General features: G+C 71.1%; 102 protein-coding genes and 3 tRNA genes (1 of these 105 only partly in view). 50 read left to right on the forward strand and 55 right to left on the reverse strand.

The window, feature by feature from the left end; genetic code table 11:
* Window positions 1-364 precede the first annotated feature (364 nt).
* Window positions 365-700, reverse strand: coding sequence for a 30S ribosomal protein S21 (rpsU, locus tag BM314_RS21310; RefSeq protein WP_012322424.1), 336 nt, complete (start codon window positions 698-700; stop codon window positions 365-367).
* Window positions 701-922: 222 nt separating this feature from the next.
* Between rpsU and BM314_RS21315 the strand changes: the two genes are divergently transcribed.
* Entirely contained in the window at window positions 923-1,969 is a 1,047-nt protein-coding gene (locus tag BM314_RS21315; protein WP_091980080.1) for a threonine aldolase family protein, read from the forward strand.
* Between the two features lie 259 nt (window positions 1,970-2,228).
* On the opposite strand, the gene BM314_RS21320 is transcribed toward BM314_RS21315, so the two are convergent.
* Both BM314_RS21320 and BM314_RS21325 read right to left on the reverse strand, forming a co-directional pair.
* Window positions 2,229-3,416 carry a DUF1501 domain-containing protein gene (locus tag BM314_RS21320; RefSeq protein WP_091980082.1) on the reverse strand — a complete coding sequence of 396 codons (1,188 nt, stop codon included), beginning with the start codon at window positions 3,414-3,416 and terminating at the stop codon, window positions 2,229-2,231.
* Window positions 3,413-4,942 (reverse strand): DUF1800 domain-containing protein, encoded by a 1,530-nt coding sequence (locus BM314_RS21325; RefSeq protein WP_091980084.1) that lies wholly within the window; start codon window positions 4,940-4,942, stop codon window positions 3,413-3,415. Before BM314_RS21325 ends, BM314_RS21320 begins: the two co-directional genes overlap by 4 nt.
* A 185-nt stretch (window positions 4,943-5,127) precedes the next feature.
* Here BM314_RS21325 and BM314_RS21330 point away from each other — a divergent pair, with 185 nt between their 5' ends.
* On the forward strand, window positions 5,128-6,741 hold the full coding sequence (locus tag BM314_RS21330; RefSeq protein ID WP_091980086.1) for a peptide chain release factor 3: 1,614 nt from the start codon (window positions 5,128-5,130) through the stop codon (window positions 6,739-6,741).
* Window positions 6,742-6,792: 51 nt separating this feature from the next.
* On the opposite strand, the gene BM314_RS21335 is transcribed toward BM314_RS21330, so the two are convergent.
* Window positions 6,793-7,251 (reverse strand): response regulator, encoded by a 459-nt coding sequence (locus BM314_RS21335; RefSeq protein WP_020092936.1) that lies wholly within the window; start codon window positions 7,249-7,251, stop codon window positions 6,793-6,795.
* Between the two features lie 7 nt (window positions 7,252-7,258).
* Window positions 7,259-7,726, reverse strand: a complete 468-nt coding sequence (locus BM314_RS21340; protein ID WP_020092935.1) for a BLUF domain-containing protein — start codon at window positions 7,724-7,726, stop codon at window positions 7,259-7,261.
* Between the two features lie 310 nt (window positions 7,727-8,036).
* Here BM314_RS21340 and BM314_RS21345 point away from each other — a divergent pair, with 310 nt between their 5' ends.
* The 5 genes from BM314_RS21345 to BM314_RS21365 all read left to right on the forward strand — a co-directional run bounded on the left by BM314_RS21345 (window position 8,037) and on the right by BM314_RS21365 (window position 13,695).
* Window positions 8,037-9,422, forward strand: a complete 1,386-nt coding sequence (locus BM314_RS21345; protein ID WP_020092934.1) for a flagellar hook protein FlgE — start codon at window positions 8,037-8,039, stop codon at window positions 9,420-9,422.
* 34 nt (window positions 9,423-9,456) lie between these two features.
* On the forward strand, window positions 9,457-11,340 hold the full coding sequence (gene flgK / locus BM314_RS21350) for a flagellar hook-associated protein FlgK (protein WP_091980088.1): 1,884 nt from the start codon (window positions 9,457-9,459) through the stop codon (window positions 11,338-11,340).
* Window positions 11,341-11,342: 2 nt separating this feature from the next.
* Window positions 11,343-12,950 carry a flagellin gene (locus BM314_RS21355; RefSeq protein ID WP_091980090.1) on the forward strand — a complete coding sequence of 536 codons (1,608 nt, stop codon included), beginning with the start codon at window positions 11,343-11,345 and terminating at the stop codon, window positions 12,948-12,950.
* A 147-nt stretch (window positions 12,951-13,097) separates the two neighbouring features.
* Window positions 13,098-13,358, forward strand: coding sequence for a hypothetical protein (locus BM314_RS21360; protein ID WP_056531919.1), 261 nt, complete (start codon window positions 13,098-13,100; stop codon window positions 13,356-13,358).
* A 1-nt stretch (window position 13,359) separates the two neighbouring features.
* On the forward strand, window positions 13,360-13,695 hold the full coding sequence (locus tag BM314_RS21365; RefSeq protein ID WP_020092930.1) for a porin family protein: 336 nt from the start codon (window positions 13,360-13,362) through the stop codon (window positions 13,693-13,695).
* Here BM314_RS21365 and BM314_RS21370 read toward each other — a convergent pair.
* The 3 genes from BM314_RS21370 to BM314_RS21380 are packed head-to-tail and all read right to left on the reverse strand — an operon-like array spanning window position 13,692 to window position 15,673.
* The gene (locus BM314_RS21370; protein ID WP_020092929.1) at window positions 13,692-14,165 is read right to left on the reverse strand and encodes a hypothetical protein; all 474 of its coding nucleotides are present in this window, start codon (window positions 14,163-14,165) and stop codon (window positions 13,692-13,694) included. The genes BM314_RS21365 and BM314_RS21370 overlap by 4 nt on opposite strands.
* Window positions 14,152-14,511, reverse strand: coding sequence for a rod-binding protein (locus BM314_RS21375; RefSeq protein ID WP_020092928.1), 360 nt, complete (start codon window positions 14,509-14,511; stop codon window positions 14,152-14,154). Before BM314_RS21375 ends, BM314_RS21370 begins: the two co-directional genes overlap by 14 nt.
* Before the next feature lie 25 nt (window positions 14,512-14,536).
* Window positions 14,537-15,673 carry a flagellar basal body P-ring protein FlgI gene (locus BM314_RS21380; RefSeq protein ID WP_042672916.1) on the reverse strand — a complete coding sequence of 379 codons (1,137 nt, stop codon included), beginning with the start codon at window positions 15,671-15,673 and terminating at the stop codon, window positions 14,537-14,539.
* 240 nt (window positions 15,674-15,913) lie between these two features.
* Between BM314_RS21380 and BM314_RS21385 the strand changes: the two genes are divergently transcribed.
* A complete protein-coding gene (locus BM314_RS21385; protein ID WP_020092926.1) occupies window positions 15,914-16,342 on the forward strand; it encodes a flagellar assembly protein FliX in 429 nt (142 codons plus the stop codon).
* 75 nt (window positions 16,343-16,417) lie between these two features.
* Here the strand turns inward: BM314_RS21385 and BM314_RS21390 are convergent, their stop codons facing one another.
* Window positions 16,418-17,914 carry a helicase HerA domain-containing protein gene (locus BM314_RS21390; protein WP_091925170.1) on the reverse strand — a complete coding sequence of 499 codons (1,497 nt, stop codon included), beginning with the start codon at window positions 17,912-17,914 and terminating at the stop codon, window positions 16,418-16,420.
* Between the two features lie 244 nt (window positions 17,915-18,158).
* On the opposite strand from BM314_RS21390, the gene BM314_RS21395 reads away from it, so the two are divergent.
* The 4 genes from BM314_RS21395 (at window position 18,159) to dksA (ending at window position 22,519) form a co-directional block, all read left to right on the forward strand.
* The gene (locus BM314_RS21395; RefSeq protein WP_091980092.1) at window positions 18,159-19,406 is read left to right on the forward strand and encodes an Hsp70 family protein; all 1,248 of its coding nucleotides are present in this window, start codon (window positions 18,159-18,161) and stop codon (window positions 19,404-19,406) included.
* A gap of 127 nt (window positions 19,407-19,533) precedes the next feature.
* Window positions 19,534-20,907 carry an MBOAT family O-acyltransferase gene (locus tag BM314_RS21400; RefSeq protein ID WP_091980094.1) on the forward strand — a complete coding sequence of 458 codons (1,374 nt, stop codon included), beginning with the start codon at window positions 19,534-19,536 and terminating at the stop codon, window positions 20,905-20,907.
* 2 nt (window positions 20,908-20,909) lie between these two features.
* Window positions 20,910-21,917, forward strand: a complete 1,008-nt coding sequence (locus tag BM314_RS21405) for a hypothetical protein (protein ID WP_091980096.1) — start codon at window positions 20,910-20,912, stop codon at window positions 21,915-21,917.
* A gap of 182 nt (window positions 21,918-22,099) precedes the next feature.
* Complete coding sequence (dksA, locus tag BM314_RS21410) at window positions 22,100-22,519, forward strand: RNA polymerase-binding protein DksA (protein WP_012322444.1); 420 nt, start codon at window positions 22,100-22,102, stop codon at window positions 22,517-22,519.
* Between the two features lie 47 nt (window positions 22,520-22,566).
* Here dksA and BM314_RS21415 read toward each other — a convergent pair whose 3' ends face one another.
* From BM314_RS21415 to BM314_RS21425, 3 genes are read right to left on the reverse strand one after another with little or no spacing between them, the layout of a single operon-like run.
* Window positions 22,567-24,291, reverse strand: a complete 1,725-nt coding sequence (locus BM314_RS21415) for a pilus assembly protein TadG-related protein (protein ID WP_091925159.1) — start codon at window positions 24,289-24,291, stop codon at window positions 22,567-22,569.
* Entirely contained in the window at window positions 24,269-24,928 is a 660-nt protein-coding gene (locus BM314_RS21420) for a TadE/TadG family type IV pilus assembly protein (protein WP_091980097.1), read from the reverse strand. Before BM314_RS21420 ends, BM314_RS21415 begins: the two co-directional genes overlap by 23 nt.
* On the reverse strand, window positions 24,907-25,518 hold the full coding sequence (locus BM314_RS21425) for a TadE/TadG family type IV pilus assembly protein (RefSeq protein ID WP_244539995.1): 612 nt from the start codon (window positions 25,516-25,518) through the stop codon (window positions 24,907-24,909). Before BM314_RS21425 ends, BM314_RS21420 begins: the two co-directional genes overlap by 22 nt.
* Before the next feature lie 237 nt (window positions 25,519-25,755).
* Between BM314_RS21425 and BM314_RS21430 the strand changes: the two genes are divergently transcribed.
* Entirely contained in the window at window positions 25,756-26,166 is a 411-nt protein-coding gene (locus BM314_RS21430; RefSeq protein ID WP_020092918.1) for a hypothetical protein, read from the forward strand.
* Complete coding sequence (locus BM314_RS21435; protein ID WP_091925146.1) at window positions 26,163-26,633, forward strand: hypothetical protein; 471 nt, start codon at window positions 26,163-26,165, stop codon at window positions 26,631-26,633. Before BM314_RS21430 ends, BM314_RS21435 begins: the two co-directional genes overlap by 4 nt.
* 12 nt (window positions 26,634-26,645) lie before the next feature.
* Here BM314_RS21435 and BM314_RS21440 read toward each other — a convergent pair whose 3' ends face one another.
* Window positions 26,646-27,923 (reverse strand): NAD(P)/FAD-dependent oxidoreductase, encoded by a 1,278-nt coding sequence (locus tag BM314_RS21440; protein ID WP_091925142.1) that lies wholly within the window; start codon window positions 27,921-27,923, stop codon window positions 26,646-26,648.
* A gap of 147 nt (window positions 27,924-28,070) precedes the next feature.
* Between BM314_RS21440 and BM314_RS21445 the strand changes: the two genes are divergently transcribed.
* Window positions 28,071-29,411 (forward strand): glutamate--tRNA ligase, encoded by a 1,341-nt coding sequence (locus BM314_RS21445; RefSeq protein WP_091980099.1) that lies wholly within the window; start codon window positions 28,071-28,073, stop codon window positions 29,409-29,411.
* A 4-nt stretch (window positions 29,412-29,415) separates the two neighbouring features.
* On the opposite strand, the gene BM314_RS21450 is transcribed toward BM314_RS21445, so the two are convergent.
* The 4 genes from BM314_RS21450 to BM314_RS21465 form a co-directional block, all read right to left on the reverse strand.
* The gene (locus tag BM314_RS21450; protein ID WP_091980101.1) at window positions 29,416-30,192 is read right to left on the reverse strand and encodes a class I SAM-dependent methyltransferase; all 777 of its coding nucleotides are present in this window, start codon (window positions 30,190-30,192) and stop codon (window positions 29,416-29,418) included.
* Between the two features lie 16 nt (window positions 30,193-30,208).
* Window positions 30,209-31,417 (reverse strand): MFS transporter, encoded by a 1,209-nt coding sequence (locus BM314_RS21455; RefSeq protein WP_091925134.1) that lies wholly within the window; start codon window positions 31,415-31,417, stop codon window positions 30,209-30,211.
* 91 nt (window positions 31,418-31,508) lie between these two features.
* Window positions 31,509-33,656, reverse strand: coding sequence for an OmpA family protein (locus tag BM314_RS21460; protein ID WP_091980103.1), 2,148 nt, complete (start codon window positions 33,654-33,656; stop codon window positions 31,509-31,511).
* A gap of 79 nt (window positions 33,657-33,735) precedes the next feature.
* Window positions 33,736-34,812 carry a DUF2865 domain-containing protein gene (locus BM314_RS21465; protein WP_091980105.1) on the reverse strand — a complete coding sequence of 359 codons (1,077 nt, stop codon included), beginning with the start codon at window positions 34,810-34,812 and terminating at the stop codon, window positions 33,736-33,738.
* Window positions 34,813-34,972: 160 nt separating this feature from the next.
* On the opposite strand from BM314_RS21465, the gene BM314_RS21470 reads away from it, so the two are divergent.
* Window positions 34,973-35,485, forward strand: coding sequence for a CreA family protein (locus BM314_RS21470; RefSeq protein ID WP_020092910.1), 513 nt, complete (start codon window positions 34,973-34,975; stop codon window positions 35,483-35,485).
* 62 nt (window positions 35,486-35,547) lie between these two features.
* Here BM314_RS21470 and BM314_RS21475 read toward each other — a convergent pair whose 3' ends face one another.
* Window positions 35,548-35,895, reverse strand: a complete 348-nt coding sequence (locus BM314_RS21475) for a hypothetical protein (protein WP_042672904.1) — start codon at window positions 35,893-35,895, stop codon at window positions 35,548-35,550.
* 310 nt (window positions 35,896-36,205) lie between these two features.
* On the opposite strand from BM314_RS21475, the gene cysS reads away from it, so the two are divergent.
* The gene (cysS, locus tag BM314_RS21480; protein ID WP_091980163.1) at window positions 36,206-37,603 is read left to right on the forward strand and encodes a cysteine--tRNA ligase; all 1,398 of its coding nucleotides are present in this window, start codon (window positions 36,206-36,208) and stop codon (window positions 37,601-37,603) included.
* A gap of 119 nt (window positions 37,604-37,722) precedes the next feature.
* Window positions 37,723-38,514 (forward strand): trypsin-like serine protease, encoded by a 792-nt coding sequence (locus BM314_RS21485; protein WP_244539996.1) that lies wholly within the window; start codon window positions 37,723-37,725, stop codon window positions 38,512-38,514.
* An 82-nt stretch (window positions 38,515-38,596) separates the two neighbouring features.
* On the opposite strand, the gene BM314_RS21490 is transcribed toward BM314_RS21485, so the two are convergent.
* A complete protein-coding gene (locus tag BM314_RS21490) occupies window positions 38,597-39,298 on the reverse strand; it encodes a response regulator transcription factor CtrA (protein ID WP_010683835.1) in 702 nt (233 codons plus the stop codon).
* A gap of 419 nt (window positions 39,299-39,717) precedes the next feature.
* On the opposite strand from BM314_RS21490, the gene fliI reads away from it, so the two are divergent.
* The 3 genes from fliI to BM314_RS21505 all read left to right on the forward strand — a co-directional run bounded on the left by fliI (window position 39,718) and on the right by BM314_RS21505 (window position 42,838).
* Complete coding sequence (fliI, locus tag BM314_RS21495) at window positions 39,718-41,070, forward strand: flagellar protein export ATPase FliI (protein WP_020092905.1); 1,353 nt, start codon at window positions 39,718-39,720, stop codon at window positions 41,068-41,070.
* A 149-nt stretch (window positions 41,071-41,219) separates the two neighbouring features.
* Entirely contained in the window at window positions 41,220-41,627 is a 408-nt protein-coding gene (fliJ, locus tag BM314_RS21500) for a flagellar export protein FliJ (RefSeq protein WP_012322462.1), read from the forward strand.
* 143 nt (window positions 41,628-41,770) lie between these two features.
* The gene (locus BM314_RS21505; RefSeq protein WP_020092903.1) at window positions 41,771-42,838 is read left to right on the forward strand and encodes a lysylphosphatidylglycerol synthase domain-containing protein; all 1,068 of its coding nucleotides are present in this window, start codon (window positions 41,771-41,773) and stop codon (window positions 42,836-42,838) included.
* 187 nt (window positions 42,839-43,025) lie between these two features.
* On the opposite strand, the gene flhA is transcribed toward BM314_RS21505, so the two are convergent.
* The gene (gene flhA, locus BM314_RS21510; protein ID WP_091682035.1) at window positions 43,026-45,173 is read right to left on the reverse strand and encodes a flagellar biosynthesis protein FlhA; all 2,148 of its coding nucleotides are present in this window, start codon (window positions 45,171-45,173) and stop codon (window positions 43,026-43,028) included.
* Window positions 45,174-45,410: 237 nt separating this feature from the next.
* On the opposite strand from flhA, the gene BM314_RS21515 reads away from it, so the two are divergent.
* Window positions 45,411-46,007 (forward strand): hypothetical protein, encoded by a 597-nt coding sequence (locus BM314_RS21515; RefSeq protein ID WP_020092901.1) that lies wholly within the window; start codon window positions 45,411-45,413, stop codon window positions 46,005-46,007.
* A 40-nt stretch (window positions 46,008-46,047) separates the two neighbouring features.
* Here BM314_RS21515 and BM314_RS21520 read toward each other — a convergent pair whose 3' ends face one another.
* Together BM314_RS21520 and BM314_RS21525 are read right to left on the reverse strand one after the other, a co-directional pair.
* On the reverse strand, window positions 46,048-47,289 hold the full coding sequence (locus BM314_RS21520; RefSeq protein ID WP_042675235.1) for a KpsE/RkpR family capsule polysaccharide export protein: 1,242 nt from the start codon (window positions 47,287-47,289) through the stop codon (window positions 46,048-46,050).
* 140 nt (window positions 47,290-47,429) lie between these two features.
* Complete coding sequence (locus BM314_RS21525) at window positions 47,430-48,083, reverse strand: ABC transporter ATP-binding protein (protein WP_012322467.1); 654 nt, start codon at window positions 48,081-48,083, stop codon at window positions 47,430-47,432.
* Window positions 48,084-48,478: 395 nt separating this feature from the next.
* Here BM314_RS21525 and BM314_RS21530 point away from each other — a divergent pair, with 395 nt between their 5' ends.
* The 3 genes from BM314_RS21530 (at window position 48,479) to BM314_RS21540 (ending at window position 51,521) form a co-directional block, all read left to right on the forward strand.
* Entirely contained in the window at window positions 48,479-48,952 is a 474-nt protein-coding gene (locus BM314_RS21530) for a PAS domain-containing protein (RefSeq protein WP_244534811.1), read from the forward strand.
* A gap of 55 nt (window positions 48,953-49,007) precedes the next feature.
* Entirely contained in the window at window positions 49,008-50,258 is a 1,251-nt protein-coding gene (frc, locus tag BM314_RS21535; protein WP_020092898.1) for a formyl-CoA transferase, read from the forward strand.
* Window positions 50,259-50,342: 84 nt separating this feature from the next.
* The gene (locus BM314_RS21540) at window positions 50,343-51,521 is read left to right on the forward strand and encodes an HPP family protein (RefSeq protein ID WP_091980107.1); all 1,179 of its coding nucleotides are present in this window, start codon (window positions 50,343-50,345) and stop codon (window positions 51,519-51,521) included.
* Between the two features lie 3 nt (window positions 51,522-51,524).
* Here BM314_RS21540 and BM314_RS21545 read toward each other — a convergent pair whose 3' ends face one another.
* From BM314_RS21545 to BM314_RS21575, 7 genes are all read right to left on the reverse strand, one after another.
* Window positions 51,525-52,220, reverse strand: coding sequence for an alpha/beta hydrolase (locus BM314_RS21545; protein WP_091682032.1), 696 nt, complete (start codon window positions 52,218-52,220; stop codon window positions 51,525-51,527).
* Between the two features lie 280 nt (window positions 52,221-52,500).
* Entirely contained in the window at window positions 52,501-54,246 is a 1,746-nt protein-coding gene (gene oxc, locus BM314_RS21550; protein WP_091980109.1) for an oxalyl-CoA decarboxylase, read from the reverse strand.
* A gap of 144 nt (window positions 54,247-54,390) precedes the next feature.
* The gene (gene oxlT, locus BM314_RS21555; protein WP_056531965.1) at window positions 54,391-55,677 is read right to left on the reverse strand and encodes an oxalate/formate MFS antiporter; all 1,287 of its coding nucleotides are present in this window, start codon (window positions 55,675-55,677) and stop codon (window positions 54,391-54,393) included.
* Window positions 55,678-55,811: 134 nt separating this feature from the next.
* A complete protein-coding gene (locus tag BM314_RS21560) occupies window positions 55,812-57,617 on the reverse strand; it encodes a DEAD/DEAH box helicase family protein (RefSeq protein ID WP_091980112.1) in 1,806 nt (601 codons plus the stop codon).
* Window positions 57,618-57,791: 174 nt separating this feature from the next.
* Entirely contained in the window at window positions 57,792-58,880 is a 1,089-nt protein-coding gene (locus BM314_RS21565) for a branched-chain amino acid aminotransferase (RefSeq protein ID WP_020092892.1), read from the reverse strand.
* A gap of 103 nt (window positions 58,881-58,983) precedes the next feature.
* Window positions 58,984-60,744, reverse strand: a complete 1,761-nt coding sequence (locus BM314_RS21570) for an ABC transporter ATP-binding protein (RefSeq protein ID WP_091980114.1) — start codon at window positions 60,742-60,744, stop codon at window positions 58,984-58,986.
* Window positions 60,745-60,836: 92 nt separating this feature from the next.
* Window positions 60,837-61,382 carry a Spy/CpxP family protein refolding chaperone gene (locus BM314_RS21575; protein ID WP_091682022.1) on the reverse strand — a complete coding sequence of 182 codons (546 nt, stop codon included), beginning with the start codon at window positions 61,380-61,382 and terminating at the stop codon, window positions 60,837-60,839.
* Window positions 61,383-61,537: 155 nt separating this feature from the next.
* Between BM314_RS21575 and BM314_RS21580 the strand changes: the two genes are divergently transcribed.
* The 4 genes from BM314_RS21580 (at window position 61,538) to BM314_RS21595 (ending at window position 66,724) form a co-directional block, all read left to right on the forward strand.
* Window positions 61,538-62,482: a metal ABC transporter solute-binding protein, Zn/Mn family gene (locus BM314_RS21580; RefSeq protein WP_091980116.1), complete on the forward strand. Its 945-nt coding sequence runs from the start codon at window positions 61,538-61,540 to the stop codon at window positions 62,480-62,482.
* Window positions 62,483-62,655: 173 nt separating this feature from the next.
* Window positions 62,656-64,404, forward strand: a complete 1,749-nt coding sequence (locus tag BM314_RS21585) for a heparinase II/III family protein (protein WP_091925096.1) — start codon at window positions 62,656-62,658, stop codon at window positions 64,402-64,404.
* A gap of 84 nt (window positions 64,405-64,488) precedes the next feature.
* Window positions 64,489-66,087, forward strand: coding sequence for a bifunctional phosphoribosylaminoimidazolecarboxamide formyltransferase/IMP cyclohydrolase (gene purH, locus BM314_RS21590; RefSeq protein WP_091980118.1), 1,599 nt, complete (start codon window positions 64,489-64,491; stop codon window positions 66,085-66,087).
* 397 nt (window positions 66,088-66,484) lie between these two features.
* On the forward strand, window positions 66,485-66,724 hold the full coding sequence (locus tag BM314_RS21595; protein ID WP_091980120.1) for a hypothetical protein: 240 nt from the start codon (window positions 66,485-66,487) through the stop codon (window positions 66,722-66,724).
* A gap of 600 nt (window positions 66,725-67,324) precedes the next feature.
* Here the strand turns inward: BM314_RS21595 and BM314_RS21600 are convergent.
* The 5 genes from BM314_RS21600 to BM314_RS21620 form a co-directional block, all read right to left on the reverse strand.
* Complete coding sequence (locus tag BM314_RS21600; RefSeq protein ID WP_020092885.1) at window positions 67,325-68,959, reverse strand: MFS transporter; 1,635 nt, start codon at window positions 68,957-68,959, stop codon at window positions 67,325-67,327.
* A gap of 294 nt (window positions 68,960-69,253) precedes the next feature.
* Window positions 69,254-70,936 carry a cation acetate symporter gene (locus tag BM314_RS21605; protein WP_091980122.1) on the reverse strand — a complete coding sequence of 561 codons (1,683 nt, stop codon included), beginning with the start codon at window positions 70,934-70,936 and terminating at the stop codon, window positions 69,254-69,256.
* On the reverse strand, window positions 70,933-71,304 hold the full coding sequence (locus BM314_RS21610; protein WP_091980124.1) for a DUF485 domain-containing protein: 372 nt from the start codon (window positions 71,302-71,304) through the stop codon (window positions 70,933-70,935). The genes BM314_RS21605 and BM314_RS21610 overlap by 4 nt, the downstream gene beginning before the upstream one ends.
* 135 nt (window positions 71,305-71,439) lie before the next feature.
* Complete coding sequence (gene acs / locus BM314_RS21615) at window positions 71,440-73,386, reverse strand: acetate--CoA ligase (RefSeq protein WP_020092882.1); 1,947 nt, start codon at window positions 73,384-73,386, stop codon at window positions 71,440-71,442.
* A gap of 266 nt (window positions 73,387-73,652) precedes the next feature.
* Complete coding sequence (locus tag BM314_RS21620) at window positions 73,653-76,235, reverse strand: sensor histidine kinase (protein WP_244539997.1); 2,583 nt, start codon at window positions 76,233-76,235, stop codon at window positions 73,653-73,655.
* Between the two features lie 258 nt (window positions 76,236-76,493).
* On the opposite strand from BM314_RS21620, the gene BM314_RS21625 reads away from it, so the two are divergent.
* Together BM314_RS21625 and BM314_RS21630 are read left to right on the forward strand one after the other, a co-directional pair.
* The gene (locus BM314_RS21625; RefSeq protein ID WP_012322487.1) at window positions 76,494-76,982 is read left to right on the forward strand and encodes a phasin; all 489 of its coding nucleotides are present in this window, start codon (window positions 76,494-76,496) and stop codon (window positions 76,980-76,982) included.
* A gap of 129 nt (window positions 76,983-77,111) precedes the next feature.
* Complete coding sequence (locus tag BM314_RS21630) at window positions 77,112-77,447, forward strand: hypothetical protein (protein ID WP_020092880.1); 336 nt, start codon at window positions 77,112-77,114, stop codon at window positions 77,445-77,447.
* A gap of 113 nt (window positions 77,448-77,560) precedes the next feature.
* On the opposite strand, the gene BM314_RS21635 is transcribed toward BM314_RS21630, so the two are convergent.
* From BM314_RS21635 to BM314_RS21655, 5 genes are all read right to left on the reverse strand, one after another.
* The gene (locus BM314_RS21635) at window positions 77,561-78,208 is read right to left on the reverse strand and encodes a L,D-transpeptidase (RefSeq protein ID WP_020092879.1); all 648 of its coding nucleotides are present in this window, start codon (window positions 78,206-78,208) and stop codon (window positions 77,561-77,563) included.
* Between the two features lie 147 nt (window positions 78,209-78,355).
* On the reverse strand, window positions 78,356-79,174 hold the full coding sequence (locus tag BM314_RS21640) for a transglutaminase domain-containing protein (protein WP_091980127.1): 819 nt from the start codon (window positions 79,172-79,174) through the stop codon (window positions 78,356-78,358).
* A 75-nt stretch (window positions 79,175-79,249) separates the two neighbouring features.
* On the reverse strand, window positions 79,250-80,179 hold the full coding sequence (locus BM314_RS21645; RefSeq protein ID WP_091980129.1) for a transglutaminase family protein: 930 nt from the start codon (window positions 80,177-80,179) through the stop codon (window positions 79,250-79,252).
* Between the two features lie 72 nt (window positions 80,180-80,251).
* Window positions 80,252-80,848, reverse strand: a complete 597-nt coding sequence (locus BM314_RS21650; protein ID WP_082558049.1) for a NepR family anti-sigma factor — start codon at window positions 80,846-80,848, stop codon at window positions 80,252-80,254.
* Window positions 80,849-80,968: 120 nt separating this feature from the next.
* Window positions 80,969-82,135: a transglycosylase SLT domain-containing protein gene (locus BM314_RS21655; protein ID WP_056531990.1), complete on the reverse strand. Its 1,167-nt coding sequence runs from the start codon at window positions 82,133-82,135 to the stop codon at window positions 80,969-80,971.
* A 229-nt stretch (window positions 82,136-82,364) separates the two neighbouring features.
* On the opposite strand from BM314_RS21655, the gene alaS reads away from it, so the two are divergent.
* The gene (gene alaS / locus BM314_RS21660) at window positions 82,365-85,043 is read left to right on the forward strand and encodes an alanine--tRNA ligase (protein WP_091980131.1); all 2,679 of its coding nucleotides are present in this window, start codon (window positions 82,365-82,367) and stop codon (window positions 85,041-85,043) included.
* Between the two features lie 169 nt (window positions 85,044-85,212).
* On the opposite strand, the gene BM314_RS21665 is transcribed toward alaS, so the two are convergent.
* From BM314_RS21665 to mdeB, 6 genes are all read right to left on the reverse strand, one after another.
* Window positions 85,213-85,482, reverse strand: coding sequence for a hypothetical protein (locus BM314_RS21665; protein ID WP_012322495.1), 270 nt, complete (start codon window positions 85,480-85,482; stop codon window positions 85,213-85,215).
* Window positions 85,483-85,586: 104 nt separating this feature from the next.
* Entirely contained in the window at window positions 85,587-85,997 is a 411-nt protein-coding gene (locus BM314_RS21670) for a DUF2147 domain-containing protein (RefSeq protein WP_020092873.1), read from the reverse strand.
* A 34-nt stretch (window positions 85,998-86,031) separates the two neighbouring features.
* On the reverse strand, window positions 86,032-86,640 hold the full coding sequence (locus BM314_RS21675) for a hypothetical protein (RefSeq protein ID WP_091980169.1): 609 nt from the start codon (window positions 86,638-86,640) through the stop codon (window positions 86,032-86,034).
* Between the two features lie 319 nt (window positions 86,641-86,959).
* Window positions 86,960-88,693 (reverse strand): dihydrolipoyl dehydrogenase, encoded by a 1,734-nt coding sequence (lpdA, locus tag BM314_RS21680; protein WP_091980171.1) that lies wholly within the window; start codon window positions 88,691-88,693, stop codon window positions 86,960-86,962.
* 8 nt (window positions 88,694-88,701) lie between these two features.
* Window positions 88,702-90,078, reverse strand: coding sequence for a 2-oxo acid dehydrogenase subunit E2 (locus BM314_RS21685; protein WP_091980173.1), 1,377 nt, complete (start codon window positions 90,076-90,078; stop codon window positions 88,702-88,704).
* Between the two features lie 76 nt (window positions 90,079-90,154).
* Complete coding sequence (mdeB, locus tag BM314_RS21690; protein WP_091980175.1) at window positions 90,155-92,839, reverse strand: alpha-ketoglutarate dehydrogenase; 2,685 nt, start codon at window positions 92,837-92,839, stop codon at window positions 90,155-90,157.
* A 180-nt stretch (window positions 92,840-93,019) separates the two neighbouring features.
* On the opposite strand from mdeB, the gene BM314_RS21695 reads away from it, so the two are divergent.
* Window positions 93,020-93,508, forward strand: coding sequence for an Lrp/AsnC family transcriptional regulator (locus tag BM314_RS21695; RefSeq protein WP_020092868.1), 489 nt, complete (start codon window positions 93,020-93,022; stop codon window positions 93,506-93,508).
* 236 nt (window positions 93,509-93,744) lie between these two features.
* Here the strand turns inward: BM314_RS21695 and BM314_RS21700 are convergent.
* The 3 genes from BM314_RS21700 to BM314_RS21710 form a co-directional block, all read right to left on the reverse strand.
* Window positions 93,745-93,820, reverse strand: a tRNA-Ala gene (locus BM314_RS21700).
* A 55-nt stretch (window positions 93,821-93,875) separates the two neighbouring features.
* Window positions 93,876-93,951 (reverse strand) — tRNA-Ala (locus BM314_RS21705).
* A 153-nt stretch (window positions 93,952-94,104) separates the two neighbouring features.
* Entirely contained in the window at window positions 94,105-94,491 is a 387-nt protein-coding gene (locus BM314_RS21710) for a TIGR02300 family protein (protein WP_026604880.1), read from the reverse strand.
* 267 nt (window positions 94,492-94,758) lie between these two features.
* On the opposite strand from BM314_RS21710, the gene aroA reads away from it, so the two are divergent.
* The 4 genes from aroA to BM314_RS21730 all read left to right on the forward strand — a co-directional run bounded on the left by aroA (window position 94,759) and on the right by BM314_RS21730 (window position 97,324).
* Window positions 94,759-96,108: a 3-phosphoshikimate 1-carboxyvinyltransferase gene (gene aroA, locus BM314_RS21715; protein ID WP_091980132.1), complete on the forward strand. Its 1,350-nt coding sequence runs from the start codon at window positions 94,759-94,761 to the stop codon at window positions 96,106-96,108.
* A gap of 5 nt (window positions 96,109-96,113) precedes the next feature.
* Window positions 96,114-96,752, forward strand: coding sequence for a (d)CMP kinase (gene cmk / locus BM314_RS21720; protein ID WP_091980177.1), 639 nt, complete (start codon window positions 96,114-96,116; stop codon window positions 96,750-96,752).
* 92 nt (window positions 96,753-96,844) lie between these two features.
* Window positions 96,845-96,920: transfer RNA gene (locus BM314_RS21725), tRNA-Lys, on the forward strand.
* 116 nt (window positions 96,921-97,036) lie between these two features.
* Window positions 97,037-97,324 (forward strand): hypothetical protein, encoded by a 288-nt coding sequence (locus tag BM314_RS21730; protein WP_012322505.1) that lies wholly within the window; start codon window positions 97,037-97,039, stop codon window positions 97,322-97,324.
* 73 nt (window positions 97,325-97,397) lie between these two features.
* Here BM314_RS21730 and BM314_RS21735 read toward each other — a convergent pair whose 3' ends face one another.
* Window positions 97,398-98,336 carry an alginate O-acetyltransferase AlgX-related protein gene (locus tag BM314_RS21735; RefSeq protein WP_244539998.1) on the reverse strand — a complete coding sequence of 313 codons (939 nt, stop codon included), beginning with the start codon at window positions 98,334-98,336 and terminating at the stop codon, window positions 97,398-97,400.
* A 263-nt stretch (window positions 98,337-98,599) separates the two neighbouring features.
* On the opposite strand from BM314_RS21735, the gene BM314_RS21740 reads away from it, so the two are divergent.
* Window positions 98,600-98,779, forward strand: a complete 180-nt coding sequence (locus BM314_RS21740; RefSeq protein ID WP_091980137.1) for a hypothetical protein — start codon at window positions 98,600-98,602, stop codon at window positions 98,777-98,779.
* Window positions 98,780-98,797: 18 nt separating this feature from the next.
* On the opposite strand, the gene BM314_RS21745 is transcribed toward BM314_RS21740, so the two are convergent.
* Entirely contained in the window at window positions 98,798-99,088 is a 291-nt protein-coding gene (locus tag BM314_RS21745; protein WP_020092862.1) for a PilZ domain-containing protein, read from the reverse strand.
* A gap of 407 nt (window positions 99,089-99,495) precedes the next feature.
* Here BM314_RS21745 and BM314_RS21750 point away from each other — a divergent pair, with 407 nt between their 5' ends.
* Window positions 99,496-100,539: a hypothetical protein gene (locus BM314_RS21750; protein WP_091925052.1), complete on the forward strand. Its 1,044-nt coding sequence runs from the start codon at window positions 99,496-99,498 to the stop codon at window positions 100,537-100,539.
* Window positions 100,540-100,555: 16 nt separating this feature from the next.
* Here BM314_RS21750 and BM314_RS21755 read toward each other — a convergent pair whose 3' ends face one another.
* Window positions 100,556-100,897, reverse strand: coding sequence for a hypothetical protein (locus BM314_RS21755; RefSeq protein ID WP_020092859.1), 342 nt, complete (start codon window positions 100,895-100,897; stop codon window positions 100,556-100,558).
* An 82-nt stretch (window positions 100,898-100,979) separates the two neighbouring features.
* On the reverse strand, window positions 100,980-101,843 hold the full coding sequence (locus tag BM314_RS21760) for a formyltransferase family protein (protein ID WP_091681999.1): 864 nt from the start codon (window positions 101,841-101,843) through the stop codon (window positions 100,980-100,982).
* A gap of 200 nt (window positions 101,844-102,043) precedes the next feature.
* Here BM314_RS21760 and BM314_RS21765 point away from each other — a divergent pair, with 200 nt between their 5' ends.
* Entirely contained in the window at window positions 102,044-103,642 is a 1,599-nt protein-coding gene (locus tag BM314_RS21765; protein WP_091980139.1) for a cryptochrome/photolyase family protein, read from the forward strand.
* Here the strand turns inward: BM314_RS21765 and bcsS are convergent.
* Complete coding sequence (bcsS, locus tag BM314_RS21770; protein WP_091980141.1) at window positions 103,609-104,334, reverse strand: cellulose biosynthesis protein BcsS; 726 nt, start codon at window positions 104,332-104,334, stop codon at window positions 103,609-103,611. The genes BM314_RS21765 and bcsS overlap by 34 nt on opposite strands.
* 293 nt (window positions 104,335-104,627) lie before the next feature.
* Here bcsS and BM314_RS21775 point away from each other — a divergent pair, with 293 nt between their 5' ends.
* Entirely contained in the window at window positions 104,628-105,230 is a 603-nt protein-coding gene (locus tag BM314_RS21775; protein WP_267965786.1) for an exopolysaccharide biosynthesis protein, read from the forward strand.
* 9 nt (window positions 105,231-105,239) lie between these two features.
* Here the strand turns inward: BM314_RS21775 and BM314_RS21780 are convergent, their stop codons facing one another.
* Complete coding sequence (locus BM314_RS21780) at window positions 105,240-105,752, reverse strand: transcriptional regulator LdtR (RefSeq protein WP_056527383.1); 513 nt, start codon at window positions 105,750-105,752, stop codon at window positions 105,240-105,242.
* A gap of 160 nt (window positions 105,753-105,912) precedes the next feature.
* Window positions 105,913-106,323 (reverse strand): DUF6163 family protein, encoded by a 411-nt coding sequence (locus tag BM314_RS31380; RefSeq protein ID WP_042672025.1) that lies wholly within the window; start codon window positions 106,321-106,323, stop codon window positions 105,913-105,915.
* Window positions 106,324-106,582: 259 nt separating this feature from the next.
* Here BM314_RS31380 and hemB point away from each other — a divergent pair, with 259 nt between their 5' ends.
* From hemB to BM314_RS21830, 9 genes are all read left to right on the forward strand, one after another.
* Window positions 106,583-107,641 carry a porphobilinogen synthase gene (gene hemB / locus BM314_RS21790; RefSeq protein ID WP_026604877.1) on the forward strand — a complete coding sequence of 353 codons (1,059 nt, stop codon included), beginning with the start codon at window positions 106,583-106,585 and terminating at the stop codon, window positions 107,639-107,641.
* Entirely contained in the window at window positions 107,638-108,006 is a 369-nt protein-coding gene (locus BM314_RS21795; RefSeq protein ID WP_091980143.1) for a hypothetical protein, read from the forward strand. Before hemB ends, BM314_RS21795 begins: the two co-directional genes overlap by 4 nt.
* Before the next feature lie 98 nt (window positions 108,007-108,104).
* On the forward strand, window positions 108,105-108,593 hold the full coding sequence (locus BM314_RS21800; RefSeq protein WP_042672022.1) for an RDD family protein: 489 nt from the start codon (window positions 108,105-108,107) through the stop codon (window positions 108,591-108,593).
* A 124-nt stretch (window positions 108,594-108,717) separates the two neighbouring features.
* Window positions 108,718-109,464, forward strand: coding sequence for an arginyltransferase (locus tag BM314_RS21805; protein WP_091925038.1), 747 nt, complete (start codon window positions 108,718-108,720; stop codon window positions 109,462-109,464).
* A 119-nt stretch (window positions 109,465-109,583) separates the two neighbouring features.
* Window positions 109,584-110,891, forward strand: coding sequence for an adenylosuccinate lyase (gene purB / locus BM314_RS21810; protein WP_026604876.1), 1,308 nt, complete (start codon window positions 109,584-109,586; stop codon window positions 110,889-110,891).
* Between the two features lie 79 nt (window positions 110,892-110,970).
* Window positions 110,971-111,828, forward strand: a complete 858-nt coding sequence (locus tag BM314_RS21815; RefSeq protein WP_091980145.1) for a D-amino-acid transaminase — start codon at window positions 110,971-110,973, stop codon at window positions 111,826-111,828.
* A gap of 112 nt (window positions 111,829-111,940) precedes the next feature.
* The gene (locus BM314_RS21820; RefSeq protein ID WP_091681985.1) at window positions 111,941-112,237 is read left to right on the forward strand and encodes a hypothetical protein; all 297 of its coding nucleotides are present in this window, start codon (window positions 111,941-111,943) and stop codon (window positions 112,235-112,237) included.
* Between the two features lie 157 nt (window positions 112,238-112,394).
* Window positions 112,395-113,687: an adenylosuccinate synthase gene (locus BM314_RS21825; RefSeq protein WP_091980147.1), complete on the forward strand. Its 1,293-nt coding sequence runs from the start codon at window positions 112,395-112,397 to the stop codon at window positions 113,685-113,687.
* Window positions 113,688-113,967: 280 nt separating this feature from the next.
* Window positions 113,968-114,024: the start of a histidine kinase gene (locus BM314_RS21830; protein WP_091980149.1), read on the forward strand. Its footprint extends 1,458 nt past the window's final position; only the first 57 of its 1,515 coding nucleotides appear in the window; the start codon lies at window positions 113,968-113,970; its stop codon lies beyond the right edge, outside the window.

Consider the following 114,024-nt stretch of genomic DNA (forward strand, 5'->3'; position numbering starts at 1 on the left):
GAGCTGGCGGCCTGAGCTGGCGGCCTGAGCTGGCGGCCTGAGCTGGCGGCCTGAGCTGGCGGCCTGAGCTGGCGGCCTGAGCTGGCGGCCTGAGCGCCCGGCGCTCAAAGCTCTTCACGTCGTCGCGAGCGCAGAGCCCCGGCTCGGCGCTACAGGCGCGACCTTCCCCCTCTCCCGACGGATCTCGGGCCTGCCCGAGATCCGTCCCGAGAAGCCCGACTCGGGGCAAGCTCGACTCGGGTGGAGAGGGGACCCGCGCCACGTGCGGCTCGCGTGCCCGGGCGCCTTCATCCGGACGCGACGCAAAGAAAAAGCCCGGCCTGCGCGCGCAGGCCGGGCTATCTCATGACTGACGTGGTGTCGCTCAGGCGGCGGGAGCCGGGCTGACCGGGGTCTGGCCGGCGGCGTTGCCGCCCTGGCCCTGCGCGGCGGACGGCGACGGGAAGCCGGGACGACGGCCGCCGGCGGGGAAGCGGGGCTTCGGCTTCGGCGCGGCGATCAGGCCCTCGCGGATCGCGGTCTTGCGGGCCTGCTTGCGGGCGCGGCGGACGGCCTCGGCCTTCTCGCGAGCCTTGCGCACGGACGGCTTCTCATAAGCCTTGCGCTGCTTCATCTCGCGGAAGATGCCCTCGCGCTGCATCTTCTTCTTGAGGACGCGGAGCGCTTGATCGACGTTGTTGTCGCGAACGAGTACCTGCAACGGACTTGATCCTCTGGACCTGAAGTTCTGGGTTCACGCGGCCCGCCGCCGATCTGGAAACCGGCAACGTCCCTCGCCCGGTTTGAACCCGGGAGGGACGGGAACGTCGGTTTCCGAATCGGCGTGGAGCTCACGCCTTGACGGGGCTATTACACCAAGCGCGCACCAGTTCCAACCTGTCCGCGCGATCCATCCGCGCCTGCGCCGTGCTAGGTTGCGCGGATGAGACACGACGACTCGCAGCAATTCGCCAGCGACAACTATTCCGGCATCTGCCCGGAGGCCTGGGCTGCGATGGAGGCGGCCAATCGCGGCCACGCCCCGGCCTACGGCGAGGACGCCTGGACCGCCCGGGCGGCCGACGCCTTCCGGAACCTGTTCGAGACCCCGTGCGAGGTGTTCTTCGCCTTCAACGGCACGGCCGCCAACGCGCTGGCGCTGGCCGCGCTGTGCCAGTCCTACCACAGCGTGATCTGCGCCGACTCGGCCCATGTCGAGACCGACGAGTGCGGCGCGCCGGAATTCTTCTCGAACGGCTCGAAGCTGCTGACCGTCCGGACCGAAGGGGGCAAGCTCACGCCGGAGGCGATCCGCGGGCTGGCGCAGAACCGCAGCGACATCCACTTCCCGCGGCCGCGCGTGGTGACGATCACGCAGCCCACCGAGACCGGTCAGGTCTACAGCCTCGCCGAGTTGCGGGCCCTGTCGGCGACCTGCCGCGAGCTGGGCCTCGCCCTGCACATGGACGGGTCGCGCTTCGCCAACGCCTGCGCGAGCCTCGGGTGCAGCCCCGCCGACATGACGTGGCGCTCGGGCATCGACGTCCTGTGCTTCGGCGGCACCAAGAACGGCATGCATGCCGGCGAGGCGGTGGTGTTCTTCGACGCCACGCTCGCGGAGGATTTCGGCTACCGCTGCAAGCAGGCCGGCCAGCTCGCCTCGAAGATGCGCTTCCTCGCGGCCCCCTGGGTCGGCATGCTGGAGAGCGGCGCGTGGCTGCGGAACGCGGCCCACGGCAACGCCTGCGCCCGCCGCTTCGCCGAGGCGGTCGGCGGGCTGCCGGGGGTGCGAGCGCTGTTTCCCGTCGAGGCGAACGCGGTCTTCTTGACGATGCCGGCGGCCACGATGGAGGGCCTGCGCGCCCGGGGCTGGCGGTTCTACACTTTCATCGGCGGCGGGGCGCGCTTCATGTTCGCCTGGGATGCCCGGACGGAGCGGGTCGACGAGCTGGTCGGCGACCTGCGCGCCCTGGCGGCCGCCGCGGCCTGAGCGCGCGGACAGAGGGGCGCGGAGCCAACCCGTTGAAGGTGTTTCGCGCGCTGATGTCGAGATCCGCTGAGGAGCATCGATACGTCGGCACGACATGCGCTTGGTCGTCCCTGCGAGCGCAGCGAAGCAATCCAGTGTCGCGCGACGCCTGCCGAACTCGTGCGGCCCTGGGTCGCTTCGCTGCGCTCGCGATGACGGAGGGGCTGAGAGCCCGGGCTCGCGAGTGCTGGGACGGCGCGACGCTGCGACGGCTCGCTCCCTACAGCAGCGCGAGATCCGCCGGGTCCGCGCTGGGGAAGATCCGCCGCAGGCTCGCCTGGTCGAGCCCGTAGAGCCGCCGGAACAGGCCGCCCAGCAGGCCGCGATAGTCGGTGAGCACCGGATAGTCCCGGTTCTGGAACAGGTGCGCCTCGTCGGCCCGCACCTGCGGTCCCGCGATCCGGCCGCCCCGGACGCCGCCGCCGAGGATCCAGTAGACGCTGCCGTGGCCGTGATCGGTGCCGCGGCTCCCGTTCTCCCGGAAGGTGCGTCCGAACTCCGACAGCACCACCACCACCGTGTCGGACCAGCCCGGCCCGATCTCCTCGACGAAGCCCGAGAGTCCGCGCCCCAGCTCGCCGAGTCGGTCGGCGAGGTAGCCGGTGCCCGCGCCCTGGTTCACGTGCGTGTCCCAGCCGCCGACATCGACGAAGCCGAGGTTGAAGTTCTCGCGCATCAGGCGGCCGATGCGCCGGGCCGACAGCTCGAAGCCCTTGGGCGAGACCGCCCCGCGGTCGGCCTGCCCGGCATGATCGGAGATCGTGTGGTAGACCGCGTCGCGCACCCGGAACCCCTCGGTCACGGCGGCGGCCAGCTTGGTGTCGCTGTACATCGCCGCGATGAGGCGGGCCTGCCGGTCGTCGATGCCGGGCTTGCCGACCCCGTTGATGGCGATGTTGGGCACCGTCTCGCCGCCCCGGAAGATGAGCGGCATCTGGTCGGTGAAGGCGATCGGCCGGACCCGGGTCAGCTCCGCGGCGAGCCGGGCCATGAAGCCGGAATTGTAGTCGCGGGCCGCGCCGACCGTCTGGCCCATCTCGATCGTGTCCTGGGTCTCGAAATGGCTCCGGGTCAGGTCGTCGGTGCCGGCGAACGGCACGAAGGCGGCCTGACCCTTGGCGTAGAGCGGCAGGAGCGTGTCGCGCAGAGCCGGGTGCAGGCTCCAGTCGGCGTCGAGCGCCAGCGCCGCCTTCGGGTCCGACGCGTCGGGCTTCGGGATCGCGAGGTTCGGCCGCGACCGGTAATAGAAATCGCTGCCGGTCGGGATCACCACGTTGGCGGCGTCGTAGGCGCCGCGCAGGAACACCACGAGGAGGCGCGCGTCGGCCTTCGCGGCGGCCCAGACGCGGCCGGCCACCGTGGACAGGCCGAGCGCCGCCGAGGCGCGGATCAGGTCGCGACGGTTCATCGCATGAACTCCGGCGAGGCGAGGTAGAGGGTGTTCCAGTCCTGCGGCGAGACCGCCTGGGCGAGGGCCGCGCGCGTCGCCGTCGACAGGGTGCCGGACAGCGCCGAGAAATAGAGCCCGTTGGCGAGCACCGGGAAGGCCGGCTCCTCGGCCTGATCGGGCAGCGCCGGCTTGAACAGGCCGGCCGAGCCGGACCCGATCTGCCGGGCGATCTCGAACCGCGTCGCGAGCTGCCCGGGCCCATTCCAGGCGGCCGCGTCGAGGGGGTAGCCGTCCGGCGTCGAGCGGTTGAACAGGCCCTCGCCGAGGCGGTTTAGCCAGCCGAGCACCGGGCCGGCGTTGCGGATCACGCGCCCGTCGTAGGCCATGCGCAGGGCCGAGAAGACATAGCGTACCGGGTCCTTGAAGGCGCCGCCGCGCTCGGCCGTAAAGGCCGGCTCGCGCACCAGCGCCTCCATCACCGCGGCGATGTCGCCGTCGGTCCGCGTGAAGACGGCGGCGAGTCGGGCGATGAGGGCGTCGTCGGGTGCCTGCCCGAGGAAATAGGTCGCCAGCGCCCGGGAGACGTTGGTCGCGGTGGCGGGGTTGCGGGCGATCAGGTCGACCGCCTCCTCGACCTCGGGCCAGCCGCGGCCCCGGATGCGCGTGCCGAGGAAGACCTTGTCGCCGTAATCGTGCCGGTTCGGGTTGAACTCGAACAGGCCGTCCCGGCGGAAGTCGGCGGCGCGCTCGGGGCGGAGCTTCGGGTTCTCGGGCTTCAGGTCGATGCCGACCCCGCTCAGGATCCGGGCCAGCGCCTCGACGTCGCCCTGCGTGTAGCCGGAGCCGACACCCATCGTGTGCAGCTCCATGATCTCCCGGGCGTAGTTCTCGTTCGGGCGGCCGGCGGCGTTGGCGTCGTTGTCGAGGTAGCGCAGCATCGCCGGGTGGCGCAGGCTCGCCATCAGCAGGTCGCGGAAGCGCCCGAGCACGTGCGGGCGGATCGCCGTCTCGACGTAGTCGCCCACGGCGGCGCGCAGCGTCGACTTTCCCTGGTGGACGTTGAGCCGGTTGAACCAGAACCACGTCAGGCGCTCGCGCAGCTGGTCGGGGCTGTAGAGCGCCCGCAGTACCCAGACGGAGGCGGCGTTCCGCGCGGCCGTGTTGAGCGTCGCCTGGAAAGCCTGCTGCGCAACCTTCCTGGCCTCGGGATCGGCGATGTCCTTCGCCGCCTTGGCCTGCGCGTCCAGGGCCTGGGCCCGCTCGAACAGGCTGCCCGGCGGGGTCAGCGCGTCGACCTGCGCCTGGGCGTCGGGGGGCAGGCGCATTTCGGCGGGCGGGTGAAGCTGATCGTGTAGCCAGCGCGTCCGCCCCTCCGCGGTGAGCTGCGCGAAGGCCGAGGGCGTGGCGCCCCAGGTCAGGGCATCGAGGAAGGCGGCGTCGGCCGCTGCGGCGCGCTGCGGCGGCTCGGCCGCGCGGGGGCCGGGGCTCGCGGCGGCGAGCAACAGGGCGGTGACCAGACAACAGCAAGCTGCGGCGCGCGCCATCGGGGCCTCGCGAAGCGTGGATCGACCGGGGAAGCGTGGTGTCGCGCCCCTGTACGGTGCCTGAAAGGCGGCCCCATTCTGCCGCCGTCTTTGCCAATATCGGGGCTTGCCGCTACACGATCCCGAGACCGCGCGAGTGCCGCGCCGCGCACCACCACGTTCCGCCGACCCAGAGCGTTCGCTCCATGCTGATGCAGACCAAGACCGAGGCGAGGCCGGCCGATCCGGTGTCGCGGCGGCGCACCTTCGCGATCATCTCCCACCCCGACGCGGGCAAGACCACGCTCACCGAGAAGCTTCTGCTGTTCGGAGGCGCGATCCAGCTCGCCGGCGAGGTGAAGGCCAAGCGCAACCGGGTCTCGACCCGCTCCGACTGGATGGGCATCGAGAAGGAGCGCGGCATCTCGGTGGTCACCTCGGTGATGACCTTCGAGTACGGCGACTGCGTCTTCAACCTCCTCGACACGCCCGGCCACGAGGACTTCTCCGAGGACACCTACCGGACGCTGACGGCGGTCGATTCGGCCGTCATGGTGATCGACGCCGCGAAGGGCATCGAGGCGCGCACGCGCAAGCTGTTCGAGGTCTGCCGCCTGCGCGACATCCCGATCGTCACGTTCGTCAACAAGCTCGACCGCGAGGCGCGAGACCCGTTCGAGCTGCTCGACGAGATCGAGAAGACGCTGGCCCTCGACGTCGCCCCGGTCACGTGGCCGATCGGCACCGGCCGCAACTTCTCCGGAACTTACGAGCTCGGCGGCAACCGCGTGCGCCGGCTCGACGCCGCGGAGGATGCCGGGATGGTCGCGGTGTCCGGCCCCGACGATCCGCTGTTCGACGAGCTGCTCACCGAGGACGGCGCCGCCGACGCGTGGCGCGAGGAGGTCGAGCTCGCCGAGGGCGGGCTGAAGCCGTTCGACCTCGACGCGTTCCGCGAGGGCCACTTGACGCCGGTCTTCTTCGGCTCGGCGCTGCGCAATTTCGGCGTGCGCGACCTGATCGACGGTCTCGCCAAGGTGGCGCCGCCACCCCGCGGCCAGGACGCCGACAAGCGCCTCGTCGAGCCGACCGAGCCGCGCATGACCGGCTTCGTGTTTAAGATCCAGGCGAACATGGACCCGAATCACCGGGACCGGATCGCGTTCATGCGGGTCTGCTCGGGCAAGCTCAACCGGGGCATGAAGGCCCGGCTGGTGCGCACCGGCAAGCCGATCTCGCTCTCGGCGCCGCAATTCTTCTTCGCCCAGGACCGTGCCATCGCCGACGAGGCCTATGCCGGCGACGTGGTCGGCATCCCAAACCACGGTACGCTGCGGATCGGCGACACGCTCACCGAGGGCGAGGACATCGTGTTCCGCGGGGTGCCCAGCTTCGCGCCGGAGATCCTGCGCCGGATCAAGCTGACCGACGCCATGAAGGCCAAGAAGCTGCGCGAGGCGCTCCAGCAGATGGGCGAGGAGGGTGTCGTCCAGGTCTTCGTGCCTCAGGACGGCAGCCAGGCGATCGTCGGCGTGGTCGGCGCGCTGCAGCTCGACGTGCTGAAGGAGCGGCTCCAGGCCGAGTACGGCCTGCCGGTGGATTACGAGACCTCGCGATTCTCGGTCTGCCGCTGGGTGTCGTCCGATTCGGAGGCCGAGCTCGACAAGTTCATCGACTCGCACGGCTCGGCCATGGCCAAGGACCTCGACGGCGCCCCGGTCTTCATGGCGACCACGGCCTTCTCGCTCCGCTACGAGGAGGAGCGCTACCCGGCCGTACGCTTCACCGACGTGAAGGATTACCAGAAGCGGGCGGCGTGACGCGCTTCGGCGGCGCCTCCGCGTCGCCGGGCCCGCGAGGGGGGCGCGGCGTCAGAACTTGCCGAGCATCGGGAATTCGACGCTCAGGGTCGATTCGGACGCGATCGGCGCCTCACGCTTGCGCGGCTTGCGGTTGAGGACCTGCTTCAGCTTGGTCTTCAGCACCGCCATGTCGAACGGCTTGAGGATGAAGGCGTCCGCGCCCGCCTGGTGGGCGAGGTTGATGTCCTCGAAGTCGAAGGACGACTCGGTGAGCATGAAGGGCGTGTTCATCAGCGCGTCGTCGGCGCGGATCTCGCGCAGCAGGGTGAGCCCGTCCATGGGCTCCATGTCGAGATCGGAGATCACCAGGGCGTAGCGGCGCTGCCGCATCCGCTCCAGCGCCTCGGGCGCGTTGGTGACGCCCTCGACGTCCGGGAAGCCGATGCGGGTCATCAGCATCACGATCAGCCGCAGAAGCTTCTCCTGATCGTCGACGATGAGAATCGGGGGCGTATCGCTCTCGGACATCGGCGGCTCAGATGAAGAGGTGGTCGATGCCCTGACGGGACATCGCGTCGGACTGCAGCGACAGGCATAGCCCGTGTATCGCGGACGCCTTCGGCGTTCCGCGCTGGAGCATCGGGAGCAGGTTGGCCTTGGCGAACAGCGTGTCGTTCCCGGCCGTGCGCTGCGCGCTCTTGAACGAGTGGACGAACTCGCGCTTGGTGATCTCCCGCCACTCGCTGATCTGGACCTCGCGGTGCCGGCTGTCGGCACTCACCCGGTCGAAGGTCTCGTGCACGGATGTGCGCTCGCCCTCGATGACCTGGCAGGCGAAGTTCCCCTCGATGACCAGAAAGCTCGTGATCACCGCGAACTCGTTCTTCTTCTGAGCGATGCGACCGATATCGCTGATCTGCTCGGACCTCTTCGCCGCGTCCGACGACAGGTTGAGACGCGAGAAGTAGATGATGTGGACGAGGCTTGTCCGTTTCGCCCGCATGATCCCGAGATCCGCAATCCGTACCCGTTCAGCGCTTCCAGACAGGACGCACCGCGCGTGGCCCCGGCCCGGCGGCATCTTCGCGCGTGTCGAATAACACCGCGTAAACGCGGCGGACGGGACTTCCGGTCCGGATCTCCACGCCCGCGGGACCGACCCGGCAGGATCTGCCGGGCGCGCGGCCATGACCGGTCAACACTGCCGGGTCGTCGACAATCCGGTCCAGGATTCTCAAGGACTTAGCCATGGCACGCCGGTTGCGGCCGGACCGGCCTGCGGGCCAGTGCGGCGCGCATCGGGATCGTTCGCCATGGATCTTTTCACCGCCCTGCAGACCTCGGTCTCCGGACTCCAGGCGCAGTCCTACGCCATCAGCAACATCTCCGGGAACATCGCGAACTCGCAGACGACTGGCTACAAGCGCATCGACACCAGCTTCGTCGACCTGATGTCCGAGAAGACGCCGGGCCGCGAGGTCGCGGGTTCGGTGCTGCCCCAATCGCAGCTCACCAACACCCTGGCCGGCAACGTGGTCTCGTCGAGCGTGCCCACCAACATGGCCATCAACGGCCAGGGCTTCTTCACCGTCGTGCAGAAGACCGGAGACGCGAACGGCGCCACATCGTTCGGCGGCACGAGCCTGTACACGCGCCGGGGCGATTTCGCCCAGGACAAGGACGGCTATCTGGTCAACGGCGCCGGCGGATACCTGACCGGATCCAACCTCGATCCGATCACCGGTCAGACGACCAGCATCGGTCCGATCAAGATCGGCAACTCGGCGCTGCCGGCGCAGGCCACCACGACGATCACCTACGCCGCCAACCTGCCCTCGACGCCGAGCACGTCGGCCTCGGCGACGTCGGGATCCGATCTCTACAATCAGAATACCGCGGCCGTCGTGACCTCCGGATCGGGGCAGACCGGCGTCAAGGTCGATTCGACCCAGACCGGTGCCGTCTCGACCTTCATGAGCAACAGCATCGCCGGCCCGTCGCTGCCGGTCTACACGTCGACCGGCGCGCCGCTCACGCTGACGACCCGCTGGGCCAAGGTCCAGGACGCGACGACCACGCCGGCTCAGCCGGCCGTGTGGAACCTGTACTACTCCACCAACCCGAGCGCGCTCACGACGTCCGACTGGAACAACGTGGGCACGGCCTTCACCTTCGATTCCACCGGGAAGCTCACCTCGCCCTCGACGAACCCGATCCCGCTGGGGCCGATCACCATGGGTGACTACACGTTCCCCAGCCTCAACATGAATCTCAGCGCCTCAGGCCTGACGCAGTATGCCGACACGACCGGTGCGGCGACGACCAACGCGCTGACGCAGAACGGCAACAGCTCCGGGACGCTCACGAGCGTGGCCGTCGGTCCGGACGGCAAGGTGAACGGCACCTTCTCCAACGGTTCGGTCGTGGCTCTCGCCTCGGTCGGCGTCGTCCAGTTCGCCAATGCCGACGGCCTGAAGGCCGATACGAACGGGAACTATCTCCAGACGGTCGATTCGGGGCCTCCGCTCGCGGGCCTCAACGGCAGCACGATCTCGGGCGCGAGCAACGAGCAATCGAACACCGACATTGCGACCGAATTCTCTAAGATGATCGTAACCCAGCAGGCTTACTCTGCGAACACGCGCGTCATGTCGACGGCCCAGACGATGATGTCTGATCTGCTCAACGTGATCCGCTGAGTGAGGGTGCGATTCGAGCCGCGGAGGCCGTGACATGTCGCTGAATGCGATCTCCACCTCGAGCGCAGGCCTCGCCGCCACCCAGGCGGCGATCAACATCGTCTCGCAGAACGTCGCCAATGCCGGGACGGCGGGCTACGTCAAGCGCACGCTCTCGACGGTCGCCACCGGGACGAACAATTCCGGCGTGGCCGCCGGCACGATCACCCGCAGCTTCGATGCCGCGGCGCTGAACCAGCTCCGGCTGGAGACCTCGGGGGCCGCCTACACGGGCACCAAGTCCGGCATCGCCGCCCAGCTCGACGCCCTCTACGGCGTGCCCGGCAGCTCCACCTCCCTCGACGGGACGCTGAACACCTTCACCCAATCGCTCCAGGAGCTCGCCGCCAACCCGACCTCGGCGGCCGCCCGTACGACCGTGCTGGGCAACGCCGCGGCCGTCGCGAGCCTCATCAACAGTGCCGCCGGCACGGTGCAGAACCTTCGCACCGGTCTCGAGTCGCAGCTCGGAACCGACACGAGCGCGGCGAGCACGATCCTGTCCAACATCGCGACGCTCAACGGCAAGATCCAGAACACCACGGACAGCACCTCGCTGACCGATCTTCAGGACCAGCGCGACCAGGCGATCAACAGCCTGTCGAGCTACATGGACGTGCAGACGGTCCAGCAGCGCGACGGCACGGTCTCCGTCATGACCCAGTCGGGGGTGACGCTGGTCGACCGCGGGAACGCCGCGACCCTGACCTTCGACGGACGCGGCGTGCTCAGCCCCACCGCGAGCTACGCGTCCGACCCCGCCCAGCGGACGGTCGGAACCATCACGGCGACGCTGCCGGGCGGCGGCAAGATCGACCTCGGCGCCCCCGGCGTGCTGCGGTCCGGCAGCCTGGCCGCCGAGATCGAGATGCGCGACCAGACCCTGCCGCAGGCGCAGCGGCAGCTCGACGATCTCGCGGCCGGCCTCTCGAAGGCGCTCACGAATACCGCGACCACCGGGACGTACAGCGGGACCGACACGCAGATCAGCGTCTCGACGATGCAGCCCGGGAACACGATCACCTTCCCGGTCACCGACAACACCGGGGCCGTGCGCAACGTGACGCTGGTGGCGTCCGCGACCTCCAGCGGCGCGGTCGTGCCCGCCGCGCAGACCACGGATGCCAGCGGCCTCACGCTGACCTTCAATGCCAGCGGCGGGCCCGGCACCTACGCGGCGGCGATCCAGTCCGCCTTCGCCACGTTCAACGCCTCCGGCAGCACCTACAAGCTGCCGACACTGTCGGCGAGTCCGGTCTCCTCGACCGCCACCAGCGCAACGCTGACGCTGGGGGCGGCCGGCAAGGTCGCCGGCGCGGCGAGCGCCAGCGTCACGGCCGTCTCGGCGTCGGACCTGAACACCGGCAACCCGTCGATCGCGATGTTCGTCGACGGTACGGGCAACAAGCTCTACACCGGCACGTTCGACGGCGGCTCGCAGCTCACCGGTTTCGCCCAGCGCATCACGGTCAACGGCGCGCTGGCGGGCAACACCGCCGCGCTGACGGCGACGAGCGCCACGGACACGAGCACGTCGGGCGCCCGCGCCCAGAAGCTGTTCACGGCGCTCACCGCGAACCAGCAGACCTTCTCGTCGTCGAGCGGTATCGGCGGCGTCTCGGCCCCCTACAGCGCCACCGTGATCGGTTTCGCGCAGGACATCGTGTCCACGCAGGGGGCCAACGCGTCGAACGCCGCGGCCCTCGACGCCACCCAGCAGACGGCGCTCTCCACCGCGCAGAGCCGGTTCTCCGCCGGGGCGGGCGTCAACATCGACCAGGAGATGTCGAACCTGATCGCCCTGCAGACCGCGTACGGCGCCAACGCCCGGGTGCTCACCGCGGCCCGCGACATGCTCAACCAGCTGCTGCAGATCTGATCATGACGACGATCACGCCCTTCGCGGCCGGCTCCTACATCACCAACCGCAACGCCTCGCAGCTCCAGGCGCTGAAGAGCCAGCTCAACGACCTGACCAACCAGCTCTCGAGCGGTCAGGTCTCGCAGACCTATGGCGGCCTCGGCTCCGGGCGGTCGACGGCTCTGTCCGCGCAGGCCACCCTGAGCGCGCTCTCCGGCTACGCCGCCGGAATCACCGCCGCGCAGACCCGGACCGACCTCGCGGTCACGAGCCTGACGCAGGTTGCGACCCTCGGCACCTCCACCGGGACGATGCTCCAGAACGGCCTGCAGAGCGTGGCGGCGAACTCGGTCTCCGGCCGGTCGACGGCGCTGGCCAACCTGCAGACGGCGCTCGACACGCTCAACGAATCGGCGGCGGGCAACTACCTGTTCGGCGGCACCGACACCACGACCCAGCCGGTGGTCGATTCGAGCAAGATCCTCAACGGCACGACCGACGCGAGCGGCAACACGCTCGACGGCCTCTCGACCCTGATCTCGCAGCGGGTCACCGCCGAGCTCGGCGCGGGGGGCAACGGCCGCCTGACGCAGACTCTGGCCAGCTCGGCCACGAGCGTGCAGGTCACCGAAGAGTCGAACAACCTGACCCGAGGGCAATTCGGCTTCACCCTGGCGGGCGCGCCGACCACGACCGGCTCGGCGATCGGCGCGACCTATACGGCGGGCACGGCTACGAGCCCGGGCAGCTTCAGCCTCAGCATGACGACGCAGCCGAGCGCCGGCGATACCGTGTCGTTCGCGCTGAAGATGGCCGACGGCACCTCCACGACGATCACGCTCACGGCCGCGACGAGCGCGGACCCGAAATCGATCACCAACTTCGCCATCGGCTCGACGCCCGCCCAGACGATGGCCAACCTGTCGGCGACACTGAGCAACGCGCTGACCGGTGCGGCCAACAGCACGCTGGCGGTGAACGCCACCGCGGCGACCGCGTCGAACTTCTTCTCGGGCGCGGCGGAAGGCGGCCCGTCGGGGTCCGGCGTGATGCCGCAGCGCATCCTGTACGACGGCACCACCCCGGTCGGCTACAGGGCGGCCACGCCCCAGGACACGGTGCTGTGGTACCAGGGCGAGAACACCTACACGCAGCCCGCGCCGCCGGCAGTGCCACAGCCGACCTCGGCGATCGACACGCAGTCGGTCCAGGTGAGCGCGACCGGGAGCGTCGGGACGGGCGCCCGCGCCAACGATCCCGCGGTCCAGAACGTGCTCGCCGGCCTGGCGACCATGGCCTTCGGCCTGCCCACCACGAACGACGCCAACACCTACAACACCTACCAGACGGTGGCGACGAAGGCCGGCAGCCTGCTCTCGTCCGCCAACCAGACCCCCAGCGTCCAGGACACGGTCACGCAGCTCACCGTCGCGTCGACGCGGCTCTCGAATGCCGGCACGACCAACAAGGCGCTCCAGAACACCGTCCAGAACACCCTGGACGGGATCGAGCAGATCTCCCCCGAGGAGGTCATCACCAAGCTGCTCGACGTGCAGAACCGGCTTCAGGCCAGCTATCAGGTGACCGCGACGCTCTCGAAGCTCTCCCTCGTGAACTACATCAGCTGAGCTGATCGCCGAGACCGGTCAACGCGCGCCTGACGCTCGAAAAATCTCGCGACGTGTCGGGTTCACCATAGTCTTGCCGCTTTCCGGGAATGAAGCGCAGCGTGCGGTCGCGCCCACGCGCCGTCATTCGATTGAGGAGAGGTCGGCATGGCGCTGTCCGGACCCATCGAACTCGTCCTCCGCCTGGGAGCCGTCCCGCGTAGCGGCGCGATCGTCCTGGTCGAGCAGGCCGTCGACACCTACCTCGCGGGCTACGCGCATCCCGAAGAGCGCGCCATCGCCCTCGACATCCTGCTGCGGGACCTCGCCCGCCTGCGCATCCACGAGCCCGACCTCGACGGGTTCGTCGGCGAGGTCGAGCACTACATCGACCTGCTCCACCGAGATCTCGCCCGCCAGGCCGCCTGAGATGCGCGGCCGGATCCCGGTCTGCGCTGCCCTCGCGGCGATCGTGGCCGGCGCTGGCCCGGCCGAGGCCCTCGACCTGCGGGATCTGCCCGTGATCCCGGGGCCGGTGCCGTGCCCGTCCAAGGGCCAGGGCTTCGTGCGGCTGCCGGGGAGCGGCAGCTGCCTCCGCGTCTCGGGCCGCGTCGTCGCGGGGGCGGATCTGGCCGCGGGGAGCGGCGTCGCGGCAGCGCCAGTTGTCGCCGGCCGCATCGCGGTCGACAACCGCGTCGACACCGATCTCGGCGAGGTGCGGACCTACGTCCGGATCGGCGCCGGCCGCCGTCCGGGCGGGCCCTAGAGGTTGCGCGAGAGGACCAGCGGCCCGCTGCGCACGCCGCGGCCGTACGGGGACGGCGCTGGCGTCTGCCGCCCGTAGCCGGAGGGGAGCTGTGCCCGGCCGATCTCCTCCGCCAGGGTCTTGATCAGCCCTTCCGAGACGGTCTTGGCGCTGGCGAGCACCGTCTGGTTCGCCTCCACGGCCGCGGTGAACCGCCGGTGGGCGGTGCGCAGGGCCTCGACCCCGTCGGGATGGAAGCGCTTCAGTGCGACGGCGTTCGCCTTCGCGACCTCGAGACCCTGCATGTAGGCGGCGGCCAGCGCGGCCTTCGGCTCGGCCGCGGCGACGCCCTCCTGCAGTCGCCCTTCCCGGACGTAGGCCGCCTCTTCGGCGAGCACGGCTTCCAGCGCGGCCATGTTGCCGAGCACGCCCGCCACCAGGGCCTCGGCGGTGATCCGGTCCCCGACGCGCAGCGGTTCAGCCCTTTGCATGGATCGCTCCCTCGCTCGCCGCGCCCTGCATCTTCATGATCTCACGGAAAACCGAATCGGCGATGCCGACTCCGCCGCTCTTCACGATCTGCTTCGCGTATTCCTTGGTCAGCATCGAGCGGTAGACACCGCCGCCGGTCCCGTTCTCGCCGAGCGGCCCGTCGGTGCCCTCCGACTGGGTCAGCCGGTCGAGGCTGTTCTCCAGGAACATCGATTCGAACTCGGTCGCCGTCTTCAAGGCCTTGGCCTTGTTGGCGGTCTTGATGATCCCGTCGACGGCGCTCCCGGCCACCGAGGTTCCGACGCTGGCGGCGGCGCTGGCCGCGAGACTGGCGAGTTGCAGCATGGATCGTCCCTTCGCGTCCGTTCGGTCACATCAGCTCGATATCGGCCTGGAGCGCGCCCGCGGCCTTGATCGCCTGGAGGATCGAGATGAGATCCCGCGGGCCGACGCCCAGGGCGTTGAGACCGTCGACCAACTCGCGCAGGCTGACACCCTCCTTCACCAGGGCGAGCTTGTTTCCGTCCCCGGTATCGACCTTCACCCCCGTGCGCGGCACCACGACGGTGCGTCCGTCGGAGAACGGCGCCGGCTGGCTGACCTGCGGCTGCTCGGTGATGGTGACGGTGAGGTTGCCCTGGGCGATGGCCACCGTCGACACGCGCACGTCCCGGCCCATGACGATGATGCCGGAGCGCTCGTCGACCACGACCCGGGCGGTCTGGTCAGGCTCCACCTTCAGCTGCTCCACCTCGGTGATGAGGCGGATCATGTTGCCGTTGTAGCGGGACGGGATCTGGATCGTGACGGTGGCCGGGTCGGTGGGCTCGGCGGTGTCGGCGCCCATGAAGTCGTTGATCGCCGCGGCGATCCGCTTCGAGGTGGTGAAATCCGGGTTGCGCAGCGACAGACGCAGCGAGCGGGCGTCGTTCAGCTTGAAGGCGATCTCGCGCTCGATATTGGCGCCGTTGGAAATCCGGCCGTTGGTCGGCACGCCCCGGGTGATCTTCGCGGCATCGCCCTCGGCGGCGAAGCCGGCGATCGCCACCGAGCCCTGCGCCAGGGCGTAGACCTCGCCGTCGGCGCCGAGCAGCGGCGTCACCAGCAGGGTGCCGCCCTGGAGGGACTTGGCGTCGCCCAGCGACGAGACCGTCACGTCGATCCGGGTGCCCTGCGCGGCGAAGGGCGGCAGGCTCGCGGTCACCATCACGGCGGCGAGGTTCTGCGTGCGCATCGTGGCGCCGCGGGTGTTGACGCCGAGGCGCTCCAGCATGGCCTGGAGCGACTGCTTGGTGAACGGGATGTTGTTCAGCGTGTCGCCGGTTCCGTTGAGGCCGACCACGATGCCGTAGCCGACGAGCTGGTTCTGGCGAACGCCCTCGATGGAGGCGAGATCCTTGACGCGCGACAGGGCGAGCGCCGGCACGGACAGCGCGGCGAGAAGCAGGGCGCCCGCGAGGGCGACCGAGAGAGACCGGAGAGGACTGAACGCGTGACGCGGGCGCATGCCGTGTTTCGACCGTGACGGACCTGCCCCCATCCTGCCAGGGTCGTGCCAGCCGCCCGATCTGTGCAAGCCATTGAAGAAAACAAAGTTTTTCCGGGCCAGGTCTGGCCCCGCGCCTCGCGGTGCCGGCACCGAACCTGCCGACCCGGCAGCTTCTGCCGGCTTGTTTACCCGCGCTTAACCCTGGCGGCCGAATTTCCGGTTCTGCGCGGGGGCGCTTGGAGCAACGCGAACCGGATCATGCGTGTCGAGACTCGCCAGCCGATCCAGAGCGCCGGCGGTGTCGCGTCCGCCCGGAAGCCCGAGGGCGGCGCAGCCTTCAGCCTCGGCGCGGCCCCGTCGTCGACGACGTCTGCCGGCGCGCCGGCCGCCGCCGCGACGCTCGCCGGGCTCGACGCGGTCCTGCTTCTCCAGGCCGAGGCCGACACGCCCCAGGAGCGGCGCCGGCGCTCCGCCCAGCGCGGCCAGGACCTCCTCGACGGCCTCGACCGGCTGAAGGCGGCACTGCTCGGCGGCCGCGTCGCGCCGCAGGATCTGCGCGCCATCGCCGGCCGCCTGAACGAGCGTGCCGGCCTCTCGGGGGATCCCCGGCTCGACGGCCTGATGGCCGAGATCGAACTGCGCGCCGCGGTGGAACTCGCCAAGCTGGAGATGGCCCGGCGCGTCTGACCGGGCTTCCGCACCTCACCCTGGGCGCATCCCGGTACTGCGCCCGGCGAGCGCCCGATCCCGCTACCCCGCCCGCTACACCGCCCGCCGCTTCGGACCCGTCGGCAACATCTGCGGCTCGCCCGGTCCGGTCTCGACGCCGAGATCCGGCACCGCGATGATCGGTGCGCCGCGCAGGTCCTTGCGGGTGACGATGGCGCCGCGCTCCTCGAGATAGGCCAGCATCCGCCGCGCCCGGCCGCCCGAGCTGGTGCCGTAGGCCTCGGCCAGCACGGTGTCGGTGGGGCAGGGGGCGCCCTCGATGGCAGCCCGCGCGACCACGAGGAACAGGCCAGCGAGGTCGTCCGGCAGGCCGGCCGCGATCGCCTGGGCCTGCTCCCAGCCGGAATTGTCCGCGACCGCGCCGCCGGCCTCGGCACGCGCGACCGCGAGGCGTCGCTTGAACTCGGGCAGACCCATCGTGTCGCCGCGCAGGCGCCGGATCCGGCAGCGGACCGTGAAGTCCTGGTAGAGCGTGGCGGGAGTGCAGGCGGCGGCGTCGGCATCCGCCAGCACGGAGGCCAGCACCTCGGCGAGCGCCGCCTCGCGGGCCTCCGGGTCCATGGGTTCCTCCTCCGGCTCCTCCGCCGGAGCCGGCGGACGGTAATTGGCGAGCTGGACGAGCACGTCTGGCGCCGGCGCGGGGCGCGGCTTCGGCCGCGGCGCCAGCGGCGCGACGGTCTCGGCGGGGCTCGCTGTGAGGATCAGCGCGCGGGCATCCTCCAGGGCGTCGGGCAGGGGCACGAGGACCGGCGAGGAACTCCGGCTCACGGTCTGGGTCGGCCCGACCGCGATGGTGAGCGGGCGTCGGGACAGGGCCGGTCCCAGGGCCACGAAATGCCCGCGCGGCAGGTCGCGGAACGTCTCGGCCTGCCGGCGCTCCAGCCCGAGGAGGTCGGCGGCGCGTGCCATGTCGATGTCGAGGAAGGTCCGGCCCATCAGGAAGTTCGAGGCCTCGGCCGCGACGTTCTTGGCGAGCTTGGCGAGGCGCTGCGTGGCGATGATGCCGGCGAGCCCGCGCTTGCGGCCGCGGCACATGAGGTTGGTCATCGCTCCGAGCGACAGGCGCCTGGCCTCGTCCGAGACCTCGCCGGCGGCCGCGGGCGCGAAGAGCTGCGCCTCGTCCACGGCCACCAGCATCGGGTACCAATGGTCGCGGTCGGCGTCGAACAGGCCGCCCAGGAAGGCGGCGGCGGCCCGCATCTGGCCGTCGGCGTCGAGATTCTCCAGCGACAGCACCACCGAGACCCGGTGAGTCCGCACCCGGGCGGCGATCCGCTGCAGGGCGACGTCGTCGCCGTCGGCCTCCACCACGACGTGGCCGTAGCGGTCGGCGAGGCTGGCGAAGTCGCCCTCCGGATCGATGATCGCTTGCTGCACGAGGCCGGCGCTCTGCTCGAGCAGCCGCCGCAGCAGGTGCGATTTGCCGGACCCGGAATTGCCCTGAACCAGGAGCCGCGTGGCGAGCAGTTCGGTGAGGTCGAGGAGCGCGGGGCGCTCGCCGGTCAGGCCGAGATCGATGTCGGAACGCATGGGGCCTCATAGCACGGCCCGGCGGGTCCGGGTGTGCCGCCGCGGCACTGTCCACGCTTCCCGCATATGGGCCGCGTGTGGGCCGCATGCGGGCGTCGATCCGAGGCGTGGCTCCACCGCCGGTGCGCGATCGGGCCGTCAACCCCCGTCCGGGAGCCCCGGGCCCCGCTCTTCCGCCCTGGACCCCGGCATGGCGGCCCTGTAGGCCCACGGCCCTTCTCTCCACTCCCGGATCCACGACACGATGGCGGCCTGCGGCCTCGATTTCGGCACGTCGAACACCACGCTCGGGCATATCGGCCCGGACGGCCCGACGCTGCTGCCCCTGGAGGGCGCGCACCGGACGATCCCGAGCGCGATCTTCTTCGAACTCGGCCGGGAGCCGATCATCGGCCGGGCCGCCACGGCGGCCTATGTCGAGGGCCGGTCCGGCCGGCTGATGCGCGGGCTGAAATCCGTGCTCGGCACGCCGCTCATGGAGGAGGCGACCCCGGTCGGCCGCCAGCGGCTGCGCCTGCGCGACGTCATCGCCCGCTACCTCACCGCCGTGAAGGCGCGGGCGGAGGCCGCCAGCGGCCAGAGCCTCGACACGGTGGTCCACGGCCGCCCGGTCCACTTCGTCGACGGCGACCCGGAGGCGGATCGCCGCGCGGAGGACACGCTGCGCGACATCGCCCGCGACGTCGGCTTCAGGGAGGTCTCGTTCCAGTACGAGCCGATCGCCGCGGCGCTCGACTACGAGCGCCAGGTCCGCGCGGAGGAGATCGCCCTCGTCGCCGACATCGGCGGCGGCACCTCGGACTTCTCCATCGTGCGCCTCGCGCCGGAGCGGCGGGGGCGGCCGGACCGGGCCGGCGACATCCTGGCCAACGACGGGGTGCGGATCGGCGGCACCGATTTCGACCGACAGCTCAGCCTCGGAACGGTGATGCCGCTCCTGGGCCTCGGGAGCCCGATGCGCCGCGGCGACCTCGCGGTGCCGAACGCCTACTACCACGACCTCGCCACGTGGTCGGCGATCAACCGCCTCTACAATCAGAAGACCCTGCGCGAGATCGACGAGGTCATCCGCGACGGCGCCCGGCCCGACCTGCTCGCGCGGCTGCGCGAGGCGGTGGAGGGCGAGCGCGGTCACGCCCTGGCCGGGGCGGTGGAGAGCGCCAAGATCGCGGCGTCCGAACAGGACGCGACCCTGCTCGACCTCGGCCTCCTGGAGCCCGGGCTCGCGGTCCCGGTGGATCGCGCGACCCTGTCCGCCCAGACGGGGGACCTCGCCCGCGCCGTCGCGGCCCGGATCGCGCGCTGCCTCGCGCAGGCGGAGCTGACAGCCGACCGGGTCGACGCCCTGTTCCTCACCGGCGGCTCCACCGGCCTGCCGCACCTGCGCGCCGCGCTGACGGCCGCGCTGCCGGCCGCCCGGGTGGTGGAAGGCGATACGTTCGGCTCGGTGGGGCTGGGCCTGACCATCGAGGCGGCCAGCCGCGGAGCGTGAGGCCGCGCCCGGCCGGGCGCGCAGCCTCTGCGACGATTGACGGGCCGGCCTTGATCCTCGACAAGGCGGTCCCTCCCGCTCGGAGACAACGGCGGCCCATCCGGGCTCCTCCGCGCCGCCTCGCCCGATGCTGTTCAACTCCTTCGTCTTCCTCCTCGCCTTCCTGCCGGCCGCGCTGATCCTGCACGGGCTGGTGGCGCGCGCCGCGCCCGCGTGGCGGCTGCCGCTCCTCGTCGCCCTGTCCTTCGTGTTCTATGGCTGGTGGGACGTCCGGTTCGTGCCGCTTTTGGCCGGCTCGATCCTGGCGAACTGGTGCGTGGCGCGCGCCTATCGCCGGTGGACCGGCCGCTGGCTGATCCCGGCGGCGATCGCCGCCAACCTCGCGCTGCTCGGCGTGTTCAAGTACCTCGACTTCGCGGCCGACCTCGCCAACCTGATCCCCGGCCTGGAGGCGCAGCGGCTCGGCCTCGCCCTGCCGCTCGGCATCTCCTTCTTCACCTTCCACCACATCATGTATCTCGCCGACCTGCGGGCCGGCCGGGCGCCGGGCTTCGGGCTCGTGAAATACGCCCTCTACATCGCGTTCTTCCCGCAGGTTCTCGCCGGCCCGCTCGTGCGCTGGAGCGAGATCATGCACCAGTTCGACGAGGCGCCCTACGCGCGGCCCGACGCCGCCGAGCGCTTCGCCCGCGGGCTGATGCTGCTGACCGTCGGCCTCGCCAAGAAGGTGTTCCTCGGCGACCCGCTCGCGGAGTATGTCAACCCGGTGTTCCAGGCCGCCGCTGCCGGCAAGGCCGTCACGGTGGTCGAGGCGTGGCAGGCGACGCTCGGCTTCACCTTCCAGATCTACTTCGACTTCTCCGGCTACACCGACATGGCGCTGGGCATCGCGCTGCTGTTCGGCCTCGTCCTGCCGCAGAACTTCGACGCGCCCTACCGCGCCACGTCGCTCCGCGACTTCTGGCGGCGCTGGCACATGACCCTGTCGCGCTTCCTGCGCGACTACCTCTACATCCCGATGGGCGGGAACCGCCGCGGGCTGCCGCGGCAGGTCGGGGCGCTCGTCGCCACGATGACGCTCGGCGGCTTCTGGCACGGGGCCGGCCTGACCTTCCTCGCCTGGGGGGCGCTGCACGGGATCGGCCTCGGGGCCGGTGTCCTGGCGCGCCGGGCCCGGATCGCGATCCCCGCGCCGCTGGGCTGGGTGCTCACCAGCCTGTTCGTCGTGCTGACCTGGGTTCTGTTCCGCGCGACGAGCTTCGAAGCGGCCCTCGCGATCTTCAAAGGACTCTTCGGGCTCGCGCCGAAGGGCTCCGGCTTAAAGTGGCGTACCATCGCCATCGCCGCCCTGGTCGCGACGGTCGGGCCCACCGCCTGGAACGCGGTGCACCGGCTGCCGCCGCGCCGGCTCCTCGCCTTCGGCTTCGCGCTGCTGTTCGTGCTCGTCCTGCTCAAGATCGGCGACGATGCGAACTACGAGTTCATCTACTTCCAGTTCTGAGGATGGCGCCCGCACCCCCCACGACCGACAGGGACTGGCGCGGCTTCGCCCGCACCCTGGCCTTGTCGATGGTCGGCCTCTTCGCGGGCTACCTGGCCCTCGCGGTGCTGGTCGACCCCTACGATACCGGCCGCTCGACGCTGCTGTCCCGGGGGGCCGTGCGGCCGCAGGGGCCCCGCACGGCCTCGGCCGTCCGCGGCCGCGACCCGGCCTATGCGGGCGTGGTGATCGGCAACTCGCACATCCAACTCATCGAGCCGGCGGCACTGACCCGGCTCACCGGCACCCCGTTCCTCCAGCTCTCGGTGCCGGCCACCGGCCCGTCCGAGCAGTTCGCCTTGCTGGGATGGTACCTGCATCACCACATCCGCCCCGCCGCGATCGTGCTCTCGGCTGACGCGTTCTGGTGCGCGGACGACCCGTCCTTCCCGAGCGAGCACGGCTTTCCCTACTGGCTCGTGGGCGACTGGCCCGCCTACCTGCGCGGGCTGATCCGCTTCTCGGCCGCGCAGGAGACGGTCAACCGCATCGGCTGGCTCCTGAACCCGCGCCGCAAGACCGCCGCGGCCGACGGCTGGTGGGATTACGAGCGCAACTACCTGAGCCAGGGCTTCGGCGTCGATCCCGCCAAGAAGGCGTCGCTGGAGAAGCCGGTCGGGCCCGAGCCGGAGCCGCGGCACGGCGGGCCGTTCCCGATCGCGGCGCGCCTGCGCGCCGAGCTGACCCGGATCCCGGCGGAGACGCCGGTCGTGGTGGTGTTCCCGCCGGTCTACGCCCGCGGCGAGCCGCCGCCCGGCAGCCCTCGGGCGCGGGCCGAGGCGGCCTGCCGGGCCGAGGTGCGCACGGTGCTGGCGACCCACGCGCTCAGCACGGTGGTCGACTGGCGCGACGGCCGTCCCGCGGCGGCCGATCCCGACCAGTTCTTCGACCAGACCCATTACAGGCTGCCGATCGCTTGGAGCCTGACCACGGAGATCGCAGAAGCGATCGTACGGTTGCGGACCAGATGACAGCGTAAAACATCTGTACCGTGGCCTGTTTGCCGCACGCGGCGATGCAGTGACAGCCAGTTACAGCCCCTGCATCCGTGTGCGTTGTGGCGATGAGGCACCTCGACTATACGGCACCTCACGTTATCGCCGCACACCGGCCATCCCCTGGTGGGCGGTTTACCATCCAGCGAGGGTGACGCATGGCGAAGGTGCAGCTGGAGGACGGCTACGTCCCGTCCGACGACGAGCCCTTCATGAACGACCGGCAGCGCGAATATTTTCGGCGCAAGCTGCTGAGCTGGAAGAACGACATCCTGCGCGAGGCGCAGGATACGCTGGTGGCTCTGCAGAGCGAGAACGAGAACCACCCCGACCTCGCCGACCGCGCGTCCTCCGAGACGGACCGGGCGATCGAGCTGCGGGCCCGGGACCGCCAGCGCAAGCTCACCGGCAAGATCGACGCGGCGCTGGCCCGAATCGAGGACGGATCCTACGGGTTCTGCGAGGAGACCGGCGAGCCGATCTCCCTGCGCCGGCTCGACGCGCGCCCGATCGCCACCCTGTCCCTCGAGGCGCAGGAACGGCACGAGCGCCGCGAGCGCGTCTACCGCGACGACTGACTGGGTCCGGGCCGCGCGCCAAATCCCGCGCAGCGCCGGCGCGGCGCCTACTGCGTCAGCCGCAGCGCGCCGATGCTGGCCTGGATCGACTTGAAGGCCTTGATCAGGTCGTCGGACGAGTTGGCGAGGTAGAACTGGTCGGGTGACGAGGCGCAGTTCCGCAGCAGCGTCTGGCCGGCCGAGTCGATCGGATCCGCCGGGACGCTGAAGCCGATCGTGTAGATCGATATATTATTTGTCTTCGCGTTGCTGCACGCGAGGGCTGTCAGTTTGTCGAGCGCATCACGCGCTGTGCGGGTGTTCGAAATATTTTGATTGCTGGGCGGAAGCCGCGAATTCGGGTTCGATCCATCGGCGTTCGTAAAGTAGCCGAAGGGAAAGTACATGGATTTATTGTAGGACGGGTTCGAATTTACGGGCCAGGTATTTTCCCCGTCTGTCATGAGGATCATGATCTTGTTGATCGTGCTGAGGTCGGAATTGGCGCTGTTCGAGGAGTAGCGCGCGCCGTCTGCGAACACGCTGTTCGGGGAAAGCGTGCGCCATCCCCACATGAAACCTTCATGAATATTGGTCGAGCCTGAGGCTACCATCAGGTTGATCAGGTTCTTGAGCGTCGTGGTATCACTGGTCAGTCGCTGAAGCGGCTGGGTCGTGCAGCCGAAATTCGGCCCGTTGGGAATACCCGTGTAGCGGTTTCGCGAGGTGGGCGACGGATCGCGGGGGCTGAGATACTTGCATGCACGCGCCTCGGCCGTCGAGAATGACGTGTCCCGGGTCGGCTTGGGGCAATCGGGGCTGTTTGTATAATCGTCGATATAGCTGTTAAAGCTGATACTCGATGAGTTTTTGGTCGAGTATTCGCTATATTCCGACGAGCCGTCACCCGGCTCGTCGGGGGCGAAGAGCGGGAGATAATAAGAATCCTTGTTGCTCGCGGTCGGTGCGCCGTCTTGAACATTCAGGGGATAGGGCAGTGTTTCGAGGCATCCCGCCCAGGCCCAGCCGGAGTTGGCCGCCTGCAACTTCGAGAAGATGTCGAAGCGATTGGTGATGCCCGTGCCCTGAAGGCCGTTGACGTTGAGCCAGTGATAGCTGGATTGCGCAGCTTGATCGATCCAGGTCGCGTAACGATAGGTGGCTGGATTGACAGCCACAGACGCGGCGAACGGCACGATGGAGATCTTGCTCGCGCTGGAGAAGGCCGGGCTGGTGTAGACGTAGTTGACGAAGTCGGTCGCGGCCGTCTGGACGGCCTGGAGCTTCGACTGTCCCCCGCTCGAGGCGGCCATCGAGCCCGTGTTGTCGAGCACGAGCGCGATCTCGAAAGTCTTCGGCAGCGGCGTGGCGCATTGCGAGACGGCGCCCGGGTTGATGCGCTGGGTGCCGGTCAGCCCGCCGAAGAAGGTCGTCGACTGCTTGTGAGCGGTCAGCGTGATCTTGCGCGGGCTGCTGGTGATGGCCAGCCGGTCGACCACGAGGCTCGCGGCCCCCATGGCACCGGTCATCGTCGTCTGCGCCAGGGCGTTGAGTTCGGTCTCGGACGTCGTCAGCGGCGTCTGGCAGAGCAGCAGCGCCGTGGCGTCGGCCGCGGCCTGGAGCTTCGTCTCCAGCCGCGTGGCGAAGCCGTAATCGATCGCCGCGCCGCCGACCATCACCATCGGCACGCTCAGGAACGCGAACAGCAGGGCGACGTTGCCGCCGCGGTCGCGCAGGACATCGCGGCGCCGCTCGGGGCTGCCGTCAGGACTAGCGGACGATCTTCGTGCCATCGCAGTTCGATTGTTTGTCGTCCGGCAGGACGACTTCCGTGTAGGTGCTGGTGCCGTAGGCCTGGCCGCCGCGGGTCGGCCACGGCGCGCTGCTGGTGAACGTGATCGTGTTGCTCACGCCCTTGGCGAGCTTGACCAGCGCGCTCCCGATCATCGGCGTGTAGCTGATGCTGACCTCAGCCAGCACGTAGCGCATGCCCGGCATCCGGTAGCCGTCCGGCACGGTCAGGCTGGACGCGGGGCCCGGGCTCCGCGCGGTCCCGTTGGTGTTGGCGACGCTGGAGCAGACCACCGGGGGACCGCTCGGGTTCTTCGCGTCGGTGCCCATCGCGCTGACCACGATCTTGACCTTCGACGTGTCGAACGGGCGCATCACCGCCGTGGCGGAGGCGAGGATGTCGTTCATCACGGTGGTGCTGATCGGGTTCTGTGTGTCGCCCTGCGCCGTCAGGTCCGCCACCGTGCGGCCGAGCTGCGTCAGCTTGCGCCACTCGTCGATGGCGTGCGTCACCTCGGTCATGCCCGCCCAGATCGCGAGCAGGATCGGCAGGATGACGGCGAACTCGACGGCCGCGCCGCCGCGCCTGTCGTGCCGGAGCCGCGCCGCCCGCCGGGTCAGGACGGTGAGGACGGGCACGGGCTCGCTCCGACGATCTGGTAGGGCTCGGTGCGGAACACCGCCGTGGAGGTCAGCAGGCTCGATCCCTCCGCGGATCCGCTGGTGAACTGCTTCGTGTTGAGGCCCATCAGGTTGAAGAAGGTCGGGAACGGCACCGCCGCGGTGACGATCACGATCGTCCCGGGCGAAGCGCATTTGTAGTTGGAGCCGAAACCCGTGCTCCACGTGCCCGTGGCGGTGTCGATCGGCTTGTTCGCGGTCGCGCTCGCGAAGCTGCTCGAGGTCGCGACGTCGATCTTGACGTTCTGGCAGTTGAACACGGTGGGCACGGGGCTGACGGGCGATCCGCACATCCGCGCCTTCAGGGTCGCGAGCACGGTCGCCGGATTGGTCTGGCCCGCGGTGTCGAGCTGGAACTGGCCGGTGAAGATCGTCCGGACCGCGTTCTGGAGCGCGCGATCGAAATTCTGCGTCGCCCACATCTGGAACACGATCTGGATGATCGCGCCGCACAGCGCCAGGAAGGGCAGGGCCACCAGGGCGAACTCCACCGCGGCCGCGCCCCCGGTGTCGCGCCCGAGGCGCGCGAGGAGGCAACCTGGCGTCACTCTGACCTGCGTTCCTACAAGTCCTCGGCTGTTCATATGCGAGCAGATCAGTCGGAAGTAGCCATCTCATCCGATGTGACGCCAAGCTTTTGCGAAACTCTTAATCCGATCGACTAGACCAGGGTTATCAAACGGCCGCTACTTTTGGTTGTAATAGCGCCGGCGTGTCGCCGACGCGCTGTTGACGCAACGCCTGCGCGCGCCAGTTCCCCGCGCGCAGGCCTGCCGGAGAACCCCATGAGATCCCCCCTGATCGCGCTCGTGGTCGGCGCGGTGGCGCTCGCGCTCGCCGCCTGCGATGCCCCGAAGCCCGGACCGGCCGGACCTCCAGGGGCGAAGGGTGATCGGGGACCGGCGGGGCCGGCCGGGCCGGCGGGGGTGAACGGCGCCACCGGCGCCCGCGGCCCCGCGGGCGACCCGGGACCGGCCGGACCGGCCGGTCCGCCGGGACCGTCCCTGAACAGCCAGGTGCGCCTCGACGTGGCGTGCCGCCGTGACGAGGAATTGATTGGCGCTTACTGCCGAGGCATGGCGGTTGTGCCGTCGGTGACCGTCACGGACGGCGTGTCCACGGTCGGCTGCCTCGACATGACCGCCAAGGCCGCCAAGGATGCCCAGCCCGTCGCGGTCTGCATGAAGAAGCCATGAGACTCGCCGTCCCAGCTCTCCTGGTCGCGCTGGTGTCCGGCCCGGCCTGCGCACAATCCTTCGTGCCCACGGAACGGGCGGCGATCGACCTCGTGCGCGACCGGCGCACCGCCGGCTTCACCACGGTGGCGCGGACGCTGGCCTATGCCGAGCGCGCGACCGGCGGCGCCTTCCGTCTCGGCGGCTACCGGGTCGATTACCGCCCGGACGTCCCCTTCGCCCGGGTGCGGATCTGCTATCGCCTGGGGATCGACCCGCCGACCTGCGGCCTCGCTTACCGCGTCGCGGTCAATCCCGCCCATGTCGAGCCGGCCGACCGCTACAGCGGCCTGACGCGCGACCTGGAGCACGGCCCGCAGGCCTTCCTCCGGGCACTCGCCCGGGAGGCCGACCTCCAGCGCCAGCCGGACGTCCTGCGGAAGGTCGAGGCCGCGCTCGAGCCCTACAACCCCTACGACTGGCGCTGAGGGAGGCGGCTCTCAGAGCAGCCGCGGCCAGCGCAGGAGCCGCTCCGGCGCGAAGGCCGCGACCGGCACGGCCGGTTCCTGGCCGGTGGCGAGGTCGGCGACGATCTCGCCGGTGATCGGGCCGGTGGACAGGCCGATATGGCCGTGGCCGAAGGCGAAGAGCAGGCCGTCGTGCCGGGGGGCGCGGCCGATCACCGGCATCCCGTCGGGGGTCGACGGCCGGGAGCCGAGCCACGGCGCGTTGTCCAGCGGGCCGCCGAGCCGAAGGGTGGAGGCCGCCTCCCGGGACGCCGCATCGATCTGGGTGTGGTCGGGCGCGGCGGCGCGCGCGTTGAGCTCGACACCGGACAGGACCCGGACCCGGTGCTCGCCCATCGGCGACAGGATCGAGCCCGCGCCCGTGTCGAGGATCGGCCGGGTCAGCGGCGCGCTGTCCGGATGCAGGGCGTAGTGGCGGTGGTAGCCGCGTTCGGCCGCAACGGCGAAACGGTAGCCCAGGGTCCGGGCGATCGCTCCGGACGCGGCGCCGGCCGCGAGGACAACCTGTCGGCCCCGCACCGCGCCGCCGTCGTGATCGACGCGCCAGCCGTCCGCCTGGGGCTCCAGCCGGGCGACGCTGCCCCGCAGGCGGCGGCCGCCGAGACCGGTGAACAGGGCCTCGCACGCCTCGATGAGCCGGCCGGGCTCGCGGACCGACCCCGTCTCGGTGAGCAGCATGGCCCGCGCGTAGGGCCGCACCAGCGCCGGCTCGAGCACGCGCAGCGCCGCGGTGTCGAGGATGTCGAAGGCGACCCCGTGCCCGGCCAGGATCTCGCGCTCGAGGGCGGCGGACGCGAAGGCCGCTTCGGTGCGGTAGGCCTTGATCCAACCCGTCCGCTGCAGCCGGTCGCCGGTCCCGGCCCGGGCCGCCAGCCGCTCGTGGGCCGGATAGGCGGCGCTGGTCAGGGGCAGCAGCGCCTCCGCGGCGCGGCGCCAGCGCGAGGCGCGCGCGGCGGCGAGGAAGTGCGCCGTGTAGGGCACGATCCGCGGGAGATGCCCGTAGTGCAGCCGCAGGCCGCGATCGGCGTTGCGCAGGTAGGCCGGGAGCTTGCCCCACAGGGCCGGGCTCGACATCGGCAGGATCGAGCCGCGGCTGACCACACCGGCATTGCCGTAGGAGGTCCGGGCCCGCGCCTCGCCGGGATCCAGCAGCACCACGTCGAGCCCGCGGTCCCTCAGCGCGATGGCGCTGGCGAGGCCGACCATCCCGCCGCCGACCACCACGATGTCGGCCGTCTCGTCCGTCGCCATGCCGCTCACATCCTGCACCGCACCACGCGCGCCCTTCTGCCGGGTTTCCCGCGTCCTGGGTAGCGGGCGCCGCGGGGCGGCGCATCCGGCCGGTGTGATCGCGAAGTCCCGCGCACATTCCCGCGCAGATCGGCTAGAGAGCGGGCCATGACTCTCGTCCGCTTCGCACCCTCGCCGACCGGGTATCTCCATATCGGCAACGCCCGGCCGGCCCTGCTCAACGCCCTGTTCGCCCGCCGGACCGGCGGCCGCTTCCTGCTGCGCCTCGACGATACCGACGCGGAGCGCTCCACGGAGGCCTTCGCCCAGGCGATCGGCGAGGATCTCGCGTGGCTCGGCGTCGTGCCCGACCTGTTCGCGCGGCAGAGCGACCGCACGGCGCAGCACGCCGCCGCCGCCGACCGCCTGCGCGCAGCGGGAAGGCTCTACCCCTGCTACGAGACGCCGGAGGAGCTGGAGCGCCGCCGCAGGCGTCAGCTCGGCCGCGGCCAGCCGCCGATCTACGACCGGGCGGCGCTGCGGCTGACCGCCGAGGAGCGGGCGGCGCTGGAGGCGGAGGGCCGCCGGCCGCACTGGCGGTTCCTGCTCGAGGCGCGGACCGTCGGCTGGGACGACCTCGTCCGCGGGCCGGCCCATGTCGACTGCGCGTCCCTGTCGGACCCGGTGCTGATCCGCGCCGACGGCAGCTACCTCTACACGCTGCCGTCGGTGGTGGACGACGCCGATCTCGGGATCACCCACGTCATCCGCGGCGAGGACCACGTCACCAACACCGGCGTGCAGGTGCAGATCTTCGAGGCCCTGGGCGCGCCCGTCCCGGTCTTCGGCCACCACAACCTCCTGACGACGGCCGACGGGGAGGGGCTGTCGAAGCGCCTCGGCCACCTGTCGCTGCGCGGCCTGCGCGAGGCCGGCTACGAGCCCGCGGCGGTGCGCTCGCTGGCGGTGCTCACCGGCTCGGCCGAATCGGTGCGGGCGGTGCCCGACCTCGACACCCTCGCGGGCCTTGTCGATCTCGGCGAGATCTCGCGGGCGCCGGCCCGGTTCGACCCGGCGGAGCTCGACGGCCTCAACGCCCGCCTGGTCCACGCCATGCCGTACCCGGAGGCGGCCGCGCGCCTCGCGGCTCTGGGGATCCCGGAGGACCGGGCAGAGGCGTTCTGGGTCGCGGTGCGGGCCAATCTCGGGCGCGTCGCGGAGGCGGCCGACTGGTGGCGGGTCGTGGCCGGTCCCGTCGAGCCGGTGCTCACCGAGCTCGCCGTGATCGCGGCCGCCCGCGAGACCCTGCCGCCCGAGCCGTTCGACCCGGAGACCTGGAAGGCGTGGACGACCGAGATCCGGACCCGCACCGGGGCCAAGGGCCGCGGCCTGTTCATGCCGCTCCGACTCGCCCTCACCGGTCTGGAGCACGGGCCGGACCTCGCCGGCCTGCTGCCGCTGATCGGGCGGGAGCGGGCGGCGCGCCGGCTCTCCGGCGCCGCCGCCTGAGCGATCAGCGGCCGGGCTTCGGGCGCGCCTCGATCAGCGCGGCGTCGAGCAGGAAGCTGCCGTCGGCCTCGATGGCGAAATGCGCCGCGACCTCCGCGGGCGCGGTGACCTGCAGCGCCCGGATCGCCGCGACGTGGGTCTCCGGCGTCCGCATCCGGGCGATCCAGCTCGCGAACTCCATGCGCGGCCGGCCCGGCGTCGCGTCGCCGGGCGCGAATCCGGCCGCCTCCAGCAGGGCCCGCCATTCCGAGACCCGGTAGTCGCGCACGTGCGAGGGGTCGCGCAGCAGCTCCAGCGCCTGCAGGTGCGTGTCGAGCAGCGGATCCTCGGGCGCGACGATGTCGCTGACGATGAGGAACCCGTCCGCCCGCAGCACTCGTCGCGCCTCCGCCAGGGCCGCCGGCACGTCGCGCCAGTGGTGGGCGCTGTAGCGGGTCAGGACGGCGTCGAAGCTCGCGTCGGGGAAGGGCAGGGCCTCGGCGCCGCCCTGCCGCGTCTCGATCCGGTCGAGCCCCCGCCGGGCCGCCTCGGCTGATACGGCCGCCAGCATGTCTGCCGACAGGTCGTAGGCCGTGACGGCGGCGCCAGCGGCGGCCGCCGCGAAGGCGACGTGGCCGCCGCCGCAGCCGAGGTCGAGCACCCGCAGGCCCGGTCGCGCGCGGACCCGCTCGCCGATCCGGTCGAGATCGGCGCCGGCGGCATGCACGGCGCTGGTCACGTAGGCGGAGGCCTGCGCGCCGAACTGGTCGACGACGTGTCGGGCGTGGCTGCGGGCGTTCATCGGCGGATCTCCCGGATCAGGTCGCGAGCGGCTTCAGGCGGGACAGCCGCAGGGCGATCATCAGCGCCAGACCGTACAGCCCGCCCACGAACAGCACCACGCCGTTCCACCCGGAATGGGCGAAGAACCAGCCGCCCGCGGTCCCGAGGACCGACGAGCCCAGATAGTAGAGGCCGAGATAGATCGCCGAGGCCTGGGCCCTGTCGCGCAGCGCCCGCCGCCCGACCCAGCTGCTCGCGACCGCGTGGGCGCCGAAGAAGCCTACCGTCGTCACTACGATGCCGGCCAGGATCAGCAGCAGGCGGTCCGAGAGCGTCATCACGATGCCGGCCAGGCCGACGGCGGTGGCGACCCAGAGGACACGGCGGCGGCCGAAGCGGCTCGCCAGCTCGCCGGTGACAGGGCTGCTGACCATACCGGCGAGGTAGACCGAGAAGATCATCCCGATTACCGCCTGGCTCAGCGCGTAGGGCGGGTCCAACAGGCGGAAGCCGATGTAATTGTAGATGCAGACGAAGCCGCCCATCAGCAGGAACGCCTCGGCGAAGAGCCAGGGCAGGCCGGCGTCGCGGAAATGGTGGGCGAAGCTGCCCGGGACTTCCGCCCAGGCCAGCCGGCGCGGCACGAAGCGGCGCGAGGGCGGCAGCCAGCGCCAGAACGCCAGCGCGGCGGCGAGCGCGAGGCCGCCGATCACCGCGAGCCCGGCGCGCCAGCTGACGAAGTCCGCCATCACGCCGCTGATCAGGCGGCCCGACATGCCGCCCAGCGCGTTGCCGCCGACGAGCAGGCCCATCGACAGGCCGATGGCCTTGGCGTCCATCTCCTCGGCGAGATAGGCCATGGCGACGGCCGGGAGTCCGCTGGCCGTCAGCCCGGTGAGCGCGCGCAGCGCCAGGAAGCCGTACCAGCCGGGGACCAGGGCGGCCACGACCGTGAGCACCGCCGAAGCGACCAGCGAGGCCAGCATCACCGGCTTGCGCCCCCAGATCTCCGAGAGCGGGCTGACGACGAGCAGTGCCACCGCCAGCAGCCCGCAGGGCAGCGACAGGGCGAGGCTGCTCGCGGCCGGCGAGACGCCGAAATCCTCCGCGTAGATCGGCAGGAGCGGCTGGACCGCGTAGAGCACCGCGAAGGTCGAGAAGCCGGCCGCTGCCAGGGCCAGAGCCGTGCGGCGGAAGACCGGTGTGCCCGACCGGATGAGCCCGTCCTCCGCCTCGCTGTTCATGACCGTCCCGCGCCGCTGTCCTCAACCGGTGGTGAGGCGCGGTGGCCGCACGGTCAACTGCCGCGCAGGACAGGCCCGCGCGGCAGCCGCCCTAGCGCGGCGGCGGAGGCGGCGGAGGCGCTGCCTGGCCCTGCCCCCGACCTTGCCCCTGCTGCAGCAGCGGCGTGATCCGCTGGACGACGACGCGGCGGTTCTCCCGCGACGGACCCTGCGTGTTCACTTTCAGGTACTGCTCGCCGTAGCCCTGGGTAGTCAGGTTCTCCGGCGGCACGCGGAACTGCTCGGTCAGCACGGTCGCCACCGACTGGGCGCGCCGGTCGGACAGCGACAGGTTGTCGAGCGCGGAGCCGACGGCGTCCGTGAAGCCCTCGATCAGGAACACCTCCCGGGGGTTGGCCTGGATGGCGCGGTTCATTGCGGCGGCGATCACCGACAGCTTGGCCGCCTGATCGGGCGTAACGGTGAACGAGCCGGTGTCGAAGGTGATCGTGTTGATGTCGACCGAGCGCAGGCGGGCGCGGAGGTCCGGGCTGTAGCGGATCTGGTCCAGCGTGTACCGGCGGTCGACCTGCACCACGGGCGGCGCCGTCAGCGCCTCGTAGACCTCCGCCTCGTCGGCCTGGGCGTAATCCACGATGTAGCGGTCCCGCGGGATGCGGATCTCCGGCGGCGGCAGCACCACCACGTCCTCGTAGATCGGGCGGAGCGGGCCGGCGTAGCTGTTGTCGATCAGGACGAGCTCGCGACCGTCGCGGTAGCGGAGGTAGCGGCGCAGCATCCGACCGTCGTCGTTCGTGACGGTGACGATCTGCTCGCCGCCGGGCCGGTCGACGTAGCTGTAGAAGTCCGCGCCCTGCCGCTCGAACCGGTAGCCGCGCGGGTCGAGGGTGCGGAAGCGCTCGTTCTCGTCGTGGCGGATCAGGTAGCCGTCGCGGTCCTGCACGATGATGCGGCCCGGCTCCCGGTAATAGGTCCGACCATCCTCCCGGAACTCGCGCCGGTCTGTGCGGACCTGATCGAAGTCGCGCACGCCGTCGTTCTGGCGGAAGCCGCCGGGGACGTAGCCGGGCTGTCCCGGCCGGTTGAAGGCGTTCGGGTCGGCCGGACGGCCCGGGCCGCCCGCGGGCGGCTGTCCCGGCTGTGCCGGCGCCGTCCCGGGCTGCGGGCCGCCGGGCGGCGGGGCCTGTCCGGGGGCGGGAGCCTGGCCCGGCGGCACGAACGGCCGTCCCGGAATCCCGGGGGCCATGTTGGGCGGCACCGGCCGTCCGGGCTCGGCGCCGGGAGCACCGTTGGGCTGGGCCGGCGCCCGTCCCTCGGGCTGGGCTCCCTGCGGCTGGAACGGCCGTCCCGGAACGCCCGGAGCGGCGTTGGGCGCCTGCGGCCGGCCGGGCTCGGCGCCGGGACCGCCATTCGGCTGGGCGCGGTTCTCGGGTTGGCGGTTGTCGGGCTGGCGATTGTCGGGCTGCGCGTCTGGGCGCTGGGCCGGTCGACCGGGTGCGCCGGGAGGCGCGTTCGGGGGCTGACGCCGGTCGCCGGGCGTACCCGGACCGCCCGGACGCTGACCCGGCGGTCCGCGATCCGGCGCGGACCGGTCGGGGGCCGCGTCGCGCTGCGCGGGACGGTTCGGCTGGTCGTCGGGACCGGGGCGATCCCGGTCGGGCGCCTGGCGCTGCTGCGGCGGGGCCGGCGGACGCTCCGGCGCGGGCCGCCCCTGGGGCGGCGGAGCCTGATCACGATCCGGCGCCTGCTGACGCTCGGGCCGCGCCGGGGCTGGCCGCTCCTGCGGCCCGCGATCCGGACGGTCCGGCTGCTGATCCCGCCGGTCCTGCTGCCGGTCCTGCTGCCGCTCCGGTTGGCGGTCTTGCCGGTCCGGCGCCGGGGAACGGGCCGCCGGCGGCTCCGGCCGGCGCTCGGGCGCGCGCTCCCGCGGAGGCGGTTCAGCCTGCGGCTGGCGCTGGGCGGGCGGTTCGGGCCGCTCGCGCGGGGGCGGCGGCGCCCGCTCCGGCCGGGGTTCGGGCCGCTCGCGCGCGGCCGGTGGGCCCGGCGGCGGGCCGGGACGCTCCTGCGGCGGCCGCTCGGGGCGCGGGCCACCGTGCGGGGGCTCGCCGCCGCGGGGGCCGCGCTCCTCCGGTCCGCCCTGCGCCACCTGGATCTGGCCCGGCGCGGCGTCGGCGAGCTGCACGAGCGTCAGGCCCGGCAGCACCGTGCCGGTGAGGAGGATCAGGCGGAGCAGGCGCATCGCGGTCTCGTGTCGGTTCAGGCCGAGCCGAACACCGGACGTCGCGTATGGTTCCGCACCCGTCGGCGCGAAACCGGTCTCAGGGGGTGAGGCGCTGGGGCACCGCGATGACGTCGGGCGCGATGATGCGCACGGCAACGTGATCCGGCTTGGCCTCCGCGGCCTTCGTGCCGTCGGCCGGTTGGACCTTCGCCGCATCGTCGCGGCCGGACCCCGCGCCACCCTTCGTGTCGACGCCCGCGCGGCCGGCGGCGTCGGCGGCGAGCTCCGCCGCGGTCCGGTCGGCCCGGCCGACGAGGGTCAGGCGCACCTTCGGCCGGGACAGGGCCTCGGCCTGCATCGGCGTGACGAAGATGTCGCCCTTGTGCCGGACGAGCATGCTCTCGGCCTTCACCAGAGACTGCGCCCAGGACTTGCCCTCCGGCTTGCAGGAGCAGTTCGGCACGAATTCCTTGCGGAATTTGAAGGCGTTGGCGAGGTTCGTGTAGGCGCGGCTGCCCTTTACCGTGGCGGCGTGCTTCAGGGCGTCGTCGCCGTACGGCATGGAATAGGCCTGCGCCTCGGTCCCCGGGCAGAGCGCCTGACACATCTCGTCGGCGCCACCGCGGCCCTCTGGTAGGTTCTTCATCGGGAAGTAGCCGCCGTCGCAGGTCCGCACGCAGACCATCTGCGGGCCGCCCCGGCCGTAGGCCTCACCGGAGCCGGCATAGGCCTCGCGCGGCGGGCAGGTGGAGGCGACCAGCCCCTGAAGCTCCCGCTTCCGGGCGCCGCTGTCGTCGATCACGGCGCCGCCGTAGGTGGCCTTGAGCGCGCGGATGCGCTGCTCCACCGCGCCGCACTGGGGCGGCCGGGTGTCGAAGAACAGGAACTTGCCGCCCTCGCAGTTCAGGCCGCGGAAATAGGCTTCGAGCCGACCGATCTCGTCGTTGAGCGCGCGCGTCGTGCTGGCGCCGCTCTGGAGCGAGGCCAGCTCAGCCCGGTAGCGCCGGCACTGCGGCGACGGCAGCTGCGGCGCCGGCCGCGCCTCGGCGGGCGCCGGGGCGGGCGCGGCCTCCTGCGCGCTGGCGGAGGTCGCGAGCGGAGAGGACAGTCCGAGGGCTATGGCCGCGCTCAGGATGAGGCGGCCGAGCGTACGGACGATCGGGCGGTGAGGCATAGGCTGCATCGCGTTGATCGGGTGCGCGGCGATCCGGAGTATCCGGAGCCCGCGCGCATCCGCGCTTCGGGACGGAAGCGGGGCCATTCTACGCCCCCTCGCAAGACCGCGACACCCCTCCTACATCCGGCCCGCAAGCGTGAGGGGGAATTGACCGGCGATGTTGTTTCGGAGTCTCACCTATGTTGGGCTTCTCGCACTGGGCCTGGCAGCGGCCGGTCCGGCCGCTGCGCAGGAGCCGGACCGGATCTTCGACAAGTCGACGGTCTGGCGCCCGCTGACGCCCAACGACAAGCTCGTGGTCTACGGCGTCGACGATCCGGCGGTCTCGGGCGTGTCGTGCTGGTACACCCAGCCCGAGAAGGGCGGGATCAAGGGCACGCTGGGCCTGGCCGAGGATGTCTCGGACATCTCGCTGGCCTGCCGGCAGACCGGGCCGATCGCCTTCAAGGGCAAGCTCAGCCAGGGCGAGGTGGTGTTCAGCGAGCGCCGGTCGCTGATCTTCAAGTCGATGCAGATCGTCCGCGGCTGCGACGCGAAGCGCAACACGCTGATCTATATGGTCTACTCGGACAAGGTCATTCAGGGCTCGCCGAAGAACTCGACCTCGGCGGTGCCGCTGGCGCCCTGGGGCACCGAACCGGCGCAGAAATGCGCCGACTTCATGAAGTGAGCGGCACCCGGTGACGCGAGCCATCCGCGCGGCGGCCCGGCGACGGGCCGTCCGCGGTCGGCTCAGTCCTGGCAGGTGATCCGGATCGGGCGCTCGGACGGCGCCGGGACCGGCTGGCTGATCGCGCCGGTATACTCGTCGGCGGCGGCGACGCCGTAGGAGTTCGCCGCGGCGTAGCCCTGGGCCTCGCACCACGCGTTGGCGACCACCTGGCCGCAGGCGCTGCCCGGCGTCGTCAGGCACTCGCCGACGCCGTAGCCGTCGCTCGACGGGATCAGGAAGGTCTTCTCGACACGGGCCGGCGCCTTCGCGGGCGTCTCGCCGTCGGTGCCGGCCAGCGCGGCGTGGGTCAGGCCCGCGCAGGCGAGAACGGTGGCGAGAGCGAGGGAACCAACGGCCGAGCGTCGCATGGATTGTCCTTGGGCACAGGATCTGTGGCGTGAGGATCGTGGCCCGGACGGTCCGACGGCGCGGTTAAGGAAGCCTTACCCGCATGGCGCGCAGGCCATCTCGAATTCCTCACGCTTTTGGGTTAGCCCCATCGCGCGGGCCGCGCCGTCGCCGCGATGCAACAGGGTGCCGTGCCGGGGCTGGCCGATCCGCCACGTTTCGGCCGCTCTTCGCCGCGCGGGGCTTTCAGGTCGTTGAAGGCAGGGCCGGATTTCCGGCCACGGCTCCGGGCCGGACGTCATCCCCGGCGCCGGAGAAGGGATGGGTTTCATGGCGCCGATGTTGCGGCTCTACAACACGCTCACCGGCGCCAAGGAGGCGTTCGCGCCGATCGACCCGCAGCATGTCCGCGTCTACGCCTGCGGCCCGACGGTCTACGACGCCGCCCATATCGGCAACGCCCGGCCGATCATCGTCTTCGACCTGCTGTTCCGCCTGCTGCGCCACCTCTACGGGCCGGAGCACGTCACCTACGCGCGCAACGTCACGGACGTGGACGACAAGATCAACGCCCGGGCGGCAGAGCGCGGCATCACCATCCGCGAACTCACCGACGGGACGCTGGCGCAGTTCCACCGCGACGTGCGTGACCTCGGCGTGCTCATGCCGGAAGACGTGAACGTGCCGGGCGCGCGAGCCCGCTTCGTCGAGCCCCGCGCCACCGACCACATCGCCGAGATGGTGACGATGATCGAGGCGCTGGTCCGGGCCGGCCACGCCTATGTGGCGGAGGGCCACGTGCTGTTCGACGTCCCCTCGATGCCGGATTACGGCGGCCTGTCGAAGCGGCCCCTCGACGAGATGGAGGCGGGGGCCCGGGTCGAGGTCGCCCCCTACAAGCGCTCGCCCCTCGACTTCGTCCTGTGGAAGCCGGCGAAGCCCGGCGAGCCGTCCTGGCCGTCGCCGGCCGGCATCGCCGCCGCCGGCCGCCCGGGCTGGCACATCGAATGCTCGGCCATGTCGGCCAAGCATCTCGGCCGGACCTTCGACATCCACGCGGGCGGCATCGACCTGATCTTCCCGCACCACGAGAACGAGGTGGCGCAGTCCCGCTGCTGCTTCGGCACGCCGGTGATGGCCAACGTCTGGCTGCACAACGGCTTCCTCCAGGTGGAGGGGGAGAAGATGTCGAAGTCGCTCGGCAACTTCATCACCATCCGCGACGTGCTGAAGGACTGGCCGGGCGAGGTCGTGCGCCTCACCATGCTCAAGACCCAGTACCGGCAGCCGATCGACTGGACCCTGCGCGGCCTGGAGGAATCGGCCCGCGTGCTCGACCGCTGGTACAACGCCGCCGGGGACGCGCCCGCCGCGCCCGACATCCCCGCCGGGGTCGTCGAGGCGCTCTGCGACGACCTCAACACGCCGGCCGCGATCAACGAGCTGCACCGGCTCGGGAGCGGTGCGGAGGCGCAGCCCGGGGCGCTCCGCGCCGGCGCGAACCTGCTGGGCTTCCTCGCGCGCACCCGCAGCGACCGCGAGCAGGATCAGGTCGCGGCGTCCGGGGTCGACGTCGCGGCGGTCGAGGCGCTGATCGCCGAGCGCCGGGCGGCGCGGGCCGCCAAGGACTGGCCCGCCTCGGACCGGGCGCGCGACGCCCTCGCGGCGATGGGCGTCGCCGTGAAGGACAACAAGGACGGCACCACGACCTGGACGGTGGCGCGCTGATCGCCGAGCCGGCCGCCGATGACACGGACGTGACGGCGGCCGCGTCCTCGCGCCGGCTTGCGCGGCGCCGCGCGTGCGGCATCTGTGGTCCGGGGGCTCGCGGCGGAGATGAGCAGCACGTGATCAGCTTCGGGACCAGCTTCGGGACGATCTTCCGGACCATCGGGGCGCGACGCGGCGCCGCCGCGACGGCGCTCACCCTCGGTCTGGGCCTGTCGGGCCCGGCCGCCGCGATCGACGGCGGCTCGGCCGCTGGCCGGGATGCCCTGGCGCAGGCCACCGTGGCGATCGGCACGATCACCCAGCCCGAGGAGGCGCTGAAGCTGACCCGCTGCACCGGCGTGCTCATCGCGCCGGATCTCGTGCTCACCGCGGCCCATTGCGTGAACGGTGATCCGCTCGGCGCGCTGGTCGTGTTCTTCCGGGGCAGCGAGCCGGCGCGGCCGGTCTACGGGGCGCGTGTCGCCGCCCGCTACAGTCCCGATCCGGGGGAGATGCTGCCGAACGAGGCGTCGGGCGTCAGCCTCTCCGACCTCTCCCTCGACCTCGCGGTCCTGCGCCTGACCGAGCCGGTGCGCGACCGGCGGCCGGTGCCGCTGGCGGCGGATCCCGGCCGCGTCCCCAAGAGCCTGCGCATCGCCGGCGCCGGCCTCTCCGGTCGGACCGTCGGGCGCCTGCGCACGGCCACGCTGACGCCGGTGGCGGCGAGCAGCACCGGGCTGACCATCGCGCGGGCCAACGGTGCCCGGGTCTGCTTCGGCGATTCCGGCGGCCCGGTCGTCGCGCAGGATCGCCGCGGCACCTACATCTGGGGCGTGGCCAGCGCGGTGATCAGCCGGGCCGCGCCCTGCGGCGGCTACGTGGTGATCGCGCCCGCCGCGCAGGTCTTCTCGGCCACCGGGACGCGGTGAGGGCTGCGGATATCGCCGGAACGCGAAAACCCCGCGCGGCCGGACCGCGCGGGGTTTTTCAGGAGACGGTGTGACCGGCGGATCAGACCGCCATGCGCTCCTCGCCGTCCATCGGCTCACGCAGCACGTAGCCGCGGCCCCAGACGGTCTCGATGTAGTTCTTGCCCTGGCTGGCGTTGGCGAGCTTCTTGCGCAGCTTGCAGATGAAGACGTCGATGATCTTCAGCTCCGGCTCGTCCATGCCGCCGTAGAGATGGTTCAGGAACATCTCCTTGGTGAGCGTCGTGCCCTTCCGGAGCGAGAGGAGTTCCAGCATCTGGTACTCCTTGCCGGTGAGGTGCACCCGGGCGCCGCCGACCTCGACGGTCTTCTGATCGAGGTTCACGATCAGGTCGCCGGTGGTGATGACCGACTGGGCGTGGCCCTTCGAGCGGCGCACGATGGCGTGGATGCGCGCCACCAGCTCGTCCTTGTGGAACGGCTTGGTGAGGTAGTCGTCGGCGCCGAAGCCGAGGCCCTTCACCTTGTCCTCGATGCCGGCCATGCCGGAGAGGATCAGGATCGGGGTCTTCACCTTCGCCACGCGCAGCGAGCGGAGCACCTCGTAGCCCGACATGTCGGGCAGGTTCAGATCGAGGAGGATGATGTCGTAATCGTACAGCTTACCGAGATCGACACCCTCTTCCCCGAGGTCGGTGGTGTAGGTGTTGAAGTTCTCGGACTTGAGCATCAGCTCGATGCTCTGCGCGGTCGCGCTGTCGTCCTCGATCAAAAGTACCCGCATCGTCGGTCCCCAGCCCCGCCGGCCGCATCAGCGCGCAGACACGTCCCAGCCTTCGCCCGCCACCGGCCTGTGGACGGGCGCTCCGTCGCTCTTGACGTGGAACGCTATGGATTAATCGTTAACAAAACCTGATTCCTGCCCGCAAGCGTCTCGTTCGAAGTTCCGCGAGCTTGACAGGAGAAACACCGTTCCTCCGGCCTCGCCCTCGGCCCCGATTCCGATCCGCCCCCGTCCAGGCCGCTCGCCCCCTTCGGCGTAAGTACTTCCTGCGCAACGGTTCGATCCCCGGTGTTGTCCGTCGGACACACCGGTACGACTTCGTCGGGCGCGATTGTGGTCGCGACCCGGATCGAGCCGCTACGAGCCCGTGACCCGCAGTGTTAAGGAGGCCGGTAAACGAAGCGTTGAGAGCCAGGCCGATGACACAGGATCCGGCAAGATCCGTTGCTTCGCTCGCGTCGGCGCAGGCCGCCCTCGAGCGGATCGAGGTGCTGGAGACGTTCGGGCGGGTCGTGGCGATCCGCGGCCTGCTGGTGGAGGTCGCCGGACCTGTGGCCGCGATGCGACTCGGTGGCCGGGTCGACGTCGAGGGTGCCAACGGCCACGGGCTGGTGCCCTGCGAGGTCATCGGGTTCCAGGGCGATCGGGCGCTCGCGATGCCGTTCGGCTCGCTCGAGGGGGTGCGGCGCGGATGCCCCGCCTATGTCCGCGACGAATCGGCCGGCGCGATCCGGCCCTCCGGCGCTTGGCTCGGCCGGGTGATCGACGCCCTCGGGCGGCCGGTCGACGGGCTGGGCCCCCTTGTGCAGGGGCCAGACGTCTACCCCCTGCGCGCGGACCCGCCCCCCGCCCATGCCCGCACACGCGTCGGTGGACCGCTCGATCTGGGCGTCCGGTGCATCAACACCTTCCTGACCATGTGCGCGGGCCAGCGGATGGGCATCTTCGCCGGGTCCGGCGTCGGCAAGTCCGTGCTGCTGTCGATGCTGGCCCGCTACACGGCCGCCGATGTGGCGGTGATCGGCCTCGTGGGCGAGCGCGGCCGCGAGGTGCAGGAATTCCTCCAAGACGATCTGGGCGCCGCGGGGCTCGCGCGCTCGGTGGTCGTGGTGGCGACCTCCGACGAGCCGGCCCTGATGCGCCGGAACGCGGCCTACGTGACCCTGTCGGTCGCCGAGCACTTCCGCGATCAGGGCGCCAAGGTCCTGTGCATGATCGACTCGATCACGCGCTTCGCCATGGCCCAGCGCGATATCGGCCTCGCCGCCGGCGAGCCGCCCACCGCCAAGGGCTACACGCCGACCGTCTTCTCGGAGCTGCCGCGCCTGCTCGAGCGCGCCGGTCCCGGGGTGGGGCAGGGCACGATCTCGGCCCTGTTCACCGTCCTGGTCGAGGGCGACGACCACAACGAGCCCGTGGCCGACGCGGTGCGGGGCATCCTCGACGGTCACATCGTCATGGAGCGCGCCATCGCGGAGCGCGGGCGCTACCCGGCGATCAACGTTCTGCGCTCGGTCTCGCGCACCATGCCGCGCTCCTGCGACCCGGCCTACCTCCCGGTCGTACGGCGGGCGCGGCGGCTGCTGTCGACCTACGCCGACATGGAGGAGCTGATCCGGCTCGGCGCCTACCGGGCGGGCTCCTCCCAGGAGGTCGACGAGGCGGTCGCGCTCATGCCCGATCTTGAGGCTTTTCTGGGGCAGGGTAAGGAAGAAGCAACGTCCATCGGCGATGGTTACGCACGGCTCACCGAGATCGTCGGCAGGGCCTAGGCACCATGGGCCGGGGCGTTAACGCTTCGGCGCGATCATGGTGCACGTGGGGGATCCGGGCGGGTCTGCCGTGGGCAGGCTCGCACACAGGCTCGGTCCGGGCACGATCCCGGGTGCGGCCTCAAGCGTTGCGTGGAGTGAGCGTCCTGATGAAATCGCGTGACACGCTGATCCGCCTGCGCCGCTTCCAGGTCGACGAGAAGCGCCGGCGCGTGACCCAGATCGAGATGATGATGGCCGACTTCCAGCGCATGGCGGTGGAGCTCGATCGCGAGGTCGCCGTCGAGGAGGCCCGGGCCGGAATCACGGACGTCGGTCACTTCGCCTACCCGACCTACGCCCGGGCCGCGGCGACGCGCCGGGACAACATGATCCAGTCCGCCCAGGCGCTCGAGGGTCAGCTCGCCGAGGCGAAGGCCGAGCTGGGCGAGGCGTTCGAGGAGCTCAAGAAGGTCGAGATCCTGAACGACCGCGAGCGGACCGCCGAGCGCGCTGCCGAATCGGCCCGCGATCAGGCCGCCATGGACGGGATCGGCCTCAACCGCGCCCGGGGCTGACGCGGCCCGTCGGACCGCTCGGCCGGCTTCCGCGGCACGAAACCGTCACGATCACCTGACAAGGGGGATCGCGGCGGCGCCATGCCGCTTGCAGCGCGTCGCGTGCCGGCGCATCAGGGGCTCTCCCCAGGGCGTCGGTGTTCATGAAGAAGATCAGCGAGTTCATCTGGCCCTTGATCGGCCTCGCGGCCGTCGTGATATCGGGCTACTTCCTCTACCAGGAATTGAAGACGACCTCGCTCGCGGCGATCTGGGCCGCGATCCTCGCGATCCCGCCCCACCGGATCCTGCTGGCGGCCCTGTCGACCCTGGTCGCCTACGCGGCGCTCGCCTGGTACGACCGGATCGCCCTGCTGCATCTGGGCGTGCGCCACATCTCGTGGCTCTTCGTCTCGCTCTGCTCGTTCACGACCTACGCGCTCTCGCACAATATCGGCGCCTCGGTCTTCTCGGGCGCCCTGGTCCGCTACCGGGCCTACACGGCCAAGGGCCTGACGGCGGCGCAGGTCGCCGTGCTGGTGGCGCTCTGCTCGTTCACGTTCTTCCTCGGGACCGTCCTCCTCGGCGGCTTCACGCTGGTGGTCGATCCGAACCTGCTGACGCGCCTCGAGGGCAAGCTCCCGGGCTTCCTCACCGATTCCAAGACCGCGCTGATCGTCGGCATCGGCATGCTGGGCTTCGTCGGCCTGTACGTGATCGGCTCGATCCTGCACCTGCGGCCGCTGCACATCCGGTCGTTCAAGCTCGAATATCCCCGGCCCGGCATCATGGGGCGCCAGCTGCTCGCGGCGCCGCTGGAGCTCCTGGGCGCGGCGGGCATCATCTACTTCGCCCTGCCGGAGGCGATGAACCCGGGCTTCATCCCGGTCCTGGCGATCTTCCTGGCCTCCTTCTCGGTGGCGCTGGCTTCGCACGCGCCGGGCGGCCTCGGCGTGTTCGAGATCGTGTTCATCACCGCGATGCACATCACCGACGAGGCGCAGAAGGACGCGATCATCGCGGCGGTGATCATCTTCCGGATCTTCTACTTCTGGCTCCCGGCCCTGGTCTCGGTGATCGTGGTGATCGCCTTCGAGCGCTCGCGGCTGGCCGCGGCGATCGGCTCGGCCGCGCACGGGCCCAAGGCGGCCGCCGTGCCGGAGCCGCCCGTCGTCGTTCCCGGTCTCGACGCGCACGAGTTGGAGCGGGAGCTCAAGCAGAAAGCGATCTGAGGGCCTGACCGCCGTCTCGACGCGGGGGTGACGCCGCCGCCTCAGCCCCCGCGCGCCACACCGCGAAACCCGGGATCGCTTCGCCGCGCGCTTCGTCTGCGCGCGGCGCGCGCCGATCCCGTGATTTCTCCCTCGGCCCGTGCGCCGGCACGAGTCTGCCCACGCCGGTGTCGCGGCCCCTGGGTCCTCAGATCGAGTTCACCGTCCGCAGCCGCGCCCGCGGGTGGATCTCCGCCTGACTCATCACCGGCGTCTCGCGGCGGAAGCGCTCAATGATCGAGCGCACGAAGGGCCGCGTCTGGGCGGAGGTGACGAGCACCGGCATCTCGCCCTGGCGCGCCGCCGTCTCGAAGCGGTCGCGCACGGTGTTGACGAACTCGCTGAGCTTCGAGGGCTGCATCGCGAGGTAGCGCTCCTCGCGCTCGCCGACGATCGACTCCATGAACGCCTGCTCCCAGGCCGGCGACAGGGTGATGATCGGCAGCATGCCGTTCGGGTCCTGGTACTGCGCGCAGATCTGCCGGCCGAGGCGCGCCCGGACGTGCTCGACCACGTCGCGGGGGTTCTTCACCGCGCCCGCCACCTCGGCGATCGCCTCCACGATCGCCCCGAGATCGCGGATCGAGACCCGCTCGGCGAGCAGGAACTGCAGCACGCGCTGGATGCCGGTGGTGGAGATCTGCGACGGCACGATCTCCTTGAGCAGCTCGGCGTGCTCCTTGGGCAGCTCGCGCAGCAGCTTCGAGACCTCGACGTGGTTGAGTAGCTCGGAGACGTGGGCCTTGATGATCTCGGTCAGGTGCGTCGACACGACGGTGGCGGCATCGACCACGGTGTATCCCTTGAGCTGCGCTTGGTCGCGCAGGGCCGCGTCGATCCAGGTTGCCGGCAGGCCGAAGGTCGGCTCCAGCATGTGCTGTCCGGGCAGCTGGACCTGACCGCCCATCGGATCCATCGCCATGAACTGGCCCGGGAAGATCCGGCCGGTGCCCGCCTCGATCTCCTTGACCCGCACCACGTAGGCGTTGGCGTCGAGCTGGACGTTGTCGAGGATGCGCACCGACGGCATCACGAAGCCGAGTTCCGCGGCGAGCTGGCGGCGCAGGGCCTTGATCTGGTCGGTGAGCCGGTCCTGGCCCTCGCCGTTGACCAGGGCGAGGAGCGCGTAGCCCATCTCGAGCTTGAGGTCGTCGAGCTTCAGCAGGTCGGTGACCGTCTCCTCCTTGGCGGCGCTGGCCGCAGCGACCGCGGCCGCATCCATCGGGGCGCCCAGGGCGTCGAGCGGCGGCGCGAGCTTGGCGGTCTTGTTGATGCGCCACGCCGCGTAGCCGGCGCCGCCGCCCAGCAGGACGAAGGGCAGCATCGGCATGCCGGGCAGGAGGGCGATCAGCAGCATCACCGCGGCCGACATGCCCAGCGCCTTGGGATAGTGCGCGAGCTGCTTGCCGAGCGCCTTGTCGGCGGCGCCGCGCACGCCGGCCTTCGAGACCAGCAGGCCCGCCGCCGTCGACACGATCAGCGCCGGGACCTGGCTCGCGAGGCCGTCGCCGATGGTCAGCAGGGTGTAGCTCTTGGCGGCCTCGCCGAAGCTCAGGCCCTGCTGCGCCACCCCGATGATGATGCCGCCGACCACGTTGATGAAGGTGATCAGCAGGGCCGCCACCGCGTCGCCGCGCACGAACTTCGAGGCACCGTCCATGGCGCCGAAGAAGGAGGATTCTTCCTCGAGCGCCGCGCGCCGCGCCTTCGCGGTCTTCTCGTCGATCAGGCCGGCCGACAGGTCGGCGTCGATGGCCATCTGCTTGCCGGGCATCGCGTCGAGGGTGAAGCGGGCCGCGACCTCGGCGATGCGGCCCGAGCCCTTCGTGATCACCACGAAGTTCACGATGATCAGGATCGCGAACACGATGATCCCGATGACGAAGTTGCCGCCCATCACGAAGTGGCCGAAGGCCTCGATGACGTGCCCGGCCGCCGCCGTGCCCTCGTGCCCGTGCCCGAGGATCAGGCGCGTCGAGGCGAGGTTGAGGGCGAGCCGCAACATCGTGGCGATGAGCAGCAGCGTCGGGAAGACGGTGAATTCCAGCGGGTTGTCGATCGACAGGCCGGTCATCATGATCAGGACCGACAGGATGATCGACACTGCCAGCAGCAGGTCGAGCAGGATCGCCGGCAACGGGAAGATGAGGACCGCCAGGATCCCCAGCACGCCGGTCGCGAACAGCAGGTCCGACCGCTTCGACAGCGCCTGGAGATCGCCGCGCGTCGGCAGCGCGAGCTGGCCGAGGACGGCCGCCGCTCCTGTCTGTGCCGGCGCGCTCGCCGTCTCTGCCATCGATGCCATCCGCTGCCGTTCGCCCGGGACAGGCCCGGGACGTACCCGGCAAGATCTGCCGAGCGGATGGTTAGCGCGGCGTTAAGATGGGGGCGGCGCTCGCGGGAACCCGGGCCGCCGCGATCGCTTGATCGGTCGGCGAGAGCGTCGATCCGGCATCCGACCGCGCCCGCGTCCGGGCCGCCCGCGCCGCCGCCACGTCTCCGGGCCCAGGCCCGGACATACCGGGAGAGCTCGATGGCCCTGCGCGCCCTGACCGCCCTGTTCGACGATTACGACGCCGCCGCGGGGGCGGTGGACCGGCTGGAGGCCGCCGGCATCCCCCACGCGGACATCAGCATCATCGCGAATCGCAACGAGCCCGCGGTCCCGCCGCGGGCGCCCGGGACCGCCGTTCCCCGACCGGTGGACGCGGCGGATTCCGCCGGTACCGGGGCCACGGTCGGCACGGTCCTGGGCGGCGGCGCCGGCCTGCTCGCTGGGCTGGGCCTCCTGGCGATCCCGGGGCTCGGGCCGGTGGCGGCGGCGGGCTGGCTCGTCGCCACCGTGACGGGCGCCGGCGTGGGCGCCGCGGCCGGCGGCCTGATCGGCGGCCTGACCGCGGCGGGCCTCAGCGCCGACGAGGCCGAGACCTACGCCGAGGGCGTGCGTCGCGGCGGTACCCTGGTGACGGTGCGCGCCGACGAGTCCCGGGCCGAGCGCGTCCTGTCCATTCTCGACCAAGCGGGGTCGATCGATCTCGACCAGCGCGCCGAGGGCTGGCGCGCCCAGGGCTGGACCGGCGGCACCATCGGCCCGGCGGCGGACGACCGGGGCACCGGGGCCGGCCGCTGAAGATACCGGACCGTCCCGGGCGAACCCGGCGGGACGCGCGTCAGGTCATCATCTTCCGGGCGAACATCGCGGCGCCGAACAGGACGCCGGCGCCCGCGGTGATCAACGCGATCATCAGGAGCCGCCGCGGTTCGGTGGAGGATTCGGCCTTCACCGGCTCGACGATCGGGCTGAAGAACTCGATCTGCCGGGCCGCGATGATGCGCGCGCGCTCGTGGGCGGTCAGCACCTGCTGATAGTACTTCTCGGCGTTCTTGCGGTCGTTCTCCAGGACCTCGAACTTGGTCAACGCGTCGGAGAGCAGGCGCTTCTGCTCCGGATCCTGGCTGGCGGATTGCCGCTCGATCCGGGCGATGTTGTCGTCGAGGTCCTTCATCTGCTGCTTGATGTCGATGATCCGGCGCGCGTCGGGACCGAGGTCCCGCTGCCCGATCGCGAGCTGGAGCGCGAGGTTGATCCGCGAGGCCCGCATCTCGGCGATCATCTTGACGTTGATGTCGTTCGTCTTCTGCGCGTCGAGCACGCCCTCGCGGTTGCGCAGGTCGCGCGTCGCGAGGCGGATCTTGGTCATGCGCTCCTCGGCGAGCCGCAGCTCCCGCGTGCTCTCGGCGACGGCATCCTCGCGCGACTTGACGCTGAGGTCGTTCACCTTGCGCTCGGCCTCCTTCATGATGGCCTTGGCGATGGCGAGGGATTCCTGGGGATCGAAGGCCTCGACCTCCACCGACAAGATGCCGGATCCGGCCTCGACCTCGACGCCGACGCGCCGCTTCCAGTAGCGGACGAACTTCTCGATCGGCTTCTCCGGATCGAACCGCGAGAAGTAATCGATGGACTCGTTGCTGAACCACTGGCGCAGCGGGAGCTGCGCCTCGAGGAGCTCCAGCATCGGACGGCTGAGGATGAACTCGCGCGTGATCAGCGTGTCCTGCGCCACCATCTGGTTCGCCATGCCGGAATTCGTCCCGCCGGTCTCCGAGGACGTCTTCTCGGCGGAGCCGATGGCCGGCCGGATCGCGAATCGCGCCTCGCTGACGTAGCGGTCCGAGGCGATCAGGCCGTAATAGGCCGCCCCGGCGAGCGTCGGCAGCAGGAAGCAGACGACGAACAGGATCGGGATCCAGGGATCGTTCTTGGCGTCGGCCTGAAAGGACCGGATGCCCTTCTTGCGGTCGGCGAAGCGCGACATGCGCGCGATCTGCCGCAGCGACTCGCTCACCGCCTGCTGGCGGTCCGCGGGCGTGACCGGCTGCCCCTCGGCCTTCCGGATCTCCATGTTCATGGTCTGATTCCCGGCCTCCCCGGCCTCGAAGGTCGACCCGTTACCGGGATCCCGCGCGCGCCGCACCCGGCGCCGCGACCGTCTCTCGCACGGCGAGGCGGCAAAAGCATGTCGTCGCGGTCCGGCCGCCGCCGGCGCGGTCAGGCGTTAAGGCGCCGGTACACCTCGATGGCGTCGTTCACGTCCTCGTAGATGATCGCGCGACCGTTCAGCAGGACCAACCCCTGCGTGCACCACTGCCGGATGGTCTCCATGGAGTGCGAGACCATGATGATGTCGGCGTTCTTCCGGCGCTGCGAGAAGACCTCGTCGCAGCGCTTCGAGAACCGCGCGTCGCCGACCGAAGTGATCTCGTCGATCAGGTAGCAGTCGAACGGGATCGCCATGCTCATGCCGAAGGCGAGCCGCGCGCCCATGCCCGACGAATACGTGTAGATCGGCACGTCGAGGTAGCTTCCGAGTTCCGAGAAGTCCTCGACGAAATCGAGCACTTTGCGCGGGTCCTCGCCGTAGATGCGCGCCACGAAGGTGACGTTGTCGCGCCCGGTCATCTTGGGATGGAAGCCGCCGGCGAAGCCGAGGGGCCACGAGACCCTGAGGCCGCGGTGGATCCGGCCGCGCGTCGCGTCCTCGGTGCCGGCGATCAGCCGCATCGTAGTGGATTTTCCGGCGCCGTTGATGCCGAGGATGCCGTAGGACACGCCCGGCTTCAGGGTGAACGACACCTGTTCCAGGATGGTCCGCCGGTGGCCTTCCGTCCGGTAGACCTTGCTGACTTTCTCGAAACGGATCACCGAAATGGTCTCCCGGGCGGTGTGCCGAACCGCCGGTCCGAGCTGCCTGACGGGCGGAGTCCTGCTCGCCGAAAGCGGCAAATCTGAGAAGGACATGAGCGCCTTGCCGCGTCGCGCGGCGGCGATCGAACGGCGCGCGTCTGCAGACGGCTTCGCTCGGAAAGCTCCACCGGTCGCTTGAAGAAAAGTGCCACCTGTCACCCCGTCGGTTGACGCCATTCTCCATTTGGCATACCAAATACCAACCGAAGAGGGCGGGTGACAGCCCTTCAAGGATGCGGGACCGGAATTTTACCGCCGTTTCCGCGCGTGACGTTCAGGAAGGGCCGCCCCATGACAAGGCGCCGGACTGCCGCGATCCACCTCTCATCCGCGCCGCCGACCGGGTGGCGCCCATGACGGCGACCGGGCCGACCCTGGCCGCGCCCGGTTCACACGAAATCCATGGTCTGGCCGAGGCGATCGGCGACGCGGTGGTGGTGTCCGATCCGGACGGCGCCATCACGGTCTGGAACCCAGCCGCGGAGCGCATCTTCGGCTTCACCGCCGCCGAGGCCCTGGGCCAGACCCTCGATCTGATTACACCCGAGCGGCACCGACGCCGCCACTGGGACGGCTACGCCAAGACCATGCGCACCGGCGTCACCCGCTACGGGGCAGAGACCCTGAGGGTGCCGGCGCTCCACAAGGACGGCCGCCAGCTATCCATCGCCTTCACGGTGGGGATGGTGCGGGACGCCTCCGACCGGGTGACCGGGATCGTCGCCGTGATCCGCGACGAGACCGAGCGCTGGGCCGAGGAGAAGCGCCTGCGCCAGCGCGTCGCCGAACTCGAAGCTTCCTCGGATCCGGCCCGTCGGGCGCCTTGAGCCCGCCGGACCATCCGAAGGACCCGATCACTGAACCGCACAGGGAGAACGCCCAATGAGCAAGCCGCTGGAAGGCATCAAGATCATCGACTTCACCCACGTCCAGGCCGGCCCGGCCTGCACGCAGCTCCTCGCCTGGTTCGGCGCCGACGTGATCAAGGTCGAGCGCCCCGGCGCCGGCGACGTGACCCGCACGCAGCTGCGCCACGTCGAGGACGCGGACGCGCTCTACTTCACGATGCTGAACTCCAACAAGCGCTCGCTCACCCTCGACACCAAGACCCAGGCCGGCAAGGAAGTCCTCGAGAAGCTCATCCAGGACTCCGACGTCATGGTCGAGAATTTCGGTCCCGGCGCCCTCGACCGGATGGGCTTCTCCTGGGCCCGCATCCAGGAGCTGAACCCGGGCATGATCCTCGCCTCGGTGAAGGGCTTCTCGGACGGCCACCACTACGAGGACCTGAAGGTCTACGAGAACGTCGCCCAGTGCGCGGGCGGTGCCGCCTCGACCACGGGCTTCTGGGACGGGCCGCCCACCGTCAGCGCCGCCGCGCTCGGTGACTCCAACACCGGCATGCACCTCGCCATCGGCATCCTCACGGCGCTCCACCAGAAGAACAAGACCGGCAAGGGCCAGAAGGTCGCCGTGTCGATGCAGGACTCGGTGATCAACCTCTGCCGCGTGAAGCTGCGCGACCAGCAGCGCCTCGACGCGCTCGGCTACCTCGAGGAGTACCCGCAGTACCCCCACGGCGAGTTCTCCGACGTGGTGCCGCGCGGCGGCAACGCGGGCGGCGGCGGCCAGCCGGGCTGGGTGCTGAAGTGCAAGGGCTGGGAGACCGACCCGAACGCCTACATCTACTTCACGATCCAGGGCCACGCCTGGGCGCCGATCTGCAAGGCGCTCGGCAAGGAGGAGTGGATCACCGACCCGGGCTACAACACGCCGCGGGCCCGCCAGGACAAGATCTTCGACATCTTCAAGACGATCGAGGAGTGGCTCGCCGACAAGACCAAGTTCGAGGCGGTCGACATCCTGCGCACCTACGACATCCCCTGCGCGCCGGTGCTGTCGATGAAGGAGATCGCCGAGGACAAGTCCCTGCGCGAGAGCGGCACCGTCGTCGAGGTGGCGCACCCGAAGCTCGGCAAGTACCTGACCGTCGGAAGCCCGATCAAGTTCTCCGATATGCAGGTCGAGGTGAAGGCGTCGCCGCTGCTCGGCGAGCACACCGATGAGGTGCTCGCAGACCTGGGTTACACCCAGGAGCAGATCCGGGCGATGCACGAGGCCCGCGCGGTCTGATAAGGACCGCCCGACTTCAGCGACCCTGAGACAGGACGGCGCTCCCCGGGGCGCCGTCCTTTTCACGTGCGAGCCCCGGATCCGATGCGCGCATTCCTCAGCCGTTTCCTGCCGGAGCTGACCCCGGTCAGCAAGCGCGAGCGCCTGCGCTCGGCGGCCGGTGCCCTCGTGGGCATCCTGGCGACCGGCTTCGTCTGCCGGGTCTCCGTCCCGGCCGAGGCCCTGCCGGTGCTGATCGCCCCGATGGGCGCCTCGGCGGTGCTGCTCTTCGCGGTGCCGGCGAGCCCTCTGGCGCAGCCCTGGTCGATCCTCGGCGGCAACATCGTGGCGGCGCTCGTCGGCGTCACGGCGGCGGCCTGGATCGGCGACCCGTTCGTGGCGGCGTCCTGCGCCATCGGGGTGGCGATCGCGCTGATGATGGCCCTGCGCTGCCTGCACCCGCCGAGCGGGGCCGTGGCGCTGACGGCGGTGCTCGGCGGCCCGGCGATCCGGGAGCTGGGCTACGGCTTCGTGCTGTGGCCGGTGGCGGTCAACTCGCTGCTGCTGCTGACCACCGCCCTGCTGTTCAACAACCTCACCGGGCGCGCCTACCCGCACCTGCGCCCGGCCGGGCCCCGGACGGCGGATCCGCCCTCGGACGCCCGGGTCGGCTTCCGGGCCTCGGACCTCGACGCCGCGCTGGAGGATTTCGACCAGCTCCTGGACGTCGATCGGGGCGACCTAGAGCAGATCCTGCGGCGCGTGCAGATGCGGGTCTACGGCCGCCGCTCGGGCCCGATCACCTGCGCGGCGATCATGTCGCGCGACGTGATCGCGGTGGCGCCGGACGCGCCGCTCTCCGAGGCCATGCGGCTGCTGCGCCGTCACCGCATCAAGGCGCTTCCGGTCACCGACGAGGGCGCGCGCGTCCTCGGCATCGTCACGCAGACCGACCTGCTCGACAAGGCCGCCTGGGACCGGAGCGGGCCGCGCCTCGGTCTCGGCCGCCGCCTGCGCCTCACCGCCGAGCGCGGCCGCGCCCCCCACGGCTGCGCGGCCGACATCATGAGCGCGGTCGAGCCGGTCGGTCCCGACACGCCCGTGGCCGCCCTGGTGCCGCGGATGTCGGAGGCGGGGCTTCACCACCTGCCGGTGGTCGACGACGACGGCCGCCTGGTCGGAATCGTCTCGCAGACCGACCTGATCCCGGCGCTCCTGTCCGAGGCCGACGCGCCCGAGGCGCCGATCCGCGCCCGCGCGCCGGTCCGGGCCGCGCTGGCCTGACCCTCAGCGCCCGGCGGGCGGATCCGCCAGGAAGAACCTGACCGCCTGCGCCACCACGGCCGGCTGGTGGGCGTGCGGTCCGTCATACTCGACGTAGGTCACGGGATAGCCGGCCTCGCGCAGGGCCGGCACGTGGACCCGGGCGCTCCGGTCGATCGGGATCTGCTCGTCCTGGGTCCCGTGCGACAGGAAGATGCGCGGCGCGCCGACCTGCAGGTGCACCGACAGGAATCCCGCCGACGAGACGATCAGGTGGCTCGCCACGTCGCCGTTCGCGAGCCCCGACGAGAGCGTGTAGCTGCCGCCGTCGGAATGGCCGGCGAAGCAGAGCCGCTGCGGATCGAGCAGGAACCGGTCGGCGACGTGACCCAGCGCCGCCGCGACGCGCTCCCGGTCGGGCCCGTGGCCGGCGATGACGATGTCCCAGGTCGGGAACAGGGATTGCGGCGCGAGGAGCAGGAAGCGCTCGGTCCGGGCGTGCGCCTCCAGCATCGGCAGGATGCGCTCGGCGCTGCCGCCGCCGCCGTGGAACAGCACCACGAGCGGGCAGGGCCGGCGCGGATCGAGGCCCTCGGGGACCACCAGCACCGCGTCGCGCTCGGCGAAGAGGCCGAGGTCGTGCCGGCCCGGGGGGAGGGGCTCCTCGGTCGGGAGCCGGTGGCGGAAGTGCAGGCGGCCGGCGAGGTCGGGGTCGATCATGGATGCACCGTCACCGAACGGATGACGGATCCGGCGCCGTCACTGCCGGCGCGGCGAAGCCATCCCCGCGCTCCGCGCGGAACTGGACCGCGCCGCCCCGGGCCGCTTCGCTTCGCTCGCGATGACGGTGCGGGGAAGGTCTCCCGGAGGCCGGGAGCTTCAGCGGAACACCGTCCCGCGCGGATCCGCGACGCCGTTCTCGTCAAGGCAAAGAGCCGGGCTCGACACGCGAGCCCGGCTTCGATGGTGTGGGATCAGAGATCTCGCGAGGGTCTCGCCCTCACTTCTTCTTCTTGATCCCGCTCTGCGGGTTGAGGCTGCCGATGTTGCCGCTCTCGCTGCCGGCCGCCGGGTCGATGACGGCGTTGACGAGGGCCGGGCGGCCCGAGTTCATCGCCTCGTTGACCGCGCGGGTCAGCTCGTCCGGCGTGGTGACGTGGTAGCCGACGCCGCCGAAGGCCTCCATCATCTTGTCGTAGCGGGAATCCGGCACGAACACGGTGGTGGCCGGGTCGCGGCCGGTCGGATCCGTGTCGGTACCGCGGTAGATGCCGTTGTTGTTGAACACCACGATGCAGACCGGCAGGCCGTACCGGCAGATCGTCTCGACCTCCATGCCGGAGAAGCCGAAGGCGCTGTCGCCCTCGACGCAGAGGACCGGCTTGCCGGTCTCGACCGCGGCCGCGACGGCGAAGCCCATGCCGATGCCCATGATGCCCCAGGTGCCGACGTCCAGGCGCTTGCGCGGCTGGTACATGTCGATGATGCCGCGGGCGAGATCGAGGGTGTTGGCGCCCTCGTTGACGAGGATCGCGTCCGGCCGCTCCTTGACGATGGTGCGCAGCGCGCCGAGCGCGGCGTGGAAGTTCATGGGCGAGGCGTTGCTCATGAGCTTCGGCGCCATCTTGGCGACGTTCGCCTCGCGCTTGGTCTTGAGCGTCTCGATCCAGTCGGACGGGGGCTGCTGCCAGCCCTGGCCCATGCCGTCGAGCAGCGCCTGCACGCAGGAGGCGATGTCGCCGACGACGGGCGCCACGATCTCGACGTTCGAGTCCATCTCGCGGGGCTCGATGTCGATCTGGATGAACTTGGTCGAGCCCGGCTCGCCCCAGCTCTTGCCCTTGCCGTGCGACAGCAGCCAGTTCAGCCGGGCGCCGACCAGCAGCACCACGTCCGAGTCCTTCAGCGCCGTCGAGCGCGCCGCGCCGGCCGAGAGCGGGTGGGTGTCGGGCAGGAGGCCCTTGGCCATGCTCATCGGCACGTAGGGGATGCCGCTGGTCTCCACGAGGGCGCGGATGGCGTCATCGGCCTGGGCGTAGGCGGCGCCCTTGCCGAGCACGATCAGCGGCCGCTTGGCGGATTTCAGGACCTCGAGCGCCCGGGCGATCGCCTCGGGGGCGGGGTGCTGGGCAGGCGCCGGATCGATCACCTTGACCAGAGACTTCTGGCCAGCCTCGGCGTCCATCACCTGGGAGAAGAGCTTGGCGGGCAGGTCGAGGTAGACGCCGCCCGGCCGGCCCGAGCAGGCCGCGCGGATGGCGCGGGCGACGCCGATGCCGATATCGGCGGCGTGCAGCACCCGGAAGGCCGCCTTGCACAGGGGCTTGGCGATGGCGAGCTGGTCCATCTCCTCGTAGTCGCCCTGCTGCAGGTCGACGATCTCGCGCTCGGAGGAGCCCGAGATCAGGATCATCGGGAAGCAGTTGGTGGTGGCGTTGGCGAGGGCGGTCAGGCCGTTGAGGAAGCCCGGCGCCGAGACGGTGAGGCAGATGCCCGGCTTCTGGGTGAGGAAGCCCGCGATCGCCGCGGCGTTGCCGGCGTGCTGCTCGTGGCGGAACGAGATCACCCGCATCCCCTCGGCCTGGGCCATGCGCCCGAGATCGGTGATCGGGATGCCCGGGACACCGTAGATGGTGTCGATGCCGTTGAGCTTGAGCGCGTCGATGACGAGGTGGAAGCCGTCGGTCAGATCGGGCTCGGCCTCGACCTCGGGGGTGCTGTGGACGATCTTGGCGACTGCGGTCATCACGGTTTCTCCCGGAAGATCGGTTTGGACGGGCGGCGCTCGGCGCCGGCTGGCTGGAGGATCCCCCGCACTCCCGAGGAGGGGAGGGTGGGAGATCCGCGAAGGTCGGGCGTCGCTTGCGCGACGTCGTGGGGCGGGGGCCTATCAGGCCGCCCGGATCGGCTGGGCGCTGAGCGCCGCGGGCTGGTCCTCCGAGGCGAGGTAGCGGGCCCGCATCGGGCGCAGGACGAACATCGCCAGCGCCGCCGCCGTCACGTTGAGGACGATGATCAGCGTGAACACCGCCGACCAGCCGTAGGCCGCCGACAGGATGCTGGCGAAGGGGACGAGGAAGGCCGCGGTGCCCTTGGCGGTGTAGAGCAGACCGGCGTTGCTGGCGGCGTACTTGGAGCCGAACGTGTCGCCGCAGGTCGCCGGGAACAGCGAGTAGATCTCGCCGAACACCCCGAAATACACCGCGGTGGCCAGGACGAAGACCATCGGGACGTGACCGTAGGTCAGCAGCACGATCACCGCCAGCGCCGCCGTCGAGAAGGCGATGAACATCGTGTTCTCGCGGCCGATGTTGTCGGAGACGTAGCCGAAGAACGGCCGGCCGAACCCGTCGAAGACCCGGTCGAGCGAGATCGCCAGCGTGAGCGCCGCCATCTGGAGGCCGAACAGGCTCACCGGCACGCCGGCCACCTGGAAGTCGTGGGCGATCGGGGCGATCTGCGCCGCCGCCATCAGGCCGCCGGAAGCGACCATCACGAACATCACGTACATTACCCAGAAGACCGGGGTGCGCACCGCCTCGCGGGGGCTGCGGTCGACCTTGGTCTGCGGCAGGCGGGTCTTCTTGCGCTGGACCGGCGTGTTGGTCGACGGCTTGCGCAGCAGGAAGGCGAGGGCCAGCACCACGGCGCCCTGGCCGATGCCGAAGTACAGGAACGCGTCCTGGTAGCCGCTCGACGCGATCATGCGGGCGATCGGCACCACCGTGATGGCGGCACCCGCGCCGAAGCCGGCCGCGGTGGCGCCGGCGGCGAGGCCGCGGCGATCCGGGAACCACTTGAGCGCGTTGCCCACGCAGGTGCCGTAGACCGAGCCCGCACCGATGCCGGCGACGACGGCGCCGAGATAGAGCATCGCCAGGCTGTCGGCGTAGGCGTTGATGGTCCAGGCGAGGGCGATCATCACGCCGCCGAAGGCGACGACGATCTTAGGACCGTAGCGGTCGACGAACCACGCCTCGACCGGCACCAGCCAGGTCTCCGTGGCGACGAACAGCGTGAACGCGAGCTGGATCGCCGCGCGACCCCAATGGTAGCGCTGGTCGATCGGGTCCACGAACAAGGTCCAACCGTATTGAAGGTTGGCGATCATGGCCATGCAGATCACGCCGAAGGCGAGCTGCCACCATTTCGCCGAAGGCGAATCCTGGCGTTCCATCCCTGAGCCTCTCTCTTGGGCGGCGCGGCCTTGCTCTGGCGGCGTCTATCGTGCCCCGACGATCATGCACATCCGTTCTAGGTATGCAATATACCAGGGTGAGACGGACCGGGTGAAGTGTCAGGACGGCGATATTATTCCGTTTGCCCGGCCGGAGGAATCGGTCCCCAGGCACCGAGCGTCGGTGCCTCCGCGGGGCTCAGAACGTCGTCGAGGGCGGGGATCGAGGCCGGGTCGGCCGGGAAGCCGATGAGGGCGCAGGCGGCCTCCCAATCGGGCCCCGACTTCACCGCCGCCAGGGTTCCCGGATCCAGCGCCGTGATCCGACCCCGGTCGAGACGCATGAAGGCCCGGCCGGTCTCGGCCTGAACGAAGCGGACGACCGCCATCCGGCGCAGGCATTCGCGCAGGAAGCTGGTGTTGGCGGAGGCCGAGAGGTCGGCGCCGTCGAACACCGCGTCGGGCCCGTGGGCGAAGATGTCGACCTTGCGGAAGCGGTCGATGTCGATCAGCCCCTTCACGTCGAGGATGTTGAGAGTTCCGTCCGCCCAGAACGCGATGGTGCGCGGGCGCTCGCCCAGCGGCACGCTGTTGTCGAGGAACTCGCAGACCACCTGCTTGTCCCGTGAGAGCGCCCAGTTGAAGAACAGGCGCGGCATGCCGGTATAGGCCTCGACGTTGTGGGCCAGGAGGTCCTCGACGGCCTTGTAGCGGCCGAACAGCTCGCCGCGCTTCCAGGCGCGCTCCACGGTGTCGGCCGGAGGCGTGACCATGAACTGCATGTAGACGCGGTCGCCGAACCGGGTGAGCAACTGGCCGCCGCCGTCCGAGCCCGCATCGGCCTGGAAGCTGTCGAACCGGAACCGGTCGATCAGCAGGTTCGAGATCCGCCGCTCCGCCGCCTTGCGGGTGACGTAGCGGTCGAGCTTCATGTCGATGATCTCGACCTCGTAGCCGGTCAGCGTCCCGGCGTACCGCGAAGCTTCGCCCAGGCTGTCGTAGTCGAGGAGGTACTTGCGCCAGACGTCGGGGGTGATCACCGCGAAGTCCGACCACGCCATGCCCAGCCGCCTGGCGAGGCCGAGCTGGTAGGGGCGGATCGTGCTCTTTCCGGACGCCGAGGCGCCCTTCACGTTCATCACCACCGGATGATCCTGCGGCGCCAGCCGCCGGTAGCGCTGCGCCTCGACGACGGCGTCGATCCAGGGCTCGATCTGCTCGCCGACGCGCCGGCTGCCGTAGCCGTTCGAGACCAGCGTCCCCGCGATGGTCCGCAGCAGCGCGGCGTCGCGGATGACCGCATTCTGCCGCGCGATGAGGCCCGACACCACGGCGCGCAGAGCCTCGCAGGCGGCCGTCTCCAGGGCGTCGCCGGCTTCGGCGGCGCGCCGCTGCCAGCTCTCGAGATGGCGCAGGGCCCGGGTCGCGAGATCCTCGCGCGGCGCCTGGACCGTCGGCGGGCGGCGCCCGAGCAGGCGGTCGAGCCAGCGCGGCTCTGGCGGCGGCGGGGGAGGTCTCTCCTCCAGGATGGCGGCGATCTCGCGGGCGAGCACCGCGTCGGCCTCGGCGCGGATCCGGTCAAGGGCGGACTCGACCTCGGCGAGGCGCGGCTCGATGCCCTCGCGCAGGATGGTCGCGACGATGGCGCGGAAGTTCACGCCGAGATCGGCGTAGACTTCGCCCACCGGCACGGAGAGATCCGACATCACCCGGATCAGGACCTCGTGGACGACGAGGCGCCCGGCCCGGAACCGGGTGACCTGGCGGGCGGGCAGCCCGCAGAGATCGCTCAGGTCCAGGGCATCGCGGAGCGGCGTCTCGACGTGCTCCGGCCGGTAGACGGTCACGAGGGGCAGGAAGGCGGACGGCAGATCGGACCGGACGCCCGGGTTCCAGGGGCCGATTGGCGGCTCGGGAGAGTGGACCGACGCGTCCGTCACGCGGGCGGCAGCCGTATCCGTCACCGCGCGCTCCGCCGAAGACCGCCCGAGAAGTCCGCAACGCGCGCCGCGACCTCGGGACGAGGGCTTGGATCGGGCAGACGCCTGCCCGGTCCTCGCGGCGAACCCGGCAGTCCCGACCCCGACCACACGGCCGCGGGCGGACGCCGGTTCTTAGAAGATCTTCTGGAACCAGCCGTGGGCGTCATTGGAATTGCCCCGCTGGATGTCCACCAGCAGGCTCCGCAGCCGCTGGGCCACGGGGCCGGCCTTGCCGTTCCCGATGGTGAAGCTCTCCTCCCGGCCCTTCACGGTGCCGATCGGTGTGATCACCGCGGCGGTACCGCAGGCGAAGGCCTCGGTCAGGCGGCCCTCCCGCACGTCGGCGCGCCACGCGTCGATCGTGTAGGGCTCCTCCTTCACGGTCAGGCCCGCCTCCCGCGCCAGCGTGATCACCGAGTCGCGGGTGATGCCGGGCAAGATGCTGTCCGAGAGCGGCGGTGTCACCAGCGTGCCGTCCTCGAAGACGAAGAAGACGTTCATGCCGCCGAGCTCCTCGACGTAGCGGCGCTCGGCCGCGTCGAGGAACACCACCTGCTCGCAGCCCTGGGACGCCGCCTCCGACTGCGCCGCGAGGCTCGCCGCGTAGTTGCCGCCGCACTTGGCCGCGCCCGTGCCGCCCGGGGCCGCGCGGGTGAAGTGCTCCGAGACCCACACCGTCACGGTGCCGGTCGGATCCTTGAAGTAGGAGCCGACGGCCGAGGCGATCGTCACGAACAGGTATTCCGAGGCCGGCTTGACCCCGAGGAAGGCCTCGCTGGCGATCATGAACGGGCGCAGGTAGAGGCTGCCGTCCGGCGTGTCGGGGATCCAGGCGCGGTCGATCTCGACGAGCCTGCGCATCGCCTCGACGAAGGCGTCCTCCGGGAAGGGCGCCATCGCCATCCGCTCGGCGGAGCGGCGGAAGCGCAGGGCGTTGGCCTCCGGCCGGAACAGAGCCGCGCCGCCGTCCGCGGTGCGGTAGGCCTTCAGGCCCTCGAAGATCTCCTGCGCGTAGTGCAGCACCGCGGCGGCGGGATCGAGGGGGATGGCCTCGCGCGCCTGGATCCGCGCGTCGTGCCAGCCGCGGCCGGCGGTGTAGCGCGCCACCACCATGTGGTCTGTGAACACCTTGCCGAAGCCAGGATTCGCCATCAGCGCGGCCCGCTCCTCGGCGGTCCGCGGGGCCGGATGACTTTGGATCTCGAACGTCAGGTCGCTCACGGTGTGGTCCTCATCGACTGAGGCCCTTATGGCGCGCTCCGGCGCGCGAATCTACGGAGCCGGCGCATGACGGCGTCGCCGCACATGCGAGTCGCTCGGCGCGTCACTCGGCGGTCGCGGGCTCCGACAGCTGCAGACGGTGCAGGCGCGCGTAGGCGCCGCCGGCGGCGAGCAGGTCGTCGTGGCGCCCGGTCTCGATCACCCGGCCCGCCTCCATCACGGCGATCTGATTGGCGTCGCGCACGGTCGAGAGCCGGTGGGCAATCACCAGGGTGGTGCGGCCGCGCATCAGCCGGGTCAGCGCCTCCTGGACGAGCCGCTCCGATTCGGAATCGAGGGCCGAGGTCGCCTCGTCGAGGAGCAGGATCGGCGCGTCCTTGAGGAAGGCGCGGGCCAGCGCCACCCGCTGCCGCTCGCCGCCCGAAAGCCGGCCGCCGCCCGGGCCGACCCGGAACTCGTAGCCTTCCGGAAGGGCCGAGACGAAGGTGTGGGCCGCGGCGGCCTCGGCCGCCGCCTCGATCTCCGCGGGCGTCGCCCCGGGCCGGCCGAAGCCGATATTGGCGGCGATCGTGTCGTCGAACAGCACGACCTCCTGCGAGACGACCGCCACCGCGGCGCGCAGGGAGGCCAGCGTCACCCCCCGGACGTCCTGGCCGTCGATGGTCACGGCGCCGCCGGTGACGTCGTAGAGGCGCGGAACGAGGTTGAGCAGCGAGGACTTGCCCGAGCCCGAGCGCCCGACGAGCGCCGTCACCGATCCGGCCGGGACCGCGAGGTCGATGCCCTCCAGCGCCGGCGCGTCCGGCCGGTAGCGGAACCGGACGTCGGCGAAGCGGATCGCGCCGCCGGTCACCGCCAGCGGCCGGGCCTCCGGCGCCTCGCGGATCGTGGCACTCTCGTCCATGACGTCGAAGTAGCGCCGCAGCGCGGCCGCCGCCTCCTGCAGGATGGCGTTGAGGTTGCCCAGCGCCCGGGCCGGCTGAGCGGCGAGGAGCAGGGCCGCCACGTAGCCGGTGAAGTCGCCGACGGTCTTCTCGCCGGCCAGGACCCGCTGGCCGACCAGCACCAGGACGCCCGCCACCGCGATGCCGCCGCCGATCTCCAGCAGCGGGTCGAGGCGGCCGCGGGCATTGGCGGCCTTCATCTTGAGGCGCCGCACCTCGTCGAGGGCCTCCGCGGCGCGACCCTTGAGGTAGGCCTCCATCGCGTAGGCCTTGGCGACCCGGGCCCCCTGCAGGCTCTCGGAGATCAGGCTGGCGGTGGCGCCCATCTGCTCCTGGGTCGAGGTCGAGACCCGCCGGAGCTTCCGGCCGATCCGCCCGATCGGTCCCGCCACGAACGGGACCGTGACGCCGGCCACGAGGGTCAGCACCGGATCCATCCAGATCAGCGCCGCCACGAGCCCGATCAGCATCGCGATGTCGCGGAGCAGGACCGTCGAGATGCGGGTCAGCGCCTCCTTGATGAAGGCGAAGTCGGTGGTGAAGCGCTGGGTGAGCGCCGCCGGGCTCTCGCGGCCGAGCTGGGCGAGATCCGAATCGATGAGATGCCCGTAGAGCGCCGCCTGCATGTCGGCCTCGACCCGGGTCACCACCCGGTTGGTCAGCACCGTCTGGCCGTAGAGGGCGAAGCCGCGCGTGGCCGTGACGACGATCACCACCAGCGGTCCGTACGCGATGGCGGCAGCGTCCTTGCGGTCGAAGGCGTCGAAGGCGGCCTTGATCAGCGCCGGGTAGAGCCCGGTCGAGGCGCCGACCAGGGCGATCAGCACCAGCACCACCGCCAAGGTGGCCCGGTGCGGGTACAGCCACGTGCGCCAGAGCCGGGCGAGGAGGGGAGCCGTGTCGCCGGAAAGGCGCGCCATGAGACCTACCGGGTCGGATCAGTGCCGCCCCGGGGCAGGATGCGCGGCGGCTGCGGTTTGCCGCCGCCGCCGCCGCGGATCAAGGCTTTTGCTCAGCGGCCGTCGCCGCGCGGCCCGTGATCGTCGCCGCGATCGTCACCGCGGTCCCGGTGCCAGCCGCCCCGCATGCCGTGGCCGCCCATCGGGCCCATCGGCCGGGCGAGGATCATGGCGCGCCGCTTCTGGTCCTGGTCAAGGCTGGCGTAGAGCGGCTGGGACGCGTCGGCGAGCTTGCGCAGGGCGTCGCCCCGCGCGCTCGCCGCGTCCGCCATCGCCCGCAGCGCCGCCGGGGCGTCGTCGCTGAACTTCGGCCGGTCGCGCATCGCCTCGCGGCGCTGCTGGCGCAGCTTGGCCATGTCGCGGATCGCCGTCTCCACCGGCGGCCACAGCTTCTCCTGGTCGGCGTTGAGCTTCAAGCCGGCATGCAGGGCGGCGATGCGGGCATCCGTGAAGGCCGCGCGGTCCTCGGGGGTCAGCGCGCTCCAGCGGCCGTGCCCGCGGAAGCCCTCGGGTCCGTGATCGCGCGCGACCGCCGCGCCGGCGAGCCCGAGGCCGAGCGCCCCGGTCACCAGGATGGCCGCCGTCAAAGGTCGGGACATGGAAATCTCCGTCTCACGCTCGGGACGTCGCCGCGGCCCGCGGCGGCGCCCAACGCCGCGCATAGGGCACCTGCCGTGTATCCCGCTTGTGTATGTAACAATGTTACATTAGTGGCAGGCGCGACGGGGTTGCGGCAGGTGGAGCGGTGCGGCGCGTGGCGAGAACATTCCGAATCGCGGCGCTCGCGATCCTGACTCTGTGGTTCGGATCGGCGGGGCCGGTCTCGGCCGCACCGCAGGACCGGCCGGTGCGGGCGGTGGCGACCTTCTCGATCCTGGGCGACCTCGTCCGGCAGGTCGGCGGATCGCACGTGACGGTGGCGACGCTGGTCGGTCCGGACTCCGACGCGCACGGCCTGAGCCCGTCCCCGGCCGACGCGCGCAAGCTCGCCGAAGCCGACATCGTGTTCGTCAACGGCCTCGGGCTGGAGGGCTGGTTCGACCGGCTGATCCGGGCCTCCGGCACGCGCGCCCCCGTGGTGGTGGCCTCCGCGGGCGTGAAGCCGATCCCCGCGCAGGACGAGCACGCCCACGAGGACGGCGATCACGGACACGGACACGGCGACCACGCCGTGGACCCGCATGCCTGGCAGGACGTCGCCAACGTGCGGACCTACGTGGCGAACATCCGGGACGGCCTCGCCAAGGTCGATCCGGCCCATGCCGACGCCTACCGGGCGGCGGCGGCCGCCTACCTCGCCGAGCTCGACGCGCTGGAGCGGGACGTCCGGGCGGCGATCGCCCGCATCCCCCCGGAGCGGCGGCGGATCATCACGACCCACGACGCCTTCGGCTACTTCGCGGCGGCCTACGGCCTGCGCTTCATCGCGCCGCAGGGCGTGTCGACGGACAGCGAGGCGAGCCCGCGGGACGTGGCCGCGATCATCCGCCAGATCCGGAAGGAGCGCGTGCCGGCGGTGTTCCTCGAGAACATCAGCGACCCGCGCCAGATGCAGCAGATCGCCCGCGAGAGCGGCGCCCGCGTCGGCGGCAAGGTCTATTCCGACGCGCTCTCGGCGCCAGGCGGCCCGGCCGCGACGTATCTCGACCTGATGCGGTCGAACCTGAAGGCGTTCGACGCCGCGCTGATGCCGGGCTAGCCCGCCGTCAGGGCGCGTCGCCGCGATCCTTCGCCTTCACGGCGTCGGACATGACATAGCGTAAACCGCCGGTTAAGAGGCCCCCACTAGCCTTACGAAACGGGTGCCAGCCGATCCTCGTGCGCGAGGGCTCAAGGCCTTGGGGCCTTCAGAACGCGTAGCTCGGAGATCGCGTGGCTTGGGGGCCTGACCGCTGGCGCTTCTATCGGCTCGTCGCGCGCGAGACCGCGCGCGCGGTCCGCGCCGCCGGCGCCAGCGTCACAGCCCCGCCCGACATCCTCGCCCGGATGCGGGTCGCCGGCCTGGTGATCGCGCCGCAGGACCTGCGCACCTCCGACGCGACCTTCGCGGACGACATCTATGCCGGGTTGTTCGTCTTCGCCGGCCGATCGCTCGCGGCGAGCGGCGGCTCGCCCTTCGACTACGCGGCACCGTCGCCGGAATGGGCCGACGAGCTCTACGGCTTCGGCTGGCTGCGCCACCTGCGCGCCGCCGACACCGCGCTGGCCCGCGCCAATGCCCGCGCCTTCGTGGCCGATTTCATCGCCGGCCGCGGCGACGCGGCGCTCGCCCGCCAGACGCCGGTGGCGGCGCGCCGGCTGATCTCGTTCCTGTGCCAGTCGCCCCTCGTTCTGGAGGGTGCCGACCACGGCTTCTACCAGAACTTCCTCAAGGCGATCGGCCGCAACGCCCAGCAGCTCGAGCGCGACCTCCGGCGCGGTGTGCCGCCGCAATGGCGCCTGAACGCCGCGGTGGCGCTCTGCTACGCCGGCCTGTGCTGCGACGGCATCCAGCCGATCCTGCGCCGGGCGACCCGCATCCTGACGCGGGAGCTCGACCGGCAGATCCTGACCGACGGCGGCCACCGCTCCCGCGACCCGCGCTACGCCATGGAGCTGCTCCTCGACCTCCTGCCGCTGCGGCAGAGCTACCTGAGCCGCAGCGTCGAGCCGCCGCTGGCGCTCCTGCGCGCGGTCGACCGGATGCTGCCGCTGCTGCGACTGCTCCGCCACCCGGACGCCTCGCTGAGCCACTTCAACGGCATGGGCGCCACGGACGCGGACCATCTCGCGACCCTGCTGGTCTATGACGGCGCGCTCGCCCGCCCGCTGATGCACGCGCCGAACTCGGGCTACGAGCGCCTGGAGGGCGGCCGGGTGGTGATCGTCGCCGATGTCGGTGCCAGCCCGCCGCTGCCCTACGCGGTGAATGCCGGTGCGGGCTGCCTCGCCTTCGAGATGTCGAGCGGGCCGCAGCGCATCGTGGTCAATTGCGGCCTGCCGGCCAGCGGCGCGGATCTGCGCCTCCTCGCCCGCTCGACGCCGGCCCATTCGACGGCCTCGGTGGCCCACGCCTCATCCTGCCGGTTCCTCACCCGCACCGGGTGGTGGGGCGAGCGGCTGCTGGCGGACTGGCTGATCGGCCGGCGCGGGCCCGTGGTCCTGAGCGGTCCGTCGGCGGTGGCGGCCGAGCGGGCCGAGGAGGCCGACAGCGTCGTCCTCGCGGCCCGGCACAACGGCTACGCCCCCGAATTCGGCATCGTGCACGAGCGTCGCTGGCAGCTCTTCCACGCGACGGCGCGCCTGGAGGGCCGCGACGCCTTCCTGCGCCAGGGCAAGGGGCTCAGCCGCGGGCGGCGGCTGCGCCCGCAGGACGTGGCGATCCGTTTCCACCTGCATCCCGGCATCGCGGTGCGCAGCGTCCCGGAGGGGCTGGAACTCGCCTCGGCGCTCGGGGAGGTCTGGGTATTCAGCGCCGAGAACGCCGAGATCGCCATCGAGGAGAGCGTCTACTTCTCGGGCCTGACCGGACCGCGCCGGACCGACCAGATCGTCCTCCACCTGCGGGTATCCGACGATGTGGAAGTCCGGTGGAGCTTCGAGCGTCGGGCCTCCGCGCCCCTGCGCGGCGTGGCGCCCTGACGGGTCTCCGGACAGGGCCGGCTGGCCGGGCTCACCGTTTCCATGCTACCGCGCCGGAAAATCTCGAACTTTCGGCACGAAGCTATGGCGCACGATCAGGTGCGGGTCTCCCGCGCGCTCCTCTCGGTCTCGGACAAGACCGGCCTCGTCGACTTCGCCCGGGCGCTCCACGCCCGCGGCATCGCGCTGGTCTCGACCGGGGGCACCCACCGGACCCTGCAGGAGGCCGGCCTGCCGGTCACCGAGGTCGCCGACCTGACGGGGTTCCCGGAGATGATGGACGGCCGGGTCAAGACGCTGCACCCGGCGGTCCACGGCGGGCTGCTCGCCATCCGCGACAACCCGGAGCACCAGGCCGCGCTCGCCGCCCACGGCATCGGCGCCATCGATCTCCTCGTGGTCAACCTCTACCCGTTCGAGGCGACCATCGCGGCCGACCGGTCCGACGCCGACTGCATCGAGAACATCGATATCGGCGGCCCGGCCATGATCCGCGCGGCGGCCAAGAACCACGCGGACGTCGCCGTCGTCACCGACGTGTCGGACTATGCCGGCGTCCTCGCCGCCCTCGAGGCGCAGGACGGCGCACTCGGCGCGGATCTGCGCCGGAGCTTGGCGCAGAAGGCCTTCGCCCGCACCGCCTCCTACGATGCCGCCATCGCCAACTGGATGGCGGGCCGCTTCGGCGCCGAGGCGCCGGCCCGCTTCCGGGCCTTCGGCGGTTCCCTGGGCCAGGAACTGCGCTACGGCGAGAACCCCCACCAGTCGGCCGCCTTCTACCGCGCCCCCGGTAAGGTCCGGGCGGGCGTGGCCACCGCCCGCCAGCTCCAGGGCAAGGAGCTGTCCTACAACAACTTCAACGACACGGACGCCGCCTACGAGTGCGTGGCCGAGTTCGACCCGGCCCGGACCGCCGCCGTGGCCATCATCAAGCACGCCAACCCCTGTGGCGTCGCCGAGGGGGCGAGCCTGCTCGAGGCCTACGAGCGGGCCCTGAGCTGCGACCCGACCTCCGCGTTCGGCGGCATCGTCGCCCTGAACCGGACCCTCGACGCCGAGGCGGCCCGCCGGATCGTCGAGATCTTCACGGAGGTGATCATCGCCCCCGACGCCACGCCCGAGGCGGCGGCCATCGTGGCCGGCAAGAAGAACCTGCGCCTGCTGCTGGCCGGCGGCGTGCCCGACCCGCGGGCCGGCGGGGAGACCGTGCGGACCCTCGCGGGCGGGCTGCTGGTTCAGAGCCGGGACGCGGCGGTCGTCGACGACATGCCGCTCACGGTCGTGACCAGGCGCGCGCCGACCGAGGCCGAGCTGGCCGATCTCCGGTTCGCCTACCGGGTGGCCAAGCACGTGAAGTCGAACGCCATCGTGTACGCGAAGGCCGGCGCCACGGTCGGCATCGGCGCGGGCCAGATGTCCCGGGTCGATTCCTCGCGCATCGCCGCCTGGAAGGCCGCCGAGGGGGCGAAGCGTCTCGGGCTGGCCGAGAGCCTCGCTGTCGGCTCGGTGGTGGCGTCGGACGCGTTCTTCCCGTTCGCGGACGGCCTCATGGCGGCCGCCGAGGCGGGCGCCACCGCGGTGATCCAGCCCGGCGGCTCGATGCGCGACGCGGACGTGGTCGCGGCGGCCGACGAGGCCGGTCTCGCCATGGTCCTGACGGGGCACCGCCACTTCCGGCACTGAGCCGGCGGGCCGTCTCCCGCCCTCCGGGACGGCGCGCCACCTCGGGGGCGGCCGCACCGGTCCGGACGCCCCGGAACGCCCGCGGTCGCGTCGCCGCGCCGCGTTAACGATACGCCGCGATCGGATCGGCCGGGTCGATTGTTTGCCGAGCGGGCGCTTCCGCCCAGCATTGCCGTGAACAGACGCGTTGCTCGACCAAGCTCGGCAATGAATGGTCGGCGTCCGGGAAAACTATCTTTGGTGCAACATTACGGGTGTAATATTCCAAACTTGTCGAATAGGCGCGGTGTCTGCGCCGCGGGTTGAAATTTTCTCGGTCGCACGCCATCATCGCGGGGAAATGCGCCGGAAGCTCGCGTGGAGAACTTCCTGGAACAGCTCCGGGTCGAGTGACGAGATGGTGGTCGCAGCGCTGTTGTTTCTCGTGGGATGGCTTCTCGGCCGATCCTACTCGGTGATCATCCTCGCCCTGACCTCGTCGGTGATCCTGTTCACCGCCACGACGATCTTCGCGTCGGTCTACGGGATCGACCTGCTGCGCGTCCTGATCGTGTTGGGATATCTAACCGCGCATCAGGCAGGGTATCTCCTCGGCGCCTATCTCACCGGGTACCCCGAGAGCGATCGGGGGCGGTGAGGCGCATCACCACCACCAGACCAGCCGTCCGGCGTACCCGTTGATCAGGATCCAGAGCCCAGCGGCGACGAGGGACCAGGTAATCACAAGGAGAAGCGGTGGCTTCGTGCCGGGCTGACTGCGCAGAAGTGTCAGGACGGTGTTCACGTTCGATATCCCAGGGGCCCGGTGCGGAGGGAAAGCCGATACGGGCTCGTACCGCATCGGGTTCCACCGGGCCGATTGTCGGCAGGTTAAATCTTGTCCAGGCTCGGGTGACGGGCGCGCCTTCGATGAGCTCAGGGTCGCCGGTCAGATTACTTGCAGTTGCAATAAGTCGCCTCTCGCAACATCAAAAGTTTGAACCAGGACAATTGACGCTCCGGATCCGGTCGGTGGAGGCCTGTTTCCGCCGGGCCTCGATACTTGACACATCCGTATAGGATCAGACGAAACGCAATCCGTGAGGAACCGCACGGGTCGCTATTTCGCCGCCGCGTTGCAGGCTCGACACAAGGGGGACGGCCGCGTCGTGCCGTACGAACGAGAACGCCCAGGCAGCGTGAGCTGCCTGGGCGTCTCTGACACGCGCCGGACCTCGGTCCGGCCGGCTCGCGCCGATCAGGTGTCGGCGAAGATGTCGCGATCCTTGGTCTCCGGCACGAAGAACACGCCGATGATGACTGTCGCGACCGCGATGACGATCGGGTACCAGAGGCCGAAATAGATGTCGCCGGTCTGGGCCACCATGGCGAAGGCGGTCGCCGGCAGGAGGCCGCCGAACCAGCCGTTGCCGATATGGTAGGGCAGCGACATCGAGGTGTAGCGGATCCGTGTCGGGAACAGCTCCACCAGCATGGCGGCGATCGGGCCGTAGACCATCGTGACGAAGAGCACGAGGATGAACAGCAGGCCGATCACCTGCGCGACCTGCGGCCGGAAGATGTCGAACGGGTTCGACATCTTGACGATCTCGGGGTCGCCGGCCTTCGGGTAGCCCGCGGCCTGCAGCGCGGCGGTCGTGGCCTTGTTGGCCTCGACGTTGCCGCCCTGCGGGTACGGGATCTCGGTGTCGTTGACCCGGATCGTGGTGGGCTGGCCGGCCGCGCCGGGGGCGGTCGAGTAGCGGACCGACGACTTCGACAGGAAGTCGCGGGCGAGGTCGCAGGGCTGGGTGAACACCCGGGTCCCGACCGGGTTGAACAGGGTTCCGCAGGCGGCCGGATCGGCCGTCACCGTCACCTTCACGTTCTCGATCGCCGCCTCGAGCTTCGGGTTGGCCGTCGAGGTGATCCCCTTGAAGATCGGGAAGAACGTCGCCGCCGCGATCGCGCAGCCCGCCAGGATGATGACCTTGCGGCCGATCTTGTCGGACAGCCAGCCGAAGACCACGAAGAAGCCGGTGCCGAAGAGCAGCGACCACGCGATCAGCAGGTTGGCCGTGTAGCCGTCGACCTTCAGGATCGATTGCAGGAAGAACAGCGCGTAGAACTGGCCCGTGTACCAGACCACGCCCTGGCCGGCGACGAGCCCGAACAGGGCGATGATCGCGAATTTCGCGTTCCGCCACTGGCCGAACGCCTCGGTGAGCGGCGCCTTGGAGGTCTTGCCCTCCTCCTTCATCTTCTGGAAGGCCGGCGATTCGGAGAGCTGGAGGCGGATCCAGACCGAGATGCCGAGCAGCAGCACCGAGACCAGGAACGGGATGCGCCAGCCCCACTCGGCGAAGGCGGCCTCGCCGGTGATGGTCCGGGTCGCCAGGATCACCATCAGCGACAGGAACAGGCCCAGGGTCGCGGTCGTCTGGATCCAGCTCGTGTAGAAGCCGCGCCGGCCATTGGGGGCGTGCTCGGCCACGTAGGTCGCCGCGCCGCCGTACTCGCCGCCGAGCGCGAGGCCCTGGGCGAGGCGCAGGACGATCAGGATGATCGGGGCCGCGATGCCGATGGTCGCCGCGTTGGGCAGGATGCCGACGATGAAGGTCGACAGACCCATGATCAGGATCGTGACGAGGAAGGTGTACTTGCGGCCGACGAGGTCGCCGACGCGGCCGAACACGAGGGCGCCGAACGGGCGGACGATGAAGCCGGCCGCGAAGGCCAGCAGGGCGAAGATGTCGCGCGTGGCCGGCGGGTAGGCCGAGAAGAATTGCGCGCCGATGATCGCCGCCAGAGAGCCGTAGAGATAGAAATCGTACCACTCGAACACGGTGCCGAGCGAGGACGCGAAGATCACCCGCTTCTCGGCCGACGTCATCGGCCTCGCGGCGTCCCCTGTCCGCGCACTCGCGGTTGCCACAGCCATGAAACAGGTCCTCCCAGACGCATTTGGGCGGCCCGCGACACGGATCGCCCGCTCACCGGCCCGATTCCCGGGCGGTTCTGCGCACGGCGCAGATCACCTATGCGTTATCGCACCGATCGGGGCGGTCAACCGGTAAAGCGATTGTGAAGACCTTCATCAACATGGGCGCGTACGCAGCTGTCACCGGAACGACGAAGGGCGCGGCTCGCGCCGCGCCCTCCGCCAGTTCGACGCTTCGGAAGGCCGTCAGTGCGCGTGCGCGCCGGCCGCCCCGATGCCCGTCTCGGAGCGCACGTACTGCGCCTCGAAGGCGGCCCGCTCGCGCTGGGCCCGGCGGGACTTGTCCATGAGGGAGACGATCCAGATCGTCGCGAAGGCCAGCGGCATCGAGAACAGCGCCGGGTTGTCGTAGGGGAAGAGCGGGGCGGGGTTGCCCAGCGTGGTCACCCACACGGCCTTCGACAGCACCACCATGATGACCGCCGCGAGCAGGCCGACGAGGCCGCCGGCGAGCGCGCCCCAGGTAGTGGTGCCGCGCCACAGGATCGACATGGCCAGCACTGGGAAGTTGCAGCTCGCCGCCACCGCGAAGGCGAGGCCGACCATGAAGGCGACGTTCTGGTTCTCGAACACGTAGCCGAGGTAGATCGCCACGATCCCGATCACCACGGCCGAGATCTTCGACAGGTTGACCTCGTGCTTCTCGGTGGTGCGCCCGCGGGCGATCACCTGGGCGTAGAGGTCGTGGCTGATCGCCGAGGCCCCGGCGAGCGTGAGCCCGGCGACGACCGCGAGGATCGTCGCGAAGGCCACCGCGGAGATGAAGCCGAGGAAGTACGGCCCGCCCACCGCGTTGGCGAGGTTCACCGCCACCATGTTGGTGCCGCCGATCATGTCCTTCAGCTTGTCGAAGGCGCCGGCCGGCCCGAGCTTGAAGTAGACCGGGTCCGACATCAGCAGCGCGATGCCGCCGAAGCCGATGATGAAGGTCAGGATGTAGAAGTAGCCGATCAGGCCGGTGGCGTAGAACACCGACTTGCGGGCGGCCTGGGCGTCCGAGACCGTGAAGAACCGCATGAGGATGTGCGGCAGCCCGGCGGTGCCGAACATCAGGCCGACGCCGAGCGAGATCGCCTCGACCGGGTTCGACACGAGGCCGCCCGGCGCCATGATGGCGTCGCCCTTCGGGTGGACCTGAACGGCGTTGGCGAACAGCGATTCCGGGTTGAAGCCGTACTTGTACAGAACCGCGCCGGCCATGAAGGTTGCGCCGCCGAGCAGCAGGCAGGCCTTGATCACCTGCACCCAGGTGGTCGCCTTCATGCCGCCGAAGGCGACGTAGACGATCATCAGGACGCCGACGATGATCACCGCGTAGAGGTAGGGCAGGCCGAACAGGAGCTGGATCAGCTTCCCCGCGCCGACCATCTGGGCGATCAGGTAGAAGGCCACCACCACCAGGGTGCCCACCGCCGAGATGATGCGGATCGCGGTCTGGTCGAGGCGGAAGCTCGCCACGTCGGCGAAGGTGAACTTGCCGAGGTTGCGCAGGCGCTCCGCGATCAGGAACAGCACGATCGGCCAGCCGACCAGGAAGCCCGTCGAGTAGATCAGCCCGTCGAAGCCCGAGGTGTAGACGAGGCCGGAGATGCCGAGGAACGAGGCCGCCGACATGTAGTCGCCGGCGATCGCGAGCGAGTTCGTCCCGGCCGAGATGCCGCCGCCCGCCGCGTAGAAGTCGGCGGCCGACTTGGTGCCCTTGGCGGCCTTGTAGGTGATGCCGAGCGTCAGCAGCACGAAGAACAGGAACATCAGGATGGCCGGCCAGTTCGTGGCCGATTGCGCGACGGCACCGAGATCCGGGCCGGCCGCGTAGGCGGCGCTCGCGACGATGGTGGCGAGCGTCAGGCCGAGGAGGAGGCGGTTCATCGGGCCACGCTCCGCTTCAGGGCTTCGCTCAGCGCGTCGAAGCGCGTGTTGGCCCGGGCGACGTAGACCCCCGTGAGCGCGAAGGCGAACAGGATCACGAACACGCCCGCGAACAGGCCGAGGGAGGCGGTGCCGCCGACCTTCACGGCGAGGAGCGACTTGTCGAAGGCGATCAGGCCGATGAAGCCGAAATAGACGACCAGCATCAGGATCGTCAGGATCCAGGCGAAGCGGGTGCGCTCGTGAACGAGCTGCTGGAACTCGGGGGTTCGGGCGATCCGCTCGACCTGCGGATCGGCGGCGGTCTCGCGTGGGCGTGGTCCCGGGGGCGCCGTGCGCCCTCGGCTGTTCAGTGTCGTGCCGCTCATGGGTGTTCCTCCCGCGAGGGCCTGCTCTGGCCCCCCGGTTCTTCGCGTTGAGACTCGTGGTTCTTGTTGGGAGCGGGCGCCGCCCCGGCACCCGCCCCGGTCCGAACCCGCGCCGCCGGGGCGGCGCGGGTGCGATCAGCCCCGGTTCTGCCGGTTCTCGATCAGGTCGTCGACGACGGCCGGCTCGGCGAGCGTCGAGGTGTCGCCGAGCGAGCTGAAATCGTCCTCGGCGATCTTGCGCAGGATCCGGCGCATGATCTTGCCCGAGCGAGTCTTGGGCAGGCCGGGCGCGAACTGGATCAGGTCCGGCGAGGCGATCGGCCCGATATCCTTGCGGACCCAGGTCACGAGCTCCTTGCGCAGGGCGTCGTCGCCCTCCTCGCCGTCGTTCAGGGTCACGTAGGCGTAGATGCCCTGGCCCTTCACGTTGTGCGGGTAGCCCACCACCGCGGCCTCGGCCACCTTCGGGTGGGCGACCAGGGACGACTCGACCTCGGCGGTGCCCATCCGGTGACCCGAGACGTTGATGACGTCGTCGACCCGGCCGGTGATCCAGTAGTAGCCGTCCGCATCGCGGCGGGCGCCGTCGCCGGTGAAGTACTTGCCCGGGTAGGTCGAGAAGTAGGTCTGCTCGAAGCGCTCATGGTCGCCGTAGACCGTGCGCATCTGGCCCGGCCAGGAATCGGCGATGCAGAGATTGCCCTCGCAGGCGCCCTCCAGGACCTTGCCCTCGGCGTCGACCATCTCGGGCTTCACGCCGAAGAAGGGCCGGGTCGCCGAGCCCGGCTTCAGGGCGGTGGCACCCGGCAGCGGGGTGATCAGGATGCCGCCGGTCTCGGTCTGCCACCACGTGTCGACGATCGAGCAGCGCTGGTCGCCGACGACGTTGTAGTACCACTCCCAGGCTTCCGGATTGATCGGCTCGCCCACGGAGCCCAGCACGCGGAGCGATTGCCGCGAGGTCTTCTTCACCGGCCCCTCGCCGCCGCCCATCAGCGAGCGGATCGCGGTCGGCGCCGTGTAGAAGATGTTGACCTTGTGCTTGTCGACCACTTCCCAGAACCGGGAGGTCGACGGGTAGGTCGGGATACCCTCGAACATCAGCGTCGTGGCGCCGTTCGCGAGCGGCCCGTACACGATGTAGCTGTGGCCCGTCACCCAGCCGACATCGGCGGTGCACCAGTACACGTCGCCTTCGCGGTAATCGAAGACGTACTCGTGCGTCATCGACGCGTAGACGAGGTAACCGCCGGTGGTGTGCACCACGCCCTTCGGCTGCCCGGTCGAGCCGGAGGTGTAGAGGATGAAGAGCGGGTGCTCGGCCTCCACCGCCACGGCGGGGCACTCGTCCGTCACCTGCTCGGCGGCCTCGTCGTAGTAGACGTCCCGGCCCGCCTCCATGGCGACGCTGCCGCCGGTGCGGCGCACGACGATCACGTGGTCGACGAGGTCGGTCCCGAGACGCTTGATCGCCTCGTCGACATTGGCCTTCAGCGGCACCTTGCGGCCTCCGCGCAGGCCCTCGTCGGCGGTGATCACCACCTTGGAGCCGCAACCCTGGATGCGCGAGGCGAGGGAATCCGGCGAGAAGCCGCCGAACACGATGGCGTGGATCGCCCCGAGCCGCGCGCAGGCGAGCATCGCGTAGGCGGCCTCCGGGACCATCGGCATGTAGAGCGTGACGCGGTCGCCCTTGCCGACGCCGCGGTTGCGCAGGACGTTGGCCATCCGGCAGACCTGCGCGTGCAGCTCGCGGTAGGTGATGTGCTTGGATTCGTCGGGGTTGTCGCCTTCCCAGATGATCGCGGTCTGGTCGCCGCGGGTCTCGAGATGGCGATCGATACAGTTATGGGCGACGTTGGTCTTGCCGTCCTCGAACCACTTGATCGAGACCTTGCCGGGCTCGAAGCTGGTGTTCTTTACCGTCGAGAACGGCTTCATCCAGTCGATGCGCTTGCCGTGCTCGGCCCAGAACGCGTTGGGATCGGCGACCGAAGCCGCGTACATCTCCCGGTACTTGGCATCGTCCACGTGCGCACCCTCGCGCCACGCGGATTGAACCTCGATCACCTTGCCTACCATGGCGTCCCATCCCTGTTTTGGCGCCCGATCGTATCGCGGTCTCCGCCGCGCAGCCAGGACTTCCAAAGTAACGTAGCCGCCAATCTACGATGACGATATCATCGCAGTTTGGCGCGCTCCTGCGCAGCTCAATTCCCGTGAATAGATTGGGCGCAATGTAAGGGCTGATTGGGGCTTCGATGCTGCGCTGTCAAGCGCGCGCGCCCGAGCCCGCTGTCACCGGCGGCCCTCTGTTTCCGCCCCGCGGGGGTGGGGGGCGCTCACCCCTAGCCGTTGGCCGCCCGCCGCGCGGGCATGATGATCTCCACGAGCGTGCCGTCTTCCGGTCGGGCGGAGAGCTGCAGGCGCCCGCCATTGGCCTCCACGAGCGCCCGCGGCAGCGCCAGCCCGTCCTCGACATCGCCCTGCGGCGCTGCCGCCCGCGGCGCGTGGCCGGCGCCGGTCTCGCGCACCCGCACGGCGATCCCCGCCCGCTCGGCGGACCCGGTGGACACGATGATCTGGCTGCCGGCCGTGGAGCGTCGGATCGCGTTCTCGATCACCAAGCTGGCCGCGCGGCTGACCGAGCGCTCGTCGGCCTCCAGGTCGCCGATATCGGTCGAGAAGCTCGTCCGCATCACGATGCGCCCCCGCGCCGCCTCCGCCTGGAGCTGGGCGACACAGCTCGCCACGACGTCGTTGAGGTCGAGGGCGCGCGGCTCCAAGTGGAGCGCGCCGGCCTCGACGGCGGCGAGGTCCAGGAGCTTCCCGACGCGCTCCAGCATCGCCTCGCCCGAGGCCTTGATCTCGGCGAGGCAGCCCCGGTAGCGCGCGTCCCCGAGGGGGCCGAACGGTTCCTTCAGCATCGCGCCGGCCAGGTCGACGATCCCGGACACGGGCTCGCGGACGGCGCAGCCGAGCCGGTCGAGGGCATCGGCGCGGCCCGGCGCGGGCTCCGGGCCGCCCTCCGCGCTCCGCGCGAGGGCCTCGTCCTCGGCTCGAGCGATCTGGGCCACGCGCCGGCCCGCCGTCGCCGCCACAGTCAACGACATCGGAGCGCCGTCGATGCGCACGATCCGCCACCCCGGGGCAGTGCCCCTCAGGGCATCGGCGACCGTCAGGACGCTCTCCCGGTCGAAGAGCGTGACGAAGCTGCTGCCGACGATCTCGCGCGGATCGCAGCCGAACAGGCTGGCCGCCGCGCGGTTCAGCGCGACGATGCGCCCGGCCCCGTCGACCGTGACGACGCTTGTTTCCAGCGCGTCCAGAGTCGCCTCGGCGCTGGCCGTCCGTTCGGTCTCAGCGGCGCGGGCGAGGCGCTCGGCCGTGAGGGTGTCGGCGATGTCGGCGTCCTCGACCGGGCGCACGACCAGGCACGTCGCGGTCGCGCCCGACCAGGGGAGGGCGCCGGCCCGGATTTCGACGGGACGGGCGCCGCCGTCGGCCGTCGCGACGGTCGTCCGGCGCGCGGATGGGTCGACCGTCTCCGCCGGGGGGAGGCCGGGCAGCAATCCCGGAAGACCGAGGCGCGCGAGGCTCGGCAGGTCGGGGTGGCCGGTCAGATCGAGGAAGGCGCGGTTCGCCGCGACGATCGCTCCGTCGCGATGGACCAGCACCGGCACCGGCAATCCGCCGAGGAGATCGGATTCCGGGGACGGCGGCGCGTCGGCGACCGGCTCGGCCTCCGCCGTCCCGGTCTCGACATCGGGATCCGCGGCGGTCGCGCTGGTCTCCGCCGGACCGGCCTGCGGCGCCGGGAACGGCATCACCGCCCCTCCCGCGGTCCGGGGCGACCCCGATCCGGCCTCGTCACCGGCGTAGCGGGCGCCCAGCGCGCGGGCGATCTCGCGGAACGCGGCGTGCTCGTCGTTCGACAGTGGCGCGGCGACGGGATCCGCGTCGACCGCGACAGGTATCGCGGCGTCGCCGGTCCCGGCCGGGACGGCAGCGGGCTGGGCAACCTCGGACCTTGCCGGCTCCGGCGTCGCGGAGGGCACGGGCTCGGGAACGCGCTCGGGAACGCGCTCGGGCATGGGCTCCGGAATCGGCTCCGGCGTCGCGACCGATCTCGGGCTGCCGGCCGGGGCGCTGCGGATCAGGCCGAAGCCGCCGAAGCCCGAGAAGGCCGCGTCGCCCCGCCCGAGCGGGGCTCCGGACAGGTCGACCCGGAAAGCCCCGGTGCCGGCATCGAGGACCGCCGGTTCCCCGCGGAAGGTGCGCCGGTCGCGCAGGGCCGCCAGCACGGCGTCGGCGCCCGAGAGGCGCCCGCTCTCGGCCAGATCCTGCCAGCGCTGCCCGACCAGCCCGGCGAGCGCCTCCGGGCCCGTGAGGGTCGTCAGGACACCCGCGGCATCGAGGCGCCAGAGGAAGCGGTCGTCGCGCCGGAGCGGCGTCGCCGGAGGCGATTGCGGCTCCTGGGGAAGCGCCCGCGCTGCCACCGGATGCCTGGCGGGCGCGTCGACCGGTGGATCGAGCGGGCGGATCGAACGCGCGCGGCCAGCCGCCACTGGCGCGGTCGGCACGACGAGGATCGCGGGCCGGCCGTCGGCCTGCGCGCCGCGCGCCAGCCAGCACAGAACCGGCGGCGCGATCCGGCGGACATCGAGGCGCAGGCGCGCGAGGCGGGGCGCGGCGTCGCCCGCCACCGCGGTCGCGATCTGCCGGGTCAGGTCGGCGAGGGCCGGGCCGTCCAGAACCGCGGCGAGACCCGCCGCCGCTTCGGACGCGGACAGGATCCGGGCCTCCGACGGATCGATCACGAGATGCACGGGGTCGCGCGCGCCCAGAGCGGCCGCCAGCGCGGGCAGGCGCTCCCAGGTCGCGAAGGCAGTCCCCAGCCCGGGCGGGGCTGCAGCGGCCGTCGGTGTCACTGTCGTCTCCAAAGCCCGCGACCTCGAACCTAACGCGATCCTGACGCTCAACGGTCCCGCTTTGCCCGAGAAACGCGCGCGACCGTAGCCCTATTGTAAACTCCCCCGCGCCGCGGCGCTGGACTCTCGGCGCAACCGTCACACGTTTACGTTATGTCAACCTTAACGCCGTGAGCGCGGGTGGCATATGGCGGCGAATCAGTTATTGTGCACCGCACAAAGCGCCATCCACAGGCCAATGAAGAGAGGAGACGACGTATGAGCAACCCCCCGAACTACGAAGTTCCGGCCGAGATGCGCGACTTCGCCGAGAAGAGCGTCGAGCAGGCCCGGAAGGCGTTCGACAGCTTCATCGGCGCGGCTCGCCGCACCGCCGACACCGTGCAGGGCTCGGCCGAGCTGGCGCGCTCCAACGCGCTGGACGCGTCCTCGCGCGGCTTCGAGTATGCCGAGCAGAACGTGAACGCGGCCTTCGACCTCGCCCAGAAGCTCGTCCGCTCCAGGGACATGCAGGAGGCGATGCAGCACCAGGCCGAGTTCGTCCGCAGCCAGTTCGCCGCCATCCAGGCCCAGGCGAAGGAGTTCAGCGGCCTCGCGCAGAGCGCGATGCAGCAGGGCGCCGAGCGCGCCAAGTCGGCGATGCAGCAGGGTGCCGACGAGGCCCGCAAGGCCATGGAGCAGGGCCAGGACGCCGCGAAGCAGACGGCCCAGAACGCCCAGGACGCCGCCGAGCGCGCGTCGCACTGACGCTCGCACCGACGAACGGGGCCGCGGCCCGCTCCCGATCCGGGGGCGGGCCGTCTCGTTTTCGCCGGTATTGCCGCCGAGAGCCGCCGGGCGGACGCGTTGGGTCCGCGCCGAGTGAAGGGTTCAGGGATGCGCCTCACTGTTTCCGGCCGATCCGGCCTGCGTGGACCTCTCCGTCTGGCGGTCGCCGCCCTGGCGCTCGCCGCCGTCGCTCCGAGTAGCGCGGCCTTCGCCCAGTACTACGACGATCCGGGCTACGACGGCGGTTACCGGCCGGTCCCGCGCCGGGCGCAGCGCGCCCCGGTCGGCTACAATTGCGACGCCGTCCAGCAGGGAATCACTGGCCCGAAGCCGTATTCCTGCCCGCTGCCGGGGCCGCGGCCCCTCGGCGTGCGCTGCTTCTGCGACATGCCGATCGCGTCGTTCAGCCCGCCGCAGACGGCCGTCGGCCGCGTCGTTCCCTGAGGCGCAGCCCCGCGCAGGCGACCGCACACGCGACGGGCCGCGCCCCTGGGTGGGATGACGCGGCCCGTGCGGCACAGGCGGGCAAGGGGCGCGGGTGATCCCGCGCCGCGCGCTCAGTTCAGGACGACGACCTTGGCGCCGACCTTCACGCGCTCGTACAGGTCGGTGACGTCGTCGTTGGTCATCCGGATGCAGCCCGACGAGACCGCCTGACCGATCGTGTCCGGCTCGTTGGAGCCGTGGATGCGGTACTCGGTGCTGCCGATATACATGGCCCGGGCGCCGAGGGGGTTCTCGATGCCGCCCGCCATGTAACGCGGCAGGTCGGGACGACGGGCGATCATGGCCTTCGGGGGCGTCCACGACGGCCACTCGCGCTTGGCGGTGATCTTGTTGGTGCCGCTCCAGCTGAAGCCCGGACGGCCGACGCCGACGCCGTAGCGGATCGCCTCACCGTTGCCGAGCACGTAGTACAGGCGCCGCTCGGCGGTGGAGACCACGATCGTGCCGGGCGCGTAGGGCGCGTTGAACGCGACGATCTCGCGGGGGATCGGCTGGACCTGCGCCTGCGGCGCGGCCTGCACGCCCTGGCCGTAGCCCGGGGCGTAAGAGCCCTGGTAACCGTACTGTCCCTGATCGGAGTAGTACTCGTCGGCACTATCCGTGCCGAAGGGATCGTACGACGAAGCGGCGAGGACGGGCGTGGCGGCAAGAACAGACACGCCGAGGAGCGCGGCGAGTGCGGTGACCGTGGTCTTCATGAGTGGCCTACCTGTGCAATAACCTTTGCCATTACAAGCGTGAGCATAGGCTGGCAGTTCCATACTTCCGCCCGGAATTTGCTGTCCGGCGGAATACGCAGGCCGGCTTGGCCGTGCGGTGCGCGATATCACGAACGCGTGCGCGGCTCAGGAGGCCTCGTCCGTGTGGACGTCGAAGCGCGCGAGGTGGGCGTAGCCGAAGTTCGTCGAGATGGCGCAGTCGGTGGCGTCGCGGCCGCGGGCCATGACGATGCGGCCGATGCGGGGCCGGTTGTGGCGGGCGTCGAACGTGTACCAGCGCGGTCCCTCTGGGCCCTCGAGGAAGACCTCGAACCACGCGGAGAAGTCCATTGGCGCCGGATCCTTCGGCACGCCGATATCGCCGAGGTATCCGGTGGCGTAGCGGGCCGGGATGTTCATGCACCGGCACAGGGTGATCGCCAGGTGCGCGAAGTCCCGGCACACGCCCTCGCGCTGCATGAAGGCGTCGTGCGCGCTCCGGGTCGCGTCGGCGCGCTGATAGTCGAAGCGGATCCGCTCGTGCGTGTAGTCGACGATCGCCTGGACGCGGGCCCAGCCCTCCGGCGTGCCGCCGAACAGGGACCACGCGGTCTGCGAGAGCTTGTCGGTGTCGCAGTAGCGCGAGCCCAGGAGGAAGATCAGGACGTCGTCGGGCAGGTCCTGGACCGGGATCTGCCGGGCGTCCGGCACGACCGGATCGGGCTCGCCCGAATCCTCGACCGTGAAGTCGGCCGCGATGGTCAGCTGACCGGGCGGCGCGATGATGCGGTGGCAGATGTTGCCGAAGCCGTCCCGGTACGTCCGCGCCTCGAGCGGCGGATCGAACCCGATCGCGTGCGGGGTCAGCACGTCGTCGATCCGCGAGGGATGGACGCTCAGCATCAGGATCATCGGTGTCGGCTGCGACAGCGTGAAAGCGATATCGAAACCGGTCCTGATCTTCATCGGGGCCACCTTGCTCTGTCGCCGTCCGCGCGGAGTCGCCACGCACGCTCGTTCCGAGTCCGGGTGCGCGCGAACTCAACGCGCCAGGGACGCCTCCGGCCCCTGCACGGTTCGGGCCGCCGGCCCGTCGGCAGGCAGTTCCACCACGTCGACGTCGACGCGCATGCCGAGATCGTCGCTGGCGAGGCCGAAGAATGAGCCGTGCAGCGGCACGGCCTGGGCCGGATCGCGGGTCACCGCCACGCGGATCAGGTCGCGGTTGCCCACGATGCCGTTGGTCGGGTCGAACTCGACCCAGCCGGCGCCCGGCAGGTAGACCTGCAGCCAGGCGTGGGTGGAGCCGCCGCCGACGTGGCGCGCCCGGTCGTTGCGCGGGTTGTAGAGGTATCCGGAGACGAAGCGGGCGGCCATGCCGAGCGCCCGGACGCCCTCCATCATCAGCACCGCGAAGTCCCGGCACGAGCCGAGCTTCGTGCGCAGGGTCGTGAGCGGGTCCTGCACGCCCTTCTCGGAGCGGGCGAGGTAGGTGAAGTTCGCCCGCACGCTGCGCGTCATCGCGGCCAGCAGCTCCTGCGTCGGGATACGGCCCTGCGGCGGCAGGAAGCTCCGCGCCCAGGCATCGACCTCGTGCCGCGGGTCCGGCCATTGCCGCTCGATGGAGCGGGCGAGGTCCGGCATGTCCTCGGCGCCGTAGCCGAACGGGTAGTGGGTCGCGTGCGGCGCCAGGGGGAAGACCGGCGCGTGCTCCGGGGTGTGGTCGAGGGTGATGCCGCAGTCGAAGGTCAGGGTCTCGGCGCGGGTGTCGAAGGTCGCAACCGCCACGCAGTTGCCGAACACGTCGAACAGCCAGCGCAGGGCGGCCGGCTCCGGGGCAATGTCGAGGGTCGCCGCGATCAGCCGTTGATCGTAGCTGTCGCGCGGCCGGAACATGATCCGGTGCTCGCCGAAGGCGACCGGACGCCGGTACCGGTAGACGGTGCGGTGGCGGACGGAGAGGATCGGCAAGTCGCAGGCTCCGGGCTCGCGCCGACGCGGTCACCGGCGATGCAAGGGCCGGGCCCGGCCGCGCGGAACGCCTCAGACCACCGGCGGGGCCGGGTCGGCGGCGGCGCGCTCGGCCTCGACCAGCACGTCGAGGGGGCGCCACGGCTTGGCGATGAAGACGGCCTCGGCCGGCAGCTCGGGGCGGGGAATGCCGTGGCCCGAGGTGATCACCAGACGGGCCCGGGGCCACAGGGTCGCCACCGCGCGGGCGAGCTGGAGGCCGTCCATCTCGCCGGCCAGCCGGACGTCGGCGAAGACGAGGGCGACGTCGCCCCCGCGCGCCTGGAGGACCGACAGGGCGGCCTCGGCGCTGTCGCACCCGACCACGTCGAGTTCGGTTTCCTCCAAGAGGGTCTCGGCGAGCGCGCGGATCTCGGGATCGTCCTCCACGACGAGCGCGAGACGCGGCGGACCGGCCTCGGCCGCCACGACGCTCGGCGCGCCCGGGGCGGCCTCGTCGCCCTCGTTCTGCCGCACGCGGCGGACCAGGGCCGCGAGGTGCTCGGGCACGCCCTCGGTGACCAGATCATCGTAGAACGACGCCAGTTTCTGACCAATCTGATCGAGCGGAATACCCGGTGACAGCGTATCGGTGAGCGGCAGGGGTGCGCTCGTCTGGTGCTTTTTCAAGGACTCCCCCCGAAGTCGACTTCCGCGCCGCTCGAGGATGCGGCGCTTGAAGGAGGAAAGTCGGCAATCCGCCGCTGGTTGCGCCGGGCGTTCGGAATCCCGCCCGGCGTCACAGAGCCGTTACTGCGTGGCGAGCCCGGCGTCGGCGTCGGCATACGCCATGATTCCAGAGACTTGGCGGACGTTCTGGTAGCGCGTCCCGCGGGTGCTCATCATCGCCTCGAACTTCTCGTGCACCTGCGCGACCGACAGGCTCAGGGGCTTGCGGTGGCGGCCGCGCCCGACGAAGCGCCCGGCGGCGAAGAAGATCGAGCGGTTGGCCCGGGCCGGCCCCGGGAGCAGGGCCGCCGCGGCGGCGGCCGGCTTGTTCACGACGTTGGCGAGGAACTCCTCGGCGTCGTCCGGTCCGAGGAAGTGGGCGAGGTAGACCTCGCCGAGGGTCAGCTCGCGGCCGATGCGCAGGGCGATGCGGGCCGCGTCGCGCTTCAGCATCTCGCCGGCCATCAGCGCCGAGAGGTACGGGTCGCGGCGCAGTTCCAGCACCCGGGCGCGCTCCGCCGGATCGGTGATCACCGGCCGGTCGTTGGCGTCGGAGGTGATCAGCGCCGCGTCCTTCTCCAGCCCGTACTTGGCGCCGAAGTCGCGAACCACGCCGAGCCAGGTCCGCTCGATGAACTGGTAGAGGCCCGTCGCCGAGGAGGTCTTGGCCTGGACCGCCGTGACGAAGCTAGATTCCTTGTCGGCTACCGCCATCAGCAGCACCGGATCGGTCTGGACCGCCTGGGCCGCCCGGACGATCGTCTGCACGAGGTGGCGCCGGATCTTCATCGGGCCGAACTCGAGGATGTCGTTCGGATCGCCGACGGCGCTCTCGGACAGCAGGAAGTCGTACGACACGCGGTCGACCGTGTTGGAGCCGAGTTCGGTGTCGAGGTCGTGCACCGGGGCGAAGCTCGCGGCAGCGCGCAGCGGAGTCTGCTCCAGCGGGGTGCTGAGGGCGACGGTGTGGATGCGCGGGCGCGGCATCGGGAGCTCGGTGGCGGCCTCCGCGACCGACACGGCCGGCGACAGGCCGACCTTGGCGAGGTCCACGCCCGACCCGATCAGCGCGGCGCTGAGGCCGCCGGCGATCATCGAGACGGTGAGCAGGGAGCGGAACAGCGCGGGGCGGCTGCCATGGGCACGGCCCAGCATGGGCTGTGCGGCGATCACGTCGGCGCGGCCCGAGCCGAAATGGCCCTGCTTGCCGGTGATGGTCCTCGGCGATCCGACCGTGCGGCCCTGCATCGTTATCCCGACTCTCCACACGCCGCTGTGGCGCTACGGACTCACCATCGCTTGACAGATGTGGCGACAACACGGCCGCGCTTGTGGCCGAGTTGCGGCGTCCCGTGGAGATTTCGGGGCAGGCCGCCCGTGACTCGCGCGGCATCCCTCCTTAAGAGGGCGCCATGCGGGCGCCGGGCGGATGACGCGCGGCCGCCCTTTCCCGTCCGTACTGCCAGAGTCAGCCCCGATGAGCGGCGTCAACGAGATCCGGTCGACCTTCCTCGACTACTTCGCCAAGGCGGGCCACGAGGTCGTGCCGTCCTCGAGCCTCGTGCCGAAGAACGACCCGACGCTGATGTTCACGAACGCCGGCATGGTGCAGTTCAAGAACGTCTTCACCGGGATGGAGAAGCGCGCCTACGACCGGGCGACGACGGCGCAGAAATGCGTGCGGGCCGGCGGCAAGCACAACGACCTCGACAATGTCGGGTACACCGCGCGCCACCACACGTTCTTCGAGATGCTCGGCAACTTCTCGTTCGGCGACTACTTCAAGGACCGCGCGATCGAGCTGGCCTGGACGCTGATCACCAAGGAGTTCGGCCTCAAGCCCGACAAGCTCCTCGTCACCGTCTACGCCGACGACGACGAGGCCGCCGGCCTGTGGAAGAAGATCGCCGGCTTCCCGGACGAGAAGATCATCCGGATCGGGACCTCCGACAATTTCTGGCAGATGGGCGATACCGGCCCGTGCGGCCCCTGCTCGGAGATCTTCATCGACCAGGGCCCGGCGCTCCAGGGCGGACCGCCCGGTTCGCCGGACGAGGACGGCGACCGCTTCCTCGAGTTCTGGAACCTCGTGTTCATGCAGTACGAGCAGCTGGAGCCGGGCGTGCGCAACCCGCTGCCGCGGCCGTCGATCGACACCGGCATGGGCCTGGAGCGCATGGCCGCGATCCTCCAGGGCGTCCACTCGAACTACGACACCGACCTGTTCCGCGCGCTCATCGACGCGGTGGCCCACGCGGTCTCGCGGGCGCCGGAGGCGGCCACGATGGCGTCCTACCGGGTGATCGCCGACCACCTGCGGGCGGCCTCCTTCCTAGTGGCCGACGGTGTGCTGCCGGGCAACGAGGGCCGCGGCTACGTGCTGCGCCGGATCATGCGCCGCGCCATGCGCCACGCCGAGATCCTGGGGGCCCGCGAGCCCACCATGTTCCGCCTCGTGCCGACCCTCGTGCGCGAGATGGGCCAGGCCTACCCGGAGCTGATGCGGGCCGAGAGCCTGATCGCCGAGACCCTGAAGCTGGAGGAGACCCGCTTCCGCCGCACCCTCGAGCGGGGCTTGTCGATCCTCGACGCCGAGAGCCGCGACCTCCGGGAGGGCGACAAGCTCTCCGGCGAGACCGCCTTCACCCTCTACGACACCTACGGCTTCCCCCTCGACCTGACGCAGGACGCGCTCAAGGCCCGCGGCATCGGCGTGGACACCGACGCCTTCGCGGCCGCGATGCAGCGCCAGAAGCAGGCGGCCCGCGAGGCCTGGAAGGGCTCGGGCGAGGCGGCGACCGAGACGGTGTGGTTCGGACTGCGCGAGCGCGTCGGCGCCACCGAGTTCCTGGGCTACGAGACCGAGACCGCCGAGGGCATCGTGACCGCGCTTCTGCGCGACGGCGCCGAGGTGAAGGCCCTCGAGGCTGGTCAGACCGGCCTCGTCCTCGTCAATCAGACGCCGTTCTACGGAGAGTCGGGCGGCCAGGTCGGCGATACCGGCCTGATCCTGGCGCCGGGCGTGCGGGCGCGGGTGACCGACACCCAGAAGAAGCTCGGCGACGTGTTCGTCCATCACGTCACCGTGGAGGAGGGGTCGGTGAGCCTCGACCAGCCGGTCGAGCTGAAGGTCGACAACGCCCGCCGCAGGGCGATCCGGGCCAACCACTCGGCCACCCACCTGCTCCACGAGGCCCTGCGGCAGGTGCTGGGCGACCACGTCGCCCAGAAGGGCTCGCTGGTCAGCCCCGACCGGCTGCGCTTCGACATCAGCCACCCGAAGCCGATCGAGGCCGACGAGCTCGGCCGCGTCGAGGACATCGCCAACGCGGTGCTGCTGCAGAACGCGCCCGTCGTCACGAAGCTGATGGCCGTTGACGACGCGATCGCGTCGGGCGCCCGCGCGCTGTTCGGCGAGAAGTACGGCGACGAGGTGCGGGTGGTCTCGATGGGGCTGCCGGTCGACGGCGACGCCGCGCAACCGCGCGCCAAGAATTTCTCCGTGGAGCTCTGCGGCGGCACCCACGCCGCGCGCACCGGCGATATCGGGGCAATCACCATCGTGGCCGAGAGCGCGGTGGGCGCGGGCGTGCGCCGGATCGAGGCGCTGACGGCCGACGCGGCGCGCCGTCACCGCGCCGAGGAGGCCCGGACGCTGGCGGCGCTCGCCGGCATCCTCAAGGCGCCGGTCTCTGAGGCGCCCGACCGCCTGACCGCGCTGATGGAGGACCGGCGCCGCCTGGAGCGCGAGCTGGCCGAGACCCGTCGCAAGCTCGCCATGGGTGGCGAGGGCGGCCCGGGCTCGGGCGCGCAGCAGACCGAGATCGGTGGGGTGGCCTTCCGCCGCTCCGTCATCGAGGGGCTCGACATGCGCGACCTCAAGCCGATCGTCGACGAGGAGAAGAAGCGCCTGGGCTCCGGCATCGTGGCGGTGGTCGGCGTCGGACCGGACGGCAAGGCCGGGCTGGTGGTCGGCGTCACCGACGACCTGACCGCGCGCTACGACGCGGTCGGGCTGGTCCGGGCCGGGGCCGGGGCGCTCGGCGGGAAGGGCGGCGGCGGCCGCCGCGACATGGCGCAGGCCGGCGGCCCGAACGGGGCCGGGGCCGAGGCCGCCCTCGACGCCGTCGCGCAGGCTCTCACCGAGGCCGCCTGAGCCGCGACGGGCCGCGGAAGGGCCGCACCGTCGCCGGCGCGGCCCGATTGTCCTCCGCGAGACCGGCGCGGTCGCCCCGACAGGCTCCCGCGTCCGTTCCGGCCCCGGGCGAACATCGCGGCCCCCTCGCGGGTCCTGCGCCGCTCGGGTCACCGGGGATCAGGCGAGATCACCGGCTGCCGCCGCCGCCACCGCCCTGCGGCGCGACCCGCGACGGCTGGTTGGCGTTGCCCGCTGCCGCCGAGTTGTTGGAGATCGTGTCGGCCGGCCGGCCGGTAGGCGAGTAGCTCACGGCGGCTTCGTTCCCGGTGGCGTCGATCTGCTGGCTCACCACGCCCGGCGCGCCGGGAGCGGGCGCGACGGGCCGGGCCTCGACCTGGGCGCTGGCCGGCGCGACGGTGGCGAGGGCGAGAAGAGCGGCGAGACATGTCCGGGTCATGAGAATCCTTGCTGGTTCCAGACCCAGGCAACCTCAGTCGCGCGCGATCGATCCCGCGTTGTTGCGACGCGGCACCGCCTCGCCCCGGCGCCCGCCGCGCGCGATCACTTCACGCGCGTCCAGGTCTGCCGCTTGCAGAACACGCTCATGACGCAGCCGGAGACCTCGAGCGAGTCGGGTCCCGTGAGCTTCAGCGAACCGGAATAGGTCTTGCCGTCGTTCGGGTTGTAGAGCGACCCCGAGAAGCCGCCGCCTTCGGGCTGTCGCGCGTCGAGGATCTGGACGCCGACGACGCTGCGGCCACGCAGGGCCGGATCCGGGTTCTTCGCGTCGAGCCCCTTCCCGGGCGCGCTGATGATCGTGCCACAGAAGCCGCCGCCGCAGGGCGCGATGCGGACCTTCGAACTGCCGGTTTCCGTCAGCCATACGCCGGCCGGATCGGCCGCCAGGGCCGGCGCGCACGCCGCGCCCGTCGCGAGCAGGGCCAGAACCGCGCGACGAAACCTCGAACCCATACCTGTTCCTCCCAACCGAGAACGCGGCCGGGTTCTACCGCGATGCCTGCGGCAGCGCACCGCCCAGATACGTCTCGACGACCTCGCAGAACGGCTGCCCGGCCCCGGTCGACAGCACGGCGTCGATCTCGAAGAGCGGATCGTCCGGTCCGGGCATGGCGCTCCGGACCGGCGCGCGCACCTCGACGGTGCTGCGCACCGGGGCGAGGGGACGCACGACCCGGCCGAAGGGCGTGCGGGTGGTGTCCAGCGTCGCGTTCATCTCCGGCGTGAGCCGGGCCGGCACGTACCAGTTATCCGCCTCGGACAGGACGCGGTCCCCGCAGGCGAGACGGACGCGGCGGTAGCGCACCGGCTCGTCCGGGCCGATCGCGAGACGGGCGCGCTGCGCGGCCGTCAGGGGCTTGTCGGCCACGGGCACGCGCTCCGCCACGAGGTGCGGGTCCCCGGCGAGCTTGTAGTCGGCGCACCAGCTCTCGAGAGCGAAGGTCGCGCTGTGCGCCGCGAGGATACGGCTCCGCAGCGAGGCGATGAGCGCCTGCGGCCCGTCGGCGGCGGACGGCGTATCGGCCGGCTTCGGCGCCTCGGCGGCGTCGCGCGCCCAGCTCGGCGCCCCGGTCACCGCGACCGACCCCAGCAGCACCGCGAGGGCCAGGGGCGGCACCCGGAGCGCTGGTGCGGTCGTTGCGGGCCGCGGGGCCCCGCGCGAGAATCGATCCCACGCCAGTAATGACAAGATGTGGGCAGCGGGGCGGAAAGACGGTCCGGTGTGCCACAGCATCTCGGATCATATCCTCTCAGCTGAACCACCAGATCTTCGCCACGTACTGCCGCATCGAGGCCCGGCAGAACGCTCCGACCGGACGGCTTCCCGGCCGAGCCGGCGACGCGGGCCGAGATCTATACAAGACGCGGCGATCCGTCGAGCCGCCGGGCGGACGGGCCCGGCGCCGACGTCGTGTCTACCGACGGGCGACCGGCGGCAGGTCGGTGCAGAGGCCGAGCCCGGCCTCCGCCGCGAGACCGATCGTCTCGCCGAGCGTCGGGTGGGGGTGGATCGTCCGGCCGATATCGGTGGCGTCGGCGCCCATCTCGATCGCCAGCGCGACTTCGCCGATCATGTCGCCGGCGCTCGGGCCGACGATGGCGCCGCCGACGACGCGCCTGGTCTGCGCGTCGAACAGAAGCTTGGTCAGGCCGTAATCGGCGCCGTTGGCGATGGCCCGGCCCGAAGCGGCCCAGGGGAAGCGCGCCACCTCGACGGCCCGCCCGGCCGCCTTCGCGGCCGTCTCGGTGAGGCCGGCCCAGGCGATCTCCGGGTCGGTGTAGGCGACCGACGGGATCACGGCGGCGTCGAACCCGGCCTTGTGGCCGGCGGCCGCCTCGGCGGCGACGTGGCCCTGATGCACCGCCTTGTGGGCGAGCATCGGCTGGCCGACGCAATCCCCGATGGCGAAGATGTGCGGCACGTTCGTGCGCATCTGGGCGTCCACCGGAATGAAGCCGCCGTCCAGCGCAACGCCGGCCGCGTCGAGACCGAGCGTCGCCCCGTTGGGCCGGCGGCCGGCGGCCTGGAGCACGAGGTCGTAGGTTCCGGGCTCGGCCTCCCCCGAGAAGGTCACGGCGATCCCGTCCGGTTTCGCCTCGGCGGAGACGACCTCGACCCCCGTCAGGACGCGGTCGAAACGGTGGGCGTTGCGCTTCGTCCAGACGCTCACGAGATCCCGGTCGACGCCCTCGAGCAGGCCGGGCAGGCGCTCGACTACGTCGACCCGCGCGCCGAGGGCGCTGTAGACCGTTGCCATCTCCAGGCCGATGATGCCGCCGCCGATCACCAGGAGCCGGCGCGGCACGGCGGTAAGTTCCAGCGCCCCGGTGGAATTCACGACCCGCGGATCGTCCGGGAGCATCGGCAGGGCCACCGGCGCCGAGCCCGCCGCCACGACGGCGCCCGTGAAGGTGACGTCCCGCGTGCCGCCGTCGTGCAGCGTCACCGAGACCGTGCGGGGCCCGGTGAAGCGGGCTGTCCCTCGGACCACCTCGACCTTGCGCTGGCGTGCCATCTGGGCGAGCCCGTCGGTGAGGCGACGGACGGTGCCGGCCTTGAAGGTCCGCAGCTTCTCCAGATCGACCGTCGGCGCGCCGAAGCTGATCCCGTGCGCGGCCAGCCGGACGGCCTCCTCGGTGACCGCGGCCACGTGGAGCAGCGCCTTCGAGGGGATGCAGCCCACGTTGAGGCAGACGCCGCCGAGGGTCGCGTGGCGCTCCACCAGGACGACCCGCTGCCCGAGATCGGCGGCCCGGAAGGCGGCTGAGTAGCCGCCCGGTCCTCCGCCGATCACCAGGAGATCGCAGCCCGCGCCGGCCTGCGGCTTCGGCGGCGGCGCGGCGGGCGTGGGCGCGGGGGTCGGAGCCGAGGCCGGCGCAGGGGTCGGTTCGCCGCGCGCGTCGGTCGCCTCGACCGCGAGGCGGGCGACGAGGGTGCCGGCCGAGACCGTGTCGCCGAGGCCGACCAGCATCTCCACGAGGCGGCCCGCCGCGGGGGAGGGGATGTCCAGCGTCGCCTTGTCGGATTCGACCACCAGCAGGGTCTGGTCCTTGGCGACCGGCTGGCCGGGCGCCACCGGGATCTCGATGACGGGCACGTCGGCGTAGTCCCCGAGATCGGGGACGCGGATGTCGAGGGTCTCGGGCATGGCGGCGGTCACAGGAGGGCGCGGCGCAGGTCCGACAGGACCGAGGCCACGTGGCCGAGGAAGCGGGCGGCGGCGACGCCGTCCACGACGCGGTGGTCCCAGGACAGGCTGAGCGGCAGGATCAGGCGCGGCTGGAAGGCCTTGCCGTCCCAGACCGCCTCGGTGCGCGAGCGCGCCGCGCCCAGGATCGCGACCTCGGGGGCGTTGATGATCGGGGTGAAGCCGTCGCCGCCGATGCCGCCGAGCGACGACACCGAGAAGCAGCCGCCCTGCATGTCGGAACCCGGGAGGGTTCCGGCCCGGGCCTTCTCGGCCATCGCGGCCATCTCGGTGGCGATCTCGATGAGGCCCTTGCGGTCGCAGTCGCGCACCACCGGCACCATCAGGCCCTTCGGCGTGTCCACCGCGAAGCCGACATGGACGTAGTCCTTCAGGACGAGGTCGCTGCCCTCCAGGGAGGAATTGAAGCGCGGATAGGCGCGCAGCGCCGAGGCCGCCGCCTTGATCAGGAAGGCCACCATGGTGACCCGGGCGGGCGGCGTGCGTGTCTCCGTGTTGAGGCCGACCCGGAACGACTCGATCTCGGTGACGTCGGCCCGGTCGAAATTGGTCACGTGCGGGATCGTCAGCCAGTTGCGGCTGAGATTGGCCCCAGAGAGACTCTGGATGCGCGAGAGCGGCTCGCGCCGCACCGGCCCGAACTTGGCGAAGTCGACCTCCGGCCAGGGCGGCAGGCCGGCGCCGATGCCGGACGCGGCGACGGGCGCCTGGACCGGCGCGTTGAGGGCCGCCTTGACGAAGGCGTGCACGTCCTCGCGCAGGATCCGCCCCTTCGGGCCGGTGGCGGCGACGCGGTCGAGCCCGACGCCCAGCTCGCGGGCGAGCTGGCGGACCGACGGGCTGGCATGCACGTCGCCGCTTGTCGCCTGGATCGGGTCGGCCCGCATCGGCTCCAGCGAGGCGCGACCGGCTCCCTCTCCCGTGCGGGCGAGGGCTGGGGTGAGGGGGATGCCGTCTCCGGACAACCCGGATCCCTCACCCTGTCCCTCTCCCGCACGGGAGCGGGGACCCGCGCCATGCCCGGAAGCCGACGGCGCTGCGGCCGCGGCAGGCGGTGCCGCCGCGGTCTCGACCCCGCCGCCCTCGGCAGGCTCCACCGTCAGGATCGGTGTGCCCTCGGAGACCTTCGACCCCACCGACACCAGCAACTCGCGCACGATGCCGGCGACCGGGGAGGGGACCTCCATGGTGGCCTTGTCGGACTCGATGCTGAGGATCAGGTCGTCCACCGCGAGGCGGTCGCCGGGCTTCACCAGAAGCTCGATGACCGGCACGTCCCGGTAATCGCCGATGTCCGGAAGGGCGATCTGCAGCGCGGCGCTCATGCGGTCGGATGTCCGTGGCTCGGGCGTTCGAAAAGGGGGTGGGGGCGGGCGGCGCCCCGCGACGGGGCGCCCGGCCTCAGATCGTCCAGGGCGCGGGCGCGTCGGCCGCGACGCCGTAGCGGCGGATCGCGTCCGCCACCGTGGCGCGCGGCACCGTGCCGGCCTCGGCCAGAGCATGCAGGGCGGCGATGACCACGTGCTGCCGGTCGACCTCGAAGAACCGACGGAGCGCGTTGCGAGTGTCGCTGCGCCCGAACCCGTCGGTGCCGAGGGCGACGAAGCGCGCGCCGACATAGGAGGCGATCAGCTGCGGGTAGGCCCGGACGTAGTCGCTCGCCGCGACGATGGGCGCCGTGCCCGGCAGCAGCGCCGCCACGTGGCTGACCGGCGCCTCGGCCTCCGGGTTGAGCATCGCCTGCCGCTCGGCCTCGCGGGCATCGCGGGCCAGCTCGCTGAAGCTCGTCACGCTGAACACCTCGGCCGCGACGCCGAAATCCTGCGCGAGCAGCGCCGCCGCCGCGATCACCTCCGGCAGGATCGCCCCGGAGCCGAGGAGCCGCACGGCGGCGCCCGTCCCTTGTCCGGCCTCCGGCCCCGACAGGCGGTACATGCCCTTCAGGATCCCGGCCTCCGCCCCCTGCGGCATGGACGGCTGGGCGTAGTTCTCGTTCATCGCCGTGAGGTAGTAGAAGGCGTCCTCGCCTTCCTCCATCATCGCCCGGGCGCCCCGGTCGACGATCACCGCCATCTCGTACGCGAAGGCCGGATCGTAGGCCCGGCAGTTCGGGATCGCGGCCGCCTGCATGTGGCTCGACCCGTCCTGGTGCTGCAGGCCCTCGCCGCCCAGCGTCGTGCGGCCCGCCGTGGCGCCGATCAGGAAGCCGCGGGCCCGCTGGTCGGCCGCCGCCCAGATCAGGTCGCCGACCCGCTGGAAGCCGAACATCGAGTAGTAGATGTAGAACGGCAGCATCGACAGGCCGTGGACGCTGTAGGACGTGGCCGCCGCCGTCCAGGACGAGATCGCCCCGGCCTCGGTGATGCCCTCTTCGAGGAGCTGCCCGTCCCGGGCCTCGCGGTAGTAGAGCATCGAGCCCGCATCCTCCGGCTCGTAGAGCTGCCCCTGCGGCGCGTAGATCCCGACCTGCCGGAACAGGTTGGCCATGCCGAAGGTCCGCGCCTCGTCGGCGACGATCGGCACGATGCGCGGCCCGAGATCCTTGTGCTTCAGGAGGTTGCCGAACAGGCGCACCACCGCGGTGGTGGTCGACATCTCCTTGCCGGCGGCCTCGAGGGCGAAGCCCGCGTAGGTGGAGAGCTCCGGAACAGGGACCGTCGGCGCCGTGCGGCGGCGGGCCGGCAGGACGCCGCCGAGCATCTCGCGCCGCTCGCGCAGGTAGCGCATCTCGGCGCCGTCCTCGGCCGGCTTGTAGAAGGCCAGGCCCTCCACCTGCGCGTCCGACAGCGGCAGCGCGAACCGGTCGCGGAAGGCGCGCAGCGCGTCGACGTCGAGCTTCTTGGCCTGGTGGGCGGTCATGCGCGACTCGCCCGCGCCGCCCATGCCGTAGCCCTTCTTGGTCTTGGCCAGGATCACCGTCGGCCGGCCCTTGGTGGCCTTGGCAGCCGCGAAGGCCGCGTAGAGCTTGCGGAAGTCGTGGCCGCCGCGCTTCAGCCGGTCGACGTCGGCGTCCGACATGTGGGCGACGAGCTCGCGCACCTCCGGGTCCTCGCCGAAGAAGTGCGCGAGGTTGTAGGCGCCGTCCTTGGCACCGAGCGTCTGGTACTTGCCGTCGACGGTCTCGGCGAAGCGGCGCAGCAGGGCGTGGTTGGTGTCGCGGGCGAAGATCCCGTCCCACTCCGAGCCCCACAGCACCTTGATGACGTTCCAGCCGGCGCCTCGGAACAGGCTCTCCAACTCCTGGATGATCTGTCCGTTGCCGCGCACCGGCCCATCGAGCCGCTGCAGGTTGCAGTTGATGACGAAGGTCAGGTTGTCGAGATTCTCGCGCGCGGCGAGCGCCAGGCCGCCGATCGACTCGGGCTCGTCCATCTCGCCGTCGCCGAACACGCCCCAGACGTGCCGGCCGGTGGTGTCGGCGAGGCCCCGGTCACCGAGGTAGCGCATGAACCGGGCCTGATAGACCGCGTGGATCGGGCCGATGCCCATGGAGCCGGTGGGGACCTGCCAGAAATCCGGCATCAGCCAGGGATGCGGGTAGGAGCAGAGCCCGTCGCCGGCGATCTCCTGGCGGTAATGCTTCAGCTGCTCCTCGGACAGCCGGCCCTCGAGGAAGGCCCGCGCGTAGACGCCCGGCGCGGAGTGCGGCTGGAAATAGACGAGGTCGCCGTCCGTGCCGCCCTCGAAGAAGTGATTGAAGCCGACCTCGAACAGCTCCGCCGCCGAGGCGTAGCTCGCCACGTGGCCGCCGAGCTCGCCGTAGGCCATGTTGGCACGCACCACCATGGCCAGCGCATTCCAGCGCATGATCGAGGTCAGGCGCTCCTCGATGTCGAGGTCGCCGGGGTAGCGCGGCTGCTTCTCCAGCGCGATCGTGTTCCGGTAGGGCGAGTAGGGCAGGGCCTCGTCGAGGATGCCGATCTCCTTCGAGCGCCGCTCCAGGCGATCGAGGATGAAGCGCGCCCGGGCCGCACCCTCGGTGCGGAAGACGGATTCCAGCGCGGCGAGCCAGTCCTGGGTCTCGGCCGGATCGTGATCCACCTCGGCGGACCGCGCGATCGTGGCTTTCGGCGGTATGGCGTTCATCGGCGCGGCCTCCCTGGTCGGCGCGATCATACGAGGATCGCGGCGGCGGGACATGCCGGATATTTGCCGCGATGCCGGGGTTCGCGGATTGATATTCCCTGATACGGGCTGTAGGCGGCAAAACATGCCGCATCCTGCGCCTCAGGCCGCGCACGCGGTTCCCGACCGGAGACCGATCGCATGCCCGCCCGACCGGCCGCCCTCGACGCCGCGAGCCTGCGCATCCTCGAGTGCCTGCAGCAGGACAGCGAGATCAGCATCGCGGATCTCGCGGAGCGGGTCGGCCTGTCGACGTCGCCGTGCTGGCGACGCGTCAACGACCTGAAGGAGGCGGGGGTGATCCGCGGCTGCGTGGCGGTGGTCGACCCGCTGAGCCTCGGGCTCGCGGTCAACGTCTTCGTCCACGTGTCGCTTGAGAAGCAGACCCAGGCCGCGCTCCAGGCCTTCGACGAGGCGGTGCGCAGCCGCCCGGAGGTGATGGAGTGCTACCTGATGAGCGGCGAGGCCGACTACATGCTGCGCGTCGTCGTCGAGGATCTGGGCCAGTACCAGAAGCTCGTCCTCGACCACCTCACGCGGATCCCCGGCGTGGCCAACATCCGCTCGAGCTTCGCCCTGGGGCAGGTGAAGTACACGACCGCGCTGCCGCTCGGTCACCTGACCCGCTGAGCCGGATTGTTTCAGCGAGGAGTCCCGATGCGGGCCTGGACGGCCGGGACGGGTTCCGCCTGAAACCCTCGGGCGATCTCCTCTCCGCCATCACGAGCAACGCGTGGTGACTCAGGACCGCGCGACCTCAGTCGTCGCGCCGACGGGATCGTTTCGCTGCGCGCGCAGGGACGGTGCTGTGGGGATCTACCTGACGGCGCGGAAGGCCGGGACGGCCGCGTCGCGCGTGCGAGGAATGGTGGAGCCTAACGGGATCGAACCGATGACCTCTTCCATGCCATGGAAGCGCTCTCCCAGCTGAGCTAAGGCCCCATATTTTTAAACGCGGTCCGCGTCCCCGACAGGGCCGCGTCGCGCGAGGGTGGGATGGTGGAGCCTAACGGGATCGAACCGATGACCTCTTCCATGCCATGGAAGCGCTCTCCCAGCTGAGCTAAGGCCCCACTTTTTACATCCACCGCGGTTTGGGTACCGCGGGGTCTCGCCGGTCCGGGTCGCGGTCGGCGAGGCCGGTTCTATAGGCGGCTCGCATCGCGGACTCAACCCCCTTTTTCGCTGCCGCCGGGGGTTTTTGGTCGGGAGAGACGGAGGCCGCCTCAGCCCTCCTCGTCGTTCTCGATATCGCCGTCGATCAGGTCGGAGACGTCGTCGTCGCCGGAATCCTCTTCCTCCAAGAAGGTATCGTCGTCGGAGGATTCCCCGTCCTCGACCGAGTCGTCCTCGGGCGTCGGATCGGCGTCGTCCTCGGCGGCCTCGACCTCGTCGAGGGAGACCATCTCCGGGCCCTTCTCGTCCGTCTCGTCCTCATCGTCGGTGTTGGCCGGGCCCCGCGACAGCGCCGGGGGGGCCGCACGGCTGGAGGTGGCCACCGCCTGATAGACCGCGCCGCATTTCGGGCAGACCGCGGGATCGCGGGCGAGGTCGTAGAACTTCGCGCCGCAGCTCATGCACTGGCGCTTCAAGCCAAGTTCCGGTCGGGCCACGGGCGGACACCTCGTCGTCAGTACTGTCTCGGGAGAGGCGCCCCGTTAGTCGCGGTGAAAGCGCCTGTCAATCGAGCCCGCGCAGGGCGTTTCGGGCGGCGCGCCCCCGCGTGCGGCGCCCGGGATCGGCGCGGGCAGCGGATGGATGACGGCGGGCGGTGCCCGTGTTAACGGCGCGGCGATTTCACCGTCCGATTGCAGCGCCGCGGCAGGGCCGCGCGACGCGCCGGATCCAGGCCCACGTCTCAGAGCCCGAACGGACGTCCCGTGTCGCACGATTCGACCCCCCAGCCCCTCACCGCCGCGCCGGGCGCCCCGCTGCGCGGACGCCTGCGCCCGCCCGGCGACAAGTCGATCTCGCACCGGTCGATGATCCTCGGCCTGCTCAGCCAGGGCGAGACGCGGGTCGAAGGCCTGCTGGAGGGCGACGACGTCCTGCGCACCGCCGCCGCCGCGAAGGCGCTCGGGGCAGGGGTCGAGCGCCTCGGGGCCGGGAGCTGGCGGGTCCGGGGCGTCGGGATCGGCGGCCTCGGCGACCCGGCCGCGGTTCTCGATTTCGGCAATGCCGGCACCGGTTCGCGGCTGATGATGGGCGTGGTCGGCGGGCAGCCGGTGACCGCGACCTTCGACGGCGACGCCTCCCTGCGCTCGCGGCCGATGCGCCGCATCCTCGACCCGCTCACCCGGATGGGCACGCAGGTCCTGGCCGAGGCCGAGGGCGGACGCGTGCCCCTGACCCTGCGGGGTCCCAGGGAGGCGATCCCGATCACCTACGAGACCCCGGCGGCCTCCGCGCAGATAAAGTCGGCGGTCCTGCTCGCCGGCCTCAACGCCCCCGGCGTCACGACCGTGATCGAGGTGGCCGCGACCCGCGATCACACCGAGCGGATGCTGCGCCTGTTCGGCGCCGCGGTCAGCGTCGAGCCGCACGGGCCGGGCGGCCACGGCCGCAGGGTCGCGCTGACGGGGCAGCCGACCCTGCGCGGCACCGACGTGGTGGTGCCGGCCGACCCGTCCTCGGCAGCGTTCCCGCTGGTGGCGGCGCTGATCGTGCCCGGCTCCGACGTGGTGATCGAGGGCGTGATGATGAACCCGCTGCGCATCGGGCTGATCACGACGCTCCTGGAGATGGGCGCGCAGATCGAGCGCGTGGCCGAGCGGGAGGAGGGCGGCGAGACCGTGGCCGACCTCCGCGTGCGCGCGAGCCGCCTGACCGGCGTCGACGTCCCGGCCGAGCGGGCGCCCGCGATGATCGACGAGTACCCGGTGCTGGCGGTGGCGGCGAGCTTCGCCGAGGGCCGGACCCGGATGAAAGGCCTGCACGAGCTGCGGGTGAAGGAATCGGACCGCCTCGCGGCCGTGGCGGCCGGGCTCGCCGCGAACGGCGTCCGCCACGCGGTCGAGGGCGACGATCTCGTGGTCGAGGGCGACGGCACCGCGGCGCCGGGCGGCGGGACGGTGGCGACCCACCTCGACCACCGCATCGCCATGGCGTTCCTGGTGATGGGGCTCGCGGCGCGGAACCCGGTCACGGTGGATGACGGCGCGATGATCGCCACGAGCTTCCCGAGCTTCCTTCCGACCATGCAGGCCCTCGGCGGCCAGATCGGGGCGTGACCGCCATGCCGCTCGTCATCGCGATCGACGGACCGGCCGCGTCCGGCAAGGGTACCCTCGCCAAGCGTCTAGCCGACCATTACGGCCTGCCGCATCTCGACACCGGGCTCCTCTACCGGGCGGTGGCGCTCGCCCTGATCGACGCCGGTCTGTCGCTGGACGATGCCGCCGCCGCGGCGCGGGCGGCCCAGGCCCTCGACGCCGGTCGGCTCGACGATCCGCGCCTGCGCGAGCGGGCGATGGGCGAGGCGGCCTCCCGCGTCTCGTCGGTGCCGGAGGTCCGCGCCGGACTGCTCGCGTGGCAGCGCCGCTTCGCCGCCGACCCGCAGGGGGCGGTGCTCGACGGGCGCGACATCGGCACGGTCGTGTGCCCCGAGGCCGCGGTGAAGCTGTTCATCACCGCCTCGTCCGAGGAGCGTGCCCGCCGCCGCCACCGCGAGCTGGCCGGCCGCGGCGAGGCGGCGACCTTCGCGGCGATCCTGGCCGACATCGAGGCCCGCGACGCCCGGGACGCGTCGCGCAGCGCCGCGCCCCTGCGCATGGCCGACGACGCGGTCCGGCTCGACACCACCGAGCTCGACGCGGACGCGGCCTTCGACGAGGCCCGGGACATCGTGGAGCGCACCCGCGGCGACGCGGCCTGAGGGTTGTCCACCTCCGTCGTGTTGACCCCCCGGTCCCGCTCACCTATTGCGGACGCGCCGTCCCCGACGGGCCGCCGCGCGGCCCGGGACGCGAGCGCGTAGCTCAGCTGGTAGAGCAACGGACTTTTAATCTGTAGGTCCTGGGTTCGAGTCCCAGCGCGCTCACCACATCCTCGATCCTCACTTTTGACATCCGGCGCGGTCGGCGCCCTGCCCACACGAAAATCGGAACCCCTGGTTGCGCTTTGGGTTGGGGTCCCAACGCAACTGCGAAGGAGTCACCGATGCGCAAGCTCGCTCTCATCTCCGCCGTCACCCTGTCCCTCGGCGCGCTCGGCGCCACCGGCGCCCAGGCGCAGGGTTATGGCTACGGCTACGGCGGCCACCACGGCTACGGCTACGGCCGCGGCTACGATCGCGGCTACGGCCACCGGCGCGATTTCGGCTACCGCCGTCACCGCGGCCTGTCGACCGGGGCCGCCATCGGTCTCGGTATCGCGGGCGCGGCCGCCGGCGCCGCCGCGGCGGGCGCCTTCGACCGGGGCCCGGGCTATTACGGCCGCGGTTACTGAGCCGCCGCGCACCTGAGGGAGCAGAGCCCCGCCGCCACCGCGGCGGGGCTCTCGCTTTTAGAAGGGGCCGGGTTCAGCGCAGCCAGCGCCGGATCCGCTCCCGGAGCGTCGGGCGGACGGCCCGCCGCGCGCGCGACGCCGCGAAGCGATCGATGCGGATCCGGTCGTTCGGGACCTGCCGCAGGAACCGCTCGGCGATCTCGAAGATGACGATGTCGGGCCGGACGTCCTCGACGTAGGCCCAGTCGATGTTCGCCGACCAGATCGCGTGCACCTCGGTGAAGGTCTCGGCCAGCATCGCCGTGAGCCGGGCGCCCGGGCTGTAGATGTAGGAATCGCCGAACAGCACCACGCGGCGCGGATCCGGCGCCTCCGCGTTCCTCAGGACGACGCGGGATCCGACGAACAGTCCGCGCGGCCGCACGGCCCGGCCGGATTCCCGCACAGCCACCAGGTCGTTCGCGTCGATCCGTGCCGCGCGGCGCGCGAAATCGTAGGCGACGTACGCCTCGTCGACCGGCGGGACGAGCTTCTCGCCGAGGTCGAAGGTGAAGCGCTCGGTCGCGCCGGTCCCCGCGAAGACGTGCGCCGCCACCGGCGCGTCCAGGGCCTCGCAGAGCGCGCGGTACGCCGTCAGGTAGCCGCGGTAGGTCCAATGCGTGTCCGTCCGCAGGTAGACGGGCTCCTCGGCCCGCGCCGCCAGCAGCGGTGCCTGCAGGTCGACCATCGGGGCCCCGCTGTCCCCGGCGACCAGCCGGGCGAGCCGAACCCCGGGCGGGTCGTCGAGCCCCGGGAAGGGGCGGCCGAGCAGGTCCGGATAGATCGCGAGCTTGTCGGGGACGACGGTGTGCACGTGCCGGATCCCGAGGTCGTCGAGGCGCCGCGCGCGCCGCCCGATGAGCTGCGTCCAGCGCTTCAGGATCCGCCGCGAGGTTGCGGTGTCGCCGTAGAAGGCTTCGACCTCGCGGGCGCGTCCGACCCAGTACAGCCAGCCATCGTGTCCGACGGCCACGCCGTTGCCGCTCGTCTTCAAAGGTTTCGGCCTCCCGCCGCCCGCGACAATCCCCGTCGATGACGCTGGGCTCCCGCCTCGACGGATCCGCGCGGGATTGCAACCCCTTCGTCCCCGGGAGCGGCGGGAGCGCGCCGGCGGCTTTCCCGGCGCGCCGTCGCTTTCGCCCGCGTATCCGCGCCGCGGTGAAACTTTATAGCTGCGCCGCGGGTACTCCCGTCAGGCGCATCACACGGCGCGGCGTTGCGAAGAAGGGTCGACCCATGTCCGCGCTTGTCACGTTCGTCGGCTGCGGCCTGGTCCTGTCCGGGTTCGCGGCCGAGAAGTTGGCCGAGCGTCGCTGGCTCGCGGCGAGCCGGCCCGCACCCCTCGACACCCTCGCGGTCCTGGCGCTGGCGCTGCCGGCCGTCGGGCTCACGCTGGTGGCGACGCTCGCGGTCTGAGCCCGCAGGGTCGACCTCTCACACGGCCTCGCCGCAGAACAGGACGCCGACCGTCCGCTCCTTCCGCCAGACGAGCTGGACCGCGTAGCGCATCTCGGCGCTCGCCAGCACGAGGTCGAACACGTCCTCCAGCAGCACCGCCTGCGAACCCAGGAACTCCAGCATCGCGCCGCGATCGGAGATGTTCATGACCTGGCAGGGATAGCGCGCGCCGTCCCGTTGCTGGGCGAAGGCCAGCAGGGCGGTGGGTCTCCGCTCGGTCGCCCGGCGTTCCGCGACGGCGGCAGGGGTGCTGGCGTTGCGGGACACGGCCGAAGTTCCTGCCCTGGTCGGCCGGTATGGCGCGATATCAGTAAAAATGCGCCGGATTCGCTAACATGTTATTGATGAACTACGTCCGCGCGTCAGAATAGCAAGTCGCGCCCTGTCTATCGGACCGGTCTCCGGTAATCACCGCCGGTCTCGTCTCGGCGGCCCTTCGCCGGCCTTGATGAACCGGCCGATCAGGAGGCCGAGCGGGATCGACACCAGGAACCAATTGCGCAGGAATCGCAGGGCGGTCATCGGCTCGCTCCCATGGCGCGGCGGGTGCCGCATCCGCGGGCGCCCGTGGCCGGCGTCGCCGATGCGATGCTGTAACCTATCTGGTCCCGCGGGCGGGTTCTGCCAGTGCGATCCTGGGCGAGGCCGCGCCGAGAGGATATCCGGAGACGATCATGCGCATCCGCCCCGGCACCGCCCTGATGGCGTGCTTCGCGATCGGCGTTCCGACGGTCGCGGCCGCCGAGGCGCCCGGACAGCCGCCGCGCGCCGCGCCGGCGACGGATCCGGCGTCCGCACCGCAGCCGTGGCCGCCGAATTTCTCCCGCAGCGTGCAGGGGACCGGGGTGATGGGCCTCGATGGCGGCCACGTCTTCCTCTGGAACCGGCCCCAAGGCTTCGATCCGGTCTCGACGCTGCGGGTCGACCGGCACGTGCCGGAGGGGTCGGGCGAGGCCACCCACACCTACAAGGCGCTCTGGGCGCTCGGATCCACCGGCCCGCACAATGCCGGCTACGAGTGGACGATCACGGGCGAGCTGCACAACCGCGCCCTCGCCAGCACCGGCGCGCAGAACGTCGCGGTCAACGGCACGATCTTCAAGGAGCCCAACGGGCTGGGGCCGGTCGGGCCCTCCTGGGCCGGCAATTTCAACTGTGTCGACATGACCGACGAGGCCGATCCGGTCGCCTCCTGCATCGGCGCCGAGATCGACGTCTCGGCGCAGTCGCCGACCACCGACCGCAACCGCCAGCGGGTCGGACTGCAGATCTCCACCGGCGGCGTTCCGGGCGCCCATACCGGCTACGGGATCCTGATGGGCAACCTCACCGGCTCCATCACCGACCGGGCGATCTCGTTCCAGGGGGAGGGGACCTACGGCATCGGCATCGACGCCGCCGCCGCGCGCTTCACCGGCGTCCCGATGCTGCTCGCGGCCGGGCAGGCGATCGGGCTCGACGGCAACCGCGAGGGCGGCTTCTCCCGCAGCCTCGGCTTCGACGGGCGCGATCTGGTCTACGGCACGGCGGCCGGGCCGGTCATGCGCGTGAGCGACAGCGGGCAGATCGAGGCCGCTTCCCTCCGCGAGAGCCTGCCGCGGCCGCCCGCGAGCAGCCGCGCGCCCTGCACCCCCGGCGACCACGCCTGGGATGAGGCCTACGAGTACCGCTGCGTCGCGCCCGACCGCTGGAAGCGCGCGGTGCTCAGCGACTGGTGAGCGCCGCCGCCGGCCGTCAGCGGTCCAGGATGCGCACCACCGCGCGGGTGTCGGGATCGACGACCACGATCTTGTCGCCCGGCGCCACGAAGTAGCCGAAGCGGCGCAGGCGCGGGTTCGGGGCCTCCGTGAAGGGCGCGAGCCGCACGTCGGGCGGCACGATGCTGCCGGGCCGCAGCGGGATCGATCCGACGATCGGGCCCGGACCCACCGGCCGGCGCACGATGTAGTCGCGCACCACCACGTCGTCGTCGGGGCCGAACTCGTCGGGCGTGACGATCACCGCCTGCGCGAGGGCAGAGCCGGTGAACAGCGCGGCGAATCCGAGGGCTGCGGCGAGGCTGGCGCGGGTCGACATGGCGGACTCCCGTGGGGCCCCGGCGGAGTGCCCGGGCCGCCGGAAACATCGGGGTCGGCGTTCGGGTTCCCGGACGGGCCGGTCAGCGGCCGATCTGCCCGGCCTCCGCGAGGGGAACCGGCGACCAGCGGGTCAGCTGGACGTACCCGTCGAGGGCCGCCACCACGACGTGGCGGCGGTGGCGGTGCACCACCGCTCCGGGCGTGTGCGCGTGGCGCTCCTGCCACCCCTGCGCTTCCGCCACGTAGACCCGGGCATCGCCGAGCCGCGCGATCGTCTCGACCGTGCCGAAGGCCCGCACCCGGCGCAGGACCGTCTCGACGTCCTGCCGGAAGTCGAGCGTCCGGTCGGCGTCGGTCGCGCGCGGCCAGTAGGAGCCGTCGCCCTGCGGCTCGGAGCGCCGCCAGCGGTTGGGCAGGTCGCGGCCGAGGGGGCCCGCGGCGAGGCGGCGCGCCGCCATCTGGCACTTGGCGAGCAGCGTTTCGTGGCTCTCGCGGGGGCTCAGGGCGAAGATCTCCTGCGCCAGGATATCGCCGGTGTCGAACCCGTCGGCGAGCACGTGGGCGGTGACGCCCCAGGTCTCGTAGCGGTCGAGGACCGCCCGGAACAGCGGGTAGGGGCCGCGGCCCGTCGGGAGCGGGGAGGGATGGAAGTTGAGGCCATAGGCGGCGCGGCCCTTCCAGCCCTTGATGAGCCAGGGATAGCCCGCGACCACGAGTGCCCAGTCGCGCCCGTGCTCGGCCTGGAGCGCCTCGATGTCCCGCTCGCGGATCCGCGAGAGCTGGATCGGCAGCCGCAAGGACCGGGCGCGGGCGACGACGACCTCGTTGTGGTCGTAGACCCCGTCGCAGGGGCGCGTGAACAGCTTCACCGGCGTCCAGCCGGCGTCCAGCAGACCCTCGAAGACCCCGCCGAGGAAGTCGATGCCGGCGAACGCGAACTTCATGCTTGCCGCCTGCGACCTTGTGCACGTGGAGGGCGCGGGTCCGCCGCCTGCCCGGCCGCGTCCCCGGACCTACCTTGATTGGGCCGGCGGCGGTGGCAAGGGGGAACGGCGTGGTTCGGGTGATCTTCGACGGCGGGACCGGAGGGTTCGGCCGCGCCGCGGATGGCGAACGCTCCGCCCCGGACGGGAAGGTCTGAGGCATGGCCGGGAAACGCCGCGCCGCGCCGTCCGGAACCCTGCGCTTCGTCCTCGGCGATCAGCTGACCCGCCGGGTGTCGAGCCTCGTCGACCTCGACGCCGAGCGCGACGTCGTCCTGATCGTCGAGGTCCGCGACGAGGCGACGTATGTCCGCCACCACAAGCAGAAGATCGCCTTCCTGTTCGCCGCCATGCGCCACTTCGCGGCCGAGCTGGAGGCGGAGGGCATCACGGTCGCGTACGTGCGCCTGACCGACGCGGGCAACACCGGCAGCTTCACCGGCGAGCTGGAGCGCGCCGTGGCGCGCCACCGGCCGGAGCGGGTCGTGGTGACCGAGCCGGGCGAGTGGCGCGTCTGGGAGATGATGCAGGACTGGCGCGAGACCCTGGCGGTCCCGGTCGAGATCCGTGCCGACAACCGCTTCCTGTGCCCGCGGGAGGATTTCGCCCGCTGGGCGGAGGGCCGGCATCACCTGCGGATGGAGACCTTCTACCGGGGCATGCGGCGCCGGACCGGACTCCTGATGGACGACGGCGAGCCCGCGGGCGGCCGCTGGAACTACGACCCCGAGAATCGCAAGCGCCTGCCCAGGGGGCATCGTCCGCCGGACCGGATCGGCTTCCAGCCCGATGCCGTCACGCGCGCGGTCATCGCCCTCGTGGAGGCGGAGTTCGGCGACCATTTCGGCGATCTCACCGGCTTCTCCTGGCCGGTGACCCGGGCCGACGCCCTCGCGGCGCTCCGGCACTTCCTGGCCGACGCCCTGCCGACCTTCGGCGATTATCAGGACGCGATGAAGACCGGCGCGCCGTTCCTGTACCACGCGCTCCTGTCGCCCGCCCTCAACGCCGGGCTGCTCACCGCCGAGGAGGTGTGCTGGGCCGCCGAGCGCGCCTACCGCGACGGCGCCGCGCCGCTCCACTGCGTCGAGGGCTTCATCCGGCAGATCCTCGGCTGGCGGGAATACGTGCGCGGCCTCTACTGGGCCCGGATGCCCGCCTACCGCGACAGCAACGCCCTCGGCGCGGATCGCGACCTGCCGTGGTTCTACTGGTCCGGCGAGACGACGCTGAACTGCGTCGCGCAGGTCGTCGCCGAGACGCGCGCCCACGCCTATGCCCACCACATCCAGCGCCTGATGGTGACCGGCAACTTCGCCCTCATCGCCGGCCTCGACCCGGCTCAGGTTGAGGAATGGTACCTGATCGTGTTCGCGGACGCCTACGAGTGGGTCGAGCTGCCCAACGTCCACGGCATGGTGCTGTGGGCCGACGGCGGCGTCATGGGCTCCAAGCCCTACGCGGCCTCGGGCGCCTATATCGACCGGATGTCCGATTACTGCGCGTCCTGCGCGTACGACGTGAAGGTCAAGGCCGGGCCGGAGGCGTGCCCGTTCAACTATCTCTACTGGAACTTCCTCATCGAGAACGAGGACCGGCTGGCGGGCAATCAGCGGATGGCCATGCCGTACCGGACGCTCCGCGGGCTGGGCGACAGGCGCCGCGCCGAGATCCGCCGCGACGCGGCCGCGTTCCTCGACGCCCTCGAGGCCCGGCCGAGCGCCGATCAGAGGGGCGACCAGACCGACAGGCTCAGGTAGGGGCAGGCGCGGCCCCGGCCGCTCTCGGACTGTAGGCCCGCCGACGCGCGGAAGCTGTACCGGCCGAGGGCGAAGTCAGTCCCGTGCAGGCCGAGGCTCCACTTCGCGTAGCCGGTCCTGTCTGTGTAGAGCGCGGCCTCGGGACCCAGATAGGTCTCCCAGAGCCGGTAGCCCCAGGCGAGGCGCGCCCACAGGCTGTCGCGGGCCGACCCCGCGACGGCGCTCGCCTGGAGCAGCGTCGCCTCGCTCGGGCGTGCCCAGACCTCGCCGTGGAGCCGGAGCCCGAATCGCGTCGGCAGGGCGTCGAAGAGCGGCCCCGCGATCAGCATCTCCCGCGCGATCTCGGGCCCGGCAAAGGCCGCGACCGCGCCCCAGTCGAAGACCCACTGGTACCCGGCCAGGGCGGCGGCGGCGACCGTGTAGCGCGTGCGGGGGCCGTCCGGACCGGACTCCGCGCGCCGCCCGCCACCGACGCTCGCGAGCGCGGTGAACCCGTCCTGCGCGAGGGAGGTGAGGCCGGCCTTCGCCCCGATGGTCAGGAAGGTGTCGCCGCCGGCGTCGAGGCTGCCGAACAGCAGCGTGTCGATCTCGCTGCCGCTGGCGGGGTGCGAGACGGCCGCCTGTCCCGCGAGCAGAACCGCGAGAACGGGCGCGCGTCCAGCGATCTTCGGGCGAGGGCGCTGGTTCGGCACAGTCGAGCCTCCGACGTCTGCGGAGAACGGTAGTAGAAAATTAACCGCGTTTCATCGCGATCCGCTCGCGATCCCCCGGGATTGTCGGATTCGCACGCCGATCTTCGGGTCGCAGGGACGAAGTTGCTTCGGAAAGGTGCGTCGGTGCGCGAACTGTGCTTGCCGGGACTTCGCGGGCCGTCCGCCGCGCGTCCGCCCGCGGGACGCCATCGCGCTGTCGCGAATCTGCCGTGCTTGGCGTGCCAGATGTTCTCGGCTAGAGCCCCCGCGGGAAAGCGAAGGTTGGCAGATCCTTGACCTCCGGTGCACGAACGTCGGACGTCCTCACCGTGCTGGCGAGCCAGGAGGGCGAGCGCCTCACCGTGGGCGACATCGTCGCGGTCCTGCGGGACCGTGCCTTCGCGCTGCTCGTGGTCCTGCTCGGGCTGCCGAACTGCCTGCCCATGCCGCCGCCGATCCCGCTGATCTGCGGCCTGCTCCTGCTCCTCGTGGCGATCCAGATCGCCGCCGGGATGTCGGCGCCGTGGCTGCCGCGGATGCTCCTCGGCCGCTCGATCGCCCTGACGGATGTCCGGCGCGCCGTCACCCGCGCGGTGCCGATCCTGCGCCGCCTGGAGCGCTGGTCGCGCCCCCGCGTCAGCGTGTTCGAGACCGCGCTCGGCATGCGCGGCATGGGGATCGTCCTGCTCGCCCTGGCGCTGGCGCTGATCGTGGCCGCGCCCATCGTCGGGCAGATCCCGCTGGGTCTCGCCGTCTGCCTGGTCGGGCTCGGTCTCGTCGAGCGCGACGGTCTGGTCGTGCTGGGCGGTCTAGTGATCGGGATGTTCGGCGTCGCCATCAACGCCGGCTTCGCCTACGCGGTGATCGCCGGGATCATCGGCCTGCTGAACCTCTGAGGGCGCGCCTCAGAGGCGGTAACGGATCTGATCGGTCCAGAAGCGCTCCAGGCGGGTGAGGGCCTGGTTCAGGCGAATGAAATCCTCCTCCGAGATCCCGCCGATCGGCGTGATCGTCCGGGCATGCTTGTCGTAGAGCCCCTGGATGATCTCGTGGACCTGGCGGCCCTTGTCGGTCAGGCTGATCCGGACGGAGCGCCGGTCGGTCTTCGAGCGGGCGTGGTGGAGATAGCCGGCCTCGACAAGCTTCTTCACGTTGTACGAGACGTTGGAGCCCAGGTAGTAGCCCTTGGTCCGCAGCTCGCTCGCGGTCAGCTCCTTGTCGCCGATGTTGTACAGGAGCAGCGCCTGGACGCTGTTGACGTCCTCGCGGCCGCGGCGCTCGAACTCGTCCTTGATCACGTCGAGCAGCCGGCGATGCAGCCGCTCCACGAGGTGCAGCGCCTCGAGGTAGGAGCCCTTGGTGGAGGCGGCTTCCTCGGGGGCCTCGATCTGCGCGACTCGGGCGTTCTGGGTCTTCATCTCTGCCTCGCCATCCGATGATCCGGCACCCGTTGGATGCGGCGCCGTTGATGATGGCTAAGCTAGGGCTCGGGAATGAAAGGCGATTTAAGCGACAGGATGAATTCGCGATTTACTCTTCGCGGTAAAGACAAACTGAATGAAGACAAGAACGGTTCGTTCACCGTGCTTCCTGCGCGGCCAGCCAGGACAGCAGGAAGTACAACGTCACAACACAGCCTCCGAATACGAGCAGCGGCACCGATAACGGCAAGAGTTGCGGTGTCAGGACAGCGAGCGTCATCGCCGACGTGACGGCGAGCAACCAGATCACGCCGCCCCAGGCGCTCGTCAGCCACAATCCGATCGCCGCCGCGGCGTCGATCACCGCGAAGTAGACGATCGCGGATTGGCGGCCGAACGGCTCGGCCTCGAAGGGGCGCACGCCCGGCAGGACGTCGAGGATGGTCGCCCAGGCGAAGACGCTCTTCAGCAGCCAGACGAGGGCCGTGAGCCGCATGAACCAGATCAGCACTGTGTCCCACGTGCCGGACGCGGGGCCCTGGGCCCGCTCGATGCGGTCGCTCGGGATGCCGCCCGGCCGCGGCGTCCTGCGCCGGATCGGAAAGTAGCTGGGCACTATCGAGCGCTCGCGGATGGTGGGGGCCAATTCATGGCGAAGGGCCGGGATCCTGATCGATCGGGCGGGGGTCGCCGGGTTGAAGCGGTTCCGCCGTCCGGCGTCAACGGTCGGGTTTCGTTGCGCCGGCCCGGTGTGGTAGTCGATCGCCTCCGGCGCACGGGCGCCGCGCGATCCGCGGCGTGGTCCGCGCGAACGGTAGCGAAGCCGCATGTCAGACACCCTGCCAGAGCCGCGCCCTCTCGCCGTGGAGGCCGCCCGCGAGGGCGCCCGCGTGGAGGGTCTGAAGATCACCCAGCGCCCGCGCCGGAACCGGAAAGCCGACTGGTCGCGCCGCCTCGTCCGCGAGCACACCCTGACGGTCGACGACCTGATCTGGCCGATGTTCGTGATCGACGGCGAGGGCCGCCGCGAGCCGGTCGCCTCGATGCCGGGCGTCGAGCGCCTCTCGGTGGACGAGATCGTCCGCGACGCGGAGCGCGCCGCGAAGCTCGGCATCCCGGCGGTGTCGTTCTTCCCCTACACGGAGGTGTCGCTGCGCGACCCGACCGGCTCGGAGGCGCTGAACGCCAACAACCTCGTCTGCCGGGCGGTCCGCGCCGTGAAGCGGGCCGTGCCCGAGATCGGGATCATGACCGACGTGGCGCTCGATCCCTACACGAGCCACGGCCACGACGGCCTGATGCGGGACGGCGCGATCCTCAACGACGAGACGGTCGCGGTCCTCGTCGAGCAGAGCCTGATCCAGGCCGAGGCCGGGACCGACATCATCGCGCCCTCCGACATGATGGACGGGCGCGTCGGCGCGATCCGCGCGGGCCTCGACAAGGCCGGCTTCCTCGACGTGCAGATCATGGCCTACGCGGCGAAATACGCCAGCGCCTTCTACGGGCCGTTCCGGGACGCGATCGGCACCAAGGCGGCGCTGGTCGGCGACAAGCGCACCTACCAGATGGATCCCGGTAACTCGGCCGAGGCCCTGCGCGAGGTCCGGCTCGACCTCGACGAGGGCGCGGATTCGGTGATGGTGAAGCCGGGCCTGCCCTATCTCGACATCATCCGCCGGGTGCGGGACGAGTTCCAGGTGCCGACCTTCGCCTACCAAGTGTCGGGCGAGTACGCGATGATCGAGGCGGCCGCCCGCAACGGCTGGCTCGACGGCGACCGCGCGATGGTCGAGGCGCTCCTCGCCTTCAAGCGGGCCGGCGCCGACGGCGTCCTCACCTATCACGCGCCGCGGGTCGCGGAGCGCCTGCGCAACCATCCGTGAAGCGCGGGCACCGCTGGCTCCTCGGGGCCGCGGTCGTGGTCGGCTTCCTCGCGGGGCTCGTCGCCTGCCAGGACACCCTGCGCCGGGATCGCGTCGCCACCTGCCGCCGGGCGCTCCCGGCGGTCGCGCCGCAGGACGGGATCCGGCTCCTGCGCGCGGCGCCGGGGCCGTCGGCGAATTCGGTGCGCGTCGACTACGCCGACGGGAACCGGCAGCACTGGCTGACCTGCCGCTTCGATGCCGGCACGACCCTGGTCGCCCTCGCCACCGAGGCGAGCACCCTGTCGGGCCCGTCCCTGTACATGCTCAAGCGCTTCTACCTCGACACGCCCGACGCCGCGGCCGGAGACCCGGCCGGGCGCTGAGGCGCGCCTACGCCCGCGTCTCCTCGCGGATCCCCTTGCGGCATCCGGCGCGCGCACCCACCTTCACGTCCGCAGCCTCGCTTGCAGGACGCGACACCATGCAGAACCCACAACCCGGATACGCGCAGCGCTTCGAAGCGCCCGGCTACGCCACCGCGTTGCCGATCCCGTTCGTGCGGGCGAGCCTAGGTGGCCGGACGGTCGCCTATCTCCTCGACATCCTGTTCATCTTCGGCTTCACGGCCCTGCTGACCCTCGCGATCACCGTGATCGGGGTGGTCACCTTCGGCCTCGGCTGGACGCTGTTCGCGGTCCTTCCGGCGAGCGGCATCATCTACAGCGCGATCACGGTGGGCGGGCCGAAGCAGAGCACGATCGGCCAGCGGATGATGGGCCTGCGGACGGTCGCGCCCGAGAGCGGCGCGCGGGTTGACGTCATCACGGCCGCGGTCCACGCGCTGCTGTTCTACGTGGCGATCTCGACCTTCCTGCTCTGGTGCGTCGACATCGCGTTCGGGCTCATGCGCTCCGACCGCCGCCTCGGGCACGACCTGCTCCTCGGCCTCGCCGTCGTCCACGCGCGCTGAGCCGCGATTCCGCTGATGAAAATCTGACGGTGCGACCGGCCGGGCCATTGAGCCCCGGCCGGTCGCCTGTACACTGGCACGCCGGCGCCGCGAGGATGAACCCGGCGCAGGGTCTGTGAGAAGCGTGACCAGCCACCCGCGCGACACACCGCAATTCTACCTCACCGCCCCCTCGCCGTGCCCCTATCTGCCGGGGCAGGAGGAGCGGAAGGTCTTCACCCACCTGGTCGGACGGCGCGCCCGCGACCTGAACGAGATCCTGACGCAGGGCGGCTTCCGCCGCTCGCAGACCATCGCGTACCGGCCGGCCTGCGAGACCTGCCGGGCCTGCGTCTCGGTCCGCGTGGTGGTCGACGAGTTCGAGCCGAGCGCCAGCCAGCGGCGCATCCTGGCGCGCAGCGCCGACTGGGTCGGCACGCCGGAGCCGAACCGGCCCGCCTCCGAGCAGTACGCCCTGTTCCGCCGCTACCTCGACGCCCGGCACGGCGACGGCGGCATGGTCGACATGACCGTGCTCGACTACGCCATGATGGTCGAGGACAGCCACGTCGACACGCACCTCGTGTCGTATCGCCGGCACGGGCCGGACACGGCGATCACCGGCCGCGGCTCCGGACCGCCGCTCGCGTTCTGCCTGACCGACGTCCTCTCGGACGGCCTGTCGATGGTCTACTCGTTCTACGATCCCGCGGAGGCCGCGCGCTCGCCCGGGACCTTCATGATCCTCGACCATATCCGCCGTGCCCGCGGGCTCGGGCTGCCGTACCTCTATCTCGGCTACTGGGTCGAGGGCTCGCGCAAGATGGACTACAAGTCCCGCTTCCGGCCGCAGGAACGGCTGATGGGCCAGGGCTGGGTGCGGATCGACTGAGCCCGGCGCGGCGCGCGTTTCACGTCGGTTGCCGTCCCGGCATGCCCGATGCGCATTGAGCGGCCGGCCCGGCGCATGCTACCGGCCACGCACGCAATCCGGACCGTGCCGAGGCCCCCATGATCCCCCGCTATAGCCGCCCCGCGATGACGGCGATCTGGTCGCCCGAGAGCCGCTTCCGGATCTGGTTCGAGATCGAGGCCCACGCCACCACGGCGCTCGCCGAGATCGGTGTCGTGCCGAAGGCGGCGGCCGAGACGATCTGGACCAAGGGCAAGGACGCGGTCTTCGACGTCGCCCGCATCGACGCGATCGAGGCGGTGACGAAGCACGACGTCATCGCCTTCCTGACCCACCTCGCCGAGATCGTCGGTCCCGAGGCGCGCTTCGTCCACCAGGGCATGACCTCCTCGGACGTGCTCGACACCTGCCTCAACGTGCAGCTGGTGCGGGCGGCCGATATCCTGATCGCCGACGTCGACTCGCTGCTCTCCGCCCTGAAGACCCGGGCCCTGGAGCACAAGCTCACCCCGACCATCGGCCGGTCGCACGGCATCCACGCCGAGCCGGTCACCTTCGGTCTGAAGCTCGCCCAGGCCTACGCCGAGTTCGAGCGCAACCGCCGCCGCCTCGTCGCGGCCCGCGAGGAGGTCGCCACCTGCGCGATCTCGGGCGCGGTCGGCACGTTCGCCAACATCGACCCGCGGGTGGAGCAGTACGTCGCTGAGAAGATGGGCCTGACCGCCGAGCCGGTCTCGACCCAGGTGATCCCGCGCGACCGGCACGCGATGTTCTTCGCGACCCTCGGCGTCGTCGCCTCGTCGCTGGAGCGGCTGGCGATCGAGATCCGGCACCTCCAGCGCACCGAGGTCCTCGAGGCGGAGGAGTTCTTCTCCGAGGGCCAGAAGGGCTCCTCGGCGATGCCGCACAAGCGCAACCCGGTCCTCACCGAGAACATCACGGGCCTCGCCCGGATGGTGCGCGGCTACGTCACCCCGGCCCTGGAGAACGTCGCCCTCTGGCACGAGCGCGACATCTCCCACTCGTCGGTGGAGCGGATGATCGGCCCCGACGCCACCGTCACCCTCGACTTCGCCCTGGCACGGATGACCGGGGTGATGGAGAAGCTGCTGGTCTACCCGGCCAACATGCAGAAGAACCTCGACCGGCTCGGCGGCCTGATCCACTCGCAGCGCGTGCTGCTGGCGCTGACGCAGGCCGGGGTCTCCCGCGAGGATTCCTACCGGCTGGTCCAGCGCAACGCGATGCCGGTCTGGCGCGGCGAGGGCGATTTCCTGGCGCTGCTCAAGGCGGACCCGGAGGTCGCCGCGGCGCTCCCGGCCGAGCAGATCGAGGCGTGCTTCGATCTCGGCTACCACTTCAAGCACGTGGACACGATCTTCGGGCGGGTCTTCGGCGACCGCTGAGACCCCGCACGATTCCTGCTTCGACCCGCGCTCGCGGGCCCGCGTTTCCGGGCACGCGCCGAACACAGGACAGCTCCCCGTGACCGCTACCCGCATCGTCTACCTCAACGGCCAGTTCCTCCCCTACGAGGAGGCGCGCGTGCCGATCATGGACCGCGGCTTCCTGTTCGCCGACGGCATCTACGAGGTGTCGGCGATCATCGACGGCAAGCTCGTCGACAACGCCGCGCACCTCGCGCGCCTCGACCGCTCGCTCGGCGAGATCGGCATCCGCAACCCGCACGACGCGGCGGGCTGGGAGCGGCTGCAGACCGAGCTCGTCGCCCGCAACGGCGTCACCGAGGGGCTCGTCTACATGCAGGTGACCCGCGGGGTGGCCGAGCGCGACTTCGCCTTCCCGAAGGCCGGCACCGAGCCCACCGTGGTGATGTTCACGCAGGCCAAGACCGTGCTCGCCAACCCGCTCGCCGAGAGCGGCGCCCGGGTGATCACCGTCGAGGACCTGCGCTGGAAGCGGCGGGACATCAAGTCGGTGGCCCTGCTGGCGCAGGTGCTCGCCAAGCAGCAGGCGGCCGAGGCCGGCGTCGCCGAGGCCTGGATGGTCGAGGACGGCGCGGTCACCGAGGGCTCCTCCTCGACCGCGTTCATCATCGGCCGCGACCGCGTGCTCGTGACCCGGCCGCTCTCCACGGCGCTCCTGCCGGGCATCACCCGGGCCTCGGTGCTGCGCCTCGCGCAGGAGGCCGACCTGCGCATCGAGGAGCGGCTGATCCCCGTGGACGAGGTCTACGCGGCCCAGGAGGCCTTCTACACCAGCGCCTCGGCCTTCGTGATGCCGGTGGTCGAGATCGACGGGCGCGCGATCGGCGACGGGCGGCCGGGCGCGCTGACCCGGCGCCTGCGCGAGCTCTACATCGAGGCCGCCCGCCAGGGTTGAGGCCGCTCTATCCCGTCCACAGGACGGGACATCGGACCCCGCCGCGGACAGGAACGGATCCCGTCCCCGGCTGTTCCTCCCCGAATTCGTGTCTCGAATCGGGGAGGCCCTCGTGCCGAACAAGACCCTGCTCGCCGCTCTCGCGACGACCCTAGCGGCCGCCGTCGCGGCGGCGCCCGCCCGCGCCCAGACGACCAGCCCGGCGCCGCCCGAGCGCGTGCGCCCGAACGCGGACGCGCCGCCGCAGGACCAGTCGCTCAGCGACAAGCTCCAGAAGAACGACGGCGTGATCAAGCCGCCGGATTCCGGCACGACCGGCACCGTGGTGAAGCCCGATCAGTCCGGCTCCATGCCGGTGATCAAGCCGCACGAACTGCCCGGTCGCGACCCCGGTACCGAGGCCAAGTAAGCCGGTCGTGACCGGCTCCGGCCGACCGCCATGCGGTCCGAACATGCGGCCCCTTGCTTGATTTCGTTGCCCGGATCGCGGAAACGGCTCACGACGTACGTCGCCTGCACCCGTGGGCGGCGCCGTCCCGGTTTCCGTCGCGGGTAAGCAGGCAGGCATGGCCAACGTCGTCGTTGTGGGCGCCCAGTGGGGCGACGAGGGCAAGGGCAAGATCGTCGACTGGCTCTCCGAGCAGGCCGACATCGTGGTCCGTTTCCAGGGCGGCCATAACGCCGGCCACACGCTCGTCATCGACGGCGTGACCTACAAGCTGGCGCTGCTGCCGTCGGGCGTCGTCCGCGGCGGCAAGCTCTCGGTCATCGGCAACGGTGTCGTGGTCGATCCCTGGCACCTGATCGACGAGATCGAGCGGATCAAGGCGCAGGGCGTGGACGTCTCGCCGTCCTCCTTGCGGATCGCCGACAACGCCACGCTGATCCTGCCGCTCCACCGCGAGCTGGATCATTTCCGTGAGACGGCCAATGCCGGCCTGAAGATCGGCACGACCAAGCGCGGCATCGGGCCGGCCTACGAGGACAAGGTCGGCCGCCGCGCGATCCGGGTCGTCGACCTCGCCGATCCCGACGCGCTGCCGGCCAAGATCGAGCGCGTGCTCACCCACCACAACGCCCTGCGGCGCGGCCTCGGGATCGACGAGGTCAACGCCGAGGCGCTGCTGTCCGAGCTCAAGGCGATCGCGCCGAAGATCCTGCCCTTCGCCGACACCGTCTGGTCGCTGCTCGACGAGGAGCGCCGGGCCGGCAAGCGCATCCTGTTCGAGGGCGCGCAGGGCGCGCTGCTCGACGTCGACCACGGCACCTACCCGTTCGTGACCTCCTCCAACATCGTGGCCGCCCAGGCGGCCACGGGCTCGGGCCTCGGCCCGGGGGCGATCGGCTACGTTCTGGGTATCGCCAAGGCGTACACGACCCGGGTCGGCGAGGGACCGTTCCCGACCGAGCTGTTCGACGAGATCGGCGAGACCATCGGCAGCCGCGGGCGCGAGTTCGGCGTCAATACCGGGCGCAAGCGCCGCTGCGGCTGGTTCGACGCCGTGCTGGTGCGCCAGACGGTCCGGACCTCCGGCATCCACGGCATCGCGCTGACCAAGCTCGACATCCTCGACGGCTTCGAGGAGATCCGCGTCTGCACCGGCTACCTGCTGGACGGCCAGCCGATCGACCATCTGCCGGCGAGCCAGGCCGCGCAGGCCCGGATCGAGCCGGTCTACGAGGTGATCCCGGGCTGGTCGGAGACGACCGCGGGGGCCCGGTCCTGGGCGGACCTGCCCGCGCAGGCGATCAAGTACGTGCGCCGGATCGAGGAGCTGATCGGGGCGCCGGTGGCGCTGCTGTCGACCTCGCCCGAGCGCGACGACACGATCCTCATGCACAACCCGTTCGAGGATTGACCCTTCGCGCGCTATCCCGTTGACGACGCGTGTTTTCGGCGGCCCTGCCTGTATCCAGTCCGCGCGGGCTTGATCTAGAACGGGCTGGCGGCCGGGCGGTCCGTATCGCGATCCGCCCGCCGTCTCGAAGGCAACCGGCGCGCGGGCCCTGATCCCGCGCGGCGGGATACGACAAACCGGCCGACGGCCGCGACCGGACCTGTCGGGCGGGCGCGGACCTCGGTCCCCGGCCTCCGACCGGCTTTGCCGGACGGCGGCCGAAGGGGCGGACCAGAGTATCATGGCCGATTACTACCCGCTTCTGGCCCGCGCGCTCGACGCGCTGCCGGACCGAACG

This window comes from Methylobacterium sp. 13MFTsu3.1M2 (assembly GCF_900112625.1).
Taxonomy (GTDB): domain Bacteria; phylum Pseudomonadota; class Alphaproteobacteria; order Rhizobiales; family Beijerinckiaceae; genus Methylobacterium.

Coding starts and splice junctions, on each gene's coding strand:
- alaS (WP_091980131.1), top strand. CDS start 82,365: ATGAGCGGCGTCAACGAGATCCGGTCGACCTTCCTCGACTACTTCGCC.
- BM314_RS21400 (WP_091980094.1), top strand. CDS start 19,534: ATGCTGTTCAACTCCTTCGTCTTCCTCCTCGCCTTCCTGCCGGCCGCG.
- BM314_RS21460 (WP_091980103.1), bottom strand. CDS start 33,656: ATGCGCCTGCTCCGCCTGATCCTCCTCACCGGCACGGTGCTGCCGGGC.
- BM314_RS21430 (WP_020092918.1), top strand. CDS start 25,756: ATGAGATCCCCCCTGATCGCGCTCGTGGTCGGCGCGGTGGCGCTCGCG.
- BM314_RS21625 (WP_012322487.1), top strand. CDS start 76,494: ATGAGCAACCCCCCGAACTACGAAGTTCCGGCCGAGATGCGCGACTTC.
- BM314_RS21405 (WP_091980096.1), top strand. CDS start 20,910: ATGGCGCCCGCACCCCCCACGACCGACAGGGACTGGCGCGGCTTCGCC.
- BM314_RS21360 (WP_056531919.1), top strand. CDS start 13,098: ATGGCGCTGTCCGGACCCATCGAACTCGTCCTCCGCCTGGGAGCCGTC.
- BM314_RS21390 (WP_091925170.1), bottom strand. CDS start 17,914: ATGCGTTCCGACATCGATCTCGGCCTGACCGGCGAGCGCCCCGCGCTC.
- BM314_RS21665 (WP_012322495.1), bottom strand. CDS start 85,482: ATGACCCGGACATGTCTCGCCGCTCTTCTCGCCCTCGCCACCGTCGCG.
- BM314_RS21325 (WP_091980084.1), bottom strand. CDS start 4,942: ATGGCGCGCGCCGCAGCTTGCTGTTGTCTGGTCACCGCCCTGTTGCTC.
- BM314_RS21740 (WP_091980137.1), top strand. CDS start 98,600: ATGTCCGCGCTTGTCACGTTCGTCGGCTGCGGCCTGGTCCTGTCCGGG.
- fliI (WP_020092905.1), top strand. CDS start 39,718: ATGACACAGGATCCGGCAAGATCCGTTGCTTCGCTCGCGTCGGCGCAG.
- BM314_RS21600 (WP_020092885.1), bottom strand. CDS start 68,959: ATGACGTCGGCCGAGAAGCGGGTGATCTTCGCGTCCTCGCTCGGCACC.
- acs (WP_020092882.1), bottom strand. CDS start 73,386: ATGGTAGGCAAGGTGATCGAGGTTCAATCCGCGTGGCGCGAGGGTGCG.
- oxlT (WP_056531965.1), bottom strand. CDS start 55,677: ATGGAACGCCAGGATTCGCCTTCGGCGAAATGGTGGCAGCTCGCCTTC.
- BM314_RS21640 (WP_091980127.1), bottom strand. CDS start 79,174: ATGAAGATCAGGACCGGTTTCGATATCGCTTTCACGCTGTCGCAGCCG.
- BM314_RS21335 (WP_020092936.1), bottom strand. CDS start 7,251: ATGTCCGAGAGCGATACGCCCCCGATTCTCATCGTCGACGATCAGGAG.
- BM314_RS21330 (WP_091980086.1), top strand. CDS start 5,128: ATGCTGATGCAGACCAAGACCGAGGCGAGGCCGGCCGATCCGGTGTCG.
- BM314_RS21610 (WP_091980124.1), bottom strand. CDS start 71,304: ATGAGCGGCACGACACTGAACAGCCGAGGGCGCACGGCGCCCCCGGGA.
- BM314_RS21475 (WP_042672904.1), bottom strand. CDS start 35,895: ATGCGACGCTCGGCCGTTGGTTCCCTCGCTCTCGCCACCGTTCTCGCC.
- BM314_RS21685 (WP_091980173.1), bottom strand. CDS start 90,078: ATGAGCGCCGCGCTGCAGATCGCCCTTCCGGACATCGGCGATTACCGG.
- BM314_RS21315 (WP_091980080.1), top strand. CDS start 923: ATGAGACACGACGACTCGCAGCAATTCGCCAGCGACAACTATTCCGGC.
- BM314_RS21655 (WP_056531990.1), bottom strand. CDS start 82,135: ATGCAGGGCCGCACGGTCGGATCGCCGAGGACCATCACCGGCAAGCAG.
- BM314_RS21575 (WP_091682022.1), bottom strand. CDS start 61,382: ATGTCCCGACCTTTGACGGCGGCCATCCTGGTGACCGGGGCGCTCGGC.
- BM314_RS21345 (WP_020092934.1), top strand. CDS start 8,037: ATGGATCTTTTCACCGCCCTGCAGACCTCGGTCTCCGGACTCCAGGCG.
- BM314_RS21635 (WP_020092879.1), bottom strand. CDS start 78,208: ATGAAGACCACGGTCACCGCACTCGCCGCGCTCCTCGGCGTGTCTGTT.
- BM314_RS21465 (WP_091980105.1), bottom strand. CDS start 34,812: ATGCCTCACCGCCCGATCGTCCGTACGCTCGGCCGCCTCATCCTGAGC.
- BM314_RS21780 (WP_056527383.1), bottom strand. CDS start 105,752: ATGAAGACCCAGAACGCCCGAGTCGCGCAGATCGAGGCCCCCGAGGAA.
- BM314_RS21470 (WP_020092910.1), top strand. CDS start 34,973: ATGTTGTTTCGGAGTCTCACCTATGTTGGGCTTCTCGCACTGGGCCTG.
- purB (WP_026604876.1), top strand. CDS start 109,584: ATGATCCCCCGCTATAGCCGCCCCGCGATGACGGCGATCTGGTCGCCC.
- cysS (WP_091980163.1), top strand. CDS start 36,206: ATGGCGCCGATGTTGCGGCTCTACAACACGCTCACCGGCGCCAAGGAG.
- dksA (WP_012322444.1), top strand. CDS start 22,100: ATGGCGAAGGTGCAGCTGGAGGACGGCTACGTCCCGTCCGACGACGAG.
- BM314_RS21630 (WP_020092880.1), top strand. CDS start 77,112: ATGCGCCTCACTGTTTCCGGCCGATCCGGCCTGCGTGGACCTCTCCGT.
- BM314_RS21760 (WP_091681999.1), bottom strand. CDS start 101,843: ATGAAGTTCGCGTTCGCCGGCATCGACTTCCTCGGCGGGGTCTTCGAG.
- BM314_RS21545 (WP_091682032.1), bottom strand. CDS start 52,220: ATGATCGACCCCGACCTCGCCGGCCGCCTGCACTTCCGCCACCGGCTC.
- BM314_RS21825 (WP_091980147.1), top strand. CDS start 112,395: ATGGCCAACGTCGTCGTTGTGGGCGCCCAGTGGGGCGACGAGGGCAAG.
- oxc (WP_091980109.1), bottom strand. CDS start 54,246: ATGACCGCAGTCGCCAAGATCGTCCACAGCACCCCCGAGGTCGAGGCC.
- flgK (WP_091980088.1), top strand. CDS start 9,457: ATGTCGCTGAATGCGATCTCCACCTCGAGCGCAGGCCTCGCCGCCACC.
- BM314_RS21340 (WP_020092935.1), bottom strand. CDS start 7,726: ATGCGGGCGAAACGGACAAGCCTCGTCCACATCATCTACTTCTCGCGT.
- BM314_RS21445 (WP_091980099.1), top strand. CDS start 28,071: ATGACTCTCGTCCGCTTCGCACCCTCGCCGACCGGGTATCTCCATATC.
- BM314_RS21750 (WP_091925052.1), top strand. CDS start 99,496: ATGCGCATCCGCCCCGGCACCGCCCTGATGGCGTGCTTCGCGATCGGC.
- BM314_RS21515 (WP_020092901.1), top strand. CDS start 45,411: ATGGCCCTGCGCGCCCTGACCGCCCTGTTCGACGATTACGACGCCGCC.
- BM314_RS21800 (WP_042672022.1), top strand. CDS start 108,105: ATGCAGAACCCACAACCCGGATACGCGCAGCGCTTCGAAGCGCCCGGC.
- BM314_RS21520 (WP_042675235.1), bottom strand. CDS start 47,289: ATGAACATGGAGATCCGGAAGGCCGAGGGGCAGCCGGTCACGCCCGCG.
- mdeB (WP_091980175.1), bottom strand. CDS start 92,839: ATGAACGCCATACCGCCGAAAGCCACGATCGCGCGGTCCGCCGAGGTG.
- BM314_RS21530 (WP_244534811.1), top strand. CDS start 48,479: ATGACGGCGACCGGGCCGACCCTGGCCGCGCCCGGTTCACACGAAATC.
- lpdA (WP_091980171.1), bottom strand. CDS start 88,693: ATGCCCGAGACCCTCGACATCCGCGTCCCCGATCTCGGGGACTACGCC.
- BM314_RS21440 (WP_091925142.1), bottom strand. CDS start 27,923: ATGGCGACGGACGAGACGGCCGACATCGTGGTGGTCGGCGGCGGGATG.
- BM314_RS21320 (WP_091980082.1), bottom strand. CDS start 3,416: ATGAACCGTCGCGACCTGATCCGCGCCTCGGCGGCGCTCGGCCTGTCC.
- BM314_RS21395 (WP_091980092.1), top strand. CDS start 18,159: ATGGCGGCCTGCGGCCTCGATTTCGGCACGTCGAACACCACGCTCGGG.
- BM314_RS21605 (WP_091980122.1), bottom strand. CDS start 70,936: ATGAACCGCCTCCTCCTCGGCCTGACGCTCGCCACCATCGTCGCGAGC.
- purH (WP_091980118.1), top strand. CDS start 64,489: ATGGCGCACGATCAGGTGCGGGTCTCCCGCGCGCTCCTCTCGGTCTCG.
- flhA (WP_091682035.1), bottom strand. CDS start 45,173: ATGGCAGAGACGGCGAGCGCGCCGGCACAGACAGGAGCGGCGGCCGTC.
- BM314_RS21595 (WP_091980120.1), top strand. CDS start 66,485: ATGGTGGTCGCAGCGCTGTTGTTTCTCGTGGGATGGCTTCTCGGCCGA.
- BM314_RS21450 (WP_091980101.1), bottom strand. CDS start 30,192: ATGAACGCCCGCAGCCACGCCCGACACGTCGTCGACCAGTTCGGCGCG.
- hemB (WP_026604877.1), top strand. CDS start 106,583: ATGTCAGACACCCTGCCAGAGCCGCGCCCTCTCGCCGTGGAGGCCGCC.
- BM314_RS21385 (WP_020092926.1), top strand. CDS start 15,914: ATGCGTGTCGAGACTCGCCAGCCGATCCAGAGCGCCGGCGGTGTCGCG.
- BM314_RS21570 (WP_091980114.1), bottom strand. CDS start 60,744: ATGGCGCGCCTTTCCGGCGACACGGCTCCCCTCCTCGCCCGGCTCTGG.
- BM314_RS21765 (WP_091980139.1), top strand. CDS start 102,044: ATGGCCGGGAAACGCCGCGCCGCGCCGTCCGGAACCCTGCGCTTCGTC.
- BM314_RS21370 (WP_020092929.1), bottom strand. CDS start 14,165: ATGCAAAGGGCTGAACCGCTGCGCGTCGGGGACCGGATCACCGCCGAG.
- BM314_RS21755 (WP_020092859.1), bottom strand. CDS start 100,897: ATGTCGACCCGCGCCAGCCTCGCCGCAGCCCTCGGATTCGCCGCGCTG.
- BM314_RS21380 (WP_042672916.1), bottom strand. CDS start 15,673: ATGCGCCCGCGTCACGCGTTCAGTCCTCTCCGGTCTCTCTCGGTCGCC.
- BM314_RS21670 (WP_020092873.1), bottom strand. CDS start 85,997: ATGGGTTCGAGGTTTCGTCGCGCGGTTCTGGCCCTGCTCGCGACGGGC.
- frc (WP_020092898.1), top strand. CDS start 49,008: ATGAGCAAGCCGCTGGAAGGCATCAAGATCATCGACTTCACCCACGTC.
- BM314_RS21355 (WP_091980090.1), top strand. CDS start 11,343: ATGACGACGATCACGCCCTTCGCGGCCGGCTCCTACATCACCAACCGC.
- fliJ (WP_012322462.1), top strand. CDS start 41,220: ATGAAATCGCGTGACACGCTGATCCGCCTGCGCCGCTTCCAGGTCGAC.
- BM314_RS21415 (WP_091925159.1), bottom strand. CDS start 24,291: ATGGCACGAAGATCGTCCGCTAGTCCTGACGGCAGCCCCGAGCGGCGC.
- cmk (WP_091980177.1), top strand. CDS start 96,114: ATGCCGCTCGTCATCGCGATCGACGGACCGGCCGCGTCCGGCAAGGGT.
- BM314_RS21695 (WP_020092868.1), top strand. CDS start 93,020: ATGCCCGCCCGACCGGCCGCCCTCGACGCCGCGAGCCTGCGCATCCTC.
- BM314_RS21435 (WP_091925146.1), top strand. CDS start 26,163: ATGAGACTCGCCGTCCCAGCTCTCCTGGTCGCGCTGGTGTCCGGCCCG.
- BM314_RS21730 (WP_012322505.1), top strand. CDS start 97,037: ATGCGCAAGCTCGCTCTCATCTCCGCCGTCACCCTGTCCCTCGGCGCG.
- BM314_RS21455 (WP_091925134.1), bottom strand. CDS start 31,417: ATGAACAGCGAGGCGGAGGACGGGCTCATCCGGTCGGGCACACCGGTC.
- BM314_RS21540 (WP_091980107.1), top strand. CDS start 50,343: ATGCGCGCATTCCTCAGCCGTTTCCTGCCGGAGCTGACCCCGGTCAGC.
- BM314_RS21375 (WP_020092928.1), bottom strand. CDS start 14,511: ATGCTGCAACTCGCCAGTCTCGCGGCCAGCGCCGCCGCCAGCGTCGGA.
- BM314_RS21490 (WP_010683835.1), bottom strand. CDS start 39,298: ATGCGGGTACTTTTGATCGAGGACGACAGCGCGACCGCGCAGAGCATC.
- BM314_RS21365 (WP_020092930.1), top strand. CDS start 13,360: ATGCGCGGCCGGATCCCGGTCTGCGCTGCCCTCGCGGCGATCGTGGCC.
- BM314_RS21505 (WP_020092903.1), top strand. CDS start 41,771: ATGAAGAAGATCAGCGAGTTCATCTGGCCCTTGATCGGCCTCGCGGCC.